The organism is Rhodanobacter denitrificans (assembly GCF_003335105.1).
In the GTDB taxonomy this organism is placed as follows: Bacteria; Pseudomonadota; Gammaproteobacteria; order Xanthomonadales; family Rhodanobacteraceae; genus Rhodanobacter; species Rhodanobacter denitrificans_A.
On record NZ_QFWQ01000009.1, the window covers coordinates 1 to 113,386 of the forward strand.

Sequence of the window (113,386 nt, forward strand, 5' to 3'; positions counted from 1 at the left end):
CCCGCAACAGGTCACCGCCAGGGGCTTTATCCTAGAAGGCCTCCCCTCCCGGGGAGGCCTTCGTCTTTTTTGGCGTTTGATCCGCCCAGCCGCCGCGGCCGAAGGCGTGACCCCACCGCCTACTCGCTTGTTCGCTTCATCAAGTGGCGCAGCATGGACGGCGAAACCATCATGTGGCAGATCCGGCGGCACCTGATTTTCGTGGGCCCGGTGCTCGCGCACATCGACAAGCTGACAAGGTCCACCGGCAGGCACGCTAGGGCGCATTGAAAGCGAGGGAATGCTGTACGGCAATCGCTCTCCGCATCGGCCAGTTGCTACTCTTCGCCGACGGGTTGGCGCGAAAGGGTGAGCTGTGGCGCAACGCTACATATTGGCGATAGATCAGGGCACGACCAGCTCGCGCGCGATGTTGTTCGATCAAGCCGGCACAGTCGCCGCCGTGGCGCAACGCGAGTTCCGCCAGATCTTTCCGCAGCCCGGCTGGGTGGAGCAGGACCCGCGGGAGATCCTGGCCAGCGTGCTGGGGACGGTGGCTGAGGTACTGGCTTCGGCACGGGTGGGCGCCGGCGAACTGGCCGGCATCGGCATCACCAATCAGCGCGAGACCACCGTGGTGTGGGATCGCCACACCGGTGAGCCGGTCTACAACGCGATCGTGTGGCAGTCGCGGCAAAGCCTGGCGGTGTGCGAGCGGTTGGAGGCGGACGGCTATGCGGCGCTGGTGCGCGGGAAGACCGGGCTGCTGATCGACGCCTATTTTTCCGGCAGCAAGATCCGCTGGATTCTCGACCACATCGGTGGCGCCCGTATCCGTGCAGAGCGGGGCGATCTGCTGTTCGGCACGATCGACAGCTGGCTGATCTGGAATCTCAGTGGCGGCAGGCTGCACGTCACCGACGTCAGCAATGCCGCGCGCACGCTGCTGTTCGACATCCACGCTCGACGCTGGGACGACGAACTGCTGCGCATGCTGGACATCCCCCACAGCCTGTTGCCGCAGGTGCGTTCGTGCAGCGAGGTCTATGGCCTTACTGCGGCTTTGCCCGGCCTGCCGGCCGGGGTACCGATCAGCGGCGTGGCCGGTGACCAGCAGGCGGCGTTGTTCGGCCAGGTCTGCTTCACGCCCGGCATGGCCAAGAACACCTACGGTACCGGCTGTTTCATGCTGATGAACACGGGGCCGCAGGCGGTACCCTCGCGGCATGGCCTGCTGACCACGATCGCCTGGGAGCTGGACGGCGTCATCGAGTATGCGCTGGAAGGCAGCATCTTCGTGGCCGGCTCGGTGGTGCAGTGGCTGCGCGATGGCCTGCGAATGTTGGGGCACGCCAGCGAGTCGCAGGCCTGCGCCGAGAGTGTGGAATCCAGCGACGGTGTGTACCTGGTACCGGCCTTCGTTGGGCTGGGCGCCCCGTACTGGCGCAGCGACGTGCGCGGTGCGATGTTCGGACTGTCGCGCGGTACCCGCAAGGAGCACGTGGTGCGCGCTGCGCTGGAGTCGATGGCCTACCAGTCGCGCGACGTGCTGGCCGCGATGGAGGCCGACGCCGGCATCCCGCTGAAGGAATTGCGCGCGGATGGCGGCGCGATCGCCAACGACTTCATGGCGCAGTTCCAGAGCGACATGCTGGGCGTGCCGGTGCTGCGGCCGAAGATCGCCGAGACCACCGCGCTGGGCGCCGCCTACCTGGCCGGCCTGGCCGTGGGCTTCTGGGAAAGCCGCGAGCAGATCGCGGCGTTGTGGCAGGCGGACCGCCGCTTCGAGCCGGCGATGGACGAGTCGGTCCGCGACCGCCTGTACCGCGGCTGGCGCGACGCAGTGAACGCCACCATCGGCTTTGGGGTTGGCTGAAACGCACCGGGCCCGCGCGTGGCGGGCCCGGTCCTCGCCGCGTCGAGGCGGGAATCAGTCCAGCGCGTAACCGAACTGGTCGAGGAATGCCGCGGCGAACTCGGCGTAGTCGAAGTGCTGGTTCTGGGTGCCCGGATGTTCCACCTTCAGTGCGCCCATCAGCGAGGCCATGCGGCCTGTCGTTGGCCAGTCCTTGCCGCGCATGATGCCGAAGATCAGTCCGGCGCGGTACGCGTCGCCGCAGCCGGTCGGATCCACCACCCGGCGTTCGCGCGCCGGCGGGATGAGGTGGGTTTCGCCGCCCACGTGGATGACCGAGCCCCGCGGGCCCTGGGTCACGATGTACGCCGTCACCCGTTCGGCGATCTCGGCGGCGCTCCAGCCGGTGCGTGCCTGCAGCAGCTGCGACTCGTAATCGTTGACGATCACATAGGTCGCCTTGCCGATCATCGCGCGGAACTCGTCGCCGCTGAACAGCGGCATCGCCTGGCCGGGGTCGAACACGAACGGCACGCCGCGCGCGGCGAACTCGTCCACGTGCTGCAGCATCGCCTCGCGGCCGTCCGGGGCGACGATCGCGAAGTCGATCCCCGGGATGTCGCGCACGTGGTTTTCCTGCGCGCTGGACATTGCGCCGGGATGGAAGGCGGTGATCTGGTTGTTGTCCAGGTCGGTGGTGATGAAGCACTGCGGGGTGAACTGGTCGTCGAACACGCGCACGCCGTCGAGCCGGATGCCGCACTGCTCCATGTGCGCGCGATACGGCGCGAAGTCCTGGCCCACCGCGGCCACCGGCAGCGGGTCGCCGCCGAGCAGCTTGAGGTTGTAGGCGATATTGCCGGCGCAGCCGCCGAACTCGCGGCGCATCCGCGGCACCAGGAACGACACGTTCAGGATGTGCATCTGGTCGGGCAGGATGTGGTTCTTGAACTGGTCCTGGAACACCATGATGGTGTCGTAGGCCAGCGATCCGCAGATGACGGCAGACATGATGAGCGGAAGCCCCGGGCAAGGTGGAAAGGTCGCGGATGCCGCGGTCGGCCGGACGCCGAAGCGGCCGGTTCCGGCCAAAGGCTGGAATCGTACCGTCATCCGCCCGCGTTGGCGAATTTCCGCGATCGCATCCAGTTCATTCCGCCGCGCAGAAAGTGTGCTTATGGTCGTGTTGTGGAAGGGTTTCTTAACGTTATTGTCCTTGCGCATGCCTGCCACGCTGACTAGACTGGTCAGCTTACTTTTTAGCCAAGCCGAGCCACGGCGGACCCATGTTCAAGAAGTTTCGCGGGATCTTTTCCAACGACATCTCCATCGACCTCGGCACCGCCAACACGCTGATCTATGTGCGTGGCCAGGGCATCGTATTGAACGAACCTTCGGTGGTGGCGATCCGCCAGGACCGCGGCCCCGGCGGCCCGCGCACGATCGCGGCGGTCGGCGGCGAGGCCAAGCGCATGCTTGGCCGCACCCCGGGCAACATCGCCACCGTGCGCCCGATGAAGGACGGCGTGATCGCCGACTTCACCATGACCGAGGCGATGCTGCAGCACTTCATCAAGCAGGTGCACAAGTCGCGCCTGCTGCGGCCGAGCCCGCGCGTGCTGGTCTGCGTGCCGTGCGGCTCCACCCAGGTGGAGCGGCGCGCGATCAAGGAGTCGGCCGAAGGCGCCGGTGCGCGCGACGTGTTCCTGATCGAGGAGCCGATGGCCGCGGCGATCGGCGCCGGCATCCCGGTGCACGAGGCGCGCGGCGCGATGGTGCTGGACATCGGCGGCGGCACATCCGAGGTGGCGGTGATCTCGCTCAACGGCATCGTCTACTCGCAGTCGGTGCGCGTGGGCGGCGACCGCTTCGACGAGGCGATCATCAACTACGTGCGCCGCAACCACGGCACCCTGATCGGTGAATCCACCGCCGAGCGGATCAAGCTGCAGATCGGTTGTGCGTTCCCGCAGGGCGAGGTCAAGGAGATCGAGATCTCCGGCCGCAACCTCGCCGAGGGCGTGCCACGCATGTTCACGATCAACTCCAACGAGATCCTCGAGGCGCTGCACGAGCCGCTGGCCGGGATCGTGGCGGCGGTGAAGTCGGCGCTGGAGCAGACCCCGCCGGAACTGTGCTCCGACGTCGCCGAGCGCGGCATCGTGCTGACCGGCGGCGGCGCGCTGCTGCGCGACCTCGACCGGCTGATCTCCGAGGAGACCGGCCTGCATGTGCAGGTGGCGGACGATCCGCTGACCTGCGTGGCGCGTGGCGGCGGCAAGGCGCTGGAGCTGATCGATCAGCACGGCAGCGACTTCTTCGCGCCCGAATAAGGCCGGGGCCGTCGGATGGCGCGCACGCGCGACGAGTCCTCGCCGCTGTTCGCCGGCAATGCCGCGGGCACGCTGCGGCTGATCGTCTACCTCGCGCTCGCCGTGGTGCTGATGGTGCTCGACCATCGCAACGGCTGGTTGTGGCGCGTGCGCTACGCCACGGCAGCCGTGGTCGAGCCGGTGTATCGGCTGGCCGGACTGCCGGCAGCCGGGGTCCGCGCGGTGAGCGTGACCTTTGCCGACCGCCAGCGGCTGACCGAGCAGAACCAGCGCCTGCGCGAAGACCTGTTGCTGGCCAATGCCAAGTTGAACCGGATGGCCGCGGTGGCCGAGCAGAACCAGCGCCTGAAAGAGTTGCTCGATACCCAGCACAGCCTGAATCTGAACGTGCAGCTGGCGCGGGTGATCGGTGTGGACCTCGGCGCCTACCGCTACGAGCTCACCCTGAACATGGGCGCCCGCGACGGCGTCAGGTCGGGCCAGCCGGTGATCGATGCGCGTGGCGTGATGGGCCAGGTGAAGGAGGTGCTGCCGACCACCTCGATGGTGATGCTGATCACCGACCCGTCGCACGCGATCCCGGTGGTGATCGAGCGCACCGGCCTGCGCACGGTGGCCTACGGCTCGCGCGACGGCGCCGAGCTCAGCCTGCCGAACATTCCGCAGGCCGCCGACGTGCGTGCGGGTGACAAGTTGCTCACTTCCGGCCTCGGCGGGCGTTTCCCGCCGGGCTTCCCGGTGGGCGAGGTGCGTTCGGTGGCGCCGTCGGCCAGCGGCATGTTCCTGATGGCGATGGCGCGGCCGTCGGCGGATCTCGACCGCAGCGAGGACGTGCTGCTGCTGCACGACCAGGCCGAGCCCGACGGTCCGCCCGCGCCGGTGACGCCGATGGGGCCGCCGCGTGACTTGGCGCCGGCCGCCTCCGCCTCCGCCGCCGCTCCGCCAGCGGCCAGCGGGGTACGGCGATGAACCGGCAGCGGCTGAGCCTGTGGTGGTTCGTCGGCACGCTGGTGTTCGCCCTGTTGTCGATGCTGGTCCCGCTGCCCGGCGCGCTGGAGCCGTTCAAGCCGTACTGGCCGGCGCTGTTCCTGCTGTACTGGTCGCTGGAGTCGGAAGATCGGGTCACCCTGGGGCTGGCCTTCATGGTGGGCCTGGCCGCGGACCTGCTCAACGGCGTGGTGCTCGGCGAGCAGGCGCTGCGCCTCATCGCGCTGGTGTTCATCGCGCTGCGCTTCCGCTCGCGGCTGCGTTTTTTCCCGATGTGGCAGCAGGCGCTGGCGGTGCTGGCGCTGCTGCTGAACGACCGTATCCTGCTGCTGATCGTGCGCGTGCTGGCCGGTGCCTCGCTGCCGCCGGCGAGCTGGTGGATCTCGCCGTTCGTGGGCGCCGCGCTGTGGCCGTTCCTGTTCCTGCTGCTGGACGACCTGCGCGCGCGGCTGCGGATTCAATGAGACATGAACCAGTGACATGAAGCCCCGGCGCTCGATCAAGGACCCCCGCGGCGAAAGCCTGCTGTTCCGGCGCCGCGCGCTGGCCGGTTTCGTGCTGATCGTGCTATGCCTGTGCCTGCTGCTGAGCCGCTTCGTGTTCCTGCAGGTGATGCATCACGACGAGTTCGTCACCCGCTCGCAGGCCAACCGGGTCAAGCCGCGCGCGATCCCGCCGGCGCGCGGGCTGATCTACGACCGCAACGGCGTGCTGCTGGCCGACAACGTGCCGGCGTTCCGGCTGGAAGTGGTGCCCGAGCAGGTCAAGGACATGCCGGCGATGCTGGCCGAGCTGGGCAAGGTGGTGCCGCTGGACCCGGACGACCTGGACGCGTTCCGCAAGCAGCTGCGGCAGAGCCGTCGCTTCGAGAACGTGCCGCTCAAGATGCGCCTGACCGAGGACGAGATCGATCGCTTCGCCGTGAACCGCTGGCGCTTTCCCGGGGTGGACGTGGTGCCCTACCTGACCCGGCGCTATCCGCTGGGCGGGCTGTTCGCGCACGTGGTGGGTTACGTCGGACGCATCGACGCCGACGACCTGGACCGGCTCGACCCGGTGCGCTACAAGGGCACCAGCCACGTCGGCCGCAGCGGCATCGAGCGCTCCTACGAGAACCTGCTGCACGGCACGCCGGGCTACGAACTGCTGGAGGTGAACGCCGACGGGCGCACCCAGCGCGTGCTGGAAACGCATGCGCCGACGCCGGGCAGGAACCTCTACCTGAGCATCGACGTGCGCCTGCAGAAGGCCGCCGAGTCGGCCTTTGCCGGGCGTCCCGGCGCGGCGGTGGCGATCGACCCGCGCAACGGCCAGGTGCTGGCGATGGTCAGCGTGCCCACCTTCGACCCCAACCTGTTCGTCAACGGCATCAGCCAGGCCGACTACAGCGCGCTGACCACCGACCCGGACAAGCCGCTGTACAACCGCGCGTTGCGCGGCGTGTATCCGCCCGGTTCCACGGTGAAGCCGCTGGTCGGCCTGGCCGGGCTGGAAACCGGCCTGCGCACGCCGCAGGACACCGTGGTCTCCACCGGCGTGTTCTACATTCCGGGTCAGCAGCGCGGCTATCGCGACGACCAGCGCGGCGGCGTGGGGCGGGTCGATCTGGTTGGCGCGATCGAGCAGTCGGTGAACACCTATTTCTACAAGCTCGCGCTGGACATGGGCATCGACCGCTTCAGCGAGTACATGGGCAAGTTCGGCTTCGGCCGGCCGACCGGGATCGACCTGATCGGCGAATCCTCCGGCGTGCTTCCCTCGCGCGAATGGAAGGCGGCCAACTTCCGCCAGCCGTGGTACCCCGGCGAGACGGTGATCGCCGGCATCGGCCAGGGTTTCTGGGCGGTCACGCCGTTGCAGCTAGGCCACGCCATCGCCACCTTCGCCGGTCACGGCGTGCCGTACGCGCCGCGTCTGGCGATGGCCACCCAGGACGGTGTCAACACGCAACCGCAACCGCTGGCCAACCCGCCCAGCGGGCCATCGGTGATCCGCAAGCCGGCCGACTGGGACGCGGTGAACCAGGGCATGCAGCGGGTGATCTACGGCGCCAAGGGCACCGGGCGCCGGCTCGGCGTCGGCTTCCCCTACCTGATGGCCGGCAAGAGCGGCACCGCCGAGCGCTTCTCGCGCACTTCCGAGGCCTACGACACCAACCGCAGCACGGCTTATCTGGCCAGTCGCCACCGCGCCTGGTTCGTTGCCTACGCGCCGGCCGACAATCCGCAGATCGCGGTGGCGGCGATCCTCGAATCCGGTGCCTGGGGCGCGGAAGCAGCCGGGCCGATCGTGCGCACGATCCTTGATACCTGGCTGGCCGCCCACGACGGCGTGATTCCCGGCGCGGAGCGCCTGCCGGTGACGGCGGCGCCGCTGGCGCCGGTCGCCGCGCCGGCGGCGACTGCCCCGCCCGATACCGGCCTGGAAGACGACGGCCCGGTCGAAGACCTGCCGGCACAGGCCACCACGACCGGAGGCACGCCATGATCGAGGCGCTGTACGCACGTGCGCACCGCTTCCTGCGCCGCATCCTGACCCGGCCGCGGATCGACCTGCCGCTGGCGTTCGGCCTGTTCCTGCTGGCCTCGATCGGCCTGGTCACCTTATACAGCGCCGGCGACGGCAATCTGGCGCTGGTCGGCGGACAGGCCGGCCGCTTCGTGCTCGGCGGCGCGCTGCTGCTGCTGGTGTCGCGCATCCCGCCGCCGGTGCTGCGCAGCTGGACGCCGTGGCTGTACGCCGGCAGCACCGGGCTGCTGGTGGTGGTGGCGGTGCTGGGCGAGGGCCGCGGTTCGATCCGCTGGCTGGACCTCGGCATCATGCGCTTCCAGCCGTCGGAGCTGCTCAAGCTGACCATGCCGATGATGGTGGCCTGGTACCTGCACCCGCGCCAGCTGCCGCCGGGCTGGAAGGACATCGTGATGGTCGGCCTGCTGATCGCGATTCCGGCGGGGCTGATCGCCGAGCAGCCGGACCTGGGCACCGCGGTGCTGGTGACCGCGGCCGGCGCGTTCGCGCTGTTCCTGTCCGGCATGGCGTGGTGGCGCATCGGCCTGCTGGTCGGCGCGGTGGCCGGGATGATCCCGGTCGGCTGGCACTTCATGCACCAGTACCAGCGCGAGCGCGTGCTGACCCTGCTCAACCCGGAGTCCGATCCGCTCGGCAACGGCTGGCACATCATCCAGTCGCAGATCGCGGTGGGCTCTGGTGGCGTGTTCGGCAAGGGCTGGCAGCACAGCACGCAGTCGCGGCTGGACTTCCTGCCCGAGCACACCACCGACTTCATCTTCGCGGTGTTCTCCGAAGAGTTCGGCCTGGTCGGAGTGGCCGCGCTGGTCGCGCTGTACGCCTTCATCATCGGTCGCTGCCTGTGGATCGCGATGGAGGCGCGCGACACCTACTCGCGTCTGCTCGCCGGCGCGATCGGCATGAGCTTCTTCGTCTACGTGTTCGTCAATGGCGGCATGGTGGCCGGCATGCTGCCGGTGGTCGGCGTGCCGATGCCGCTGATCAGCTACGGGGGCACCTCGGCGGTGTCGCTGTTGACCGGGTTCGGCGTGCTGATGTCGATCCACGCCAACCGCAAGATGCATATTTGAACGTTGCCGATTTCCTGCCCGCCATCCGCCCGGAGTTGCCCCCGCGTGCGTGCTAGGCTTTCGACGACATCGGTCTTCTGTGAGCGAAGCCACAACATGACAGTCGCGCCTGTGCCGGTCCCGGCCCGTTTCCTCGCCATCCTCGGCCTGCTTTGGATGGGCGCCTCGACCACGGCCGCGGCGACGGTGCACCCCGGACAGTCCGAACTGGTGCGCGAAGTCGCGCAGGAGACCGGGAAAAGCCCGCAGGCGCTGAACGCGCTGCTCGACGGCGCGAAGATGCAGCAGGGCATTCTCGATGCGATCAGCCGCCCGGCCGAGGCGAAGCCGTGGAAGGATTACCGGCCGATCTTCCTCACCGACCAGCGAATCAGTGACGGCATCGTGTTCTATCGCGAACATCGCGCGCTGCTGGAGCAGATCGGCAAACAGTACGGCGTGGCGCCGCAGTACATCGTGGCGATCGTCGGCGTGGAGACCAGTTACGGGCGCAACACCGGCAGGTACAAGGTGCTCGACGCACTGGTCACGCTGGGCCTGTACTACCCGCCGCGGGCGAAATTCTTCCGCGAGCAGCTGAAGGAACTGCTGAGCTTGCCGGACAACCATCTGGCCGGCCCGATCGACACGCTCACCGGCTCCTACGCCGGCGCGCAGGGCTGGGGCCAGTTCATGCCCAGCAGCATCCGCGATTTCGGGGTGGACGCCGACCACGACGGCCGCATCGACCTTTCGAACTCGCTGCCGGACATCTTCGCCAGCGTGGCCAACTATTTCGTGAAGCATGGCTGGGTCGACGGCGGCCCGGTCGCGGCCCGGGCGCAACCGGACGCGGCGGCCCGGCCGATCACGGTCAAGGACGCCGCGCCACAATGGCCGCTGGAGCAGTTGGAGGCGTGGGGTTACGCGCCGTTGCAGCGGCTGTCGCCGGGCGAGGCGGCCAGCCTGCAGACACTGGAAGGCCCGAACGGGCCGGAGTACTGGTTCACCTTCCGGAATTTCTACGTGATCACCCGCTACAACCGCAGCCCGCTGTACGCGATGGCGGTCGACCAGCTGGCGCAGGCGATCGCCGCCGGTGCTGACCGGGCGGGCGCCGCACGATGAGGGCGGCGGGCGTGGCGGCGTTGCTGCTGGCGGCGTTGCTGCTCGCCGGCTGCGGCGGCGCGAAGACGAGGAAGCCCGGCTACGGCTACGGCGCCGGCGGCAGCAGCCGCGGCGGCGCGGCGCGCGGCACCGACGAGCGACGGGAGGGCGGCTTCCGCGACGACCTCAGCCAGTCGCAGGAACGGCGTTATCGCGACAGCGCCGACAGCGTGCCGCCGCCGCTGGACGTCAGCAAGCTGGTCGAGCCGGTGCCGAAGGTCGAGCCGCGCTCGCTGTACGGCAACAAGTCGCCGTATACCGTGCGCGGGCAGACCTACCGCGTGCTGTCCAGCGCGCGCGACTACGACGAGCGCGGCATCGCCTCGTTCTACGGCAACAAGTTCCACGGCTACAAGACCTCCAGCCTGGAAAACTACGACATGTACGCGTTCAGCGCGGCCAGCACCACCCTGCCGCTGCCCAGCTACGCGCGCGTGACCAACCTGGAAAACGGCAAGAGCGTGATCGTGCGGGTCAACGACCGCGGCCCGTTCCATGACAACCGCCTGATCGACCTGTCCTACGCCGCGGCGGTGAAGATCGGTATCTGGCCCAAGGGCACCGGCCTGGTCGAGGTGCGCGGGATCGACCCCGGGCAGCCACTGCAGGAACTGCCGGCGCCGGCCGTGGTCACAGGCGCACACCCGGGAATCTACCTGCAGGTGGGCGCGTTCGCCGATGCGGAGAATGCCGAGCGGCTGGCACGGCGCCTGCGTCAGGCCGACCTGGGCGACGTGCAGGTGAACGAGGCCATGGTCAACGGCCGGCGCGTGCGCCGGGTGCGGATCGGGCCGCTGGCCAGCGTGGACCGCGCCGACCAGGTCAGTGCACGGATCGAAGGCATGGGCCTGCCGCGGCCCCAGGTCGCGGTAGACTGAGCAGGTTTTTCCACATCTTTTCCCATCGCGTCGGCACCGCCGCGCCGACACCCAGCCACCGGACTGAACAACACGATGAATTTTTCCCGCCGCACCCTGATCCCGTTCGCCGCCCTCGTGCTGCTCGTCGGCGCCGCCGTCGCTCAGACGCCGCCGCGCCCGTCGCCGGTACCGCGCCCGGTGGTTCCCGAGGCGCCGGTGCCGCCGCCGCCGGACGTCGACGGCAAGAGCTGGGTGCTGATGGACTACGCCACCGGCCAGATCCTCGCCAGCAAGGAGCCCGACCAGCGCGTGGAGCCGGCCTCGATCACCAAGGTGATGACCGACTACGTGGTCTCCGCCGAGATCGCCAACGGCAAGATCCACATGACCGACCCGGTCACCATCAGCGAGAACGCCTGGCGCGGCGGCGGCGCCGGCACCGACGGCTCCACCAGCTTCCTCAAGCTCAACAGCCAGGTGCCGCTGAAGGACCTGCTGTACGGCATGATCATCCAGTCCGGCAACGACGCGGCGATCGCGCTGGCCGAGCACACCGCCGGCTCCGAGCCGGCGTTCGCCGGCCTGATGAACGCGTACGCCAAGCAGCTCGGCATGGCCAACTCCAACTTCGAGAACGCCTCCGGCTACCCGATCGCGAACCACTACACCACTGCGCACGACATCGCGCTGCTGTCGCGCGCGCTGATCCACGACTTCCCCGAGGACTACGCGATCTCCGCGGTCAAGGAGTTCGAGTGGAACGGCATCAAGCAGCACAACCGCAATACCCTGCTGTGGCGCGATCCCAGCGTGGACGGGATCAAGACCGGCCATACCGCGGCCGCCGGCTATTGCCTGGCCGCCTCGGCCAAGCAGGGCGAATCGCGCATGATCGCCATCGTGATGGGCGCCAGCAGCGAGAAGGCACGCGCCGACTCGGCGATGGCCCTGCTCAACTACGGTTTCCGCTTCTACGAGACCCACAAGCTGTATGACGCCGGCAAGCCGCTGGCCACGCCGCGGCTGTGGAAGGGCGCGACGAACCAGCTGCCGCTGGGCGTCGCCGACAGCGTGCAGGTCACCGTCAAGCGCGGCCAGTACGACCAGCTCAAGGCCACCATGGACATCCCGGCCACGCTGATCGCGCCATTCACCAAGGGCCAGCAGGTCGGCACGCTGCGCATCACGCTGGCCGGCCAGCCGGTGCAGAACGTGCCGCTGGTGGCGCTGGCCGACGCGCCGCAGGGCGGCTTCTTCTCGCGCCTGTGGGACAGCATCCTGCTGTGGTTCCACAGCGACAAGAAGGCCGATGCCGAGGCACCGGCCAAGGGCGCGGACGCGAAGTGATGCAGCCGGTCGACTTCAGCAAGGCGAAGCAGGAGGGCAAGGGCTTCCAGTTTCCCGGCGAATTCGAGATCACCGCGGTCGGCAACGCCAGCGCGAACCTGCCGACCCGCGTGCCGCAACTGCTGGAACGCGCCGGGCTGCATGTGCTGCACGAGACCGTGCGGCACCGGCATTCCGGCGCGGGCAACTTCGTCTCGGTCACGGTCAGCTTCCGTTGCGACAGCCGCGAGCAGTACGAGGCGGCGCACCATGCATTGCGCGCCGATCCGGATATCCGTTACACGATGTGAACGGCCGGAGTCGGAATGGGAGATTCGGGATTTGCAAAAGCGGCAGTCCGACTCCATCGTCAGGCACATCGCCGTCGTTTTCAGGAAACACCGCAAGACAGCCCGTGAACAACGAATCCCGAATCCCCCCTCCCGTCTCCCTCCCGCTGAAAATCCGCCGCCTCGGCCGCCAGCCGTACGCGGCGACCTGGCAGGCGATGAGCGCGTTCACCGACAACCGCACGGCGGACACGCCCGACGAGCTGTGGCTGCTGGAGCACGACCCGGTGTTCACGCTGGGCCAGGCCGGCAAGATGGAGCACGTGCTGGCGCCGGGCGACATCCCGGTGATTCCGGTGGATCGTGGTGGCCAGGTGACCTACCACGGGCCGGGCCAGATCGTCGGCTACCCGCTGATCGATCTGCGCCGGGCCGGCGTGGGCGTGCGCGAGCTGGTGCAGCGGATCGAGCAGTCGCTGATCGACACGCTGGCGCACTGGAACGTGGTCGCGGCGCGCCGCGAGGGCGCGCCCGGCGTCTACGTGGCCGACGCCAAGGTCGCCGCGCTGGGCCTGCGCGTGCGCCGTGGCTGCAGCTTCCACGGGCTGGCCTTCAACGTGGCCATGGACCTGGAGCCGTTCCACCGCATCAATCCTTGCGGTTACAAGGGTTTGGCGGTCACGCAGCTGCTAGACTTGGGCGGTCCGTCGCGGTTGGCCACGGTCGAGGACGTACTGGTGCAGGAGTTCTGCCGCCAGTTCGGCTTCGCTGCCGAGCCCGCTGCCCCCATCCTGCCCGAACTCCCCGCCCGCGCAGCGGTCTGAGCTGTCTACATGAGCGAAACAACCGCCTCTTCCCCCAAGGTCATCCCGATCAGTGTCGTCGCCGGCGCGCCCGCCGCGGAAAAGCAGCTGGGCAACGACAAGATCGCGCTGAACCGTGCCGGTTTCGACACCAGCGTGCCGACCCTGCGCAAGCCCAGCTGGATCCGCGTGCGGCTGCCGCAGGGCAATGCCGTGCAGCAGTTGAAGGCGCGCCTGCGCGAGAACTCGCTGGTCACGGTGTGCGAGGAAGCCTCCTGTCCGAACATCCACGAGTGCTTCAGCAAGGGCACCGCCACCTTCATGATCCTCGGCGAGGTGTGCACCCGCCGCTGCTCGTTCTGCGACGTGGCGCATGGCCGCCCGGTGGCGCCCGATCCGCTGGAGCCGGCGCGACTGGCCGAGACGATCCGCGACATGCGGCTGAAGTACGTGGTGATCACTTCGGTCGACCGCGACGACCTGCGCGACGGCGGCGCCGAGCACTTCGCCGCCTGCATCCGTGCCACGCGCCACGCCAGCCCGAACATCCGCATCGAGATCCTCACCCCGGATTTCCGCGGCAAGGGCCGCATGGAGCGCGCGCTGGAAGTGCTGAAGGACTTCCCGCCGGACGTGTTCAACCACAACCTGGAAACCGTGCCGCACCTGTACCGCGAGGTGCGCCCCGGCGCCGACTACCAGTGGTCGCTGGACCTGCTCAGGCGCTTCAAGGCGCAGCATCCCGAGGTGCCGACCAAGTCCGGCATCATGCTGGGCCTCGGCGAGACGATGGAGCAGGTGCTCGAGACAATGCGCGATTTACGCGCCCATGACGTCGAGATGATCACCATCGGCCAGTACCTGCAGCCCACCCCGCACCATCATCCGGTGGTGCGCTACTGGACTCCCGAAGAATTCGACGCGCTGCGCGCGGAAGGCGAGGCGATGGGCTTCCATCACGTCGCCTCCGGCCCGCTGGTGCGTTCGTCCTACCACGCCGACCTGCAGGCCCACGCGGCCGGGGTCACCGAGTCAGCCTGAGAACCTCCATGAAATTTCGTCCCGCGCTGGTCCTGCTGCTTGCCTTCACCGCGACCTGCGCGTTCGCGCAGTCGGCTGCCGACCTGGGCGCCGGCAAGGCCCGCAAGGCGGCCACCTGGCCGCTCGCGCCCACCGTCGGCGAGGCGCAGGCCGCGCAGCTGTCGGCGCGCTTCCTGACCCGCTTCCACTACGACGCGCAGCCGCTCGACGACGCGATGTCGGCGCGCATCTACAAGGCCTACTTCAAGCTGCTCGACAGCGAGAAGGTGTTCTTCACCCAGGCCGACATGGCGAAGTTCGCGCCGTTGAAGACCAAGCTCGACGATGCGATCTGGAACCAGGATCTGTCCGCGCCGTTCGCCGTGTTCAACCTGTACCTGCAGCGTGCGGTCGAACGCATGACCTATGCGCGCGAGCTGCTCAAGAAGGGCTTCGACTTCTCCGCCGACGAGAGCTACACGTTCGACCGCGAACACGCCGACTGGCCGAAGGACCAAGCCGAGCTCGACGACCTCTGGCGCAAGCGCACCAAGAACGACTGGCTGCGCCTGAAGCTGGCGGGCAAGGACGATGCGGATATCCGCAAGACGCTGGACAAGCGCTATGCCGGCTACATCGAGCGGGTCAGGCAGCTCGACGGCCAGGACGCGTTCCAGACCTTCATGACCGCCTATGCCGAGACCACCGACCCGCACACCGACTACCTCGGCCCGCGCGCGGCGGAGAACTTCGACATCTCGATGAAGCTGTCGCTGGAAGGCATCGGTGCGGTGCTGCAGGCGCGCGACGACTACACCCAGATCCGCGAGCTGGTACCGGGCGGCCCGGCCCTCAAGTCCGGCAGGATCAAGGTCGGCGACCGCATCGTGGCCGTGGGCCAGGGCGACAAGGGCGCGATGGTCGACGTGATCGGCTGGCGCCTGGACGACGTGGTCAACCTCATCCGCGGCAAGAAGGACACCACCGTGCGGCTGGAAGTCCTGCCGGCCGACACCGGCCTGGACGGCAAGCACGAGATGGTCAGCCTGGTGCGCCAGAAGGTCAGCATCGAGGAGCAGGCGGCGAAGAAGAAGGTCATCGAGATCAAGGACGGCGACGTCAGCCGCAAGATCGGCGTAATCGAGCTGCCCGCGTTCTACTCCGACTTCGGCGCACGCAGCGCCGGCGACAAGAACTACAAGAGCGCGACCCGCGACGTCACCAAGCTGCTCGGCGAACTGAAGCAGGACGGCGTGCAGGGCGTGGTGGTGGACCTGCGCAACAACGGCGGCGGCTCGCTGGCCGAGGCCAATTCGCTGACCGGCCTGTTCATCGACAAGGGCCCGGTGGTGCAGGTGCGCGACTCCCGCGGCGAGGTCGAGGTGCAGGGCGACGACCAGCCGGGCATGGCGTGGAGCGGCCCGCTGGCCGTGCTGGTCAACCGCGGCACGGCGTCGGCGTCGGAAATCTTCTCCGCCGCGATCCAGGACTACCACCGCGGCCTGGTGATCGGCGAACCGACCTTCGGCAAGGGCACCGTGCAGAACCTGGTCGACCTCGACCGCTACGCGCAGGGCGACAGCGAGAAGCCCGAACTCGGCGAGCTGAAGATGACCATCCAGGAATTCTTCCGCATCAACGGCGGATCGACCCAGCTGAAGGGCGTCACCCCGGACATCGAGTTCCCGAAGAACGGCGACGACAAGGACTTCGGCGAGTCGACCTACGAAAACGCGCTGAAGTGGACCCAGATCGCACCGGCGGACTACCAGGTGGTGGCCAACCTCAACGCCTATCTGCCCCAGCTGCAGAAACTGCACGCCGAGCGGACGGCGAAGTCGCCGGCGTGGAAGCTGATGCTGGACGAGCTGGCGCAGTACCGCGCGATGCGCGCCAAGACCGCGACCTCGCTGAACTTCGCCGCGCGCGAGGTCGAGCGCAAGCAGTTGGAGGCGGTCCAGGCCGATTTCCGCACGCGGCACAGGGCCATCGACGGCTCCGACGCCTCGCTCGCCGACGATGCGGGCAGCCTCGACGACGGCCTCAACGCGAACGAGCGCAGCCTGAAGAGCGAGCTGAAGCAGGAGAAGGACGCGAAGAAGGCGAAGGACGTGCAGCTCAACGAGACCGCGCACATCCTGTTCGACGCACTCGGCATGATCAAGACCGACCCGAAGCTGGCCAGCGAAGTACTGCCCTATGGCGGAAAAGACAGCGGAAGCCTCGCTGCGGCACCCGCCGCACCGGCGACACCGAAACCGACGCACTGAAAGTCGTGCGATTGAAGAAGGGCAGCGCGAGAGCGCTGCCTTTTTTCTGCCCGATCATCCGGTGCCGACCACCCGGAGACCAGGCAGCCTCGACGGCAAGGATCAGCCCGGCGCGGCGGGTATCTCGCAGGACCGGTTGAAATCGCCGATCGCCTCGACCAGGTCGGTCACGGCCGCGCGTTCCGCCTCGCTGAGGTCGGGATGCCAGCTGTCCAGGATCAGCACCACGCGCGTCTGCCCGCTGCGGTTCCACGCCTCATGCTCGTAGGTGTCGTCGAACGTCACGCAGCGGCCTTCCTGCCAGACGTGCTCTTCGCCACCCACGCGGATGGCGCAATCGGGCGGAACGATCAGTGGCAGATGAGTCACCAGCCGGGTGTTGGTGACCCCGGTGTGCGGCAGGATGTGCGTACCCGGGCTCAGCACCGAGAACAGCGTTTCCGGTGCGTGGTCGCGGATGCGTACCAGCGGCAGCGTATCGAGCAAGGCGGTCGTTTGCGGGCAGCGCGCGCAATGTTCGTCATGGCGCTGGCCGTGGCGATAGAAAAAGTACGCATCCCAGGCGGGATCCTGGTTGCTGGACGAACGCAGCATGCTGCGACTGGCCTGCGCCGGCACCTGGCCCAGAAACGCCTCCAGCTGCTGTCCTTCCGACAACACGGCGCGCAGCTCTGCGCGCACCGTATCGGTTGCTGCCTCCAGCTTCTCCAGCCAGGGAAAGTGCCTGCGCGGGTAGTAAGGCTGACCGGCGATGTCGGGGAAATACAGGAATTTCGGCTTCTGTCGCGGATCGGGGATGTTCGCCGGCTGATCGAGGAAGTAGATCGCCAGACTGCGTTCCACCCGCGCCAGTTCGCCGCTGCCGTAACGCTCGCGCAGCGGATCCAGCGCGCCGTGGAACAACCGGCGCCGTCCCTGGTTGACGTAGTTCACGGCATGTTTCACCGCATCGCGCAGGCCCGGTGCGGTCGTTGCGTCGTCCTGCCAGCGACCCAGCGCCCGCGCGCTTTCGATGGCCATGAAATAGGCCTTCAGCGCTTCATGCGATTGTCCCGCCTGCTCCAACGCCATGCCCAGCTGCAGGCGCGCCACGAACGCCCGCGGCGCCAACGAAAGCCCGCACCGGAAGCTGGTGACGGCTCCGCTGAAATCATCCACCGCCATCTGTGCGGTAGCCAGCTGGATCCAGGCAGCCGGGTCGTCCCGCGTCACCTTCACGGCGACCTGCAGGCGCTGGATGGCCGCCTCATGCTCTTCGCGTGCGGAGTGGCAGCTAGCCACGAACCGCAGTGCCTCGACGTCCTGCGGGTGCCGCTCAAGCAGGCTCAGGAAAGACTTCTCCGCAGCGTCCGGCTCGCCCCGTTGCGCATGTTGTCGCGCCATGCTGCGGGTGGCTTCCAGGGTATCGTCGTGCGGTCGGCTCATCGGCGGTCAATCGTCTCGCATGGACACGGTCGGCTCCCGCGGCGCAATCCGCGGGAACTCCGCGTCACCATCATACGCGGGAGGTCCGGCCGATCGCCGGCTCCGCATGGCGTCGGCTGGCACGGGCGCGGGCCTCGCGCAACCTGGCCCTGGCCGTCGCGGGCAGGCGTCAGTCCGCATAGCCGAGCTGCTGCATGACAGGGCGCAGGGTGGGCAGCACCGGCTCGAACCATTCGCGGTAGCCGCGCCAGCGCCCCACCGCCTTGCTGCTGATGCCCTGGGTGACCTGGGCATAGCTCGGGGTGCTGATGAACGACTTGCTCCGCGCATGTTCCGAAAAGCGTGCCATGGGCGACGCATCCTCGATGCCGAGGAACTCGCCGAGGCCGGCAACGCTGGCCTCGAAGCGGCTGACCACCGATTCGTAGCGCCATTCCAGCAGCCGCGGGGCGAATACCTCGACCTGCTTTTGCCATTGGCCGAAGGCCTGCACATAGCCATCGGCGAGGCGCTGCAGCGACGAGCACAGCACCATGAAGGCGGGCGAGCGGAACGGCTGCATGTAACAGCTGAGCAGCACGTCGCAGGGGTGGCGCAGGCACAGGATGATGCGCGCTTGCGGAAACAGCCGCATGATCATCGGCAGGCACAGCATGTTGAGCGGATTTTTGTCCACCAGCCGGCGCTGTCCCCGATCCGGCAGGGCGCGGTCGACCCGGCGGAAGTAGACGGCGCGCAATTGATCGGCTTCCGTCTGCGTCAGGTTTGCCAGATCGGCCGGGTAGTGCTGGCCGAACAATTCCATGCCTTCGATCAGCTCATGGATGAAGGCACGCTCGTCCATGGACTGGAAGTCCGGATGGGCATCGAGCATCTGTTCCAGCAGGGTGGTGCCGGAACGCGGGAAGCCGACCACGAAGACCGGGCTTTGCCTGGCGGAAGGCGAGGACAGCGGACGCCAGGCCTCATGGGCCGCGCGGCTGACAACGCGATCGGCCATCTGCAACGGCTGGCTGTCGGGCGCCAGCAGCTCCGGCAGCACGGTCCGCGCGATGTCCAGTTGCGCCGCATGTGCGGTCTGCAGCGCTTGCCAGACGTCATGTTGCCGGCCCTGCTTGTCGCAGGCAGAGGCCAGCCCAAAGGCGGCGGCGGCCCGGCCCTGGTCGTCGGGGGCGATGGCAAGCACGCGCTGGTACAGCGCCGCGGCGCCGGCATGATCGGCGCCGCGCATGGCCAGTGCGGCATGGGCGCTCCAGCCCTCGGCGCGTGCACCCTGCGCTTCCGGTGGCAGCCGGTCGAGCGTGCCCAGCGGCAGCTCCCGCAGCTCGTCCCGCGCAAGTTCGACCTGGTTGCTTCTTTCGTGCAGCGCGATCCGTTGTGCGGCGATCCGCAGCCGCATGACCCCGGCATCGGGTCCGGGAGGCAGCTGCGCATGTGCCAGCGTGTGCAGCGCCGCATCCAGGTCGCCCTGCACGGCCAGCATCGCGGCCAGGATCAGGGCCTGCTCGGCGGGTTGCGGCGGCCAGCCGATGGCTCCGGCCAGCATCGCCTCCTGGCTGCTGTTGTCGCCGCAGACGTAGCAGGCATGCGCCGCCTGCAACCGGGCTTCGATGAAGTGCGGCTCGAGGGCCACCGCATCCATCAGGGTCTGTCGAGCCGGCAGCCAGCGTCGCTGCTGGAGATAGAGCAGGCCGAGGTTGTAGAGCACCTCGGCATCCTCCGGCGCCAGCGAGCGCGCCTTCAGAAAAGCCTGTTCGGATGCCGCCGTATCGCCTGAGTGGCGGCACGCAAGGGCCAGGTTGTTCCAGTACGCGGAGACCTCCGGCCGCAGCTGCGACAGCCGATGAAACGTCGCTGCCGCCGGCCCATAGCGATGGGTAGCCTGTTGCGCCAGGCCGAGCCACAGCAGGGTGCTTTCGTCCGCGTCGCCGGTGTTCGGGGCCTGCGCCGCGAGGGCGATGACATGCTCCATCTCGCCAGCGTGGTAGGCGGTGGCCATGGCGTTGGCGAGACCGCTGGTTGGGGTAGGCATGCCTTCTCGATCGATCGTCCGCTGAGCCCATTATGCAAGAGGGCCGCGAGAGTATCTCGCGGCCCTCCTGGGTAGCTTGACGCTTTCCTGGGTGATCAGGAAATCAGAACTTGAACGTGGCGCGCATCCAGTAATAGCGTCCGAGCGCGTCGTAGGTGGAGGTATCCACGTTGTAGTTCAGACCGTTCTGATAGACCAGCGGCGGAGCCTTGTTGCTGAGGTTGTCCACGCCGACGTCGATCCGGGTATGCCATTCCGGAATCGCATAGCCAACCTGGATCGAGTGATACAGCACCGAGGCCATCGGAATGTTGACTCCGGCGAAGCTGGCGTCCGCATTCAGGTTGGTCAGATGGTGGATGTAGCGCGTCTGCCACTGCGCACTCCAGTTGCCCTTCGTCCAGTTGATCGTACCCGTCCCGCGCCAGCGCGAGATGTTGCCGAACTGCTGGGAGTAGGTACCGGCGTAATTGACCGTTTGCGCGCCCGGCTGGCCGGGCGTGGCGTTGTTCTTGTAGCTGGAGAGATAGGTGGTGGAAAGGCCGGCCTTGAAATTGCCGGGGTCGATGCTGCCCAGATCGAAATGCGGGATCTTGTAGTTCAGCGTGAAGTCGATGCCGCTGGTGCTCAGGTTGCCCAGATTGACCACCGGCGTATTGATGACGTTCACCTGACCCGGCTGCTGGGTGGTGGTGTTGTAGCGGCTGATGAACGAGCAATACGGGCTGCTGTTGTTGGCGAAGCACGCATTGACCACCGTCGAGGCCTGAATCGGTGTCAGCAGGTCACTCAGGTAGATGTGCCAGAAGTCGACGCTGGTGGACAGGCCATCGGCCCAGCTGGGGTTGTAGACCAGGCCGAAATCGATCGATTTGCCCTGCTCCGGCTTGAGCGAGGCACCGACCGTCTTGGCGCCGGCGTAATAGGTGTTGACCTGGGCCGGCGAGTTGCCAGCCCAGTTGACCGGGACGTACTGGCAGGCGGCGGGATGCTGTGCGAGCTGGGCGGCCGTGAGACCGACGCAGGGGTCGTTCAAGTTCGGCTGGACCAGGGTGACGCCGTCGTAGAGTTCATCCAGATTGGGGGCGCGGAATACTTCGGAGATGGTGCCGCGCAGCAGCAGATCCGCTATCGGGCGCCATTCGATGGCGATTTTCTTGTTGTTGGTGTTGCCGGAGGAGCCGTACCTGGAGGCACGGATACCCACGTCGAGGTTCAACGAATACGCCCACGGTTGCTGCGAGAGCAGCGGGATCAACGATTCGGCATAGACTTCCTTGACGTTGTCGCTGCCACGACCCGGTGAACCGCAGGCTTCCTGCAGTACCTGGCAGCCGCCGGTGGCGAGGTTGAGGACAGCGTCGGGCGTCACCGTGTAATTCATCGATTGATGGCGATACAGGGCGCCCACGGCCAGCTGCACGGCACCTGCCGGCAGATCCCACAACTCGCCGTTGGCATCGAGCTGGACCTGCTTGGTGGCGTTGGTGAATACGTACTTCGGGGTATCCACGCCGGCCCTCAGGGCCTCCGTCTGGTGGGCCTGGTCGAAGATGTTCACGCCGCGGTTGATGGCCGCCTGGAAGTCGGCGATGTTGACCTCGTTGTAATCGCGCTGCACGCGATTGGCATGGCCGTAGTTGAGCGTGGCATCCCAGCTCCAGGTGCTCTGGCCGAATGTGCCGCGCAGGCCCGTGTTGATCTGCACGTTGGAGGTGGTGTACGTGTGCAGGCGGGTACCAAGCCCGGTCAGCCGGGTGTTGAAGCCATAGCCGGTGCCCGGAGCACCCGGGTTGGCGGGATCCGTGCCGAACGTGACCCCGAACGGATTGATCGGGTTGCTGGCCAGCACGTACCAGCCGTCGCTGTTGGCCGAGGTCGGCGCGGGCGCGTCCTGGCCGCTCGACTGGGTGTGGTTCAGGAACGCATCCGCGAAGAAGGTCAGGTTGTCCGCCAGCTTGTAGCTGCCGAGCACGAAGGTGTCGAAGCGCTGCTGCGCGGTCTGGATGTAGTTGTACGCGTTGTAGTTGTACGCATCCGGGTTGCCGCGGTCGCAGCGGTAGTCGCTCACGCTCGATCCATCGCCTTGCGCCAGCGTGATGTACTGGGTCGGGCAGGTGCCGGCGGCCTTGGCGGCGATCGACGCGGGTGTCTGGATCTTGCCGGTCGGAATGGTGCTGGAACCGGCCGGACTGATCACGCCGCTGGACAGGTACAGCTGGTGCGCGGAGTACTTGCGCTGGGTGGCGAGCACGGCGTCGTACTTGTTGTAGTCCATGCCGCCGACGATGTTGTAGTTGTCGCCGCTGGCGCCAGCGGTCAGGCTGATGCCGTGCCGATGGCCATCGCCGTGGTCGGACTCACCCAGGTTGATGCTGGCTTCGGCGCCCTTGTAGTCCTTGCGCAGGATGAAGTTGACCACGCCACCGATCGCATCCGAGCCATACACCGTCGAGGCGCCTTCGGCCAGCACGTCCACCCGCTCGATCATGTTCTGCGGAATCATGTTGAGATCGGCGTTGGCCATGCGTTGGCCGTCGATCAACACCAGCGTACGGTTGGTGCCCAGACCGCGCAGGGAGACACGCGCCGCACCGTCGCCACCTTCCAGCAAGGGGCTGGCGACGCCGCCGCCGTTGCTGTTGTTCTGGGTGTTGGTCGCGTTGCCGGAAATGCTGGGCAGCTGTTGCAGCACGTTGCCCAGGGTCGGGCTGCCGGAATTGGTAATCGTGGCGCGATCCACGGTCACCACCGGACTGGATGTCTCGGCGTCGACGCGCCGGATCAGCGAGCCGGTGACGACGACCGCCTCGAGATTCTTCGCCTTGTTTTTTGCTGCCGGCGCCGGCGTGACCTGCTTGGCGGCGGGGGCTTCGCTGGTGGTCGATTCCTGTGCCTGGACGGCGCCCGCTGCCGCGAAAATGCCTACGCTCAATGCCAGACGCACAGCTAGTGACAGGTGATTCAAGTTGTATTTCATGCGTTATCCCCGTTCGAAGTAGAGAGTTCCCCGTGCTTTCCCGGCGGGTCGGATGCGGTACGGATGGGTACCGGTCGCGCCAGGTCAGGCACTGAATTGCTCGATGGCGGCAGTCCGTATTTTTCGGGCGGAACGATGCTGCCGCTGAAGCCCCTTAGGGCCTCGCCGTGCTGCAAGCCTTGGTTATTTTGTCTGCAGACGGATGGTGCACCCGTGGCCGGGCTAGGTGACGCTGGACGGATGGCGGCCCTGCAGGCCGCGCGCGCCCGGCGGCATGCCGATGGAAAGTGCGGTGGGCGTAGCCAGTGGGGACTGGCCAGGAGGCGTTACGCGATGCATCTAGTTCTCCCCGAGCATGGTGAATGGTCCGGGATTCGTGACGGCGGCGCTTCTCGTGCAGACCCCATCCCTGAAGAGCGCTTCCAGCCGCCCCTCCCAACGGGGCGCGTGTCGCCAAGATCCGGTTCGTATGACACAAGGCGGGTGGGTTTCGCCGGGGGCAGACCGATCGCAATATTTTGCGATACGGCAGGCGCGGGCGACGGAAGACACAGGCCGGTATTCAGGATCACACGGAAGCGGGGAAAAAAACAGCGCCATGACATCAGTCTTTGTTTTCCGTGCCGACCCGGCAGCCGTTCGGCGTGGGTCGCCGACGGCCCGGCCCGCACCCGCGAGGGCCATATGGACGTCCGCCAGGGCATGCATACCAGACAGTGCGGCGAGCCGCTTCTTGCCGATCGCGCGGCGGCGGCATTTCCTGCGCGAGGAGCATCGCGCGGCTGGACAGAGATCGGTGTCGCGCGTAAACCCTGCACTGCAGGACGTCCCGCCCGAGAGGATCCGCATGGACATGTTGTCGAACGTTGCGCTTGCCGGTGGCCTGGCCTGGGCCAGCGGCATCCGCCTGTATGCCACGATCTTCGTGGCCGGCATGCTCGGCCGGTTCGGCTACGTGCACCTGCCGGCCGGCCTGCTGCCGCTGACCGATACCTGGGTGCTGGCGGTATCGGGCGCGTTGATGCTGTGTGAGTTCCTGGCCGACAAGGTGCCGGCGTTCGACAGCGCCTGGGACGCCATCCATACCTTCATCCGCATCCCGATCGGCACCCTGCTGGCCTGGGGCGTGTTCAAGGATTCCGGCGCCGGTGCGCAGCTGGCGGCGGCCCTGCTCGGCGGCGCGCTGGTGGCCGGCACGCATTTCACCAAGGCCGGCACGCGCGCGCTGATCAACACCTCGCCGGAGCCCTTCAGCAACTGGGGCGCCAGCGCGGGCGAGGACATCGGCTGGATCGGCGGCCTGTACCTGATGTGGCGGCACCCGCTGGCACTGCTGGTCCTGCTCGGCCTGTTCGTGCTGCTGATGTGCTGGATGCTGCCGAAGATCGCGCGCGGCCTGCGCGTGCTGGCGCAGAAGCTGCGCGGCCTGCGCGGCCCGTTGCCCGGCAGCAGTTGACGGGCGCGCCGCGGCGGCACGCCCGCGGCCGTCACCGCTTCGCTGCCTCGCGCTGCGCGCGTTGCTGTTTCATCCATTGCTGGAATTCGGTGATGCGCGGCTCGTCGCGCAGCAGTACCGAGTGCGGATCGATCGTCACCACCGCGCCGGCAGGTATGGCGAGACTGCCGGCGCCGTCCGTCATCGGCACGGTGTGCACGACGTCGTCCACACGCACCTCCACCGGCATCGGGAACGGCAGGTCGTGCGGCACCTGCCAGCGCAGGTCCAGCGTGTCGCCGCGGCGCTGCACATCCAGCTTCGGCAGCGCGGCCTGGTACAGGTAGACGTCGAAGAACCAGTCCAGCTTGCGCCCCGTCACCTTGTCCACGATGCCGATGTAGTCGCGGGTGGTGGCGTACTGCGGCGCGAAGTTGCCCGGCTTCGGATCGGGGCGTCCGTAGACCAGCTCGCGGATGCTGGCGTAGAACGCGCGGTCGCCGACCAGGTGGCGCAGCGTCTGCAGCATCAGCGCGCCCTTGTTGTAGATGTCCTGGCCCGGGCCGTTCCTTTCGTCGTAGACCTGCTCCTCGGTCCGGCCGCTGCCGGACACCAGCGGGTAGCGGTTGCGCAGCATCAGGCGCAGGCGGTGCAGCCAGCTGTAGTAGTCCGCGTCGCCGTCCAGATGCTGCGCATACAGCGGCTGCATGTAGGTGGCGAAGCTCTCGTGCAGCCACATGTCGTCCCAGTTCGCGTTGGTCATCTGGTTGCCGAACCATTCATGCGCGAATTCGTGCTGCAGCAGCCAGTCGAAGCCGCCGCCATCCTTCGCGTAGTGGTTGCCGTAGGCGTTGATGGTCTGGTGTTCCATGCCCTTGTACGGGGTTTCCACCACGCCCATCTTCTCGTCGCCCCACGGGTAGGGGCCGATCTTCGCCTCGAAGAAATCCAGCAGGCGCGGGAACTCGGCGAACAGCGCCTGCGCTTGCGCCTCCTCGCCAGGCAGGTACCAGTAGTGGAGCGCAATCGTGTTGCCGTAGCGGCTGCGGTACTCGCCCTTCAACTCCCGGTACGGGCCAACGTTGATCGAGACGGCGTAGGTGGCCGGATGCCTGGCACGCCAGTGATAGGTGCGCTGGTTGCCCTCGTCGCTGACGCCGACCAGCACGCCGTTGCCCGGCGCCACCAGCGGCTTGGGCACGCTGACGTAGAGATCCACCAGGTCGGGTTTGCCGCCGGGCTGGTCGATGCACGGCCAGAACAGGTCGCAGCCTTCGCCTTCCACCGCGCTGCCCACCCATGGCTCGCCGTCTTTGGTGTGGCTCCATACGAAGCCGCCGTCCCACGGCGCGTTCTTCGCGACGTGGGGCTTGCCGCCGTAGCTGATGGCGACCGTGAGTTTGCCGTCCTTGGCCAGCAGTCCGGGCAGCTGGATGCGCAGGCGGCCGTCCGGATTGCCCCACGCCGATGCGGCGAGCGGCTGGCCATCGATGGCGACGGCGTGGACCGGCAGGTTGCGGTCCAGGTCGAGCAGCAGCACGCCGGTGGCCGCGGTGGCGGTGAAGGTGAGCACGGCGCGGCCGTCGATGTTCCGCCGGGCGGGATCGACCGCGATGTGCAGTTCGGCGTGGTCGAAGTGCACGCTCTTCTGCTCGGCGGGCATCGGCGTGCCGGAGTCCTTCGTCAACGCGGTGAGCGGTGGCTGCGCCGGTGCGGTAGACCCGGCCAGTGCGGCGCTGGCGGTACCCAGGCCGAGGACGAGACCGAGGGCAAGCAGGTGGGTGCGCATGGGCGGTCTCTCCGCGGGAGTCGAATCCCGCACGGTGCCACGTTGCGTGCGGATGCGACATCGCCGGAAGTCATGCGTCATCCGGCCATTCCGATCCCTTTCCGCGTGCAGGGAGGCAGTAGGGAGATCAACCCCGCCGGTAGCGTTGCTCCAGCATCGCAAACATCGCGCGCAGGCCCATCGCCTCGCCGCCGCGTGGGCGGCCGGGGCGGTCGGCGTCGTTCCAGGCGTAGGTGTCCAGGTGCAGCCACGGCGTGCCGTCCGGCACGAAGCGTTCAAGGTACAGCGCCGCGGTGATCGCGCCGGCATGGCGCGAGGGGCCGGCATTGGCGAAGTCGGCCAGGTAGGAGTCCAGCATCCGGCGGTACGGCCGCCACAGCGGCAGCTGCCACAGCGGGTCGTCGACCGCCCGGCCGGCGGCCAGCGCGGCGGTCGCCGCGGCTTCGTCGTTGGCGAACAGCGCCGGCAGGTCCGGCCCCAGCGCCACGCGCGCGGCGCCGGTGAGAGTGGCGAAGTCGACGATCAGGTCGGGCTGCTGCTCGGCGCCGTAGGCCAGCGCGTCGCACAGCACCAGGCGGCCTTCGGCGTCGGTGTTGTCGATTTCCACCGAGTGGCCGGCGCGGGTGACCACCACTTCGCCCGGGCGCAGCGCGTTGCCGGCCACCGCGTTTTCCACCGCGGGCACCAGCAGGGTCAGCCGCACCGGCAACTGCGCCTGCATCACCAGCCCGGCCAGCGCGATCGCGTGCGCCGCGCCGCCCATGTCCTTCTTCATCCAGCGCATGCCGTCGGCGGGTTTCAGGTCGAGCCCGCCGGTGTCGAAGCACACGCCCTTGCCGACGATCACCAGCTTCGGGTCGGCCTTCCTGCCCCAGCTCAACTCGACCAGCCGCGGCGCGCGGTGGCTGGCGCGGCCGACCGCGTGGATGGTCGGGAAGTTGGCCTTGAGCAGTTCGTCGCCGACCCACTCGCGCAGCTTCGCCTTGTGCGTCTTGCCGAGTCGGCGGATCGCGTTGCCCAGTTGCTCCGGGCCCATGTCTTCGGTCGGCGTGTTGACCAGGTCGCGCACCAGCGCGGTGGCCTCCACCAGCGGCGCCAGCTGCCGCAACTCGGCGGCGGCGATGGCGAGCCGGGCCGGCGCGCGCTTCGGCTGGCGGTAGCGATTGAACTGGTAGGCGCCGAGCGCCCAGCCGAGCGCGGCCCGGGCCCGGTCGGCGAGCACGCCTTCGGCGGCGAGGTGGTAGGTCGCCTCGGGCAGGCTGCACGGCAGCGCGGCGAGTGCGGCCAGCGGCTCGCGCGGGTCGACGCCGGCCAGCACGCGCACCAGCTTGCCGGCGTCGTCGCACAGCAGCGCGAACGTTCCTGCTGCCGCCGTGAAGCCGCACTCGGCCAGCCAGTTCCGCTGCGCCGCGGTGAGCCGGCGACGGGTCGCGGCGTAGTGCGCGGCGTCGGTGGTCTCGATGGCGATGCTGCGGCGGTTGCCGGGTTGGCGTTCGATCAGGGCGGACATGCGGGATCCTTCGGGCGGGCGGCGGCACGGTGCGCCGCGTCATGGGCGATGAACCGGCAATGATGCGCGCATTGCCCGCGGCTTGCCTATCGTCCTTTGCTCAGCGGGCGCCGTGCGCGTCCAGCCAGTCGGCCAGCTCGGTCAGGTTGCGCAGGTCGAGCTGGGGCGGCGGACCCAGCTCGTCCGGCCACGGCCGGCCGTCGCGGTTGATCCATGCGGTGCGCAGCCCGGCATCGCGGGCGCCGGCGATGTCCATCGCCGGATCGTCGCCGACGTGCAGGATCTGTTCGGGCGCCACGCCCAGCCGCTCGGCCGCGACCAGGAAGATGCGCGGGTCGGGCTTGGCCACGCCACTGTCGCGCGCGCAGACGTGGTGGGCGAAGTGTGCGTGGATGCCGATGCGCTGCAGGTCGGCATTGCCGTTGGTCAGACTGGCCAGCGGCCAGCGCGCGGTGATGCGTTCGAGCGCGGGCAGGCTGTCCGGATACAGCTCCACGCGGTTGCGCGCGGCGAAGTAGATCTCCCACAGCGCCCGGACCGGCGCATCATCCACGCCGCAGGCGGCGAACGCCTGCTGCAGGGTGAGCTGGCGCTGGCGGGTGAAGTCGTGGGCCAGGTCCAGCCGCTCGGCGGCCACCTGCATGCGCAGCTCGCGCATGGCCGCGATCGGCCAGGCGCGAGCCACCTCGGGATGGTGTTGCCGCAGCCAGGCATCCACCGCCTGGTCGGCGCGTTCCAGGGCCGGCAGCACCGGCCACAGGGTGTCGTCCAGGTCCAGCGTCAGCGCGCGTATCGGCACCGCGACCGGGGCGTCAGTTGTTGTCGATGCGCAGCACCTGGCCGAGCTTGATCTGGTCATTCTTCAGATGGTTCCACTCGCGCAGCTTGGCCACCTCGACCGAATGCCGCTTGGCGATCGACGACAGCGTATCGCCCTTGGCCACCTTGTAGGTGGTCGTGGCCTGGCGGGCGTGTGCGCTGACCTGGCCGAAATCCTTGCCGCCGCTTCGATCGATGGTGGTGGCGCTGCCGTTGGCGTGTTCCACGCTGCTCACGCTGACGTCGGCCACGCTGCCGTGCACCTTGTTCAGGCGGGCGGCCTCCTGCGCGTCGGCATGGCGCTGTTCCACGGCCTGCCGCGCCGCCAGCGTGTCGGGCGAGGTGGGCGCGATGGCGGCGCGGGCCGCATAGGTCGCGCCCGGCGCCGACACCGGCGTGTGGCGGACGGCGCGGGCGCCGACCTCGGCGAGGATGCGGCCGCGGCGCGCGTCGTCCATCGACGCCAGCGCGCTGCCGTCCTGGTACGGCAGTACCGCATGCTTGCGCAGTGCGGCCTTGGCCGGCTCGGTCTGCATGAAGTCGATGAAGGCCTGCGCCTGGGCGGCCTTCGGGCTGCGCGGGTTGGTCACCAGGTACAGCGGGGTGAACAGCGGGTAGCTGCCATCGGCGATGTTGGCGACGGTGGCCGCCTTGCCGTTGAGCGGGATCGCCTTGAGCTTGGGGTTGCCGCTGATGCTGGTCAGGGTGGACACGCCGAAGCCGTTCGGGTTCAGCGCGACGCCTTCTTCCAGCTTGCGCGTGTTGACGTACAGCCGCGGCGCGGCCACCGGCTGGTTGCCGCGACCGAACAACAGGCTGCGCAGGCTGTATTCCACGCCGTCGCCGGGGCTGGCCACCGCGTAGACGTCGATCGGCGCGTTGCGCCCGCCGACCTCGCTCCAGTTGTGGATCTTGCCGTAATAGATGTCATGCACCTGTTTCAGCGTGAGGTTGCTGATCGGGTTGGACGACTGGGTGATGATCACCAGGGCGTCCCAGGCCACCGGCGTGAAGGTGAGCTGCGCGTTCTGCGCGCTGTCGTCGGCGGCGCGCGCGCTGCCGGCCAGGTCAGCGGTGCCGTTGGCGACCGCGTCGATGCCCGAGGCGGTGTTGAACGGCTGCAGCTCGATGCGGCCGTGGCCGGTCTTCTCCCACGCCTTCGCCACCTCGTCGACCACGCCGTTCGCGGTGGCGACGTCGCCACGCCAGATCAGGCTGCTTTTGGCGGCGGTGCTGGCACCGGCCTTCGCCTTGGGATGGTGGGTCTTGGCAAGCGCGGGAGTGGCGAGGCATGCCCCGATCAGGGCGATGGACAGCAGGTGGGCAAGACGGACGGACATGGCGATGGGGAGCCCCGGAAATAGTGGAGTGGAGGCGAAAGTATGCCGCCCGGCAGGCGCACGGGCGGTGAACGAGCGGGGGTATTTCATCGGCCCGGATGCGGGACATCAAGCACTTTCATGCATTTGCGCACAGACAATGGCCCGGGGTGTGCGCCGGAACACGGGCCGTGGGCGATCCGGGCCACGCTTTCGCCTGAACGGGCCTCGTAACGTCTTTGCGCGCCGGTCATTCCGCATGCCGCGGGATGACTGGCGCAGCCGGCTCGTTCGAGTCTTCCGGCGGATCAGCCCGGAAGGATCAGCCTGGACGAATCAGTTCACCACCACATAGCGCGTGTCTTCGCCGTCGGTGACCACCAGTACCAGCTGGCGCGGCTTCACTCCGGCCAGCCCGCGCAGCATGCCCAGGCTGGTGATGCGCTGGCCGCCTACGCCGATCACCACATCGTCGGTGCTCAACCCCGCACGGGCGGCGTGGCTGCCGGGCTGCACCGCGCTGACCGCCACGCCGTACCAGCCCTGGCTGCGCAGGTTCTGGCTCAGTTCGCTGAAGCGCACGCCGGCCAGGCGCGGGTCGAGTTGGCCGCCGTCGATGCTGGCCAGCTTCTCCGCGGTGAGCGTGGCGTTGACTTCGCGTGCCTTGCCATCGCGCAGCACGCCCAGGCGCAGGGTGCTGCCCAGCGGCAGCAGGCCTTCGGCGTTGTGCAATTCCTGCACGTCGCGCAGCGGCTTGCCGTTCACCGTGGTCAGCACGTCGCCGGGCTGCAGGCCGGCATGCTCGCCGGCCGAGCCGTTGCCCACGCCGGTGACCACCACGCCGTTGCTGTCCTTCAGCCCGAGCAGCTTGGCGATGCGCGGGGTGATCGCCTGGGTCTGCACGCCCAGGCTGCCGCGCTGCACCTTGCCGTGCGCCAGCAGCTGCGCCATCACCTCGCTGGTGAGGTTGCTGGGGATCGCGAAGCCGATGCCCACGTTGCCGCCGGACGGCGAGAAGATCATCGTGTTGATGCCCACCAGCTCGCCGCGCAGGTTGACCAGCGCGCCGCCGGAGTTGCCGGGGTTGATCGAGGCGTCGGTCTGGATGAAGTTCTGGTAGCCGCCCGAGCCCGACGAATTCTGGCCCAGGCCGGAACGGCCCAGCGCGGAGACGATGCCGGCGGTGACCGTCTGGCCCAGCCCGAACGGGTCGCCCACCGCGACCACGTAGTCGCCCACCTGCAGGCCGGACGAGTCGGCCAGCGGCAGCGCCTTGAGGTTCTGCGCCGGAATCTGCACCACCGCCACGTCGGTTTCCGGGTCGGTGCCGATCAGTTTGGCCTTGAAGCTGCGCCCGTCCTGCAGGGTCACCTGGATGTCGTCGGCGCCGCCAACCACATGGTTGTTGGTCAGCACGTAGCCCTTCGCCGCGTCCACGATCACGCCCGAGCCCAGGCTCTGCTCGACCCGCTCGCGCGGCGTCGCGGGCAGGCCGAAGAACTGGCGCACCATCGGGTCGTCGAAATAGGCGTCGCGCACCCGCACCCGCGTGGTGGTGGAGATGTTCACCACCGCCGGCGTCACCCGCGTCAGCATCGGCGCCAGCGACGGCATCGGCTGGCCACCGACCGCGGCCGGCAAGGCGGCGGCGCGGAGGCTTCCCGGCACGATGCCGATGGCGAGGGCCGCCGCGGCGAGCAGGCCGGCCAGCCGGTGCAGGAGGCGGGGGTGCGGCTGCGTCATGGGGTTCTCCTGGGGCATTGAAGGCGGCGCTGCTTCGACCGGATCGCCGCGCCGCGGTTCCGTCGGTCCGGATGATGCCGTGGGGACTTTACATCGGGCGACGCGGGGGTTAATTTGCCTACCCGACAGCAACCACAACATCTTGTGTTCAAACGCCGGCGTCGAGACAAGTGCTGGTGTCGACTATCGCACTCTTGAGGGGGAGTCGTTGTCGTCGGGAACAGCTGGCACAAGGGCGGGAGGGCAATCCTCACGACCGGTGGCGTGCCACGGACATAGCATGGTCGACCTACGTCGCACCGAAACAGAAAACAACGCCGGCCGCGAGGCCGTTGCGGGAGGTCAGGAAGCCGATGAGCACAGCACGTGCGCCAGCCACAGGTTCAACCACGGGTACCGGCACGAGCCCGGCCCAGAACGCCAGCATGAGTCGCGACGCGGCGGTGGAGATTCCGCTGCAGCCCGCGTCCTACGACATCTGGGACAAGAAGTACCGACTGAAGGCGAAGTCCGGCGAGCCGGTCGACGGCAGCATCGACGAGACCTACCAGCGCGTGGCGCGTGCGCTGTCCGACGTCGAGGCCAGCGACGAGCTGCGCGGCCACTGGTACGAGCGTTTCCTGTGGGCGCTGCGCCGTGGCGCGATCCCGGCCGGGCGGATCACCTCCAACGCCGGCGCGCTGGCGCACAAGCCGGCCACCAGCACGATCAACTGCACCGTCTCCGGCACCATCCACGACTCGATGGACGACATCCTGGAGAAGGTGCACGAGGCCGGCCTCACCCTTAAGGCCGGCTGCGGCATCGGCTACGAGTTCTCCACGCTGCGCCCGCGCGGCGCGTACGTCTCCGGCGCCGGCGCGTACACCTCCGGCCCGCTGTCGTTCATGGATATCTACGACAAGATGTGCTTCACCGTCTCCAGCGCCGGCGGCCGCCGCGGCGCGCAGATGGGCACGTTCGACATCAGCCACCCGGACGCCAAGGAGTTCATCCGCGCCAAGCGCGAGGACGGCCGGCTGCGCCAGTTCAACCTCAGCCTGCTGATCACCGACGGCTTCATGCAGGCGGTCGAGCACGACCGGGACTGGCCGCTGGTGTTCCCGGTGCACGTGAAGGAGCAGGACGAGATCGACGTCAACGATCCGGCCCAGGTGGTGTGGCGCGAATGGCCCACCCACCAGAACTACGTCGACCGCGAGGACGGCCTGGTCGCCTGCAAGATCTACGGCACCATCCGCGCGCGGCACCTGTGGGACATGATCATGGTCTCGACGTACGACTACGCCGAGCCCGGTTTCATCCTGATCGACAAGGTCAACGAGATGAACAACAACTGGTGGTGCGAACACATCCGCGCCACCAACCCGTGCGTCACTGCCGATACCTGGGTGCAGACCGCCGAAGGCCCTCGCCAGGTCGCCGACCTGCTCGGCCGCGGCTTCATGGCGCGGGTGGACGGTACCGACCATGCCACCGGTGCCGAGGGTTTCTTCCGTACCGCGACCAAGCCGGTGCTGGCGCTGCAGACCGTGGAAGGCCACCGCCTGCGCCTGACCGAAGACCACCGCGTGCGCCGCGTCTCGCGGATGACGCGCTGGAACGTCGAGACCGAATGGTGCGCCGCCGGCGCGCTGCAGCCGGGCGATCGCGTGCTGCTCAACGACCACCGCGCCAACGCGCAATGGCCCGGCGCGCTCACCGCGGAACAGGGCTACCTGCTCGGCCTGCTGGTCGGTGACGGCACGCTCAAGCACGAAGCTGCCGTGCTGTCGGTGTGGCCGCAGGCCGCTGCCGTGAACGGTGCCGTGAACGGCAGTGCCCGTGCGCTGATGGCAGAGGCCTTGCGCTGCGCGCAAACCTTGCCGCATCGCGCCGATTTCGCCGGCTGGTCGGAAGTGGCCGGTCGCGGCGAGTACCGCATGAAGTCCGCCGCGCTGCGCGATCTCGCCTTCGAGCTCGGCATGGGCGTGGGCGACAAGGCGGTCACCCCGGCGCTGGAACAGGCATCGAGCGAGGCCTGTCGCGGTTTCCTGCGCGGCTTCTTCGACGCCGACGGTTCGGTGCAGGGCAACCAGGCCAAGGGCGTGTCCGTGCGCCTGGCGCAGTCGGACCTACCGCGGCTGGAAGCGGTGCAGCGCATGCTGCTGCGCCTGGGCATGCCGTCGCGCATCTACCGCGATCGCCGCGCAGCCGGTGAAAGCCTGCTGCCGGATGGGCATGGCGGTGCGCGCGCTTACACCACCCAGGCCCAGCACGAACTGGTGATCGCGGGCGAGGCGCTGGCTCGTTTCGCCGAGCTGATCGGCTTCGCCGACAGCGACAAGGCCACCCGCCTCAAGGCCGCCCTGTCCGGCTACAAGCGCAGCCTCAACCGCACGCGCTTTGTCGCCACCGTCGAATCGCTGCGGGCCGACGGCATCGAGGACGTCTACGACGTGCAGGTGCCCGGCATCAACACCTTCGACGGCAACGGCCTGCACGCGCACAACTGCGGCGAACAGCCCCTGCCGCCGTACGGTTCGTGCCTGCTCGGCTCGGTCAACCTCACCACCTTCGTGCGCGATCCGTTCGGCCCGAAGGCGCGCTTCGACTGGGACGAATACCGCGAAGTGGTCAAGGTGTTCACCCGCATGCTCGACAACGTGGTCGAGATCAACGGCCTGCCGCTGGAGCAGCAGCGCAACGAGATCCTGGGCAAGCGACGCCACGGCATGGGCTTCCTTGGCCTGGGCTCCACGCTGACCATGCTGAAGATGCGCTACGGCAGCGCCGACGCGGTGGGCTTCACCGAGGACGTTTCGCGCGAGATGGCCGTGGCCGGCTGGGAAGTCGCACTGGACCTGGCGAAGGAGAAGGGCGCCGCGCCGGTGCTGCTGCGCGACTACACCGTCACCGGCGACATGCTGCGCAAGCGTCCCGAAATGGCGAAGGACGGCTACCAGGTCGGCGACGCCATCCCCGGCCGCGTGCTGCATGCGAAGTACAGCCGTTACATGCAGCGCATCGCCACGGTGGCGCCGAACCTGGTTGAACAGCTGGCCGAGACCGGCGCGCGCTTCACCCACCACACCTCGATCGCGCCCACCGGCACCATCTCGCTCAGCCTGGCCAACAACGCCAGCAACGGCATCGAGCCCAGCTTCGCGCACAGCTATTCGCGCAACGTGATCCGCGAGGGCAAGAAGTCCAAGGAAAAGATCGAGGTGCTCAGCTTCGAGCTGCTGGCCTACCGCGCCCTGATCAATGCCGACGCCAAGGTGTTCACCGACGAGCCCGCCAACAAGCTGCCGGACTACTTCGTCGCCGCCGACGACATCGGCCCGAAGGAGCACGTCGACATCCAGGCTGCCTCGCAGCTGTGGATCGACTCGTCGATCTCCAAGACCGCCAACGTGCCCACCGACTACCCCTACGAGGACTTCAAGGACATCTACTTCTACGCCTACAAGCAGGGCCTGAAGGGATGCACCACCTTCCGCTTCAACCCCGCCGCGTTCCAGGGCGTGCTGGTCAAGGAAGCGGACCTCGAAAGCACCCTCTACCGCTTCGAGCTGGAGGACGGTAGTGTTGTCGAACTGAAAGGCAATGAGCAGGTGGAATACGACGGCGAAATGCACTCCGCCGCCAACCTCTTCGATGCCTTGAAGGAAGGCTACTACGGCAAGTTCTGAACCGTCGCCCATGCAGCCGCGGGCGGCAACTCAAGCGGTCCACCGGAGGGGAACACCAGCATGTCCATTGACAACGAAACTGAAGTGAGCAACGCCACTACCACGCCGGCCGCCGAGGCGCCTGCCGTCGTCCTGCCGGTTCTGCCGGACGTGCCACCGGCGGCGCCGGTTGCCGCACCCGCACCGGCGAAGAAGAAGCCGGCGGCGAAGAAGGCCGCTCCGAAGAAAGCCGCGGCCAAGAAGGCAGCGCCGAAGAAGGCCGCCGCCAAGAAGAAGGCGGCGCCGAAGAAGGCTGCTGCGAAAAAGGCCGCGCCGAAGAAGGCTGCGGCCAAGAAAGCCGTGAAGAAGGCGGCGAAGAAGGTTGCGAAGAAAGCGGCGGTGAAGAAGACCGCCGCGAAGAAGGCCGTGAAAAAGGCCGTCAGGAAAGTCGCCAAGAAGGCCGGCGCCGCGAAGAAGGCGGTGAAGAAGGTCGCGAAGAAAGTCGCCAAGGTGGTGAAGAAGAAAGCCGCCAAGGTCGCAAGGAAGGTCAGCAGCAAGAAGACGGCCGGCAAGAAGGCCGCACCGAAAAAGGCGGCAGCGAAGAAGTCCGCCAGCAAGAAAGCCGTCGCCAAGACGGCCAAGAGGTCCACTGCCAGCAAGAAGGCGAGCGTCAAGTCGGCCGCGCGCAAGCCCGCCGCCAAGAAGGCCGCCGGCAAGAAGAAGTAAGCAGCACCGCATCCGGCCCGGCCGAAGCGCCGGGCCGGATGATCCACGCAGCACGCCGCGTCCACTCCGGCACCAACACCCAAAGAAGCGAACACCATGGCGATCAAGATCGAAAAGAAGATCACGGGTTACAACGTGGTCAAACCCGAAGACAAGGTTGCCGCCGCCCCGGTCGCTGCCGCCGCGCCGAAAGAGGCGCCGACGGCCGAAGTGATCCAGATGCACGAAAGCGTGGAGCGCCCCGAGACCCTGATCGGCTCCACCTTCAAGATCAAGTCGCCGCTGTTCGAGCACGCGCTGTACGTCACCATCAACGACATCGTGCTCAACGCCGGCACCAAGCACGAGCAGCGCCGCCCCTTCGAGATCTTCATCAACTCGAAGAACATGGACCACTTCCAGTGGATCGTGGCGCTCACCCGCATCCTCTCCGCCGTGTTCCGCAAGGGCGGCGACGTCACCTTCATCGTGGAAGAGCTGAAAGCCGTGTTCGACCCCCGCGGCGGCTATTTCAAGGCCGGCGGCGTCTACATGCCCAGCATCGTCGCCGAGATCGGCTCGGTGGTGGAGCAGCACATGAAGAACATCGGGCTGATCCACGACCCGGAGATGGACGAGGCGACGCGCAAGCTGATCGCCGAGAAGCGCGCGGCCTACGAGGCGCTGGGCGCAAAAAAAAACGCTGACGCTGGCGTAACTGCCGAGTCGACCAGCGCCGAAACGCTGACCTTTCCGCCCGGCTCGATGATGTGCGACAAGTGCAACACCAAGGCGCTGGTGCTGATGGACAACTGCCAGACCTGCTTGAATTGCGGGTATTCGAAGTGCGGGTGATGCCCGGTTTGCGCGAATAGAAAAGGCGACGCCCCCGCTTTGAGTGGCGGGGCGGTCTACCGTTCGAGGTCAGCTTGAAGCAGTCGGCCACAGTCTTGGCGACGCCGTACCTCATCGCGAACCAGTGATCCGCGCCAGCACCTCCTCCAAACAGGCGCGGTCCGCTGTGCGTTTGGCAGCAGTACGCTGCCCCAGGTTTCTCAGCTTGCGCCTCACGGCCGGCAGTTCGACGGCATGCGGGAACCCGATCAAGCGAAAGTCTGGCTGCTCTTCCTCCACGGACCGGAGAAAGGCGCAGGACGGCTCATCCAGCCACGCAGAGACATGCGCAAGCAAGCGTTCGCGATTTTCCAGCAGAGCTTCCGCACTGACAGGCTGGGTCGTCATGCCCCTGAAGTGCGCGTCGAAGGTCGCGGCGAAATCCACGGGCATACGCGGAGCCAGCATTTCCCAGGCAGGCTTGGGGCTGCAGGTCAGGTACACGAGGAAGGTCCGCCAGAGCACCTGGTCAGTCCGCTCGTCCTCCAGCAACAGGCCAACATCAAAAAGATCGCGGGGGTGCTGCCGCGACAGTGCCGCAGCCAGCTTGCCGGCATAGAGATCGCCAAAGCCAAGCACCTGCATCGAGGCGAAGCCGAATACCTCCTCTACGCTCGGCCGGACCACCATATTGCGCACTGGATGCACCGTACCGCGCATGACGGGGGTGGTCTCGACTTGAACGCGCGCGCGTCCACGACTGGCCACTAGCCGCGTGACCGCACTCGTCCCCTCGCTTGCCGGCAACTGCACCTGCAGTTGCAAGGGGCGGGCGCGCAGCGCGCCAGCCAGTCGCGTGAGTGCCTCCGCAATCGATGCCGCGTCCTCGGCATAGTCATGCACCGGCAGCCAAGCCAGATCGATGTCCACCGACAAGCGTGGCAGGTCGTGCTCGAACAAATTGATGGCTGTACCACCCTTGAGCGCAAAACGAGGCTCCTGCGCCAGCACTGGCAGGATCTCGACCAACAAGCGCACCCGGTCGATATAGCGCCGATCCCACTGGTCAGGCCAAGTGCTCATCAAGGTCGCCCGGCAAGGTGATTTGATAAGTCGGATGCAGGTGCCCGCCGGGCACTAGTGCGCGCTTGCCCCGTCCCAGGTCGACCCCATCGAGAGGCACGTGCGACAGCCACGCGTGTCGGTGGCGTTCAGCGAGGGCCAGGAACAGCCGCTTGGCCTTGATGCTACGGCAGTGGCGCAAGAGCATACCGACCCGTTGTGGCCGCAGCGTGGTCATGGCCTGCATCAGCGCATCGGCCTCGTAGACCAGCGCTGGCCCCGAGACACCATCACACAACTCCAATATGGCCCGCTCTGGTGTGGAGCACACCAAGGCATCCACGCCCGCGTTAGCCCGAAGCCAGGTGAGTCCTTGCTCCAACAGCATCTTCTCGGACATCTCCGAGAACCGCAGGACAGACGGATCGAATGGCCCCTTGCCCCGGAACTCGAAGCGCTCCTTCAGCGGCAGCTTTTCCACCCAGCCCGGCGGCCCGTTTGGTCCGTAGAGGGTGATCGTCCCCGCGTCACCCAGGCGCAGATAGTGCTCGTACCCCTGAAGGGTCAGCGCAAAGCGCCCCCCGACATGCAGCGCTATGCCTTCACCAACCTGCAGGCTGCGGACCACGCCTTCCCATTGCAGGCGACCGCTCTTGCGCATGTAGACGCCGCGCGCCGGCGACACCAGCCAACCGCTGGCCACGTAGCGCACAATGAGGCTGCTGGAGTAGCCGTGGGCCCGCAGCCAGCGACTGGAAACCAGGCGCGTATCGCCCAATTCGGCCAGCAATCGGTTCAATTTTCCTATATTTTGCTCACTCATAGTGTTCTAATTATACTATTCATAAACCTCCGTCAAGATGTCGTAGTTTAAATTTCGCGTAAAATAGTTATCCAGAGTGATCTTTTCAGGATAAAAACAAACCACGCGCTGCTTCAAGCAACTGCCTGCCGCGAAGCGCCTTGCCCGAGACATGGCGCCTTGGCATAAATGGGCCATTTGGGCCATTTTGGGTACCATGGACCAGGATCGACGCAGGAGACCCCGTGTCCTTTGCCACAAAATCCGATGCAATCGATGCCCGGCGGAAGATCCCGGCGTCCGATGTGAAGAAGCTTGGCTGGCGCGGCGTGATGCGCGATGTCCAGAAGAGCGGGCGCGTCGTGGCGACCAATCACGATGCGCCTGAGGCGGTCACCCGCAGGACGCAAAGCGCGGACGCAAAGCGCGGACGCTTGCGCGAGGCGTGCGTACAGCATGGGGTTGCGGGCATGGAAATACAGATTGGCGTACTGATGCAACCGTAGTGCGCCGGGAACCTGTTTTCAGTCGCGGCGTTCCTGAACCTCCGCCATGGCGACAGAGGCGTGCGGCAGCCTGGCTGTCGATTCGTACGAGAGAATGCCGTGAGCCAGGACCGAAAGGATATTGCCCATCGGCATGATGCAGTGCAGTTCGATGATGCGTGGGTCCACGCTGCAGGTCACTCCCGAAGGGTGCCTCATTGTGCCCTAGCGGTTGAGCATGACGTCAATTCGGAAAGGAAGCCGAGCCGGGGGAATCGATTGCGGACCCGGTGCTGATCCTGGCCCTGCCCGAAGGGAAGGACCTTCTCCCGGACACGGTCGCCGCCCAGGCGACGCCCGACTGGGTCAGGCCACTGATCGAAGCAGTCCTGATCGAATATGGGTAGACACGCCGTTCGTATGACGCGTAGTTGCGTACCTCCGATCTCGTGAGCCCACAAGGGTGGAGGAATAAAGTCGCAACGGGCGCCGGTCCCTCGACTTGCTTGCCGTCGAGGCGTCCGGTGTGGAAGTCCCCAACTCGTACCTACTTGGCAGCCTCCGATCAGCGCCTGCCCTTGCTTCGCCCCTTGAAATTGGCAATCAGCTGCGCAAGTTCGTCGTCTTCGGCATAGAAGTAGGCCACCGGCAGCTTGAGGACCGCTGCGAGGCGTTGCAGGGTCTGCAGATCGGGCTGGTGTACGCCTGTTTCGTAGCGGTTGACGCGCGTGCTGGCGACGAATTCGTCCAAGCCGGCCTTGATGCCCAAGGTGCGTTGTGAGATGTCGAGGGCTTCGCGTGCCTCGCGCAGCCGACGGCTATATACGGGGAGCGGGCCCTTCTCAGCCACGGGCGCATGTGTCTTGAGCTTCCATGTAGGGAAGCTTCCGGATACATGTGGGAATGTGATACTACGGTAAACGTAGTGATCTTCTGGCCTGCCGAGAAGCTCCGCTGGGAGGCGCTGGGACTCGTTTGGTCAAGTGGGCATGATGGCCGCCACGGCCGGCGATCGCATGGCGGTCTTACTTCTCAAGCATGTCGCTTACGCGTGGGCATGATTCAAGCCAGGAGGATGGCGAGAGCCTGCTCCCGACGGCGGCTCTACTTTCCCTTCAGCTTTCTCTCGATCGCCTCTTTCAGCTTGACCGGCTTATCGCTGCGCGAAGCTTCCGCGATCAGTCGCGCTTCCTCGTCGTCCTCGATGTAGAAATATTTCAAAGGCAGTGCCAAAGCCTTGGCGAACAATTTCTGCAGTCCAAGTTTCACTTCGTGCTTGCCCGTCTCGTAGCGGCTGACGCGGCTGCCCGCTACTGACTGATCAAGCCTCGCCGCTATCCCCAGCTTCTCCTGAGATAAGCCATAGCTATTCCGTGCCTCGCGTAGGCGGCGGCCGTAGATGTTTGCCGGGCACTTTTCGGTCATAGGCGCATATCAGTTTCGATATGCAGCAGCTTCCCGACGGGCGCTTGACATTGATACTACGTAAAACGTAGTGTTAACAAAGCTACGTTTATCGTAGCCATGGGGCTTTTTGCTGGCGATCTGGTGCAAATGCAATCCAGCCGGAGCCGGTGAGGGGTGAAGACAGACGTGGCGGCTTAGCTGGCGGCAGGTTTGTACGCGCTGAGAAGCGCGTTTCGAGCCTGTGATCAAGCAGCGACCGGCAACGCGTCAATCAGGGGAAAGCAAAGGATCAGCATGAAGACAAACACGCTACGCAACGCCATTTCCATCGCCTTGTTCGCGGCCGCTGCCGGCGCTAACGGGTGGGCCGTTGCCCAAGACGCCACGACAGGCACGGCCACGCAGGGTAGGGCGTCGGTGGCCAAGGCGTCGACTAGGACGCAACAAAAAAAACCGACCGACAAGTCCGCGGCCCCAGCGGCCATCAATCTGCAGACCGTGACCGTGACCGTCACCGGCACGCGCATCCGCGGCGGCACCACGCCCTCACCGGTCATTACGATCGGTAGCGAGCAGATCCAGCAAGAAGGTTTCACCGACCTCGGCGAGGTCATCCGCAGCGTGCCGCAGAACTTCTCTGGTGGGCAGAACCCGGGCGTGATCGGTACTACCGGTGGCATTGGCAATGGGGATTTCACTGGCGGCTCCGCGTTGGACCTGCGCGGATTGGGTCCCGACGCATCGTTGACGCTGCTCAATGGGCACCGTCTGGTCTATGACGGGTATTCCCAGGGGCTGGACATCAGCGCCATTCCGGTTGAGGCGGTCGAACGCTTGGAAATTGTCCCGGATGGTGCATCGGCTATCTACGGCTCGGATGCGGTGGGCGGTGTGGCCAATGTGATCCTCAAGCGCGATTTCGATGGGGTGACCTTGGGGGCGCGCTACGGCGGCGCGACCGAAGGCGGGCTGGCAACGCGGGAGTACACCGCGACCGCCGGCACCACCTGGGCGAGCGGTGGGTTGATCGCAACTTTCAAGGATGTGGATGTCGATCCCATCTATGCGCGCCAGCGCAGTTACACCCGGTATCTGATCGACCCGTATACGATTTACAACGGCAGCAACTTGCGTAGTGGTCTAGTCAGCGTGCACCAGTCGATGGGCGACGTGGCCGAATTGCGACTTGACGCGCTCAGGACCGAGCGTGACACGACGGAATACTTAGGCCTGACGGCCAATTCCTATAACCGCTATAACCCGAGTACGTCGATCGGGTTGATCTCGCCAAGTGTCGAATTTTTTCTTCGAAATGACTGGTCCATCACTCTCGGTGGAACGTACGGCAAGGACGACACCATCTTTGCGAGCCATCTCGTGTCGGCGGCGGGAAGCAGACTCACAACCCAGACGTGTTACTGCAACGAAGGCCGCTCTTGGGAGCTCGGCGCCGAGGGTCCGCTGTTCCCGGCGGGGGGAGGGGAGGCACGCCTGGCCGTCGGTATCGGGTCGCGGACAAACAAATTCCGGACTGTGCCAAAGGTGTCCGGAAGCGCTTACGGCGGCGAGGAACAGGCGCGGTTCGCCTACGCCGAGCTGAGTGTTCCGTTTGTTTCGCCTGCCTCGGATATTCCAGGCGTTCATCGCCTGGAGTTCAGTGCTGCGATGCGTGGCGAGGAATACGCTAGTTTTGGCCGGGTAGCCACGCCGAAGCTCGGGGTGATCTACGACCCCACCGCCGACGTCACGTTCAAGACCTCTTGGGGAAAATCGTTTAAGGCACCCACGCTGCTGCAGCGCTACCAGAGCAAGGTCGCCTACCTGTGGAAAGCTTCCGCGGTAGGCGCGGGCGGCAGTCCCGCCGATGCGACCGCATTGGAGTCCTATGGTGGTAACACCGACTTGGGTGCTGAGCGGGCGCGGACCTGGACGGCCTCGTTGGCCCTGCATCCGGAAGCATTACCGGGGCTCGATGCCGAACTAACCTGGTTCGACATCGATTACACCGACCGGGTGGTTGAACCGCTCATCACCCGGCAGGCGCTGAGTAATCCAGCCTATGCGGGCTTTGTGAATCGGTCGCCGACGCCCGAGCAGGTTCAGGATCTTCTCGCCGTCTACAACAGCGCCTTCTACAACCTATCCGGCGTCGCCTATGACCCGAGCAAAGTGGTGGCGATTATCCACGACCAGTACGTGAATGCGGCACGGCAGCGGATCAAGGGTCTCGATCTGTCCGGTTTGTACCGCTTCGATCTTGGCGGAGGACAACTGACGGTGCGTGGATCGGCCAGTTGGCTCGACAGTGCACAGACGACCAGCGCCGGCCAACCCAAACAAGCGCTCGCTGGCACTGCCTTCAATCCGGCCCGGCTCAATAGCCGTGTCGGTGCAGTGTGGACATCGGGAGGTTTCAGCGCGTCGGGCTTCGTCAACTACACCGGCGGCGTGACCAACCGTCTTGCGACGATGACGGAGAAGACCGCGTCGTTCACCACGCTGGATAGCACAATCAACTACGACCTCGGTGAGCGTGCTGGCCCCTTATCGGGGCTGACGCTCGGTTTGTCGGTGCAGAACCTGCTGAATCGCGCGCCTCCGCTTTATACCTCGGCGGTGGCGATTTTTGTGCCGTACGACGCTACCAACTACTCGGCGATCGGGCGTTTCGTCAGCGTCTCGGTCTCCAAGCACTGGTAGGGGTAGATCATGAATCTTTCTTTATCGACCGGCCTCGAGGACGGTTGTGCCGACGGGGTGCGTCTGGATTCCTCGACAAGGAAGCTCCCTACGTGTTGGGTTTCGGCGTTTGCATTTATCGTACTGGTCGCGGCTGCCGTCGGGTTGCTGCATGCGGAAACGATTTCGCCGCGGCGCCTGTTGGAGGTTACCGATCTGAGTAACCCGGTGATCTCGCCCAGTGGACGGTACGTGGCCTTCCGGGCCGAGCAGGCATCGATCGAACGCAACATGTACGACACTACTTGGTATGTGCAAGCCCTTGATGGGAAGTCTCCGCTGCTTCGTGTGGCGGATGGCGGTGCGCCGTTGCGCGACTACCTCAGCGGTATCGTGCTGTCATCACAGGCCGTATGGTCGCCGGATGGAAAGTGGATCTACTATCGCGCCCGCCTCGATGGCCGCGTCTCCGTCTGGCGCGCCGCAGCGAATGGTTCCGGGGCTCGCGCGGTGACACCGGACCCGGCAGACGTGCGGGATTTCAAGCTGAGCGGTGATGGGCAAACGCTCACATATAGCGTCGGTCCGACACGGGAAGACGTCATCGCCGCCGAAGAGTCCGAGTACGATCGTGGCATTCGCATCGATGACTCGGTGTTTATCGCTGACGGGCTGTTCCGGTCGAGCAAAGTCAATGGGCGACCGACTACGCTGCGGTTCCTGGGAGGATGGTTTTCGCTCGGGCCCTTGCTGGCAAAAGAGCCGGGCCGTTGGAAGTCTGTCGACTTGGCAACGATGACAACCCGAGACCTGTCCGCATCGGAGCGGCCGGCGCGTCCGCTGACGCCGGCCGATCTTTCGCCCGATCTGCCGGCGGCGCCGACCAAGATCGCCCAGCATCCAGACGATGGACGCATCGCGGTACTGTTGCCCGGGCGTAAGGACAAGAGTCTGCTGATGAGCCGGTATGTCGAGTTGGCCATGCTGCCGGACAGACATGCTTCGCGTCCGATTCGTTGCATAGCCAAGCTATGCCGTCATAGAGACATTACGGATATCCAATGGCGGACCGGGAGCGATGAGATCCTGTTCACGACCATCGACAACGCTAAGGCCCAGTCAGTCTATGGGTGGAATGTCGCCACGGACACGGTGCGGCCGATCGTGCTTTCCAATGGGCTGCTCAGCGGAAGCCAGCTCTACTGGGATAGCCCCTGCACGCTGTCAGCCGATACGCTGGTGTGCATCGCGGCCGAGGCCGACCATCCGCCGCATCTCGAGGCGATTGATGTAGCCAGTGGTCATCGGCGGATCTTATTCGCGCCGAATAAGGGGCTGGAGGCCGATATCTTGGCCATGGCGCCGGCAAAATTGATCCGTTGGAAGGACGCGCAGGGTAGGGAGTTCACCGGCCAGCTCTTCGAGGCGCGCGGCGCACGTACCGGCCATCCACCACCGTTGTTCGTGACGTTCTATAGCTGTTATGGCTTTCTGCGCGGCGGGGTGGGTAATGAGTGGCCACTTGCCACCCTGGCCGAGGGTGGCATCTCGGCGCTCTGCATAAATGCGCTTCCGGGTTTTCAACTGGATACCGTGGCACATTACGATCAGGGACGCGCGGCCATAGAGAGCGTTGTGACGCTTCTGTCCGCCGAGGGGCGCATCGATCGGACGCGCGTTGGCATGGGCGGGCTCAGCTATGGAAGCGAGGTGACGTTGTGGACGCTGGCACATTCAGATGTGGTGAGTGCTGCGTCCGTCAGCGGCACTTCGGTGACGCCGACTTATTACCTGTTCAACAGTCTGCAGGACGCCTTCCGTCCCACCCTTCGGAAACTGTGGCAGCTTGGCGCGCCGAACGAAACACCTAAGCGGTGGAAGGAAGTCTCGCCCGTGTATCAACTCGATAGGATCCGGGCGCCGATCCTGTTCCAGATGCCCGAGCGGGAATACCGGATGACCCTAGACTATGCGCTGCCCCTGATGCGCAGGCATCAGGCGGACATTTACGCATTTCCGGACGAGACCCATGTCAAGTTCCAGCCCAAGCACAAGTTGGCTGTGTACGAGCGTAACGTCGACTGGTTCCGTTTCTGGCTGCAAGACTATGAAGATCCCAGTCCGGACAGGGCCGGGCAATACCGTATCTGGCGTGGAATGAAGAAGGCCGCAAAAAGTCGTTTTGGTGCGGGCGCTCACGATGGATCGTGACCTTGTTGACGCACCCAGTTCTCGGCCGCACACAGATCGAAGAGGCGAAGAAACGACAGGTCCCGAGGTGCAAGGTCTTTGGCGAAGAAATCCGCCAATGCGGAGCGGTCGAGCAGATCATGTGCACACAATTGCCCGCCTTCTAGGAATTCGCGGATCTTCAACTTGTTGCGCATATAGATGGCAGCCATATAGCCCGTGTACGAGCCCTTGCTGCGTCGATCGAGAATGGTTCGTGGTAGCAGATCGGCGAAGGCTTGGCGGGCGACGGTGCGGTTTCGACCGCCAGCGATCCACATCCAGGTCGGGACGTTAAGGCAGGCTTCCATGACGGGTTGAGACAGCAGTGGAAAATGCGTTGAGTGCCCCGCGGCGCGAAGTGTGGCGTCCCTGAATAGCTGAGTCCCGACCAAGTCATGAATTCTCTCGCGATCGCCGGGTAATGCATTCGGGGGTGCTTCCATCCAGGGATGATGCTCCGGCACCGTGGTCACCCAAGCTGGGTTGAGCAGGGTGCGGTCCTCTTTCCAAGCCGTATGTGGCCGACGCAGCAATTTCTTGAGAGCCAATCGACTGGCCTTAAAGACCGTGCATTCGTGAAGGGTTGCAAGGTCTCCGATGGCGGCGATACCTGCCATGGTGCCGCATTCCCTGAACGCATCGGCGGCAGGCGCAGCGGTCTTCAGGTAGCAGAAAACGGTATCGCCACCGTCACCCGAAAAGTAACCATCCACCCCATATAGGGTACCTACTGCCTCCCAGGCTTCATTGGTGGCATTCTGAAGAATCCCGACTGCAGGAACGACGGACGAGCGCGGTACGGGAAATTCGAAGCGGGCATTGTTGAACCCAACCTCCACCGGGAAGAGTTCCTGACCCAACGCCTCCGTCACGAGACGGGCGTATGGGCGCTCGTCCGTTCCGGCCACGGGCATGACCAGTGTGCAAAAGATGGCTCGCGGCAAAGCGTGGCGTAGGCAGGCAGCAACTACGGAGGAATCCAGCCCGCCCGACAGCTCAACCAAAAACCTGTCGTTACTCGTGGATAAAGCCCTGACCGCGCTGGATACGGCATCTCGGACATCTTCGGCGGCCACATGAGGGTCTGTGTGCCGAATGCCTTTTTCCACGAAGCGCCACGGCGACCAGGCGGAGCGAACCGAAACATCCCTTCCCTGGCAGGCCAGCATGTTGCCTGGAAGCAATTCCCTGACGCGCTGCAGTGCCGTACGCGCCGTCTTGAGGTAGGGAAAGGTGAGGCCATGTGCGATGGCCTGCCAGTTTACCTCGCTGCGATAGAGTCCCAGGTCGACTGCAAGGTCGATGTCCGAAGTAATGAAGCCTTCGCCATCGGCGAGCGAATAGACGCACGGCACAGCGCCAGAAGGGTCGCGTAGCAGAGTGGTCGCCGAGGGGTTGTCGCGGTCGCAAAAAATGGCGAGGTAGTTGCCCCAAGTGTTTTGCAGCAGGCGACTGGTGAGTTCGCGCACCGAGCCATCGATATCTAGAGGTTGTGAGATGAGCTGGCCGTCTTTGGTAAAAACCTGGCCGATGAGCAGACCGTGCCCGTGTATTGTAAGGGTAGGGACATCAATGGAAGCGAAGACCCCGACCGACGCTGATTCAAGCTTGCAGATCATTCCTTCGGCGCGCAGGAGTCTGTTCAGTTGAAGCGTGTAGTCCGTGCTTCGCTTCAATCTTTCACCGAGAAAAATGATATAGCGGTATTTCATCAGACCATCCTGATGGGGGTATGCGCATGGGCGTCGGAGAGTGTTTCATTCAAGACAATGTCGCCGGCCTGTACCCAGCAATGCGCGGCGAAGGGATCCGGCGTCACGCCGAAAATGATATTCACCGATAGTCCACGTCGCGAAAGGAATCGAAGTAGGGACAAGGAATCCAGGAGGCAGATCGGCTCGATGGGCACATAGCGGCGCGCCCGAGCGAATTGTCCGGTTGCCTGAAGCAGGTTGTCTTCAGGGGCGGCGGGTGTAGCGATCTCGTGCGCACCTGTTTTTCTGTCGCGGTATGCGCGGGCTTCGTCGAGATTCGTTTTGAGTGCGCGGGTCTTCAGTTGGCGACGGGTAGACCAGACGATCGCCATGACTTCGAAGACAATGGCCATATCGATCCGTTGACTCGCAATCGTGGCGGGCTGCTCGATTGCGCTGCAAGTCGGGCGCCGGATGTTCGCTATTGCGGTACGACCTTTCAGGTTCGGTGCTTCGACCAATATCCGCGCGGTCACGAGGCCATCCACTAGCGTGGGGGCGATATCTTCATGTGCTTGGAAGCGTCGCATGGCGTTCTCAAGAGCGCCAGTCAGCTTGAAGTACCGATCTTGCGCGACGTCGAGAAAAATCAGGTGTCCGTCAACGTCACAGTACGAGAGGTTTTCCCTGAGCCGATAGTGCATCGTCCGTCCCTCGGAATAGGGCGCGCACCATGGGTACGCGCCCGGGGTTGCTATTCCTCGGAAATGCCGGGAACGAACGGAATGCCCTGTCCAGTCCCTTCGTTTGATGGGCCAGGGCCCTTCGTCTCAACACTGGCGACGCCGAGCTCGATGACATCGTCCTGCGCATTGCTGCGGATGTTCTCGTTCGTGTCCATCTCAGTCTCCTGCGGTTGCGTCATGGCAGTCCCATGACGCGGGCAGCGTAGGAGGCAGAGATTTTGATTTTCAAATGATTATTGCGCTGTCTTCCGATGATTATTCCGGGAGCGTGCTGGTCGTTCCGCCATGCCGGCATCGACCTCGATGCTTCTTCGGGCGGCGCGGGCTAGCTGAAGTAACCGCAGCGGTCGCTGAGCAAGGCCACGATGCTAGGAACGAGCTGCTTGCGGCGCTCGTGATAGTCGCGCAGCGCGGACTTCAGGGCCGGCATGTCGCGTGCCTGCCAGTGCAGGTTCAACTGCGAAAGCTCTTCGCCGGTGTGCTCGAACAATTCCTGTTTGGCCCGTCGTATCGGCGCCAGCCTGTCGTTGGCTCGCTTCACCGCATGGTGCAGGGGTTCGTGCGCGGTCGCGCGGGCGATCGCATCGAACAGCTGCCAGGTCAGTTTCACCAGGTCGCCGTCGGCGGTTGCGAGTTCCAGCTTTCCGGTTTTCTGGAATGTCGGCGCCTCGCCGATATCGCATGCCATCAGCAACAGCCGCTCCATCCAGTCGTAGAGGTTGCGCAAGGCGACTTCGTTGAGTAACGGCACGTGCAGTCCGTTGCGTGCATGGTCGGTGACCATGCCTTCGCCCACCAGGCGGTACAGCGCGAATCGAACCGGCGTGTGGCTGGTCTTGTATTCGGAGGCGAGCGTGGCCGGATCGATCCGTTGCCCGGGAGCGTAGCGTCCCGCCTGCAGGGCACGCCTGACCTGTCCGTACACGAATGCACTCTTGGAATCCACGGCGGGACCTCCCCCGGCCGCTTTTAGCACGAAGGTTATTGCGATACAACGCAGGATGTTTCAGGCAGCTGCCGCGGGCGGTAGCCGCAGGTGGAATCCACGCAGGGGCTGGCGGTTGCCTCCTCATCGCGGGGCGATGGTGTCCAGCCGGCTAATCGCACTGGTTTTTCACACGACGCGTGGGTTTATCCTTCAGATCCAGCTTGACGATGGTGCGGATGAGGCGGGCCTGAATTTCGTCGGAAGGATCATTGGTGCAGTTGTGTCGGTGCGGCCGACGTCATCGCAAGTTCTTGCCTGATTGACGCTGGCGCGCGGCCGACGCGATGATGGCCGCAGTCGTCCGGGCGCCTCGCGGCCCGTGATGACGCCATGGAAGTCAGGACTGGGGGGTCACTGATGTCAGGGAAGACCAAGAGCCGAAGTGCGACTGCCTGTCCGATCACAACGGACGGATTCATCGTGCGCATTGGCAGTGGACTGCAGGCTGTCGCGCGGCTGGCACTCGTTTGCCTTTTGGCCAGTTTCAGCGCGCACGCTGCAGGAAGCGACTCGACGTCTATCGACTGCAACGCAGACCACTGCGGACTGCTCGCCGATGGCGCTTATCCGAATCTGGTCATTGGCCGGCTCGACCACGTGGACACCGCCGTGGATATGGCCCGGGCCTTTCATTGGGCTGAGAAACAAGAGTCAGAGTGCCGTTTTCAGGGTGGCCGTTTGAAAGTCGACTCTGACCCCGATTTTTAAGGCCGGCGTCGACCGGCAGAAACCGACCCAAAGCTGACAGTTGAACGTCTATCTAGTCGCGCTCTTAGGCTTGAGGGGCACGTGCGACCCGGGGTACTTTTGAAGTGTCTGCTTGACGGGGGAGCTTACGACCAGATCTGGTTTAATTTCCTACAGGCCGCTGCAGACGTCACCCTGATTTGCTATAACGCCTGTCACGGGATGAGCTTTCGATGGCAAAGGACGTTCCGCACACACAGCAATCCACGTCACAGGGGAATCAAATGGACTTCGTTCGGCGCGTGATGGAAAGCACAGCAACCTCGGGGGGCGCTATGAACTTCGCTGGAAATGTTGTCGGCGCTGCGCGTGGCATTTATAAGCATACCTTGCCACAGCCAACCGAGTTGCAGAGAGAGGCTCAAGATTTTTCAATAGGAAGCATAGCGCTTAGGAATATCGTGCTAAGACTTAGCGTGTGGCTTCTGATCACTTTAAGCGTGCTCAGCGGCTCGGCGCTCGCAGCTAGTGGTCCAACACCATCTTCTCCAATTTACACCTGCGGATCGGGGATTTGCGCCAATGCGTCGCCCCCATACGGAACCATTTGCCCGTCGCAGGGAACGATTAGCGAGTACCGGTCGTGTTCCGAGACGTACTACAACAGTACGCTGAGGCAATACTTCGGGCCACTGACATATCTCTACACAACTGTCTATCCTCCAGGTTCAGGCGGGTTTCAAATATGGTGGAGTTCGCCGGGGAACGGTAACTATACAAGTGGCGGCGGTTTTAAGGCCCCCGGCCAAGATGTTCCTGCGGTAGAACGCAATCTGGGATTTAAGGGATGCAGCTCTTGCGGCGGGGCAATGCTGGGCAATCCAGTAAACATATCCACGGGAAACAAGTTCGAGGACGAGACGGACTTCGAAGGCTTTGGCTCTTTTCCTTTAACTTTTCATCGCTATTACAACAGCGCTAGTTTCGGTGGTGATGGCACCCTGGGCGTTCAGTGGACGCATACATTTAGTCGCTCTCTAGTGCTGCAAAGTTCCACAGAGGCGAAGCTGTTTCGTGACAATGGGGAAATTCGCTACTTTAATAAATGTGGAAGTCTGTGGTGTGCAACGCCAGATGAAGTGGGTTCTCTGCTCGAGTTCACTGCGGGCAATGGGGCTATCACTGGTTGGCAATACACCGATGAAAACAAAATTGTCGAGGTATATAACTCTGACGGCACACTCCGCTCAGAAACAAACCGAGACGGCCTAAGCCTTGTATTGGCCTACGATGCCACAGATCGGCTCAGCACCGTCACCGATTCGTTCGGTCGTCAACTCGCGCTGACCTATAACAGTACCAACCAAGTAGCACAGCTCAAAGCACCGGATGGTGGCATAAGCACTTATGCTTACGATGCCTCTGGTAACTTAAGTTCAGTCACCCATCCAGGCAACACCACACGGACGTATTTCTACAATGAGTCCGGCAATGTTGGGACAGGTGCAGGCCCCAATCTTCTCACCGGAATACAGGATGAGTCGGGGCAACGCTTTGCCACCTTTCAATATGACGGCCAATCCAGAGCCACTATCAGCGAACACGCCAACGGTGCAGGCGCTATCCAGCTCACCTATAACGCTGACGGCAGCACAACGGTTCTCAATGCATCGGGCGATTCCAAAGCCTATGCATTCCAAACAGTTCAGAACGTCAACCATACGGCCACGGTCAACGGTTCTGCTTGCGCAGACTGCGGCATCAATTCGAGATATGCCTACAATTCTGCCGGCGATCTCACCAGCACGGTCGATTTCAACGGCAATACCACGCACTACTCCATTGATGCTGCACATCTTGAAGAGAGTCGCATAGAGGCGTCCGGGACGCCTATGCAACGCACGATCAACACGGCATGGAACACCGCTCTGCGTGTACCACTCACACGCATCGTGACCGATGCCAATAGTAACGTGGTTAGTAGTATCAGCTGGGTCTACAACACCGTTGGCCAGCCACTGGCGCGTTGCGAGATCGATCCGGCCCAGGCCAGTAGCTACGCCTGCGCCACCACCGGCACGCCGCCGGCCGGTGTCCGCCGCTGGACCTACAGCTACTGCACGGCCGTCGATACCACCCAGTGCCCGATCGTGGGCTTGCTACTTGCCGTGGACGGTCCGCGCACCGAGGTGGCCGACGTCACCACCTATACGTATTACCTGACCGACAGCACCACCGTGCATCATGGCGACCTGCAGTCGGTGACCGATGCTCTGGGCCACACCACCAGCTATCTGACGTATGACGGTGCCGGCCGCGTCACCAGCCTGCAGGACGCCAACGGCGTGGTCACTAACCTGACTTATACGCCTCGTGGTTGGCTCGCCTCGCGCAGCGTCGGCGGTGCCACCACGACCCTGGCCTACACTGCGTATGGTGCGGTGGCCTCGATCACGGATCCGGACGGCGTCACGACCCATTATACCTACGACGCCGCCCACCGCCTGACCGACATCACCGATGCGCAGGGCAACGTCGTCCATTACACGCTGGATAACGCCGGCAACAAGACTGGCGAGCAGATCCGTACTGCTTCCGGCACTGTCGTGCACAGCCTGTCGCGCACCTTCAACGCCCTGGGCCAGCTCACGGCAGTGGTCGATGGCCTGAACCACATCGTCTTCAACGCCGGCACCAGTGGCAGCTACGATGGCAATGGCAATCTGGTGCAGTCCACGGACGCGCTGGGCATCCAGCGTGTGCAAGGCTTTGATGCCCTCAACCGGCTGCAAAGCACGATCGCCAACTACAACGGTACCGACCCGGCAACCAAGAACACCCAGAGCGTGTTCGCCTACGATGCCCGCGACAACTTGGAGGGCGTCGGTGATCCGGACGGCCTCAACACCACCTATGACTACGATGGTCTGGGCAACCGCACGGCGCTGCATAGCCCGGACACGGGCACCAGCAGCGATACCTACGATGCCGCCGGCAATCGCCTGATGCACATCGACGCAAAGGGCATCGTCAGCACGTCGACCTACGACGCGAACAATCGCCTGATCAGCACCGGCTACGCCGACACCACTCTCAACGTCAGCTACGCCTACGACGAGGCCAATGCGGTGACCGGCTGCAGTGCATCCCGTCCGATCGGACGACTGACGCGCGTGGTGGAGGCCGGCGTCACTACCGTGTTCTGTTATGACGGTCGGGGCAATGTCATCCAGAAGCGGCAGGTGACAGCGAGCCAGACGGACACCACGTTCTATACGTATACCGCGGGAGATCGCCTCAGCAGCGTGAGTGCACCTGACCAGACGGCGATCAGCTACGCGTATGACAGCGACGGCCGGGTCAGCAGCGTGCAGGTGGTCCCTGCAGGGACGAGCACGGCGCCACCGACCGTGGTCAGCAACATCAGCTACCTGCCGTTTGGGCCGATCAGCAGCTACACGCTGGGCAATGGCCAGGTCGTGACGCGCGCATACGACGCGAACTACCGGTTGACCGACCTGACCAGCCAGGCGCTCAACCTGCACTTCAATCGTGATGCGATGGGCAACATCGTCGCCTTGGGCAATGCCCCGGGGGCCAATCCTGCCACGGAGGCCTATAGCTACGATCCGCTGTATCGCCTTACCGGTATCACCGACAACGGTGCTGCGCTGGAGAGCTACACCTATAGCCAGACCGGCGATCGACGGAGCAAGACGGCATCGGGCCTGGCCACCGGTGTATACCTCTACACCAGCGGCACCCACCAGCTCGCCAGCATCAATGGTATCTCGCGTGCCAACGACGCCAACGGCAACACCACCGGCAGCGTGATCGGCGGCAATACCTACGGTTTCGGCTACAACGGGCGCAACCGCCTGACGGTGGCGCAACTCAATGGCGCGACCGTAGGCACCTACACCTACAACGCGATGGGGCAGCGCATCGGCAAGGTGGCCACGTTCCCGCAGGCGACGACCGAACGTTACGCTTACAACGAAGCAGGCCAGCTGATCGGCGAATACGGGACGAGCAGCACCACTCTGTCAAAGGGCAACGGAAAACACCAAGGCAAGCACCACCAACATGCAGGCACGGTGGTCACAAACAACCGGGATTACGTGTGGCTGGGCGACATCCCGTTGGCGGTGATCGACAACACCATCAACGGCAGCGTTACCACCAGCGTGGTCAACTACGTGCACGTCGATGGCCTGGGCACGCCGCGGGCCGTCACTGACGGCGCCGGCACGATGATCTGGTCGTGGCCCTATGTAGGCAACCCGTTCGGACAGCAAGCGCCGACGTCGACGACAGGCTATGTACTCAATCTGCGCTATCCAGGCCAATACTTTGATTCCGAACGCGGCCTTGCGTACAACGTCAATCGAGACTACGAGGCGGCGACTGGGCGCTACATTCAAAGCGACCCCATCGGGCTTGCCGGCGGCCTCGCGTCATATTCCTACGTTGACTCATCCCCTCTTCAAGACATCGATCTTTTGGGGCTCAAGAAAGTCATCCTCTTTGGTGAAAGGGATTCCGTGTTCCTGCAGCGCGCACATGAGTACAAAGATGATCCCAACGCATGTCTAGTCTATTCACACGGAAGTCCGAGCTTCATCTATGACACCAGAGGGGACACAACAAAGCGTATGGATGATCCTCAGCAGATCGTGAATCTACTAAAGACCGAAGGTTGCACTAGCAATATGCCGGTGATCATCTATGCCTGCCGAACAGGCATGGGCGACAACTCCATCGCGGAAGACATCAGCAAGACTGGGGCATTTCCGAGTGTCACTGCACCAACGAGCTATGTCTGGTACAACCAAGATCCGACGTCCACAGGGCCTTCGCTTATTTTTGGGAAGAACGCCAACAGCACAATGGACACCGACAGCCCGGGAACAATGAGGACATTTCCATGACACGGAAAAATCAAACCATTTCTCGAGTGTTGGCTACCCTCCTGCTCAGCTCTATTGTGCTCATCGGATGCGCAGCCCACGCGACTCAGGAGGCGGCGGTTCCAACGCCAGGCGAGCGCTTCTCAATTAGTCAGTCTGAGCTTCCGAAGGTAAAAGACCAGGCAGCGCACGGTGACGTGAGTGCCATCAATAAGCTTGTCGACTATTACATGCTCTATCTGGGAGACGAAGATCAGGGCATTTTGTGGCTTGAGCGCCTTGGAGACACTGGCGACACTGAAGCAAGGAAGAATGTCTTGACCTTCTACCAACGGCATCCGTCTGCAAACAACACCAAGCATTTAGAGCTTCTGAAGGCGCGCTGGGGTATGTAAAGACAACAGGACTTCTAGCCCAGCAAGATTTTCGGCGCCGCCCATGGAGGCTTGCAGCTGCGAGTCCAATATCCGACTTCCGGGGCAGTACTGCCGCCTTCAGGAACGAGTATGGCCGGAATAGTCTGCTGGTGCCTTTTACGCAAGCGCGGGCCACGAGAAAGTACCGTGCTCACGATGGCATTGTGGTGACCGATAGATTCCGCAAAAAAAATCGTGCCTTTCGCCGCATAAATCAATAATTGAGAGTATGCACGTCTATTTTTCGCAATAAGTTTCGTCGCGCGAAGGGTCGTCACGGTTCACATGACGTGCGATTATGACGAGGTCGTTCGTGACGGGAGTCACAATGACAAATGCCGGCCTTGCCGGATCCGCGCTGCCTAGAGGAATGCAACCGGGTTGTATGGCGTCCGACGGCAATCGGTGATGGATCCAGGACGGAGTTCATCAATCAGGGGGAAATCATGTTCAAGAAACTATTGTCGGCATTCGTGCTGACGGGCGTACTGGTCGTGTCGGGTTGTGCAAGCGTACCCATGGCCGGGCAGAGTGCGGATATGCAGGCAAAGTCGTTCACGCCGTCCGCGGACAAGGCGACGGTCTATATCTATCGCAACGAGAATTTTGGCGCGGCGATCAAGATGCCGGTGCTGATCGACAACGCGGCGGTCGGCGACACGGCTGCCAAGACCTACATCGAGAAGCAGCTTCCGGCGGGGACGCATACCATCACATCCAAGACCGAGAAGGATTCATCGGTCACCATCGACATGTTGGCCGGGCAGATCTACTACGTCTGGCAGGAAGTAAAGATGGGCATGTGGGCTGCCCGCTCGGCACTGCATGTCGTCGATGCGAAAAAGGGCCAGGCCGGTGTACGCGAGTCCAAGTTGATCCAGTAATGACGGAAGACAAACGTATCGTGTGACTGGGCATTCGGCACTAGCGATTGTCCACCGCGAACGTAACGATGGGGTCAGGTTCACTTCCCAGCCATGGATTAGGTGAACCTGACCCCGTTTTGACCGTAGATGCATGCTCACCATGCTCTTCGGCATCGATTTCATCATTGTCGCGAGCATTGCCGGGCGCTGGCGGCATGCGCAGCGAGTTCACTTCCAAACACAAAAGCACGGCAATAAGGGGCCGGAGTGGAATGGCCCAGTTACGCAATGAACAACTCAAAGGGGGAGTTTGATGACCAGGCCGTTTGTTATATGGGTGACTGTGGTGTTGTCGGTGCTGCTGGGTGTGTCGGCTGCCTTTGGACTTCTGAAGGTCATCCTGCAGGTGCCAATGGGGTTGGGGCCGAATAGTGCCATCCCGGTTTGGCGCGTGCTGCTCATGGTCGCTATCCAAGCCGTCGCGACTATGTTCCTGGCTGCGGTTGTTTATGCGGCGTTTGCTCGCCCACGTTGGGGCCGGGCCGTTTGTGCCGTGTTTGCGGTCCTGCTCGCACTGATGGTGCTTTATGCCGGCTTCCATCCCGACCCGCATCCCCTGTTCGCGATCAAGTCAGGCGCTGAAGAAGCTGGCGCTGTTGTGGGTCGATTGATGATGTGCGTGTTGTTCGGCGTGTATGCCTACAAGATGGTCATCGGAACGAAGGTGCGCGCCTATTTCTTGTCGACCGAAGGTCGAAAGTAGAGCATAGGTAATCAGCTGGAAGCGGGGAAGGGCGCTCCTTGTCGTCTGTAGAGACGCATGCGCCCTGATTTTTCTTGCGCCGCAATTCAATGGTCGACGACTGGAGCGGCATGATGCCTGATTCGAAAACATGGGTATGGCTCTCCATGGCTGTGCTGTTAGCAGCCTGTGGGCATCCTGGCGAACCGGCCTATCCGCCCGGGCCCGATGTCCAGTTCCATCTCGGTACTTTCGAGGCGCGGTCGGGCTACCGATTGGCAGAGTTACCTTCGGGTGTGCACGCCATCCATCTAGATCCCAACATCGTTGTCGGCACCCGCGATATCGCCTATGTGCGCGATGGTGGATGCCTGGATGGAGCATGTTCGGTCGATTTTCGGTTCAGTCCGGAAGGCGGAAAACGCATGTTGCGAGTGTCGGAGGCAGCAATCGGCAGGCAGATGGCTATCGTGGTGGACGGGAAAGTGGTTTCGGTGGCCGACATCAGTGGCCCGATTAGAGATGGACTCAGACTGTCAACGACGTCAGAAGAAGAGTCACAGGCGTTGATCAGGCAGATCGCTGTTGTTCCGCAACACGTGGATTGACCAAAAAACCAAAACTGGAGTCTGGGCACTTTCGAGCCGGTTCGGTGGAAAGTCGGCTCCGATCGATGACCTCGGTTCGATCTCGTACCCAATTACTCGACGGCCGCGTCGTGCCGCGCCGCGAGGTGCATCGTTCACCGTGCCAGCAGATAAGCGCGCAGTGCCAGGTCACCGGCGGCGCCTGGAGCGTTCAGCAGTTGATCGAGAGTGGCCAGTTGCCGATTGCAATTGGCCGACCAATGGACTTCATCGACCAGTTCGCCCTGCGAAACCCAGCGCTCCTCCTGATGCTTGTGCAAGGCGTCGGTCAGGCTGGCGCGCCATGCCGGTGACGGCAATTGGACGGTGTCGTTGCCGGAGAACAAGGCGAGATACCCAGGGCCGACGATATCCTTGAATGCGCCGGCGTGGGGGCCGAGGCTGATGGCGATGCCGCTGGCGTAACGACCGCAAGCAGATGTGGAAAGTTGTTGACGCAACATCGTCAAGGTCTGCTGATGGCTCAGCGCATAACGGCGCACGTCCTGCGCCGAGGCGACTTCGAGCTGGTGCGCGCGTGCGGCGTCAAGGGCATGCCAGAAGTTGTCGTTGCGCCGCGCCGCGGCGGCGCTGCGCGGATTTGACGGTACGGCCAAGTCACCCAGCACCCAGGTCCGGTAGATCGCCGGCTGCACCACGGCGATTCGGTCGAACGTTTGCGCCAGCGTGCGGCCATGCGGGTCGTGGCGCAGTGCCTGCAGAAACTGCTCGCTCCGCCAGGCATCGGCTTGCCAGCGCTTCCCGTTGGCGTCGATCGCGGTAATGATGTGGTTGCCAAACAGCTCGGCGCTGTCGGGGATGTACACGTCATTACCCTGTTTGGCGAACGCGAGCCGGATGAAATCGGGACTGGCTCCAAGCGCACGCAGCTCGCGCTTGAAGTCGTCCTGCTTTGTGGTCACGTAGTCGACCGAGCGCGTGTTTGCCAGCAGCGAGCGCATCTGGTGAAAGCCGAACCATGCCCGCGGTGTGGCCCAGCGCTGGGCGGCGCCGATGAAAGCGAGCGTACACGCGCTGGCACAGATGCCGTCGGCTTGCACCGTGATGTCCGGATGGGCGTGCAGGAAATCGTGCAGGTCGACGCCCTCGCTGACGCTGCCGCCGGGGCTGGCGATGCGCAGCATGTGGATACCGGCATGGTCGGTGAAGGCCCGCTCGATCCGATCGGCGAAGCCAAAGCCCATGGAGCCGGTGGCGTCGATGGCGCTGCCGTCGGGCGACACGTTGATGCTGAAGTCATTCCAGGTCCGTTGCACGGTGGCTGCGTGCACCATGTCGGTCAGGATCCGGGCATTGTTGAACATGCCGAAACAACCGCCGATGCAGCCGATCACTACCATGATCCGTGCGACTACGCTCCAGCCGGTGCCACTGCGTTCGGCAGCGCGCCACACGCCAACGTACTGCCACACGGCGATCAGGAGGCAGCCCAGAACGGCAATCGCGGTCACGGCAGTCGCCCAGACCATCGAATGGTGCTGCCAGTCAAGGCTGCGCAGCCAGACCAGCAGTTCGCGTGCAACAACCGCCACCAGCACCATGTTGACCCAGTAGCTCAGCGCCAGCGAGAGATTCCCGTGCCAGTGCGCGGCAATATAGCCGCGTTGAGTCGGCGTCGGCGCCCCGGCCGGCGGGTATGGCAGCGGCGGTGGTCGAGGCGGAAGGGACGGAGGAAGCGCCGGACCAATCGGAGCCGCCAATCCGGCGCTGTCGCCAGTCTGACCATCGCCGGCATTCATCGACGCGGGTTCCGCGGGTCGAAGAAGGTGCCCCAAGGAGGCATAGGGCGTGCCGGAAGCGGCAGTGGCGCCGGTGATCGACAATTCGTGCGCGATCTCAGCATGCGTTCCGATGCCATGCGGCCAGCCTGCACCGCTGCGGAACACTCCCCCATGGCGTGACCGCAGCTTCTTTTTAGCAGGAACGTGACCCTCGGCGCCAGTCGTGCCGGCATTGAGAAACAGGGGTAGGAGCGCTCTTTTCAGAGTGGCTGCTTGAAAGTCGACTCTGCCCCCTGTGTCGAAGATGGACACCTGGCTGCCCGCTCGGCACTGCATGCCGTCGATGCGAAAAAGGGCCACGCCGGTGTACGCGAGTCCAAGTTGACCCAGTGATGGCGGAGGACAGTCGTATCTTGTGACTGTGCATTCGGCACCCGCGATTGTCCACCGCGAGGGTAACGATGGGGTCAGGCTCACTTCCCAGCCATCGATTAAATGAACCTGACCCCGTTCTGGGTGCGTTCTGGGTGGCAATGGCTTGAGCCATCACTGCCGATTCGAGCCCTTGCATATGATGAATTCGAGCGCTGGAACCTCTACCGCATAGCTGCCGGGAGCAACACTCTGCTGCTGGCATTTTCCGTACAACGGTGTCCACCGTTGTGAGGTCGATTCGACGAGGACTCGACCGGAGATCGGGCCGAGGCTTGTATTGAAAACGACCAAAACCTCATCGCCCGAAGGCGAAAAGCGAGAAATCGCAAGCAGCCCCGGTGCATCACCGGACAAGCGAGATATTTGGCGACCTCGTTGGAGAGCTGGTTCGCCAGCTCTAACGGCAAGCATTCTGGAAATGCTCTTGTACAACGGGTGGTTCACGTCGAAGTGGTCGTTATTGCCAGGCGCCTCGGATCCAAGCCGTGGCTCCGATTGATAGCTGGAAACTTTGGTCGGAAACATGTCCTCGCGCGAATCCTGATCAATCGCTCCCTCTCCGGTGAAGCCTTGCTCATCTCCATAGTAAATGGCGGGAATTCCACGTGAGAACAGGATGACCGCGTAAGCCAGGCGCACTCGTCTCATGACCTCATCAAAAGAGGCATGAGGCTTTGCCTCACGCACCGCGTGTGCGAAACGCATAACATCATGATTACCGGTAAGAGTGACCAGTTCCGCAGCTGTCGCATCACCCTTGGCGTAAAGCGCATCACCTTGAAACACATCAGTGATTTTCGACGTCGGACCGTCCTTTGCGATCGCGTCAACCAACGCGGCCTGAAGAGCAAAGTCGTTCACCGCCGGAAGCCCATCGACGCGCGTGGCGCGCGCAAGCCGTCCAGGGGTGAATTCCATCACTTCCCCAAAAATATGAAAGTTGGGAATTCCCTTCGCTTTCGCCCTGGCCAGCATCGCAGGCACAAATGCTTGCCAAAACTGCGCATCCACGTGCCGCGCGGTATCGATGCGAAAACCGTCGATCCCATAATCATCTATCCAGCGACTGTAGATATCGATGAAGCCACGAACCACCCGAGGGTTCTCGGTAAAAATGTCGTCAAGACCCATGAAATCTCCCAACTGGGCGCTCTCACCCCGAAAGATCGAGTTGCCGCGGTTGTGATAATAAATTGGGTTGTTGAGCCAGTCGGGCTTCTTGATGTGGCGTTCGGCCGCCGGCACGTAGGGTGTGTAGGCGTAGTTTGGGCTGGTCAGCTTGGAAAAATTGCTGGTCGTGAGATATGGCGGCAGATCGCCGAGAAACCCTTGATTGATTGCGCCCTTGGAATCCGCTTTGCGGGTATAAGGGAAATCAGCGCGAGAACGATAGGTGCAGGCTTTGCCTTGGCACTCGCGATATTTGATGACATCGGCTGTGTGATTAACCACAAGGTCGAAGTACACCTTCATGCCGCGCGCATGTGCCGCATCCACAAACGCTTTGTAGTCTGCCTTGGTCCCCAGATGCGGATCGATATCTGTAAAGTCGACAGGCCAATAGCCATGATAGCCGGCGGACTGGTATCCATCCTCCTCTTGAACGGCCTTGTTGCGAAATACCGGCGTTAGCCAGATGGCTGTCGCGCCCAAGCCGCGGATGTAGTCCAGTTTGGAGGTGACGCCCTTAAGGTCGCCGCCGTGATAGAACGCTTTGTCGGTAGGATCGTAACCGGTCTCAGAACGTTTGCCGGATAAACCACCTCGATCATTCGAAGGATCCCCATTGGCAAATCGGTCTGGTATGACCAGGTAGATAACCTCGCCTTCTGCAGGGCGCGAGCGTAGCGCTGTCAAAGAATCGAGTTTTTTTGAATGAATGATCGAGGAGGGGACTTCTGCATGCGCTGATCGCACAGTTGCACAGCCTAACGAACCGAAAATTGCGACCCACGTGAAAGCAAAGCGGTAACGCATGACTACCCCTGTTCGATGACCACCATTTGGTCCGTTCGACGGTAATATATGCCTCAATGGTGGTTCAATGAGCTGCCTACCCTGCATTAGAGGTTCTATGCATACGTATTCATGCTCAATCGCCTAAGTTCGCCGACAGTAGATGCGACGTCTTAATGTCCGTCATCGGATCGAAATAGGGGGGCGAGATAAGGGTCAGAGTGCCCTATTCAGGGTGGCCGTTTGAAAGCCTCTGGTCCCGTTTGTGAAGGCTTCCGCCAGTACAAAGGAGGCGCAGAGGGTTTGAGAAGGGCGCACTTTTGATGGCGTTTTCTGGTGGGAGACGGAACAATGGCACGACTTGTTGCCTGGATATCCTCACCATGAAAAACCGTTTCGCGCTTGCGGTCACGTTGTTGCTCCCGTTTCTGCTGCTGCCGCGGACGAGTTTCGGCATGCGCCATGAGATCGCGAACGGATCCCTGGTGTTCTCGATCGACGATGCCACCGGTGCCTATGCGCTCGACGACGGCGAGCTGCATTTTGGCGGTCGTTTGCCTCGCGGCGCGGCGCGCGTGACGAAGTCGGCGGGAGGGCTGCACTTTCCGCTCATCGAGGGGATCGAGGCGAGCGTGGCGCCGGCGCCTGGCCGATCGAATGCCCTGTTGTTCTCTTGGCGGGTCGCAGACGCGGGCCCGGTGACGGCGCCACCGACGTTTCCGGATTTTTTGACGGTGCCCGCCGGGTTGCATTCGCTCTCGCACCGGCAGTTGAATTTCGCGCCCCCGGTTTTCGACGATCCGCAGGACGTATCGACGCCCTGGGTGCTGTTCACCGGCGCCGGCCACACCCTGATCATCTCGCCGGCGTCGGATTTCTTCCTCGCGAGCATGCTCGGTGACGCCAGGACACGCGTCGCGGTGGGATTGAATGCCGAAGTGGGGAAGCTTCCCGCCGGCTTCACCTCGACGGCACTGGTGGCGTCGGCGCCGGATGTCGCGTCGGCCTATGACGCCTGGGGAGCTGCGTTGCGCGGGCTCTACCACCGCCGCCCCGCGTCGGCGGAGGCCGATCCGATCCTGCGCGATATCGGCGTGCTTACCGATAACGCGGGCGGCCATTACTACTACAACTACGAATATGCCGAGGGCCTGAATTACGAGGAGTCGCTGGTGCGGTTCCTCAAGCGCAGCCGCGAGGCCGGTTTTCCGTTTGGCTACCTGCAGCTCGACAGCTGGTGGTACGCCAAGAGCTCGTGGAATCCGGAGGAGAAGGTCGGCCGGATCAAGAATCCGGCACTTCCCGACGAGGACTGGAATCGCTACGGCGGCCTTGTCGAATGGAAGGCGCAGCCGGGCGTGTTTCCGAAGGGCATGGCCGCCTTCCATGAGCGCGTGAAGCTGCCATTCTTCGCGCACAATCGCTTCATCGACAAGGACAGCCCGTATCGAAAGCGTTACGAGATCTCCGGCGTGGCGGCGGTCGACCCTGGTTACTGGAACGAGCTGGCGAACTACGCTGCCGCGAACGGCATCGCCGTTTATCTGCAGGACTGGCTCGATGCGACGTACAGATTCTCGCCGGAACTGCATGCCGTACCCGGCAAGGGCGAGATGTTCATGGACGGCATGGCGTCCGCGATGGCTGCGCACGGGATCACCATGCAGTACTGCATGGCCTATCCGCTGCACATGCTGCAGGGCGTGAAGTATCCGAACCTGACGACCATTCGCGCCGCCGGCGACGGCCTGACCCGCGAGAAATGGACGCAACTGGCGTTCAATGCGCGCCTGATCCATGAGTTGGGCGCGTGGCCGGCGACGGACGTGATGCCTTCAGGCGACACGGCAGCGATGCTGTTCGCCACCCTTTCAGGCGGACCGGTCGGCGTGGGCGACGCGTTCGAGAAGCTCGACAGGACCAACATCTTCAGGGCGGCGCGTGCCGACGGCGAGATCGTGAAACCGGATGAGCCGCTCATGCCGCTCGGCGTCAGTTACCTGACCCAGGCGCAAAAGACGGGCGTGCCCATCATCGCCGCCACATTCACCCGGCACGGCGGCCATGCCACCGCGTACGTTCTGGCATTCGCGGATGATCCCCGCAGCGCCACGACGGACTTTTCCCTGACGCCGAAGGATCTTGGCTTCGGCGGAACCGTGGCGGTATTCGACCCGGCATCGGAATCCGTCGTCGTCAAGCACGCCGACCAGACCATCACCGGAAAAACGACCGGCCCTGATGCGTTCGCGTATCGCATCGTTGCGCCGATGCCCGCATCGGGCATCGCCGTTTTCGGCGATCTCGGGAAGTTCGTCACCATGGGGCGCAAGCGTGTTGTTTCATACGAAGACGTTGCCCGCGGTGCCCGGCTGAAACTTGCCTTCGCAGCGAAGGACGGCGATATCACCGTGGCCGGCTATGCAAGGTCGGACATCGTTGCGCACGCTGAGGGTGCGACTGTCGTGTCGACGGAGCGCGATCCGCGTACGGGTCTTTTCAAGGTGACGCTGAGGCCTGGAGGCCGCTCTGCCGCTATAGCCACACTTGCGCTGAAGGCCCAGGGCTGATCCGCGACGTCCACGGAATCGAGTGGCGCCGGACATCAGAGTCCGATCCCCTCAGCCGAGCGGATCGGACGTGTTACGCCGGTTGGAGAGGACGCCGTTATGTTCTCTCCCACCGTGTGCAGCCGGCCCGGCGGGCAGGCTGCACCTGGTCGCTCCCGCCGTCAGTTCGCCTGCATCAGCGTCCACTGCTGATTGGGGCCGCCATGGCAGGTGTACTGGATGAGTCCAGTGCCTTTCGTGGTCGAGGAGTTGGGCACGTCGAGGCATTGGCCGCTGTTCTGGTTGACCAGTTCGTAGCCGCTACCCTGGACCTTGCTCTGCCACTGCTGCTCGGCCCCGCCCGTGCAGGTCGCCTGGACCACGGCCGCGCGGAGGGAGGTCGAGGCATTCTCGACGGCCGCGCACAACCCGCTCAACACATTCTTGATGGCCCATGAGCCGCTGGCACCCTGCGTAAACACCCACTTCTGGTTGTTGTAACCGCTTTTCGGGTACTGGATCAGCTGCGTATTGCTGGTGGTCGAACTCCGCGGGTCATCCACGACCAGGCCCGAGTTGACGTTATTCACCCAGTACGCCACGCCGACCGGCGCATTGACGGTGAGGTTGATGGGGGTGTTGTGAATGAGCGAGCCGGCGACACCGGTCACGGTGACCGTCGCGCTGCCGACAGCCGCCGAGGACGCCGCCGACAGCGTCAGCGTGGAGGTGACGCTTCCGCCGCTGGACGGCATCAGCGACGCGGGGGAGAACGTTGCCGTCACGCCGCTCGGGAGTCCGGAGACGGACAGGTTCACGAACGAGTTGAAGCCATTGAAGCCGGAGACGGTGATCGTGTCGGTGGCTTGTCCCCCCTGGCTCACGCCGACCGACGTCGGCGATGCGACTATGCCGAAATCAGGCGTGGTCATATTCCAGACATCGGTGATCGGCGTGGCGGCGGAGGCGTTGCCGAGCGGGGCCAGGCCATACATGTCTTCCAGCGTCCGCAGCACCCTGTAATGATCGATCCGCTCCGCATAGGCGCCGGTGTTGATGTTCGCGCCGACGAACAGCGTGATGATCTGGTTGGATTCGGCGAGATCGTCGTTCTCGTCCCAGGTCAGGATCAGCAGGCTGTTGTGGGTCTTGGCCCAGTTGACGTAGGTGTCGATGTGGGAGCTCAGCCAGTTGTCGCCGGTGGCTATGGAGCAGTCGTGCATGTCGTTGCACAGGTTCGGAATAACGAACGACAGCGTCGGCAACTGGGTGAAGTCGCTCGGGAAGGCGGAGTAGGGCAGGTTCGTCGACGACGAAAGGTTGCTGAAATTCACCCAGGGGTTGTGCCGGCGAACATATCCGGACAATCCATACCCGCAACCGGTGTAGCCGATCGACGGCATGGTTTCCGAATAGCCGGCGAAGGTGTAGCCGGCGGCAATCAGCTGGTTGCCGAGATTGTCCGTGCCGAAGGTGTGCGGGCAGCTGTCGTCGGTGATGCCCTGGGCGGATCCGGAAAACAGGGCCAGGTAGTTCGGCTGGCTCGGATGCGTTACCGCGTAGGCCTGGGTGAAGTTGGCGCCACTGGAAATGAGCGAGTTGATGTACGGCGCGTCGACGGTGCTGCCGACGATGTTGCTCCTGCTGACGTTCTCCATGACGACGACAACGACGTGGTCGTAACGGGGAATCACGCCGCTGGTTGCCGCCGTGGCGGTCAGGGAAGAGAACTGCCCCTTGTGGTCCGGCGTCGTGGTGGTGGCCTGCGTGGAGGTATTTACCACCCCCTGTAACGCTTGATGCCCGCTGGGCTTTGCATCGAATGCGCGTGCATTGCCGACGGTAGCGACGGCTACGGCAACGAGCAATGCGAAAGGAAAATGCCTGGTTAGGCGACATGCTTTCATGACGGTGACTTTCTCGAAATTGGATGGAATTTGGGACGCACGGGGTTGCGTGCTGAAAGCACGGGTTGGTCTCCCCTGGTGGAACTCATGAAACAGCTGGGGCACGCCTGGTCGGATTGAGCTGCGTCATGCCGCACGACCAGGCTGGAGATCGCCGCTCGTGGCGCGTCGAATACAAAAGACGCGCGCATCCATCGGGCGAACCCTGGAGCGATGTCCGAACCGGACTATCGTTCCCGGCCCAAGTAAAACCCATCGAGCGCGCTTCACCCATCCCCGAAAGGACATGGATGCCTGGAACTGTGATGAGATCGACACGATGTCTGCGCCGTCCACGCATTCGGCCGACATGCGCTGCGGCGCGTTCTGGTGTAGGGCAGGAGCGGAAGCATCCTGGGCTTCGCCGGGGATGCGGATCGCTCCAGCCTCGTGATTCGAGTTCACCGGGCAACAGGCATCTTCGTGCCATACCGCACGTACGGCAAACCGGGGCACTTCACAGCTCATTTCCCGAACGGAGTCCTCGGCGAGCCGGCGTATACTGATTTACGCCGACGCGTAGCGGGGCTCTTTGTCCGTTCCGGCTGCCGGCCTGTTCCGATCCGGGAGCGCCGTCATGAAATCTTCCTCGTTGCTGCGCCTGCTGTGCCTTGCCTGCCTTGTCCTCGCGTCCGTCATCGCGCAGGCGGCGACGCCGCCGGACAATGTGAGCGTGCGCTACAAGGATCCGCAGCACTTCACCGAGGCGAAGCGCAGCGTCGGGGTGCACCTGATCGACGCCGACGCTTACCTGAAACCGCTCAGCGCCTATATCGTCCAGCGCGCCTCGCGCATCCTTGCACCTGGCCAGCGGCTGGACATCGAGGTGACCGACGTGGTCCGGGCTGGCGCCTACGAGCCCTGGCGCGGCCCTGACTTCTACGATGTGCGCATCATCAGGGACATCTATCCGCCGCGCATCGACTTGAACTTCACCTTGTACGGCGCCGACGGCAAGGTGCTGCGCCAGGGCGAGCGCAAGCTGCGCAACGCGGCTTTTCTCAGCAGCAGCTCGCCTGTCGATCAGGATTCGTTGCGCTACGAGAAATCCCTGATCGATCTCTGGCTTCGCCGGGGCGCAGGGAATCTCTGACGCTTGCCTTGGGACTCCTCCCGGGAATGACCCGTCCGGGGAGACCGGAATCACAAGTCGAAGCGAACCTTTGCCGGCAAGTCGACTCTGACCCCCGTTTTGCTGCACTCTTCACCGACTTGTCATGAACAAGCCGGGGGGCTCCGTGATCGTGAGGTTGTCGCAAGCGCACTGCAACGTGGGCAACAGGATTCGCGTGCATCATGGATGACCGCAAAGGTGTTCCCGGCTGGATGGCCGTTGCATCCGTCGCGTTGATTACCTTGCTCGCACTGGCAGCCCTCCATGCGCCGCGCCGCACGCATTTCGCGGTGGAGACCGAGGTCACCCTGACGCCGTTTCCGGCAACTGCCGCGGTCAAGCTGTGGTTGAGCACGGCGGATCGCCGGCTGCGCCTGGTGCGGCAGCCGGACATCGAGTCGGGTGCCGCCGGGTCGTCCCCTGCCGATGTGGTCGTCGACCTCGGCAGGAAATACCAATCCATCGTCGGCTTCGGGGCGGCGCTGACCGACTCGTCGGCGTGGCTGATCCAGAACCGGTTGAACGGGCAGCAGCGCAGTGCGTTGCTGCACGAGCTGTTCGGGCCGCCGCCCGGCCTCAACCTGGGCATGATGCGCCTGACCATCGGTGCTTCGGATTTCTCGCTGGAGCCGTATACCCTGGACGACCTGCCGGCCGGCCAGGTCGACCCCGAGCTGCAGCACTTCAATGTCGCCGCCAATTTGCGCAACGTCATTCCGGTCGTACACGAGGTGATGTCCATCAATCCCCAGCTGCGCGTCATCGCCTCGCCATGGAGCGCGCCGGCGTGGATGAAGGACAGCGAAAACCTGATCGGCGGCGCGTTGCTGCCGCAGTTCGAGAGCACGTACGCGGACTATCTGGTCAAGTACATCGACGCCTACCGCGGCTACGGTATCCCCATCTTTGCCCTGACCGTGCAGAACGAGCCGGGCTTCATACCGCTGACCTATCCGGGCATGGATTTCCCGGCGGCCACCCGGGCGCGCATCATCGCGCGGTATCTCGGTCCGGCGCTGGCGGGGCGCAAGCCCAGGACGCTCATTCTCGGCTGGGACCACAACTGGGACGAGCCGGAACAGCCCCTGGGCGTGCTGGCCGACCCCGATGTCGCGCGCTATGTCGACGGCATTGCCTGGCACTGCTACAGCGGCAGCCCGTATGCGCAGGGCCGCGTGCATCGCGCGTATCCCGGCAAGGATGCCTACATCACCGAGTGCTCCGGTGGCGACTGGGAGTCGAGCAGGAACGGCGAACTGATGTGGTTCACGCGCGACCTGCTGCTCGCCGGGCTCAGGCAGTGGGCGCGTGGCGTGGTGTACTGGAACCTGGCGCTCGACGAGCAGCACGGCCCGCATTTCGGAGGCTGCGACGCCTGCAAGGGCGTGGTGACGATCGAGTCGCGCACGGGCGAAGTGGATCGCAACGACGAGTACTACGCGTTCGCGCATTTCAGCCGGTTCGTGCTGCCCGGTGCCGTGCGGGTGTGGTCCACCGCCACCGACAAGGGCATCGACAATGTGGCGTTCCAGAACGCTGCCGGCGGATCGGTCGTTCTGGTGGTGGTCAACAGCAATGCGCAGGCCCGCCGTATCTCCGTGAAGCAGGGCCGGACCCGTTTCGAATACGCGTTGCCGGCGCAGAGCGTCGCAACCTTCGAATGGAACCCCGGTCAGGCAGGCAGGCCCGCGGGTGCGACGGGCCCGTCGCCGCTCGATTCGCCGCTGGCCCGGAAGCCGCCCGGCCCCGCGGCCAGCGGCGGGCGCGACGGCGAGCGCAAGGTGGCCGAGTGATGCCATGTTCCAACGAGTGCCTTTTCTCCATCGACGGGGTCGCATGATGTATCCGATTTCCGCTTTGCTTCGAAGCGTGGCCGCCGCGGCGATGTTCCTTGCGGGCGGCGCCGCGCTGCCCCCTTGCGCACGGGCGGCGCCCGCCACGCCGAGCCCCAAGGTCGTGGTCATCAGCCTGGACGCCTTCGGTGCGGCCAGTCTGCGCGAGCCGCAGCTGCCCGCGCCCACGTTGCATGGGTTGATGCAGCGTGGCGCCTATGCGGTTTCGATGCAGCCGATCAACCCCACCGTCACCTGGCCGAACCACACCACCATGGTCACCGGCGTCGACGCGAGCCGGCACCATGTGCTGGTCAACGGGCTCATCGTCGACCAGCGCACCGCCACGTCGCCCCGGATCGACATGGGCGCGCCGAAGTCGCGGCTGGTCGCCGTGCCCACCGTCTACGACGCCGCGCATCAGGCGGGCCTCACCACGGCGCAGGTGGACTGGGTCGCCATCGATGGCGCGCGGAGCATCGACTGGCAGTTCGCCGAACATCCCGACCCCGACGGCGCCATCGAGCAGAGCCTGGTGCGGCAGGGCGTCGTCACCCGGGATCAGCTCGTGCATTTCGGTGAGCCGTCGCAGGCGTGGCGCGATCGCATCTACACCCGCGCGGCGGTCGACATCATCCGGCAGCATCACCCCGACCTGCTGTTGCTGCATCTGCTGGCGCTGGACAGCATCGAGCACGAGACGGGCTTCGGCAACGACGCGGGGCGCAATACCATCGCCTTCCTCGATGACCGCGTACAGGAGGTCATCGACGCGGTGCGCGCCGCCGGCGATCTCGACCGCACCACCTTCATCATCGTCTCCGACCACGGCCAGCAGAGCGTTCGCCAGCTGTTACGCCCCAACGTGCTGCTCAGGCAGGCCGGCTTGCAGGGCGGCTCCACGGGCCGCCCCGCCTTCTGCCTGACGGATGACGGTTTCGCCCTGGTCTTCCAGCAGCACGCCACGGAAGCCTCGACCCGGAAGATGAAATCGCTGTTCGCGGGCAAGCCCGGCATCCGCGCGGTGCTGACTCCCGCCGAGGCGGCGAAGCAGGGCTGGCCGGTGCCGGCGCAGAGCGACCAGGCGCCCGATCTGCTGCTCTACGCCGCGGACGGCTACGCCTTCAAGGAAGGCGACACGGGCGACTACGTGACGCCGACCCGGGAAATCGGCGCCCACGGCTATCCCAATTCGAACCCGCTGATGCAGGGCATATTCATCGCCGCGGGCGCTGGCATCCGGGCCAGGGGCGAAATCCCGGCCTTCCCCAACCTCGATATCGCGCCGACCATCGCGCAGCTCCTGCACGTTTCCCTCGGCACGGTCCAGGGCAAGCCGCTCATGGAAATCCTGGGATCGCCGGGCCATGCAGCGCCGACGCCGGCGCGGGCGGCGTCCGCGGCGGGCAGGTAGGCCGAAGGCCGGGTCGCACGCGCGGAAAGGGGGCCCGGTGCTTGCGGATGACGAACGGGCGCTTGGGATCGGAACGCCGGCGCGGCCGGCGACGTTTCGGTCCGGTGCTACAGTGCTGCGCCTCCCCATGCCACAGCGAAGCGAGCCACGCGATGACGATCCAGGCCTTCTATCCCATCGGTACCCCCGGACGTCCCTGGGGCGACGCGGAGGTGGCGGCATGGCGAGCGCGGCAGGCGGTCAGGCGCAGCTACGCCGCGGACGTGCTGAGCGCGATCGAGACCCTGCGCGCGCGCTTCGACGTATCCGAATACGGCCGGCTCGACTATGCCTCCGACAGCTATCCGCTGTTCGCGATCAGGAGCCGCGGCTGGCGCGACGAACTCCCCGTGGCGCTGGTGACCGGCGGCGTGCACGGCTACGAGACCAGCGGCGTGCACGGCGCGCTGCAATTCGTCGACCGGCATGCGGCGGACTATGCGGGGCGGATCAACCTGCTCGTGGCGCCGTGCGTGAGCCCGTGGGGCTACGAGCGCATCCATCGCTGGAACCCCGACGCGCTCGACCCGAACCGCTCGTTCCGCGCCGACAGTCCGGCGCAGGAATCGGCGGCGCTGATGCGGCTGGTCGCGCCGCTGCGCGATCGCGTGCGCGTGCACATCGACCTGCACGAAACCACCGACAGCGACGAGAGCGAGTTCCGCCCGGCGCTCGCCGCGCGCGACGGCAAGCCCTTTGAGCCGGGCACCATCCCCGACGGCTTCTACCTGTGCGCGGACAGCGCGGATCCCCAACCGGCGTTCCAGCAGGCGGTGATCGCGGCAGTGGCCAGGGTCACCCACATCGCGCCGGCCGATCCCGACGGCACGATCATCGGCTCGCCGGTGGTGGCGCCGGGCGTGATCGAGTATGCCTGCCGCCAACTGGGCCTGTGCGCCGGCATCACCGATGCGCCGTACCGGACCACCACCGAGGTCTATCCGGACAGCCCGCGGGCGACGCCGGAGCAGTGCAATGCGGCGCAGGCAGCGGCGATCCGTGCGGCGATCGACTTCGCGCTGGCGCACGGGGCGCTCGAAGGTGGCACGGAGTCCGCTTGAATTTGCCCCGTTCGCGCGTGCCGTTCGCGCCGGTCGGCTCGCCTGAAGATCGCCGAATGCTCCGCGACGCCAGCCCCGCCGACTTTCCCGCCATCCTCGCCCTCAACGAGGCGTTCGTGGCCGTGCTGAGCCCGCTCGACGGCGCGCGGCTGGCCCGATTGCATGCGCAGGCCGCGCTGCATCGGGTGATCGAATCCGCCGGAAAGGTCGAGGCGTTCCTGCTCGCGTTCCGCGAAGGGGCGGACTACGACAGCCCGAACTACCGCTGGTTTGCGCAGCGCTATCCGCGTTTCCTTTATGTGGATCGCATCGTGGTGGCCGGCGACATGCAGGCGAGCGGCGCCGGCCGCCGTCTTTACCGTGAGCTCCATGCGCTCGCCGTGCGCGACGCGGTACCGCTGATCACCTGCGAGTTCGACATCGAACCAGCCAACCCCGCGTCCGAACGCTTTCACGCCAGGCTGGGTTTCCTCGAAGTCGGCCGGCAACAGCTGCATGGTGGACGCAAGACCGTCTCGCTGCAGGCGCTCGACGTCGTCGCGGGGCATACCCCGTTGGCCAAGCTCGACGCCGATTGATAGCCCGCCGCCTTGCCGCGGCGGCAAGGGGCTATGCTGGCCGGGTGATCACGTCAGGAAGTCCCCGCCATGACCACGGTCTCCGGCAAGACGAAAAACGGGTTCGACTACGAAGGCGAGTACGAGCAGGCGAGTGCTGGCCGCGTGATCTGGACAGCGACGTTCCGCCGCGACGGCGATTACGCCGGCATGCGGCACGGCTGCCTCTATGGCTTGCAGGATGCCGCGCCGGCGACGCTCGATGACCTGGTGAAGGCCGATATCGCATCGACGTGGACAGACGCGACCTGACCGGTGTCCGGCGCCGGCTATGCCTTGCTTTCCGCGCCGGGAGGAGCGTGATCATGCCCGAGCTCGCGCGTATCCCGGCGGTGGTGCGAAACGGCACGCGCGGTGGCCGATAATGCCCCCTCCTTCGATTGCCGGGCATGACCGTGACTGACCATCGGCAGCCGTTGCTGCTGCTCCCCGGATTCCTGTGCGACGAGGACCTTTGGCGCGACCAGCTGGCGGGCCTGGCCGACGTTGCCGATGGCCGGGTGGCCGACCTGGGCCATGGCGACAGCATCGCCGCGCTGGCGCAGCAGGTGCTGGCGACGGCGCCGCCGCGCTTTGCTCTGGCGGGCTTCTCGTTCGGCGGCTATGTCGCCCAGGAAATCGCCCGGCAGGCGTCGTCGCGCATCGAGCGGCTGGCGCTGCTCGACACCTCGTTCCACGCCGATACGCCCGAGCGCATCGCGCAGCGACGGGCGGCCAACCGCACGGTCAGCCTGCCCGGAAAGTTCCGCGGCATGACCGAGCAGTTGCTGCCGAGCTTCGTGGCGCCGCCGCGGCTGCACGATGCGGCGCTGGCGCAGCGGATCAATGCGATGACCTTGCGCCAGGGCCGCGAGGTGTTCATCCGCCAGAACGCGATGCTGCGGGAGGACGGCGAGGCCGTGTTGCGCAGCCTGACGTGTCCGGTCATGGTGCTGTGCGGCCGGCTGGACGTGCTCACGCCGCTGGCGCTGCACGAGGAGATGGCGGCGCTGATGCCGCAGGCGCAGCTGGTGGTGGTCGAGGACAGCGGCCACATGAGTCCGATGGAGCAGCCTGCGGCGGTCACCCGGGCCATGCGAACATGGCTGTCGGCGTAGGCAGGGCGTCACCGGTCCCCAACCGGGGAGCAAGCTCCGGACCGGCGGCCACCGGTTTCCGGGTCCACCGCGGGAGGGCGTGTCGATGATCGGCTTGCGCGCTCGAACCCTATCCGACAAGGCCTTCGCTGTCGGGCTTGGCCTGAAGGGACTCGACGGCCTCGCCGAGGTCGTCGGCGGACTCTGGCTGCTGCTGCTCGGCCCGTTGCGGTTGCAGGCCTGGATCGGCGCGCTGGTCGCGCCGGAGTTGCGCCAGGATCCCTCTGACTTCATCGCGACGCACGTGCTGCACTGGGCCGCGCAGTTCGACCAGGGCTCCGTGCTGTTTGCGGCGGTCTACCTGCTGTCCCACGGCGTGGCGAAACTGGTGGTGATCGTGGAGATCCTGCGCGGCAGGCTGTGGGCCTACCCGGGCCTGATCTGGCTGACCGCGGCGTTCGCCGCCTATCAGATCTACCACATGGTCGTGGCTGGCCCTTCGTTCGCGTTCGTGGCACTGACCCTGTTCGACCTGCTGATCATCGCGCTCACCGTGGTCGAGTACCGCAAGCTGCGGCATCACGCCGGCGAATCGCGCGCGGCGGGCTGACTGGCGTGCGGCGTCGTCGCGGCTGTCCGGCTGTCCGGCTACCGTGCAGCGGCTGTCCGCGGACAACCCACCGCCACCCTGCACAGTGCCGACGGATACAGGTGGGACAAGGCTTCGCGCGCTCCGCGCCGGCTTGGCATGGCGATTGCACTCCGTGCATCACAGGGAAACCCATCCACGCGGAGACACGTCATGAAATACGAATCGATGATCCTGGCCGGCCTGTTCACCGCCTGCTTCGCCCTCTGCGTCCTGGTGATGGGCGCCATGCTGGTGACGAGCGTGCGCCCGGTGCAGATCGCCGGCGCGCAGGCGACGCCGGTGCCAGCCGCCACGGCGGGTTGAGGCCGCGCCGCCGCGCGACGGCGGGTGGCCGCGAACCATGGCTTTGGTCATGGGTGGCCGCGCGAGGGATTGGGTAGGATCGGGAGTCCGTTCCACGACAGAGATCCATCTCATGAAGCATTCTCTCGCCCTGACCCTGGCCATCGCACTTTCCGGCTCCATGGCCGCCTGCTCCGACGGCGGCTCCGACAGGAAGAGCGCCGCCGCGCCGCAGGCGCAAGCCGGTTCGGCGGTGGCCGTCGCTGGTAATCCGTTCTTCGGCGAAAGTCCGCTGCCGCTGCATTACCCGCAGTTCGACAAGATCAGGGACAGCGACTTCGCGCCCGCCTTTGACCGCGGCATGGCCGAGCATCTCAAGGAAGTCGAGGCGATCGCCGGCAACGCCGAGGCGCCCACGTTCGACAACACCATCGTCGCGCTGGAGAAGTCCGGGCAGATCCTCACCCGCACCTCGACCGCGTTCTTCAGCCTGGTCGGCGTGGACATCAACGACGCACGCAAGGCGATCCAGGCCGAGTACGCACCGAAGCTGGCGGCGCATCGCGACGCGATCTCGCTGAACCCGCAGCTGTTCGCGCGCATCCAGCGGCTGTACGACACGCGCGATCACCTGGGCCTGGACGCCGAGGGCGTGCGCCTGGTCGAGCGCTACCACACCGACTTCGTGCGCGCCGGCGCGAAGTTGTCCGACGCCGACAAGGCACGCCTGAAGGCGATCAACGGCGAGCTGGCGACGCTGGGCACCACGTTCAGCCAGAACGTGCTGGCCGAGGTGAACGATTCCGCCGTGGTGGTCGACACGAAGGAAGAGCTGGCCGGCCTCACCGACGAGCAGATCGGCGCCGCCGCGGCCGCCGCGAAGGCGAAGGGCCTGGACGGCAAGTACGTCATTGCCTTGCTCAACACCACCGGCCAGCCGCCGGAAGCGCAATTGCAGAACCGCGCGCTGCGCCAGCGCCTGCATGAGGCGTCGATCGCCCGCGGCAGCCGCGGCAACCCGTACGACAACACCGCGATCGTGGCGCAGGTGCTGAAGCTGCGCGCCGAGAAGGCGACCATGCTCGGCTATCCCACCTACGCCGCCTACGTGCTGGCCGACGAGACGGCGAAGACGCCCGAGGCGGTCAACGCGATGCTGACCAGGCTGGCGCCGCCGGCGGTGGCGAACGCGAAGCGCGAGGGTGCGGCGCTGCAGGCGATGATCGACAAGGAGCAGGCGGCGAAGGGCGAGCCGACGTTCGCGCTGCAGCCATGGGACTGGGCCTACTACACCGAGAAGGTGCGCGCGCAGAAGTACGACTTCGACGAGAGCCAGCTGAAACCCTATCTGGAGATGAAGAACGTGCTGGAGAACGGCGTGTTCTACGCCGCTGGCCAGCTCTACGGGCTCAGCTTCAGGCAGCGCACCGACCTGCCGGTCTACAACCCCGACGTGCTGGTGTACGACGTGTACAACGCCGACGGCAGCCAGCTGGCGATCTTCCTCGCCGACATGTACGCGCGGCCGTCCAAGCGCGGCGGCGCGTGGATGAACTCCTACGTGCAGCAGTCCGCGCTGACCGGCAACCTGCCGGTGGTGGCCAACCACCTCAACATCACCAGGCCGGCCAGCGGCCCGACCCTGCTGACCTGGGACGAGGTGAACACGATGTTCCACGAGTTCGGTCATGCGCTGCACGGCATGTTCTCGAACGTGAAGTACCCGTACTTCAGCGGCACCAGCGTGCCGCGCGACTTCGTCGAATTTCCCTCGCAGGTGAACGAGATGTGGGCCGATTGGCCCGGCGTGCTGGCGAACTACGCAAAGCACTACCAGACCGGCGCGCCGATGCCCAAGGCGCTGCTGGACAAGGTGCTGGCCGCCTCGAAGTTCAACCAGGGCTTCGCCACCACCGAGTATCTCGGCTCGGCGATGCTCGACCAGAGCTGGCACCAGCTCGGTGCGGACAGGATTCCCGCCGCCGCCGGCGTGATGGCGTTCGAAGCGGCCGCGCTGAAGGCGAACGGCACCGACTACGCGCCGGTGCCGCCGCGCTACCGCACGCCGTACTTCAGCCACATCATGGGTGGCTACGCGGCCGGCTACTACGCCTACATCTGGTCGGAAGTGCTGGACGCGAACACGGTGGAGTGGATCAAGGCCAACGGCGGCCTCACCCGCGCCAATGGCGACCGCTTCCGCGCGACGCTGTTGTCACAGGGCGGCAGCAAGGACGCGCTGCAGCTGTTCCGCGATTTCGCCGGGCACGAGCCGCAAATCGAGCCGCTGCTGAAGCGTCGCGGGCTGGACGCCGCGGCCGACTGATCCGAACCGCCTGCTGGAAACCCCACCGCCCGGAGCGATCCGGGCGGTTTTTGCGGAGCGGCCGTGTCGCGGCGATCCGGCGGCAAACGCGCCGGATTCAGTGCACATAGTTGAGCGCCACCGCAGGGGTGACCGTGCTGGCGGTGCCATGCCCGCCGGTGATCACGCGCACGCCCACCAGCATGCCCAGGCGTGCACTCCAGTTGTACTCGACCGCCGGCGCGAAGCCGAACGCCGTGCTGGTACCGGTATCGATGCGCAGGTGCGAGATTGCCAGCGTGCTGCCGGGAAGTGCGATATCGCCGCGCACGCGGGTGTTGTGGCTGTGCCGGTAGGTGAGGTCGAATGCGAGCACCCAGCGCTTGCTCAGGCTGTATTCCCACGCCGCGTTGACGAGGAAGGAACGGCCGGGCCGGGCGCTGCCCTGAAAGCCATCCGGCGTGCCGTAGACGCTGGTGCCCTCGATCTGCGCCGTGCCGGAAAAAGATTGCGCCACGTTGAAACGCATGCGCAGGATGCGGCCGTTCGCCAGCCAGAAATACGTCTGCGTGTTGAGCTGCAGCGTGGTGGTATGTGCCCCGCCGCCGAGGCCGTCGGCGGGGCGGTTGCCCAGCCGGTCGTACTTGCCGGTCGGCAGCGTCTGCTGCAGCTGCAGCGAGATCGTGGGAACCCAGCTGCCCTCGTGGAACTGGGTCAGCCGGTATTGCGCCTGCACACTGACGTCGCCGAATCCGATGCGGGAGCTGTCGGGGCCGCCGTCCATCCGGTTGTAGCCCAGCACCGGCATCAGCCCGACGGTGAGCCGGTCGGTGAGCCCGTACAGCAGGTAGGTGAGCGAGCCGTAGCCATCCGCGTGGGCCGAGTGCACGTCATACAGGTAGGGCTCGACCAGGACGTGGCCGCGCGGCAGCGTGGCGGCCGAGTTGGCCAGCATCGGCCCGGTCCACCACGCATCGTCCAGCGACTGGCGCGGTGTCGGCGCGGTCTGCGGATACGCTGCATGCAGCGGCAGGGCGATGCCCAGCACGCCGCACAGCCGCAGGATCCGGCGGCCGACCGGCGGGCTCCTGATGATCGGTCTCGCGCCGTTTTTCTTCGCGCACACGTGTCGTTTTCCCCCTGATCTGATCTCTGGTTGTCCGGACCGTCGCCGTCGCATGCGGAGCATCGCCGCCCCTGCCGGGAGTGGCGCAGCATGCACGCAACGAACAGGGCGCGACACCCCGTTTCTTGCCATGCCACGCGGCGGCCCGGGCGCCGGGCGGCTCCGGTCCACGGCGCAGGATACATGGCCGCCGCGGCACGCCGGTTGCATTGAAGGGGCCGTGGCGACACGCTGTCATGCATGCAGCCACGAGGTCGGTCCATGACGATGAAAAAATTCCTGCCCCTCGCGCTGGCCGGATGGTCGGTCCTGTTCGCCGCCACGGCGACGGCCGCCCAGCCCGATGCGCAGAAGACCCGCGCCTACATCGACCATGCGTGGACCACGCTGACGCGCTCGATGGACGACTGCTCGGCCCTGCGCGATCCCAAGGTGGGCACGCAGCCGGTGCTGTACCTGCCCGCGGACCTGCCGACGCCGCCGGAGCTGGCCGCGGTGAAGAAGCGCTGCAACGTCGACGTGCAGGTGCTGCCCCGCGCGATCGGCCAGCTCGGCGACATCGCGCCGGCCACGCTGCCGCGGCAGGGCCTGCTCTACCTGCCGTATCCGTACGTGGTGCCAGGCGGCTTCTTCAACGAGATGTACGGCTGGGACAGCTACTTCATCGTGCTCGGCCTGGTCGCCGACCACCGCGAGGCACTGGCCCGCGACATGGTCGACAATGCGCTGTTCGAGGTGCAGCACTACGGCGCGGTGCTCAACGCGAACCGCAGCTATTACCTGACCCGTTCGCAGCCGCCGTTCCTGGGCGCGATGATCCGTGCCGTGCTGGACGACCCGGACAGCTTCAAGGACAAGACCGAAGCCCATGCGTGGTTGGAGCACGCGTATCCGCTCGCCGTGCGCGACTACTCCACCTGGACGCGCAAGGAACACCGAGCCGGCGCGACCGGCCTGGCGCGCTACTACGACTACGGCGGCGCGGCGCCGGTGCTGGAGATGCGCGACAGCAGCTACCTGCGCGGCGTGATCGACTGGCTGCTCGCGCACCCGTCGGAGGATCCCGGCTATCTGGTCAGGGCTGCCGAACATCCGGACGCGGCGGAAGTCGCGCGGCTCAAGACGACCAGCTGCGACGTCGAGGCCTCGAAGGTCTGCGCCGGCGCCTGGTCGCAAGGCTATCGGCTGGGCGCCGACTACTATCTGGGCGATCGCGCGATGCGCGAATCGGGCTTCGACACCACGTTCCGCATGGGTCCGTTCGGCGGTTCCACCCACCAGTACGCGCCAGTGGACTTGAACAGCCTGCTGTACCGCTACGAGCGCGACCTGCACGATTTCGCCATGCAGCTGGGGCGCACGGCGGATGCCGCGCGCTGGGCCGATGCCGCCGCGGCGCGGCACGCGGCGATCGACAAATATCTGTGGCGCGCCGACCAGGGCATGTACATGGACTACGACTTCGTGCGGGGCAAGCCGTCCGGCTATCGCTTCGTCGCCACCTACTACCCGCTGTGGGCCGGCGTGGCATCAAAGCAGCAGGCCGCCGCGTTGCGCGACCGGCTGGGCATCTTCGAACGCAAGGGCGGCCTGCAGACCAGCGACCACGCCAGCGGTGCGCAGTGGGATGCGCCGTTCGGCTGGGCGCCGACCAACTGGCTGGCAACGGCCGGGCTGGACGCCTACGGTTTCCAAGACGACGCCCGCCGCATCGCGCGCGAATTCACCGCCACCATCGACCGCAGCCTCGCCGCCGACGGCACCATCCGCGAGAAATACAACATGGCCAGCGGCAACGCCGACGTGAAGATCAGCGCCGGCTACACCGCCAACGTGATCGGCTTCGGCTGGAGCAACGGTGTGTACCTGAAGATGCAGGCGCTGCTGCGGGAGCCCTCCGGGAATCCGTAAGGGATGGCGACCGGCGCAGCAGTACCGGCGCGCTGCACAACAAGCGGACCCTGCGGTGCACGCGCCAGCGACGAAGCGCCCGAGGGCAGAACATGCCCCTGATGCGGATTCAGGGCGCGGCGAGGCTCGCGGTCATGGCGCGTCCGCTGCTGCACTTGAGGTACGGCGAAGCGCTCAGCCAGCGCGCATCGGGGTAGTAGGAGAACACGTACTGGCCGCCCTTGAGGGCGTCGATCAGCGGCCGCGCAATCGCGGTGCGCACGGCCGGGCAGCCGTAGCTGCGACCGATGCGGCCTTGCTGGCGGGCGAGTGCGGGGTTGACGTAGGTGGCGCCGTGGATCACCAGCGCGCGCTCCAGCGCATGGTCGTTGGTGCCCGGTTCGAGGCCTTCCATGCGCAGCGAGTAACCGTTGTGGCCGTCGTAGGTGCCCAGCGTGCGGAACAGGCCCAGGCTCGACTGCAGGCTCTCCGGCCGGTTCGAGAATGTCCTCGCCAGGTTCTCGCCGGTGTTGCGCCCGTGCGCCACCAGCTCGTGGTACAGCAGCTTGCGTTTGGCCAGGTCGAACACCCACAGTCGCGGCTCGGTCGAGGGCTTCGAATAGTCGATCACCGCCAGCCGGTCGGACGGCGGCTGGCCTTGCGCGGCGGCGCATTCGGTGGCGGCGAGCGCCAGGCCGATCACCTTGGGGTTCGCGTTCGGCGCAAGCCGGCTGAGCGTATCCTGCAGCGAGGGTTCCGCGGCATGCGACACGGCAAAACCGGCGGCGAGAAACAGGATTAGGGTGGCGACGGGGCGCGGGAGTCGGCTCATCGGTACGGCTTGGCGGGGACGGCATCGGGCATGCGGCCGTTCATCCTAGCAGCGCCTGGTTAAGAACCCGTCGGCCGTGGCCGCATGCCTAGGTCATTTGCGTTGGCAGGATGCTGTGTTATCACAGCGAGTACCACTTGAGCAGGATCGTGTCGTGCCGCCCATCCGTTGCCGTTTCCTGCGGGGCTTTGCCCTGTTGATGCTGGTGCTGGGAAGCGTGCTGCACGCGCAGTCCACGGTCGAGCAGCCGTTGAGTCCGGTGGCCGAGCAGATCCGCGAACGGGTCGAGCAGTGGCGCATCGCGCATGCCGACGGCGACGCCGCCACGACGCCTGGCAATGTGGTGGCCGCCTTCTACGAGCAGAACCGGTTCGCGCCGGCGTGGACGCGCCCGGGCGATCTCGACCAGCTGCTTTCCGCGCTGGGCGACGTGGCTGGCGACGGCCTCGATCCGGAAGACTATGCGTTGAGTGAGCTGCAGCGTCGGCGCAGCGTGCTGAGCGATCCACAGGCCACGCCGCAGCAGCGCGCGCAGTTCGACCTGCTGGCCACTGATGCCTGCCTGGCCGCGCTGCTGCACCTGTATCGCGGCAAGGTCGATCCGGCCACGCTGGACACGCACTGGAACTACGACCCGCGCCAGCTCGACCAGGCGCAGGGCCTCAAGGCGGTGCACGACGCGCTGGAGCAGGGCACGCTTGGCGAGCTGTTCGCGCGGGCAAGGCCGCAGAACCCGCTGTACGGCCAGCTGCGCACGGCGCTGGCGAAACTGCGCGAGGTGGCGGCGCAGGGCGGCTGGCCTGCGCTCGCCGATGGCCCCACGCTGAAACCGGGCAGCCGCGATCCGCGCGTGCCGGCGCTGCGCCAGCGGCTGCGTCTGGCCGGCTATCCGGTGGGCGAGGGCGTGGACGACCTGTACGACCCGGCGCTGGAGGCCGCGCTGGAACAGTTCCAGCGTGAACAGTACCTGGCGCCCGATGGCCATCTGGGCAAGGCCACCCTGGCTGCGCTGAACGTGCCGGTCGCGGCACGGATCGGGCAGCTGCGCGTGAACCTGGAGCGCGCGCGCTGGCTGCTGCACGAGTTGCAGGGGAGGTTCGTGGTGGTCGACATCGCCGGCTACCAGGTTGCCTACTACAAGGATGGCGAACCGGTGTGGCGTTCGCGCGTGCAGGTGGGCAAGCCGTACCGCAGCACGCCGGTGTTCAAGTCGAAGATCACCTACCTCACGCTCAACCCGACCTGGACGGTGCCGCCGACCATCCTGAAGAACGACATCCTGCCGAAGCTGCGCAAGAACCGCGGCTACCTCGCCGCCAACCGCATCCGCGTGCTGGACGGCCAGGGCCGCGAGCTGTCGCCGGCCAGCGTGGACTGGTCCCACCCGCGCGGCATCGTGCTGCGCCAGGACGCCGGCCCGGGCAATTCGCTGGGGCGGCTGGTGATCCGCTTCCCGAACGATTACGCGGTGTACCTGCACGACACGCCGCACCAGGAATTGTTCGCCAACGAGCAGCGCGCGGACAGTTCCGGCTGCATCCGGGTGGAGCGCCCGCGCGAGCTGGCCGAACTGCTGCTGGACGACCCGGCGCGCTGGAACCGGGCCGGGATCGACCGCGCGATCGATACGCTGAAGACGCAGACTGTGATGCTGCGCGAGCCGGTCACACTGCTGCTAGCGTACTGGACGGTGGACCTGCGCGAGGACGGCCGGGTCGGCTTCCGCCCCGACGTCTACCAGCGCGATCCGCCGTTGCTTGCCGCACTGGAGCGCCCGCGCGTGTCGCCGTGGCCGTCGGCAGCCATCGAGCAGCCCTGACGGCACCTCAAGAACCTCGATGTCCGTCATTCCAGCGAAAGCTGGGGTCCAGCGCCTCGACTGTTCAGGGACCGGAAGGCACGGGAGGCCGGCTTTCGCCGGGATGACGAACAAAAACCAGGTTGTTCGAGGCTCCCTGAAGCGAAAAAAGGCCGCGCCCGGCGGGGGCGCCGGGCGCAGCCAAGGTTTAAACCGATCCACTGCCAATGCATCGGGTGCCGGCGGCGGAGCGATCCGCGTCGACTGGGCCAGTGTGCCCAGCGTGGGTCTCACCGACCGGGATTGCCCTGATCCCGGTCAGGGCGCCCGGCCCGGCAGGCCGCCATCATCGCCGCCGGCGGATGTGCCGCCGTTGCCCGGAGACCGTACCGATGCTGTTTCAAGTGAAGGATTTCGCCGGTAATACCGGCGCCATCGCCGCCATCCTGCGCGCCCATGACGCCAACGCACAGGTCACCGGCGAGCCCGTCGCGGGACAGATCGACGTGGCGGCGCAGTTGACCTCCAGCCAGGTCATTACCGCCCTGCACGAGGCGGGTTACGAGGCCGTCCGCGTGTCCGAGCCGCGGCAGATCCACGTCAGTGGCGGCAGCACGTGCTGCGGCAGCTGTTCATGACGCGCTGACGTCGTCCGCGCCGCGAGGCCGCGCCCGCGGCTTGCGCGGCCCCGGCGCGGAGCGGCGACCCTGCGCCGCGTCGATCGTGTCGATCCAGCCTGCGCGTGCCTGCGGGAACGCGTCCGCGTACGGCACGTACGGCTTGATGTCGAGGATCGGCGTGCCGTCGAGCAAGTCCACCCCGCGCACCCGCAGCGCGCCTTCCTCCACCGCCACCAGTTCCACCGCCGACAGCCCGATCGCGTTGGGCCGGTGCGGCGAGCGCGTCGCCAGCACGCTGCGCTTGCCGCCTCCGCGCGGCGGGCGCACCTCGGCCTTCCAGCCCTCGCTGCGGTGGAACGCGAACAGCAGCCAGATCCGCGCGAAGCCGGCGAGGTCGCGGAAGGCCGCCGAGGGGAAACCCGGCACGAACTCGACCACGGCTTCGGCCGCTGCCCCGGTCTCGGTGCCGGCCACCACGGTGGGCTGGTGCGGCGCGTCGATACGCTGCGCATACGGCGAACGCACGAAGGCGATCGGATGGCAGGACAGGGCGTGCAAGCTATCGGGCGCGGTGCTCATTGCGGCATTATCGCTCCTTCGCTCCGCTTCCCCGCCGAGGACGCCATGAAATTTCTCGTGATGATCTACTGCGACGACGCCTTGCTGGACGCATTGCCCGAGGGCGAGTTCGACAACCTGATGCATGGCTGCTTCGCCAAGGCCGACGCCTTGCGCGCGCAGGGGCAGCTGCGCGATTCGCAGCAACTGGAAGCGCCGGCCACCGCCCGCACGATGCGCGTGCGCGACGGCCGCACCAGCGTGGTCGACGGTCCGTTCGCCGAAACCAAGGAATACCTGGGCGGCTTCAACCTGATCGAGGCCGCCGACATGGACGAGGCGCTGCGCATCGCCTCGGCCTTCCCGTGGGCGCGCACCGGCGCGATCGAGGTGCGCCCGGTGCGCGACATGGACCTGGTGCGAAAGCGGGTAGGTGCCTGAACATGCGCGACGACGACGATTTTGACGACGACCGCGAGGTCGACGGCGAGGACGACTCGGTCGAAGCCCAGATCTGGCGGCTGCTGCTGCTGATCAATCCCGGCGACGAGGAGACCGCGCTGCAGCAGTTCGGCGAATATCGCGAGGCGGTCGCCGAAGGCGGCGACGCCGAGCCGGTGGCTCTGATCGCGCGGGTGATCGACTGGCGCTCGGGCTTCATGGTCGCCGAGGATGACCTGCGCTCGCTGGTGCAGGCGCTGGACGAACTGGCCACGCGCTGGAACCTGTCGATCGACTGGGGCGGCGATCCGGACGACGACGACTATTTCGACGATGCCGATGCCGGCAGCCTGCTCGGCATCGCCTACGACCGCCTGGCCGAATCCGGCTATACCTTGTGGACCTGGGAAACCGACGACGATTCATACGCCGGCTGGATCACCCTGACCCGCGACAGCGAACCGATGCGCGAACTGGCCACCGCGTTGCACATCAACCTGCGCCCCGGCAGCGATTTCGGCTGAGAGGTTGTGGATTTTCCGGCCGCGTGGGCGAGGGCGGCCCTGCGCCAGAAGCGCGATTCTTCACGGGCCCCGGGCGACGGAACAGGGAGAACGGAACAACCATGCTGCAACTGATCGGTTTCGACGGCGACGACACGCTGTGGCACAGCGAGGGCTACTACCGCCAGGCCGGCGACGCGTTCGCCGCCATCATGGGGGGCTACGTCGACCTGGGCGACCAGCACGTGCACGACAGCATGCTGGCCACCGAACAACGCAACCTCAAGCTGTTCGGCTACGGCGCCAAGGGCATGGCCCTGTCGATGGTGGAGACCGCGATCGCGGTCAGCGACGGCCGCATCAGCGCCGCCGACGTCCATCGCCTGGTCGAGCTGGGCAAGGCGGTGCTGCAGCATCCGGTGGAACTGCTGCCGGGCATCCGCGAGGCGGTCGAGGCGGTGGCGCGGAAGTACGAGGTGGTGCTGATCACCAAGGGCGACCTGTTCCACCAGGAGAAGAAGGTGGCCGAGTCCGGGCTGGCCGACCTGTTCCGCCGCATCGAGATCGTCTCGGAAAAGAACGCCGCCACCTACCAGCGCGTGCTGGGCGAATTCGCGCTGCAGCCGGCGCAGTTTGCGATGGTCGGCAACTCGTTGCGCTCGGACATCGAGCCGGTGGTGCGCCTCGGCGGCTGGGGCGTGCACCTGCCGTACCACGTGACCTGGGCGCACGAGCTGGAGAACGGGCTGGACGCCGACGAGCCGCGCGTGCTCACGGTGGACGCGCCGGCGGCGATTCCGGCGGCGCTGGAGCGGCTGCGCGCATTGGCCGCTGCAGCAGCGTAGGGCGGACAGGGTCCGCGGCCGCGGCTAATCGTCGAAGCCGGTGTAGTCGTCCGGGAAGATCGGCGTGCCGTCCGCTTCCAGACCCTGCATGTCGGCCAGCGCCTTGGCAGCAGCGGCCTCGGCAACGTCCTTGTCGCGGAAGCTGCGGTTTTCGCAGATCGCGTAATACACCGGAAAACCGTGGCGGCGCGGGGTGATCGCCAGCCATGCCGCATAGCGCGAGCCTTCCAGCGTGGCGCCGGAGCGGGCAATGTAGTCGTTGAACTCACGCTCGGCCATGGACGACGGTTCCGGTCGGAAAGTGTGCAGTGTATAGCGTGGCCCGCTTGCTTCATCATGGCGCGATGAGTGCCGACCCGTCACCGCCGCCACGCATCGTGCTGGACACCAACGTGTGCCTGGACCTGTTCGTGTTCCACGAGCCGCAGTCCGCCGCGCTGCACGTGGCGATGCAGTGCGGCACGATCGAAGCCGTGACGCGTGCCGATTGCCGCGACGAGTGGCTGCGCGTGCTGCGCTACCCGCAGCTGCCGGTCACCGACGCCACGCGGCCGATGATCGAGGCGTCGTTCGATGCGCTGGTGCGCTGCCTGCCGGACGAATTCGCCACGGCGCCGGGCGCGGCGCCGCTGCCGCGTTGCGCCGACCCGGACGACCAGAAATTCCTGGAACTGGCGCAGGCATCGGGTGCGCGCTGGCTGGTCAGCAAGGACAACGAGTTGCTGAAGCTGGCCCCGCGCTGCGCACGCGACGCGCTGTTCTGGATCGGCCTGCCGCAGGCATGGTCGCCGCGCAAGGCTTGAGCGTCGCATCGCCGCCGGTACGGTGCCGTGGTGTACTCGGAGACCCGCTTGCCGAGATGCGCCATGCTCACCCCGTATACCATCGACTGTCCGTATTGCGGCGAGCCGATCGAGATCCTGCTCGACGCCTCCATCCCCAGCCAGCACTACATCGAAGACTGCCAGGTGTGCTGCCGCCCGATCACGTTGCAGGTGGAGATCGACGAAGACGGCGAACCGCAGGTGCGCGCAACAGGCGAGAACGACACCTGAGCAGGTCACGCCGGATCGAATGCGGGAACGCACCCTGTGGACAGGGTGCGCATCCTACACGGCTGCCACAATGCCGATGCCTTGCGCCTGCAAGGTGGCGCGGGTGGCCTCGTCGCTGGCCGGTGTCACCGGGCGGCTGAGGTCCCACAGCACGCTGGCGCGGAAGCCCAGGGCCTGCGCGTCCTGGGCGGTCCACAGCACGCACACGTCGCGCGCCAGCCCGCATACGAACACCTCGTCCACGCCGCGCTCGCGCAGCCAGCCGGCCAGGCCAGTGCTGGGGCGCGTGCCGTGCGGGCCGTGATTCTCGCGGAAGCCGCTGTAGGAATCCACGGCGCTGTCGCTGCCCTTGCGGATCACCGCATCCAGCGCCGACCAGTCGACGCCGGGATGCAGCGCGGCGCCGGGCGTGCCCTGCACGCAATGCTCCGGCCACAGCGTCTGCGGCTGGCCGTACAGCGCGATCTGTTCGAACGGCGCACGGCCGGGGTGCGAGCCGGCGAACGAGACGTGCCCGCGCGGGTGCCAGTCCTGGGTGGCCACCACGTGGCGGAAGCGGCGCGTGTGCAGCAGCGCATCGATGCCCGGCACGATCGCGTCGCCGTCGTGGCAGGCCAGTGTGCCGCCGGGCATGAAGTCCGGCTGCACGTCGACCAGGATCAGCGCGGCGTGCGGCGAGAGTGGCTGGTTCATGGGCTGACTTGCGCGGATGCTCCGGCGAAGTCTAGCGCGCGGCGCGCCATCCGCGGCGATGTCCCATAATGCGCGATGCAGTGGCAACACGGTCCAGGGGCGCGCGATGCAGTACGACCAGTCATGGATGGGTTACGGGATCGTCGGCGGGATCCAGGCCGGCGCGATCGCGGTGGCGGCAGGGCTGCTGCTGTTTTTCGTGTTCCACTGGCTGGGTCGGCGCAACGGCTGGGGCTGGGGCCCGCAGATCGGCTGGTCGTTCCTGCTGGCGACCGCATTGGCCGCCAGCGGCGACCTGTGGAACCTGTTCTATTTCAATTACGGCCGGCTGCAGTCGCTGCAGCTGCTGAAGGTGAAGCTGGCCGAGGTGCACGACCCGGACCATATCGGCCTGCGTGCATTGTGCGAATTGCTCGGCGTGGCCGCCGGCGTCTACGTCGGCTGGGCACTTGCCAGCGGCGACTGGCGCCGGCGTTTCGGCGGGCGCCGCTAGCGTCGGTCAGCGCGCCGGCAGGCGGTGCGCGAACATCCACGGCCACAGCTGCGCGGTGGCGTAGGCCATCGGCCAGGAGACATGGCCGACGCCGGGGAATTCGGTGTAGCGCACCTCGTTGCCGCGTGCCTGCAATGCCGCGTGCATGCGGTGGGACTCCGCCGGCGGCACCACGTCGTCGGCGGCGCCGTTGAAGATCCACACCGGCAAGCTGCCGATGTGCGCGGCGACCCAGGCGTAGGGATCGGCCATGGCGGCGGGAATGCCGTCGACCTGCAGCCGGTCGCTGTCGTTGGGCTGGGCGATGCCGCCGCAGATGATGGCCGCGGCGGCGAACCGGCCGGGATGATCCACCGCGATCTGCCATGCGCCGTAGCCGCCCATCGACAGGCCGGTGAGGTAGAGCCGCCGGCGATCGCCATGCCATTCGACGACGCTGTCGTCGAGCGCCCGCAGCGCCATCCGCTCGATCTCGCCGTGCCACGCGGCGCCCTCCGGTGCCTGCGGGATCACCACCACCGCATGGAAGTCCTTGCCGTGTTCGCGCAACCATGGCGGCAGGCCCTGGCCAAGCTGCTTCCGGTTGTCGCTGCCGCGCTCGCCGCTGCCATGCAGGAACAGCATCACCGGCCAGTCGCGTTTGGCCGTCCAGCCGTCCGGCACGAACACCTGGTAGCGGTAGGTGGTGCCGTGCAGTTCGAGCGAGCGCTCGACGAAGCGTGCCGGTTCGCCGGCGTGTGCCGCCAGGCTCATGGTCATCAGGCAAAGCAGCAGGGCGAGCTGGCGCATGGCAGGGTGCTCCGGGGCGATGTGCTTACAGCAGCGGGTCGAACAATCGTGCCACATGCATCGCCACCCGGCCCAGGTAGCGCGTGTCGCGGTACTCGCGCTCGTCGATGGCCTTCGCGCGCGCGAAGTCCGCGCTGAGCATCGCCGCGACCTCGGCGGCGAAGGCGTGGTCGACGGCGAGGGCGGCGACCTCGAAGTTGAGCCGGAACGAGCGGCTGTCCAGGTTCAGGCTGCCGATCGCGGCGGTGTCACGGTCGATCAGCAGCGCCTTCTGGTGCAGGAAGCCGGGCTGGTAGCGGAACACCCGGATGCCGGCGCGCACGGCGGTGTAGGCGTGCAGGGTGGAGGCGAGGAATACCGTGCGGTGGTCCGGCCGCGAGGGGATCAGGATGCGCACGTCCACCCCGCGCAGCACCGCCAGCTGCAGCGCCGCGCGCACGGCGTGGTCGGGCACGAAGTACGGCGTGCTCAGCCATACGCGCTGGCGCGCCGCGTTGATCGCGGCGGTGAAGAACAGCGAGCCGGTTTCCTGCGGGTCGGCCGGGCCGCTGGCCATCACCAGCACGCTGGCGTCGCCGTCGGCGGGCGGCGCCGGCGGCAGCGGCGGCGATGCTCCGGTGATCCAGCGCCAGTCCTCGGCGAACAGCTGCTGCAGGTCGGCCACCGCCGGCCCGCAGAGTTCCAGCTGGGTATCGCGCCACGGCGCCAGCGGCGGCTTCAGGCCAAGGTATTCGTCGCCCACGTTGAGGCCGCCGACGAAGCCGCGCGTGCCATCCACCACCACGATCTTGCGGTGGTTGCGGAAGTTCAGTTGCAGGCGGTTGCGCCAGCGATGGGTAGCGAAGCGGTGGATCGCCACGCCGCCGGCGCGCAGTTCGTCGATGTAGCGCTGCGGCAGGGCGTGGCTGCCGATGCCGTCGAACAGCACGTACACGCATACGCCGGCCGCGGCGCGCTCCAGCAGCACCTGCTGCAGGCGCCGGCCCAGCGTGTCGTCGTGGATGATGAAGAACTGCACCAGCAGGCAATGTTCGGCCGCGGCCATCGCCGCCAGCATCGCGTCGAAGGCGGCGTCGCCGTTGATCAGCAGGCGCAGGCGGTGGCCGCTGCGGAACGGCCGGCCCTGCAGCGCGCTGATCGACGCGTAGCGCGTGCACGCCGGGTCGGCCGACGCCGCGGCGCCCGTGGCGGTGGCCGTCGGGTGCGCCCGCGGGTGTCCGATCCGATAGCCGAGGAAGCGGCTGGAGCCGAGGTAGAGGTACGGCAGCAGGGTGACGTACGGCAGCAACAGCAGGCCGAGGGTCCAGCCGATCGCGCCTTGCGGCGTGCGCGTGTGCATCACCGCGTGCATCGCCGCGAGCATGCCCAGCAGGTGCAGCAGCACGACGCAGGCGGCGATCATCGGGGGCACCCGGAGATCACGGCCGGGCGCTCAATCGCCCAGCAGCCGGTCCGCGAGGTTGCGGGCCTGCTGGCGGATTTCCGGCATCGCGGTGGATTCCCACAGCGTGCCGCGCAACAGGCTGCCGATGGCGAACAGGTTGGGCCAGTGCTCGCCGTCGTGCTGCAGGCGGCCCTCCTGGTTCGCCGCCACGCCGAGGCCGAGCGGATCGGGCACGATGTGCGCATTGGTGAGCAGTTGGCTGACCAGCCGGTGGTTGCTGCGGCGCACGTCGGTATCCAGGCCGACGGTCTGGATCACCAGGTCGGCATCGAGCACCTCGGTTGCGCCGGCGTGGCGGATACTCAATTGCAACGAGTCGCCGGCGACATCCACTGCGTGCACGCGCCCGCGCCGGCGTTGCAGCCGGCCCTGCTGCTCCAGGGCGGCGATGGCTTCACCCACCAGCGGCGGCATGCGGTGGCGCACGCGTTCCCACGCCCAGCGCGCGTGGCGCATGAAGCGCGCGCGCTGCTCCGCCGAGAGCTCGGCCCACAGGCCGGGCAGGTGCGGCCGCAGGCTGTCGACGACCGGCCGCCATTCGGTGCCTTCCTGCGCGATCGCCTCGCGCAGCAGGTGCATCCAGCGGCGGATCTCCGGTGCGTCGCGCATCGCCTCGACCAGTTCGGCGCCGTCGCCGGCCGGCGTGCCGGCGGCGTGCAGGTGCGCCTCGGGGAAGTGGCCGTGGCGCGAGACCGCGATGAATGCGGCCTGCGGCCAGCACGCGGACAGTTCCAGCACCACGTCGACCGCGGTGAGCCCCAGGCCGATGATCACCACCTTGCGTGGCGGCGGTTGCAGCTCATCGAGCTGGGCCAGCAGTCGCCATGGATCGACCTCGTAGCGGCCGCTGGCCAGCGCGTCGGCGCCGACGGCGGCCAGCGGCTGCGGCGGCAGCGCGCCCAGCGCCAGCACGGCCGCGTCCGCGCGGTGGCTTTCCTCGCCATGGATCACGGTGACACCGCCCGCTTCGGGCACCAGCGCGTCGACCGCGAACGGGACGATGTTGACGTGGTGCCCGTGCACCTTGCCGTGTTGCAGCGCACGCGCCACCTCGGCCTCCAGGTAATCGCCGTAGCGGCGGCGCGGCAGGAAGTCGGTGCCGGCGATGGCGGGATCGTCGCGCTGCACGAAATCCAGGAAACCGCGCGGCCTGCCGGCGAACATGCTCATCGAGGCTGCGCGCACGTTCAGCAGGTGGCGCTCCGACGTGGTGCCATAGGCCACCCCTCGCGCGGGAGTGCCGCCGCCGGTGAACCAGTCCAGGTGCAGCGGCTGCGGCGACGCGCGCTCCAGCAATTCGCTGAGCAGGGTGGCGGCGGCGGCACCGCCGCCGATGATGGCGACCCGTCGAAACATGGAGCTCCCCGTGCGTGTGGTGTCGGGCGGGTCAGCCGGACAGGCGGCCGGCGAGGGCGCTGCGTCGCGGCAGCGGCGCGCTCCACTGTCCGGTGGATTCGGCCCGCTCGTAGGCGAAGTACTCGGCCAGGTTGCCGCCGTAGACGTGGAGCGACAGCGCCGTCTCGTGCCGCGACAGGTTGCGGCAGCGGTGCGCGTGGTGGCGGTCGCCCTCGAACCAGGTGCCGTCGCCGGGGCCGAGCCAGTCGCGGCCGCGCAGGCGCAGATCGCCGGTGGTGGCGTCGCGCTGGTACGAATGGACCTCCAGCGCACCCACCAGGGTCATTTCCAGGCCCCACAAACCGGCATGGTCGTGCACCGGGGTGACGTGGTTCGGCGGCCATGCCAGCACCAGCACGCTGACCGGCGGCCGGCCACGCTCGGCCAGCAGCCAGCGTTCCAACCCGTGCCGGCGGTTGCGCAACGAGGCCAGCCGGGTGGCCAGCGCCAGCGCATCCTGATGCACCACGCGTCCCAGTTCGCGCGCCATCAAGGCGAGGTCCGGTTGCTCGGTGGTGTGCTCCAGCGCGATCGCGCGCAGGGTATTCAGGATGTTCTTGTGCTTGCCCATGCGTGGAACCCGGCAGGGTGAGTGGGCGCCAGTGGAGCATGCGTATCGTTAAAGACACGTAAGCCGACAAGCTGCCCGGCAGGCCCTCGCGCGGGTCCGTGGAAGCGGGGTTTTCGCCATGGCGAAAAGGCCCGGCCGGCATGGTTGCCGGCCGGGCGCCCATGCCTGGATCGTCATTCGCGCAGGCTGAACGCCACCGGCACCCGCGCCCAGGCGCGCACGGGCCGGCCGTCCACCACCGCGGGCTGGAACAGCCAGCCGGCCAGCACCTGTTCGACCGCGCTGCGGTCGAGCAGGAGGTAGCCGCTGCCATGCTCCACCACCACCTGTACCGGTTTGCCGGTTTCGTCCACCAGTACCCGCAGCATCACGGTGCCCTGCATGCGCTGCTGCAGGGCGCGGGTGGGGAAGCGCAGCGGGGCCGAGCGGTAGGCCAGGCTGGCCTCGACCGGCGCAGCCACTGCCGGGCCGGGCGTGGCAGCGGTCGGCAACAGGGTCGGGGCCGCCGGCGGTGCGGCGACATTGCCTTCGGTGGTGGGCGCAGCGGCCGGTGGACTGCTCGGCAGCGGCCGCGGGTGCGCAACGGGCGCGGCGGGCGGATGCGGCAGGGGTTTCATCACGACCGGCAGCAGAGGCAGTGGCGCCTTAGGTTCGTCGAAACGGAGCGTGGGTATCGGGTTGATCTGTTCGATCGCGTGGAAAAACGCCGGGGCGCTCGGCCGCGAGGCGATCAGGATCACGGCGAGGTTGAGTGCGACCGCCGCGCTGATGGCGGCGATGCGGTCGGGGTGGGGACGATGAGCTACGGCCAGGCTTGCGGACGACATGGCGACCTCCTGACAGCAATGGGCTGGATGCGTCCGTGCACGCTGCGCGGAGGCGCAGGGGGAATCGTGGGGACGCGTCTGCAGGCTATGCCTGGCGAGAGCTTCTGCGCAAGTGGCCGTCCAGAAGGCTATTCGTCGAAGAGCGGTTCGGTGCGCCGCGCGCCTCCGCAGGCGGTCGTTCAGAGGGATGGGTGAGGCCCACCGCGAACGGGTTCCGGCTGCCATCACGGACAGGGACGGGCCTGGATTCGCGGAGACCTGACGTGCGGCGCAGTGCGGTACCCGAAGCCGATCGTTGCGCAGCTTCCCGCGCGACATGAGGCGGAATCGGAGCAATCGAAAGATCTTGCAAATGAGAATAAATATCAATATCGTTCGACATCGAACCGGGCCAATGTGCCCGTCCGTCCGCCCAAGGCAAGCTCCATGTCCAATCCCAACCCTCTCGCTGCAGCGCTCGCCGTGGCGCTGCTTCTCGCGCTCGTCCCGCCAGTCGTCGCCGGATCCGCGCCGGACCCGGAGCAGGCCACCAATCTCAAGGCGGTCAATGTCCGTGCGGCGAGTGTCGACGGCTACGCGGTGGCCGGCATGGACACGGCGACCCGCACGCGTTCCCTGCTGCGCGATATCCCGCAGTCGATCACGGTGGTGAGCGGCGACCTGATCCGCGACCTGGCGATGACGAGCATGGCTAACGCCGTGCGCTACATGCCCGGCGTCGGCATGGGGCAGGGCGAGGGCCACCGCGATGCGCCGATACTGCGCGGCAACGGTTCGACGGCCGACCTGTTCATCGACGGCATGCGCGACGACGTGCAGTACTTCCGCGATCTGTACAACATCGAGCGGGTGGAGGCGCTGAAGGGGCCGAACGCGATGATCTTCGGTCGCGGCGGTTCCGGCGGTGTGCTCAACCGGATCAGCAAGATGGCCGATGGCCAGCAGCACCGCGAGATGTCGCTGCAACTGGGCGAGCAGCAGCGCCGACGCATTACCGCCGACTTCGGCGAGCCGATCGGGGAGAGTGCCGCGTTCCGTGTGACCGGGCTGTACGAGGATTCCGGAAGTTATCGCGACGGCGTCACGCTGAAGCGCTACGGCATCAATCCCACGCTCGCGTTGCGCGCCGGCGAGCGCACCCAGGTGACGCTGGGCTACGAGCATTTCCGCGACGAACGGGTCACCGACCGCGGCGTGCCGTCGTACCGGGGGTTGCCGCTGCCCACCGCCGCCTCGACCTTCTTCGGCGATCCGCGGCAGAGCCCGACCTGGGTCACGGTGGACGCGTTCAATGCCCTGGTCGACCACGATTTCGGCAACGGCCTGGACTTGCGCAACCGCACCCGCTACGCCGACTACGACAAGTTCTACCAGAATGTATTTCCCGGTGCGGTCAACGCCGCCGGCACGCAGGTGTCGATCTCGGCCTACAGCAACGCCACCCGGCGCCGGAATCTGTTCAACCAGACCGACCTTACGTATGAACTGGTGACCGGCACAGTCCACCACACCCTGCTCGGCGGAGCCGAGCTGGGCCGCCAGAGCACCGACAATTTCCGTCGTACCGGCTATTTCGGCGGGCCCGGCTTCGCCGCGACTTCGGTCAAGGTGCCGGTGTCGGACCCGCGCTACACGCTGCCGGTCGATTTCCGGCAGAGCGCGACCGACCCCAGCAATCACGGCATCGCCAAGGTCACCGCGCTGTATCTGCAGGACCAGATCGATTTCTCGCCGCAATGGCAGGCGGTCCTCGGTCTGCGCTACGACCGCTTCACGGTCGATTTCCACGACAATCGCAGCGGCCAGGACTTCTCCAGTACCGACAACCTGGTGTCGCCGCGCGCGGGCCTGGTCTACAAGCCGGTTGAACCGCTGTCGCTGTACGCCAGCTACAGCATTGCCCACCAGCCACGTGCCGGCGAGCAGCTCACCTCGCTTACGCTGGGCAACCGCACACTGGAGCCGGAGCGGTTCACCAACCGCGAACTCGGCGCGAAGTGGGATGTGAGCCCCGCGCTGGCGCTGACCGCCGCGGTGTACCGGCTCGACCGCAGCAACGTTGCCGTGACCAACCCGGCCTGGGACCCGGCGACCAATCCGGGTGTGCCGCAGTCGTTGCTGGTGGACGGCCAGCGCGTCAAGGGGGTCGAGCTCGGTTTCAGCGGCAGGCTGACTTCGGCGTGGAGCGTCATGGGCGGCTATGCGTGGCAGGAGGGCGAGATCACCAGACCGTTGTCGCCGAGTCTCCCCGCCGGCACCCGGCTGGCGCAGTTGCCAAAGCACAGTGCCTCGTTGTGGAACCGCTACGACTTCAATCCGATGTGGGGTGCGGGCATCGGCGCGATCCATCAAGGATCGGTCTTCGCCTCCACCAGCAACCAGGTGACGCTGAAGAGCTACACCCGCTACGACGCGGCGGTGTTCCTGACGCTGAGTCCGCAGCTGCGGCTGCAGCTCAATGTCGAGAATCTTTTCGACAAGCGGTATTTCGTCAGCGCGCACAACGACAACAACATCACCCCGGGTTCTCCGCGCGCGTTCTACCTGGGGGTAAACGTCAGGCTCTGAACCATGGCGGGGCGGGCAGTGCAGATCCGCCTCGCTGGCGGTCATGGCTTTCGGCGGGAAGGGCAGATGGAAGCGGTATTCCCGCGTGGGGTTGTCGCCGGTAGGCAAGCGCCGGTGCGCCCGCTAAGGTAGGCGCGAACCGGATCCGGGAGCCATGCCATGTCCGCCACCTCCGTTGCGGCGATTCCCCGTTACAGCTTCGGCGACGAGCTGGCCAGCAGCATCGTGCATGGCCTCGGCATCGTGCTCAGCATCGCCGGGCTGGCGACGCTGGTGGCGTTCGCCGCGTTGCATGGCAATGCGCTGACCGTGGTGGCCTGCGCGGTGTTCGGCACTTCGCTGGTGCTGCTGTACACCGCTTCCACGCTGTACCACTCGATTCCCGTGGCGGCCGCCAAGCCGGCGCTGCGCGCGCTCGACCACATCGCGATCTACGTGTTGATCGCCGGCACCTATACTCCATTCACCCTGGTGGCCCTGCCGGGGGCATGGGGCTGGAGCCTGTTCGTGGCGGTATGGGCGTTGGCGCTGGCCGGCAGTGCGCTGGAGCTGGGCCTGCTCGGGCGCCATCGCAAGCTGGCGGTGCTGCTGTACGTGGGCATGGGCTGGATCGGCATGGTCGCGTTCAGGCCGCTCGGCGAGCATCTGCAGACCGGCGGCATCGTGCTGCTGCTCGCCGGCGGGCTGGCCTATACGCTGGGCGTGCCGTTCTACCTGTGGCGGCGGCTGCCGTATCACCACGCGTTGTGGCACGTGTTTGTACTGGCCGGCAGCGTGCTGCACTTCCTCGCCGTGCTGCTGTACGTGATTCCCGACCCGGCATGAGCATGCCGCCGGGCCTCGCGGTACTGCGCCGGGAACTGGAAGATGCGGCCACCCACCTGGGCCGTCCGCACGAGCTGCGCTTCCAGCCGATGTTCGGTGGCCTGATGGCGTATCTCGACGAGAAGCCGTGCGCCTGGCTGACGCCGGGCGGGCTGGCCCTGAAACTGGCGGCCGCCGATCAGCCGGCGCTGCTGCGGCTGGAAGGCACCGCGCGGCTGATCGCGAAACCCGGCGCCGCGCCGAGCCGGCACTACATCGTGCTGCCCGCTGCGCTCAGTCGCGACACCGTGCAGCTTGCCGGCTGGCTGGCGAAGAGCGCGCGGCGCTGACGCTCAGCGTTTCCGTTGCGCCGGCACGAACTGCGTGCGCACGGCCTCGGCCAGCTGTTCCGGCGGCAGCAGGCCCTGGCCGATCACGAAATCGTTGAAGGCCAGGCGGTCGAATTTCTGGCCCAGCGCCAGTTCGGTCTGCAGGCGCAGCTGCTGCAGGCGCAGGTAGCCGTAGAAATACGCGGTAGCCTGGCCGGGCGAGTCGAACGTGTAGCGGTTGATCTCCTGCTGCGCCATCGCCTCGGACAGGCCCACTTCGTGGACCAGCACCTGGTGTGCACGCGCGGGCGTGATCAATCCCAGGTTGAGCATCGGATCGAGCCAGGCGCGAGCCGCACGCAACAGCCGTGCCTGCAGCGCGGCGAACTGGCCGGCCGGCGGCTCGTACGGCAGCATCTCGGCCTCGGCGTACAGTGCCCAGCCTTCCACGTTGACGCTGTTGAACGCGAACAGGCTGCGCGCCAGCGACACGCCGCGTTCGACCATCGCGGCGAACTGCAGCTCGTGACCCGGCCGGCCCTCGTGCGCGGTGAGCGTCCACGCGGCGGCCTTGAAAGTGAAGTCGTCGTAGGCCTGGGTCGCGTCGCCGTTCTTGCCCGGGTTGCCCATGGTCAGTACGAAGGTGCCCTGCTCGCCGTGGTTGTTGATGAACGGCGGCGGGTCCATGTGCGGCGCCGGGATCTGCGCCGCCTCGGCCTCCGAGGCCAAGCGCATCTGCATCTTGCGCTGCGGCAGGGTGACGATGCGTTCGCGGCGGATGGTGTCCTCGATGTGGCCGAGCACCTCGTGGTACCACGGCTCCACCTGGTCCCGGCCCAGCTGCTGCTTCTTCAGCGCCTTCAGCACGTCGCGGTAGTCGGTGGCATGGATGCCTTCGGCCTTCGCCACCACTGGCGCCAGTACCTGCATCATGCCCTGCAGCTCGACGAACTCCAGCTGCGCCTGCGCCATCAATTGCTGTGGCGGGATGTCGATGCCGACCCGACGCAGGTTGTACGCGTACAGCGGCTCGGGCAGGCGGAAGTCGGCGCGCGCGCGCGGCATCACGGTGCTGCGCACCCAGCTGTCGTACGCCTTCAGCTGCGTGTCCAGCGCATCCAGCGCGGCCTTGCCCTCGGCATCATCCAGCTTGTACTTGGCGAACAGCTGGCGGATGCCGTCGACATAGCGCTGGCTGTTCGCGAGTTTCTGCTCGACTTCGCCCTTGTACGGACCGAGCAGCGCCTTGTCGCCGAGCCGGGCGACGGTCTGTGCCTTGGCCAGCTCGGCGATTGGCGTGCACCCGGGCGCCTTGCCCAGGTAGCACTGCAGCCGCTTCAGCGCCGACGGGCGGCGCGCGGCGGCCACGTCGTCCTTCAGCAGGCTGAATTCGCCACGGAACACCAGTTCGCCGACATCGGTGTACGGCAACAGGTATTGGCGGTTGAGGTCGATGCCCTCGATCTGCTCGGCGGCGGCCTTGATCAGGATCTGCAGGTCCTGCCGCACGTTGGCGTCCTGCTCCGTGACCAGCAAGCCCTGCAGCTTCGCCTTCGCCGCGACCAGCGCGGCGCGCGAGCGCTCGTCCACGCCGGGGCGGAGGTCGGCGACCTTGTCGTCGTAGCCGGACACGCCCACCTGCGAGGCGAACTCCGGGCTGAAGCGGGCGATCTGCTCGAGCAGGATCTGCGAGTCGGCGTTGCTGCGGGCGATCCAGGCCGGCGGTGTGGTCTGGGCGTGCAACGAACCGGTCGCGACCAGCAGGGCGGCGAAGGCGAAGGCGACGCGTCTGGACATGGTGTTCTCCCTGGGGAAGCCCAAGCCTAGGCCGCCGCGCGTGCCGAAGGCATGTGCCGGAAGCTCAGCCGAACAGCATCGCCAGCCCGAACAGGCCCGCCATCACGAACGAGATCACCAGTTTCACCAGGGTGCCGAGCAACAGGCCCAGCCAGGTGCCGATGCCGACGTGGGCCGAGCGCAGCACGCTGGTGCCGGAGGCCAGCTCGCCGGCCAGGGCGCCGAGGAACGGCCCGAACAGCAGTCCGGGGATGCCGAAGAACATGCCGACCAGGGTGCCCATCCCGGCGCCCCACAGCGCCCGCTTGCTGGCGCCGACGCGCTTGGCGCCGAGCGTGCCGGCGACGAAGTCGACGATCACCCCGAGCGTGCCCAGCGCGCCGATGAGCAGCAGCCACCACAAGCCCAGGTGCCGGTAGTCGTCCACCGCCGCGACCAGCCAGATGCCGCCGAACAGCATCGGGATGCCGGGCAGCGTCGGCAGCACGGCGCCGGCCAGGCCGCCGGCGATCAGCAATGCAGCGAGCACGTACAGTGCGATGTCCATCAGGCAGGTTCCGTCGACAAGGCGATGGCATTGGAGCAGAAACGGGTGGAGAGGAGCGGGCAACGAGGGAAGTCGCGTCCGGATTGCACGTCCACCCGCCCATCGCCCGGCTATTTCTCCACGAACGCCCGCTCGATCACGTAGTCGCCCGGTTCGCGCGTGCGCGGCGAGGCCTGGAAGCCGCGGCCGTCGAGCAGGGCGCTGAGGTCGTCCAGCATTGCGGGGCTGCCGCACAGCATCACGCGGTCGGTGGCCGGGTTCAGCGGCGGCAGCCCGGTGGCCTGGCCCATCGCGCCATCGACGATCGCATCGGTGATGCGGCCTTGGTGGCGGAACGGCTCGCGCGTCACGGTGGGGTAGTAGATCAGCTTCTCGCGCACCAGTTCGCCCAGGTAGTCGTGCCGGGGCAGCTCGTGTTCGAGGTAATGCGCATAGGCCAGGTCCTCGACCCGGCGCACGCCGTGAGCCAGCACGATCCGGTCGAAGCGCTCGTAGGTGTCCGGGTCGCGGATGATGCTCATGAACGGCGCCAGCCCGGTGCCGGTGCCGAGCAGGTACAGGTGCCGGCCGGGCTTGAGGTCGGTCAGCACCAGGGTGCCGGTGGGCTTGCGCGTGACGATCAGCGGGTCGCCGGGCTTGAGGTGCTGCAGGCGCGAGGTGAGCGGGCCGTTCGGCACCTTGATCGAGAAGAACTCCAGGTGCTCCTCCCAGCTGGCGCTGGCGATCGAGTAGGCGCGCATCAGCGGGCGGCCGTCCGTTTCCAGACCGATCATCACGAACTGGCCGCTGTCGAAACGGAAGCCGGGGTCGCGCGTGGTGCGGAAGGAGAACAGGCTGTCGTTCCAGTGCCGCACGTCGATCACGTGCTCGGTTGCCATTGCCACCATGGTTGGTCGTCTCGCGTTGTTGCGCTGTCGGGGTGCCGGGGAAGTCGCATGCCAAGCCCTCCGGCAGACCGGAGATGGGGACTCGCGGGGAGGGCGGCAACGACCGCGGTGCCTGGCGAGCGCCGGAATGGACGCGGCGACAGCTGCGTAGGATACGCGAGCGGACCGCGCGGCGCCTGTGCCGGCCGCTCCGGGGCGAGCATTGGGCTGCCAGCCATTACAATGGCGGCATGTCCAGCTTGCCTTCACCACGCACCAGCGCTCTCTCCGCCGCCGACTGGCGTGTCAGCGTCGCCCCGATGATGGACTGGACCGATCGGCACTGCCGCTACTTCCACCGCCTGCTGTCGCCGCGCGCGCGGCTGTACACCGAGATGGTGACCAGCGCGGCGCTGGTGCGCGGCAAACAGCTGCGCCTGCTCGAGCACAGTCAGCAGGAGCATCCGCTGGCCTTGCAACTCGGTGGCAGCGACCCGCACGAGCTGGCGCAGGCGGCGCGCTTCGGCGCCGAAGCCGGCTACGACGAGATCAACCTCAACGTGGGCTGCCCGTCGGACCGGGTGCAGTCGGGCCGCTTCGGCGCCTGCCTGATGTACGAGCCGGCGCTGGTGGCCGACTGCGTGAAGGCGATGCGCGATGCAGTGAGCATCCCGGTGACGGTGAAATGCCGTATCGGCGTGGACGACCAGGACGACTACGCCGGCCTGCAGCACTTCACCGGGCTCATGCTGGAAGCTGGCGTCGAGGTGCTGGTGGTGCATGCGCGCAAGGCCTGGCTGAAGGGCCTGTCGCCGAAGGAGAACCGCGAGGTGCCGCCGCTGGACTACGAGCGGGTGTACCGGCTCAAGCGCGAATTCCCCAGGTTGGCGGTGGTGATCAACGGCGGCATCACCACGGTGGCGCAGGTGCAGGCGCACCTGGCCCGGCTGGACGGGGTGATGCTGGGGCGCGCGGCGTACCACGATCCGTACCTGCTGGCGCAGATCGAGCATGCGCTGCACGGCGAGCCGTTGCCGGCCCGCGAAAGCGTGCTGCGGCAACTGCGGCCGTACATCGAGGCCGAGCTGGCGCGCGGGACCGCGCTGAAGCACATTAGCCGGCACCTGCTGGGCCTGTATCAGGGCGAGCCGGGTGCGCGCGGCTTCCGCCGAATCCTCAGCGAGGGCGCGCACCTGCCGGGCGCCGGCTGGGCCCTGATCGAACGGGCGCTGGCGCCGCGCCCGCTCGCGGCGTGACAGCGCACGCCCATCCGGTCAGTATTCAGCTGCGGTTCCCTAGGCTGAACGGCAACCGGAACCGAATCCGGATGGAATCCAGGCAACCATGTCGAAGCAATGCCTCCCGCTGGTGCTGATGCTGCTGCTGATCGCAGGCGGCGATGTGCGTGCGGCCCAACCGGCCGCGCCGTCGCTGACCCTGGAGCAGGCGGTGGCGAAGGTGCAGCGGGAGACCGGCGGCAAGGTGCTGTCGGCCGATCCGCGCAAGTTCGGCCGCCATACCGAATATCGCATCAAAGTACTCGACCCGGACGGCCACGTGCGGGTGGTGGCGGTACCGGCCGAGGTTCCGCGGAGCGGCCCGTCGGCGGCATCGCCGGTCGAGCCGCCCCGGGGCAATTCGCCACCGGTCAGCTCGAATCTGCGTCCGGCCATCATCGACTTAGGCAACAGAGGGAGACACTAATGCGCATCCTGTTGGTGGAGGACGAGGCGCCGTTGCGCGAGACGCTGGCGGCACGCCTGAAACGCGACGGCTTCGCCGTCGATGCGGCGCAGGACGGCGAGGAGGGCATCTACCTCGGCCGCGAGGTGCCGTTCGACCTGGCGATCATCGACCTGGGCCTGCCCAAGATGTCCGGCATGGAGCTGGTCAGGGCGCTGCGCGAGCACGGCCAGCGCTACCCCATCCTGATCCTGACCGCGCGCGGCAGCTGGCAGGACAAGGTCGAGGGGCTCAAGCACGGCGCCGACGACTATCTGGTCAAGCCGTTCCACGTCGAGGAACTGCTGGCGCGCATCAACGCGCTGGTGCGCCGCGCCAGCGGCTGGTCGAAGCCGGTGCTGGCTTGCGGCATGATCAAGCTGGACACCACCGCGCAGACGGTGACGGTGGAAGGCAAGCCGGTCGATCTCACCAGTTACGAGTACAAGGTGCTGGAATACTTGATGCTGCACGCCGGCGAACTGGTCTCCAAGGCCGACCTCACCGAGCACATTTACCAGCAGGATTTCGACCGCGACTCCAACGTGTTGGAAGTGTTCATCGGCCGATTGCGGCGCAAGCTCGACCCGGAAGGCACCCTCAAACCCATCGAGACGGTACGTGGACGCGGATACCGCTTTGCCATACCACGCACTGACGGCGACGACGAGTGAGGCAAAGCCGCCGCGCCGCCCGCTGTCGCTGGCGGCGCGCGCGGCGATCGCCACCAGTTTCGTGCTGGCCGGGTTTCTCGGCCTGGTCGGGCTGACCCTCACGCAGACCAACAAGGCGCGCGCGCTGCAGACGCTGCATGACCGCCTCGAGAACTTCGCGATCGCGTACATCACCAACACCGACGTCAACCGGTACGGCAGGTTGCTGCCGCCCGACACGCCACCGGATCCCAATTTCTCGCGGCCGGGTTCAGGCCTGTACGCGGTGGCGATCGGCGACGGCTTCCACTGGGAATCGTCGTCGGCGATCGGGCGCGACTTCACCTTCCTGAAGCAGCTGAAGCCGGGGCAGAGCCAGTTCGTCGGCCCGATCGACACGCGCATGGGGCGGCTGTACTACTACAGCTACGGCGTGGCGTTCGACACGCCGGACAGGAAAGCCGTGCGTCTCACCATGATGGTGGCGCAGACCGAGGACCAGCTCGAAGGCGAAAATGCGGTGTTCCGCCACACCCTGGTGATCTGGCTGTCGATCCTCGGCGTGATGCTGATCGTGCTGCAGCTGCTGCTGCTGCGCTGGAGCCTGACCCCGCTGCGCGAGGTGGCCAGCGACATGAGCCGGGTCGAACGCGGCGACAGCGAGCAGCTGGACAGCCAGTACCCGCTGGAGCTGACCGGCCTGACCGAGCGCATCAACGCGTTCATCACCAACGAACGCGAGCAGCGCACGCGCTACCGGCACACGCTGGCCGACCTGGCGCACAGCTTGAAGACGCCGCTGGCGGTGATCCGCTCTCAGCTGGAATCGCCGACGGCGGGAGACGAGGCGGCGCGGCGCGCCAGCGTGCTCGACCAGGTGCGGCGGATGAACGAGCTGGTCGCCTACCAGCTGTCGCGCGCGGCCACTTCCGGCCGGCAGACATTCGCCAGCGCGGTGCCGATCGCCGGTCATGCCGAGGATCTGGTGCAGGGCCTGGAGAAGGTCTACGCGGCGAAGAACGTGCTGTGCGAATTCGACATCGAGGACGGCGCGGTGTTCTACGGCGAGCAGGGCGACTTGCTGGAACTGATGGGCAACCTGCTGGAGAACGCATTCAAGTGGGCCGCCCACCGCGTGCTGCTGGTGGTGAAGGTGCGCGCGCAGGCGGGCCGGCAACGGCCGGGGCTGTGGCTGAGCGTGGAAGACGACGGCCCCGGCATCGCCGAGGACAAGATCGAGAAGGTGTTGCAGCGCGGCGTTCGCGGCGACGAGCGGGTGCAGGGCCACGGCATCGGCCTGTCGATCGTGCAGGACATCGTGCACGCCTACCGTGGCGAGCTGGTGGTCGACCGCTCGCCCGAGTTCGGCGGTGCGCGCTTCAGCGTGAGCCTGGCGGCGAGCTGACCCGGGTTCAGCGCGCGCGGCAGAAGCCGGCCGGTTCGCAGCCTTCAGCCGGCGAGCGGCCGTAGAACATTTCCAGCAATTCGGCGACTCCGGGCTCCGCCTCGCGCAGCAGCGCCGGCTGCGAGTAGTGCAGCTCGCTGACCACGGCGAAATACTCGGCGGCGCTCTCGGTGGCGTAGTGGTCGATCGGGCTGTCGTAGCCGCGTTCCGGCAGCGCGGCCAGCCGGTCGTAGGCCTGCTGGAACTGCTGGATCCAGCGCCGCCGGGGGATGTCCACCAGCGGCGGCACGCCGTCGGGTGGGCCATCGAGCATGTCTAGCTTGTGCGCCATCTCGTGCACGACCACGTTGTAGCCGTCCCACGGCTGCTCCAGGTCCAGCTGCACGTCGGCCAGCGACAGCACCAGCGGGCCGTGTTCCCACGCCTCGCCGATGCGGATCTCGTCGCCCTCGGTGACCACGCCGGTGCGGTCGTCGTGATGGCTGCGGCGCACCTTGAACTCGCCCGGATAGATGAGCACCTCGCGCCAGCCGCGCAGGCTGGCCGCGCCCTGCTGCAGCGCAGGCAGGCAGGCCTGCATGGCGATCAGCAGGCGCCAGTAGTCGTCCAGCACGGCACCGGCCAGCGCGTGGAAGCGCTTGCGCGCGAGGAACAGCGCGGAGAGCTGGCGAAGCTGCTGTTGCCGCGCCTGATCCAGGCGGCGCGCCAGCGGGCAACCGGCGATGGCGCGCCGCCACAACGGATCGGCAATCGGTGCGGGTTCAAGACGCGCCCGCAGGGATTGCCACCAAGGCCCCGGCATGACGCCGAGCGCTTACTGGATGGACCCAGGCAGCAGCGATTGCCAGCCCAGATGCGGTCGGCGGTTCGACGCCGGGGCGGAGGAGGAGCCGCCGGAATGATCGTTGCTGTTGCCGGAACCGCCGCTGGAACCGTCGCGGCTGTCGGTCTGTGGGCAGTCGCGGGCCAGCCCCACGGCATCGCCGCCGCTGCCGGTGCTGCCGTCGCGGCTGCCGACGCCGTCGAGCGCGGCGTGCGGGGAGTTGTCCAGGTCCTGGGTGCCTGCGCTTGCTGCCGCGGCGCCGCCGATCCCGGCGATGCCCAGGGCGCAACCGATAAGCCAGTGGGTGACACGCATGGCGATCAAACTCCTTGACCTCGCAAGCGAAGACGCTGATCGTCTCAGAAACACCGGCACCCTGCCAGTGCTGCCCACCGCGCCGGAGGCGGGGTCGGGCGTGGCCGCCGGATGCCGCATGGCGGGCCGCCCGGGCTAGAATCCGCCGATGTTCAGCCCGATCCGACCCGCATCACTCCCCGGCCGCCGGGCCGCCGCCGCCCCCGCACGCGGGGCCTGCTGATGCAGGCGGCGCAGTTGCTGGCGCTGCTGGCCGATGGCGAACCCTTGTCCGGCGCCCGTCTCGCCGGACAAGCCGGGATGACCCGTGCGGCGATCTGGAAGCAGGTCGAGGCATTGCGTGCCCGTGGCGTGCCGATCGAGGCGCGCGGCGCGGCCGGTTACCAGCTGCCGTGGCCGTTGCAGATGCTCGATGTCGCGCGGATTCGCGCCGCCCTGCCGGCGGCCGAGGCGCACGCGCTGGGCGCGCTGGAGGTGCATTGGGAACTCGATTCCACCTCCAGCGAGCTGCAACGCCGCGGCGCCGCGGCCGGGGATTTCAGCGTAGTGCTGGCCGAGACCCAGAGTGCCGGCCGTGGCCGGCGCGGCCGCGAGTGGCTGTCGCCGCCGGGGCTCAATCTCTACATGTCCTGCCTCAAGCGTTTCGATGCGGGCTTTGCCGCGTTGAGCGGGCTGTCGCTGGCGGTCGGGGTGATCGTGCTGCGTGCGCTGGAGCGCCTCGATATCGCCGGCGCAGGCTTGAAATGGCCGAACGACGTGCTGGCTGCCGCGGGCGGCAAGCTGTGCGGCATCCTGGTCGAGCTGAGCGGCGAGTACCAGGGGCCGTGCGCGGCGATCATCGGCATCGGCCTCAACCTGCGGCTGACCGCGGCACTGCGCGCGCAAGCCGGCCAGCCGGCCTGCGATCTCGCCAGCCTGGCCGGCGGCGTCCCGCCGGACCGAAACCGCGTGGCGGCGGCGCTGATCGCGGCGCTGGTCGATGGTCTGAGGCAGTTCGAGCACGACGGTTTCGCCGCGTTCCGCGCAGACTATGCCAGGTACGACCTGCTGCACGGGCAGCCGTTGCAGTTGAGCGGCGCGCTGGGTGCGTTCGGCGGCATCGGCGCGGGCGTGGACGCACAGGGCGCCCTGCAGGTGCGCATGGCCGACGGCAGCGTGCGGCGGATCGACAGTGCGGATGTCACGGTGCGTCGTTCATGAGGCTGCTGCTCGATCTGGGCAACACCCGGCTGAAGTGGGCGCTGCAGGCACAGGCGGAGGGCTGGCTGGCGCGCGGAGCGGTGGACTGGCGCGATGACGCGTCACGCGCGCTGGAGGCGGCCTGGACCGGTCTGCCGACGCCGCTTCGGTTGATCGGTGCATCGGTCGTCGACGCCGCGCGCGAAGCGCAGGTGGCGGCCGTGGCGCAACGCTGCTTCGGCCATGCGCCGGAATGGCTGCGCACGCCGGCCGCCGCCTGCGGCGTGCGCAATGCATACGCCGAACCGGCACGGCTGGGCGTCGATCGTTTCCTGGTGATGGTCGCTGCGCATGCCGGTGGTCACGCGCCCTGCGTGCTGGCCGGCGTCGGTACCGCGCTCACGCTGGACGCGCTGGCGGCCGACGGGCAGCACCTGGGCGGCTTGATCGCGCCGGGTCCGCAGCTGATGCAGCAGTCGCTGCGGGACGCCACGGCGCAGGTGCGGCCGGAACGACCCGGCGCGATCGTGGATCTGGCCGACAACACCGCGGACGCGGTGGCCTCGGGTTGCTGGCAGGCGGCGGCCGCCCTCGTCGAGCGCTTCGCCCTGCGCGCGGCGCCCCGGCTTGGCGCCGCGCCCGAACTGATCATTGGCGGCGGCGACGCGGCATCGCTGCTGCCGCTGCTGTCGTTGCCGGCCCGGCTCAGCCAGGACGGCGTACTCCGCGGCCTCGCCGTATGGGTGAATGCGTCCGAGGTCGGTGGCGCCCTCTAGAATGACGACGGTTGCCGGCTGATGGGGGTCCGATGTTGCTGCGTCTGTTGTTCGTTCTGTTGATCGCGCTGAATATCGCGGTAGGCGCATGGCTGCTGCTGGGGCAACCGTATGCCCGTGGCGGCAGCCCCAGCGATCCGGGCGTGGCGCAACTGCGCCTGCTGTCGGAGTTGCCGACGCCGGCGCAGACCGTGTCGCCGGCTGTCGCGCCACCCGTCGTTGCCGCCGCGGCGCCGCGCAACCCCAGCTACAGCTGTCTCGCACTGGGGCCGTTCGCCACCCCGCAGGACCTGCGCAATGCGCGGCAGGCCCTGGCTGCGCAGGCCACGCGCATGCGTTCGCGGCAGGAGCAGACCAGCCAGACCAGCGGCTGGTGGGTCTACCTGCCGGCGGCCGGCAGCCGCGCCCAGGCGCTGGAAATGGCCCGGCAGCTTGCCGCACACGACATCGGCGACTATTTCGTGGTCAACTCCGGCGATCAGCCCAACACGATTTCGCTGGGCCTGTTCCGGGATCCGGCGAATGCGCGCAAGCGCCGCGACGAGGTCGCCGCGGCCGGCTTTCCGGCCCGCATGAGCGAGCGCAGCGAGAACGTGCCCGAATACTGGCTGGATCTGGTGGTCGCCGACGGCGGCAATTTCGACTGGCGCAGCCATGTCCGTGCCAATGGCATCGGCTCGCACAGCACCATCTGCTTCTGACAAGCCATGGATCGGCCGTCGAGCGTGCCGCCACCCGGCCTGCTAGAATCCGCCACCTCCGCCGGCATAGCTCAGTTGGTAGAGCAACTGATTTGTAATCAGTAGGTCCCCAGTTCGAATCCGGGTGCCGGCACCAAGAAAAACAGGCGCTTAGGTTCTCCTAAGTGCCTGTTATTAATTGTTAGGGGCCCGCCATGGCTCCCCCCAGATCTACCCTAATGGCTCTTCTTGGCTCTCTCAGGCCTTTCCCATGGCTCCGCCATGGCTCCCCCGTTGGGCGTTTTTCTATCCTGACCCGCACACCAAGTGGCTTCGAGAGGGGGTACTGATGTTGCCCCTCAAAGTGGCGGTAACAGGGTGGTCGACGGCGCAGATCCGTGATCGCCTATAGACCGCGCCAGCCTGCTGCGGTCAAACAGCCTACTCCCGGTCGATCAGGCGCCCCCTATACAGAATTAGCTTCCCGGCATGTCGTATAAATAACATTGATAAAATCGCCGATCTCTATCCGCGGCGCGATTCAGAAACTCTAGGCCGCCTTGATAGTACGGCTTGAGCATCGTTCGCTCGGCCAGCGATACCGTTTTCCGCCAATGCGGCTCCTCCAAGATCGCTTGCGCCTGCGCCCCGTTTTGAAACTCCAACAAAATCCAGTTGAGGAGCATGGCTAAGCTAATCGGCGTCGACGGGATGCGCGGCTTTTCGAAGCCAGGGAAGAGATGGGCGATCTGGGCAGCTGTGTAGCCTGCCTTGACGTGGCGGGGGCTCAGTTCGCCGCAGACTTGTAGATGAACATTGGGCTTGGGCTCCCCGCTGGCGCGTGATCCGCGTGGAGTAGCCCCATGAGGAGACGAGTCATGAAACGAGTGATTTCCGGTTGCGCGCTGTTGCTGGCTCTGGGCTTGCCGCTATTCGCGGCGGCCGCGTCGGCGCCTAGCCATTATCTTTTCGTGTGGGCGATGGAAGCCAAGCGTCCTCTCGCCTCGGTGCCGGAGATGACGCCGGCCGACATTCCTGCACGCCGCAGCGGGTTGGGATTGGGCAAGGACTTCCTCGCGGTTTTCGACGTCCAACCGGGCCCATCGTTTGGGAAACTGGTTGCGATGCTGCCGGTCGGAGACGCGGCACAGGCACATCACACGAACTACGCGGAACCTCCGGACGATGTCCTGTATGCCAACGATTGGCTCGGCAATCGCACCTACGTCTTCGACTTGCACGATCCGGTGCATCCGCGGCTCGTGCGGAAATTCGGCAGCGTCGGCGCGCTCGGCTATCCGCATTCGTTCGTCTATCTTCCCAATGGCGACACGCTGGCAACCTTCCAGTATTCCGGAGGGTTCAACCACGCCGCGGGCGGATTGGCGGAGTTCGATTCGCACGGCCGGGTCGTGAGAACCGCTGCGGCGGCGGCGCCGGGACATCCCAATATCCGCCCGTACAGCTTGGCGATCGTTCCGAAGCTCGATCGCGTCGTCACCAGCAGCGCAGACATGATGGGCGCGCAAGTCAGTCATGTGGCGCAGGTCTGGCGACTTTCCGATCTGAAGCTGATCAAGACCATGCGATTGCCGCCGCAGTTCGATTGGTATGACGACACAGCGGCCGATTCATCGGAACCGCGCGTACTGACGGACGGCAAGACCGTCCTGGTACCGACGTTCAATTGCGGTCTGTTCGTGGTGCGGAGTCTCGCTGGCGGCGATCCAACGCTGCAACATGTTGATGACCTCGGCTACCGCACGTGCGAAGTGCCGGTGGTCGTGGGCGGGTTTCTGGTGGAAGCCGCGCAAAGCGGACACGCGATCGTGAGCCTGGACGTGAGCGATCCGGAACATCCGCACGAAGTCAGCCGCATCCTGCTGTCGCCTGACGAGTACCCACATTGGCTCGCGCTCGAACCCCGCGGGGATCGCCTGGTCATAACGGGTTATGGCGCGCTCGACACCAAGGCGCGCTTTGCCACGGTCGATCGCCGCACCGGGAAACTGACACTGGAATCGCAGACGATCGATTTCATGCGCGCTTGGCCGAATGGCTGGCATGGAAGCGCCATGCCGCACGGCGTCGTTTTCAGCAACCCGTGAGACGGCACTGCAGGAAGCGTCGTTGCCATGTCGTGCGGACACGCAGTCGAAACCAGATAGCGTGCTCAGTCCGAACACGATCCTCGCGCGGTATTTGATCAACCGGGGAATGCGCGACTCCCTCATTCACCAGATGAAATCCGAGTGGGAGCGCGGATGCGACGACCGATCGCTGCATCAACCCGCCAACGACCGCTACGGGGCGATTGAATTCGGGTAGCGACCGTCGCGTTTTGGCCGATTCCGGCCCGTGAAACCAACACGTTGAATCAATCGGCAAGGACACGGCCACGACGCAAAACGTGTCGGACTTATATGACGGGAGGCGCGCCACCCTCGTGTTGGATGACGGGCTGGGTCACACGAACCGTAGCGCGACTTGGACCATCGGCACGATCACATTGACCTCGAGCGGTTCCAGTCCAAGACCGATGAGCAATACGCCACGATTCTTCAACAGATCAACACGGCGCGACAGAAACTCGTGGACGAACACAACGCGGCGGAGCTGGTGGCCCGATTGCAGCGTTTCCCGACAAAGGAAGCCACGTGGAACCCGGACCTGATCGAGAAGCAACGGGACAAGGCCCTGGCTTTCGGCGACAAGTCCATCGCCAAGATCAATGAACTGCTGGCCCTTCACCGCGACCATGCCGATGTGGCGGCCGATCAGGTGGACGTGGGCATGACGCAGGGGCAAATCCAGCTCGACCAGTCCCTGGACGGCACGGATCGCAACATTGCGGGCGATCACCAGACGTCGGTCAGTTCCTGTTGTAGCCGTGGACGCGTGAGCCTAGCACTTGCTTCCAGTGCGTCTCGCGCTTGTCGAGGTCTGTGGCGGTCTTGGGGGCAATTTCAAGGATCGAGAATCTCAGATCGAATTTCCGTTCCGGCGGTGCGGCCAGGCCGAACTCTTCCATGAGGGCCACATTGTTGCCGTGCGTGGTGAGCGCATATGTGGTCCAGCGCTCCCAGATGCCATCGGCACCGTCGGCTTTGCCCACATAGAGCGAGCCGTTCTTGTCCGTGATGAGGTAGATCCCCTTCACCGACGACAGGCCCGAGCGCCAGGATTCCAAGTGGTTTCGCACGATGCGGTCCAGCTCCGCCATGGTGATGTCCACCCGGTTGAAACCAGGGAAGGACCCCATCATGTCCGGTTCCCGGGTCAGCTCCTCGACTATCAGTTCCTGTTCCAGGCGCTCCCCAGTGGGGAAAGAATTGCGCTCCTTGTAGGGGCTGCGCACGTAGAGACGCCCGCGCCACTCATCGGCCGCCGCGAAGCGTTCGAAGTCGTAGACGTAGTGGTCCCTCTGCTCGGGGGTCGCTTCGTGGAAGGTCTTGCCGATGGGCCGATAAATACCGACATACACCCAGCGCGTGGGATCCGTGGGCAGCTGGATCAGCGACAGCACATATTCGCGGTTGAAGTAGTGCTTGCTTTGCCAGCGCTGCCACTCCTCGAAATCGCCCGCGAGATAGACGTCGTGAGGCTCTTCGTGCTGATTCCAACGCGCCAGGTGGACCTTCGTGTTCTCGGGCCGGCACTCCGGGATCCACAGCTTGATCAAGTCGAAAAGCAGCATGCGGTTCTCCCTGTCCTTGGAAGCCCATACTACCGCGCGCGGTCTCACGGCCCGAGACACTCGGTTCCAAAGCCGCTCAGGTCAGAGCTGGATGACGGGGACCACCATCCAGCGGGACCCTATGGTGTCACGCACGATCCAGTCCTTGACGTGCGACGGCGTGGGCTCGGCGACCAGTCGGTGGCCGTCCCGCTGGATGGGCGACATCGGCCTGGGGGTGAAGTCGAGGCTCTTTACCTGGGCAGCGCCGAGCTGGACCTTGATGGTCTCGCGCTTGGCTGCGGACACCTTATTGATAGGGGCGTTTTCGGACATCGGAGGAGGGCCGGGACGGAGCGCGTATCTCGACCGCTGCTGTTCCATGGCTCCGGTATGGCTCCCCCCAGTTAGACATCTTGCCACCTCTTGGCACTTTGAGCAGGACGGACAAATGGCGTGGTTGAGCCATTCTTGCCCTCAGGGCTGAGCCAGGCCAAGCCCCAAATAACCTGCTTTTGTTGATTTGTAATCAGTAGGTCCCCAGTTCGAATCCGGGTGCCGGCACCAAGAAGGCAGGTTTCGAAGGCCGCCCCCGGGCGGCCTTCGTCGTTCCGGGGCGGATACTGAATGGCTCCGACCGCCCTTAACGCGACCATCGCGAATCGTCGACTTCGTTCAATCCACCCTTGGGCAATCGACCAGCGCGAGGGCACGTCACATGGGCACGTTGTACGTGGTGCAGGGTTTTCACGAGATGGACGGGGATGTCGTCGCGGACAAGCCGATCCTGCATGGCCTGGAGCAGCTGGCACTGACGCGCGGCCAGATCCTGGCGGATCATTTCGATGGCGTGCTGGTGTACGCGCAGGCGGCCGATGTCGATCGTGGCGAATATTCCGAGCCGGTCATTCTGGCCAAGTATGGCCACGTGCCGCATCCGGAACAGCAAAGCCTGGGCCGGACGGGATAGCGGCGTCCCGCATTCCGGGACGCGTGCGCACAGCAGGTGTAGGTCGGCGCCGACATACATATCGAGCGGTTCTCGCCAGACTGGGCGACGCTGGGAATACACGATCATCCGCCCGCGGGGAGGCGACGATGGGTATTCCGGGCGACGTCCTTGTCCGGGGGTATGGCGATGCGTGTTGTCTTGACCATCAAGGAAAGCAGCCACGGCCTGTGGTGCATTCGCGGCGGAAAGGCGCTGCTCTATGACCAGCTGCGTTTCGCACAAGCGATCCGGCTGGCCCGCGGGCTGGCACGCGAGGAGCATGCCAGCTCGGGCCGCACGGTGAGCGTCGAGTTGACCTGTGCGGAGTTCACCATCGCCCTGGTGCAGTACGCCGCGCCGGGGGCACCTCGCCGCATTGCGGCGTGAGGCCGCGGTCTCCGGTGGCTTCGTCACCCGGTGTGGGTGACCTGTCACATTTCCGTGTCGGTACATGGACTGTCTCTTCAAAATGAGAACTACGTGTGCACATAGCGTGAAAGCTTGCTAGCATCGGCACCGACGGCTGCGCAGGGGCAGCTTGGGGTGACTGGTATGCAAACGTTGCTTGCACATTCCGCCTTCTGGCGTGGAGTGTCGCTGTTTGCAGGGATGCTGTTCGGCAAGATCGCAAGGAACAAGGGGACCGGCGTGGTCTATCACCGCGGGGATCTTGTGTCCTGGTGCCCGGGCGCGCGTTCGCGCCGCGAAGACGAGTTGGCGCGAAGTCGCCAGATCGGACTCCAGTAGACGAACGTCCCCGGTAGCGGGTATCGACGGTAAAACAGCAGGTGCGGTTGCGTGACCGCGCGCGGCGGTTCGTCCCGGTTTCGGATCGCGGGGAATCATGTCCATGGCCATCTCATCATGGCCGTGGCTGGCCCGCATCGCCTTTGTGCCGTGCGTTTGTTGCTGCCCGCAGCCGCATGGGCGCAGTCGGACCCCGGCAACATGATGGAATGGACGCCGCCGTGGAAATCTCGGGTGCGGGCGACGCCGGAGCAGGCCACCCCCCGGATCGTATGCATGTCCGGGGACCCTGACATGCGCGCGATGCTGCAGCGGCAGAAGGACTGCGCGGTCGGCACTGCCGGCAGGCTGGCGATGCAGCCAGCGACCACACGACCCGCGGTGGCGATCCGCCGGGAGTGGTCGGCGACGCGCGCTTCGATCGGTTGCCCGGAGGCGATATCCGCGGCAGGGTCCATGCGGACAGCAGCCTTGACGGCCAAGGCATGGCCATGGACATGACGCATGCAGTCGAACGTGCCGGCGGCTGGGATTACGCCGCGAGCCAGCAGAAGCGTTGAGCGAATGTACCGGTGACGCGTGGGCCGACGGTAACGTGGCCGCGTGGCGCGCGCTGCAGGCCGGGTATGTCTCTCGGCGCGGCAGGGTCGTTCCGGTAGACTCCGGAGGATCCACGACGGGTCGGTCGCGCAGGCCTCTCCCGGCAGGGACGGCGGCGAGTTGCCCGGAGCGGCATGCGGCCGCCTCCGTCCGGCGAGGGCCGCCGTCTGCCGCCATGCATCAGGTAAACACAGGTATATGGACAAACAGACCGTTTCATTGATCGGTGTGCCGACCGACATCGGCGCCGGCCATCGTGGTGCCGCGATGGGGCCGGAGGCGCTGCGCGTGGCCAGGCTGGCGGAAAAACTGGAGCGCCGCGGACTGAAGGTGATCGACCGCGGCAACCTGCAGGGCCCACTCAACCCGTGGCAGCCGCCCGAGCACGGCTATCGCCATCTGGATGAGGTGATCGCCTGGAATACGGCCGTCTATACGGCTGTCCACCAGGAGCTGCAGGCCGGGCGCCTGCCGATCGTGCTCGGCGGCGACCACTCCCTGGCGATCGGCTCGATATCCGCGGTGGCGCGCCATTGCCACGACGAGGGCAAGCGGCTGCGCGTGTTGTGGCTGGACGCGCACACCGATTTCAACACGGCGCAGGCCACGCCCACCGGGAATATCCACGGCATGCCGGTGGCATGCCTGTGCGGCATCGGCCCGGAGGGCCTCACCGAGCTCAGTGGCAGCACGCCGGCGACCACGCCGGACGTGTTCCGCTACATCGGCATCCGCTCGGTCGACGAGGACGAGAAGCGGCTGGTGCGCGAGGCGAGCATGCAGGTGCATGACATGCGCCATATCGACGAGATCGGCATGAAGCGCGTGATGGAGGAGGCGCTGGCCGGGCTCGACGAGCACACCCACCTGCACGTGAGCTTCGACGTCGACTTCCTCGACCCCAGCATCGCGCCGGGCGTGGGCACCACCGTGCGGGGCGGGCCGAATTACCGC

Annotated in this window: 101 protein-coding genes and 1 tRNA gene (1 of these 102 cut by a window edge); 62 read left to right on the plus strand and 40 right to left on the minus strand. The window is 66.0% G+C overall.

Features of this window, described 5'->3' with window-relative positions; all coding sequences use genetic code 11:
• The first annotated feature begins 355 nt into the window (after positions 1–355).
• The gene (gene glpK / locus DEO45_RS14025; protein ID WP_114344862.1) at positions 356–1,855 is read left to right on the plus strand and encodes a glycerol kinase GlpK; all 1,500 of its coding nucleotides are present in this window, start codon (positions 356–358) and stop codon (positions 1,853–1,855) included.
• A gap of 54 nt (positions 1,856–1,909) precedes the next feature.
• Here the strand turns inward: glpK and DEO45_RS14030 are convergent, their stop codons facing one another.
• Entirely contained in the window at positions 1,910–2,845 is a 936-nt protein-coding gene (locus DEO45_RS14030) for a carbohydrate kinase family protein (protein ID WP_114344864.1), read from the minus strand.
• A gap of 275 nt (positions 2,846–3,120) precedes the next feature.
• On the opposite strand from DEO45_RS14030, the gene DEO45_RS14035 reads away from it, so the two are divergent.
• The 12 genes from DEO45_RS14035 to DEO45_RS14090 all read left to right on the plus strand — a co-directional run bounded on the left by DEO45_RS14035 (position 3,121) and on the right by DEO45_RS14090 (position 16,468).
• Positions 3,121–4,167: a rod shape-determining protein gene (locus tag DEO45_RS14035; RefSeq protein ID WP_068096286.1), complete on the plus strand. Its 1,047-nt coding sequence runs from the start codon at positions 3,121–3,123 to the stop codon at positions 4,165–4,167.
• Positions 4,168–4,182: 15 nt separating this feature from the next.
• A complete protein-coding gene (mreC, locus tag DEO45_RS14040) occupies positions 4,183–5,136 on the plus strand; it encodes a rod shape-determining protein MreC (RefSeq protein WP_114344866.1) in 954 nt (317 codons plus the stop codon).
• Positions 5,133–5,618, plus strand: coding sequence for a rod shape-determining protein MreD (gene mreD, locus DEO45_RS14045; protein WP_114344868.1), 486 nt, complete (start codon positions 5,133–5,135; stop codon positions 5,616–5,618). Before mreC ends, mreD begins: the two co-directional genes overlap by 4 nt.
• 16 nt (positions 5,619–5,634) lie before the next feature.
• The gene (mrdA, locus tag DEO45_RS14050) at positions 5,635–7,641 is read left to right on the plus strand and encodes a penicillin-binding protein 2 (RefSeq protein ID WP_114344870.1); all 2,007 of its coding nucleotides are present in this window, start codon (positions 5,635–5,637) and stop codon (positions 7,639–7,641) included.
• Positions 7,638–8,753, plus strand: a complete 1,116-nt coding sequence (gene rodA / locus DEO45_RS14055) for a rod shape-determining protein RodA (protein WP_114344872.1) — start codon at positions 7,638–7,640, stop codon at positions 8,751–8,753. Before mrdA ends, rodA begins: the two co-directional genes overlap by 4 nt.
• 96 nt (positions 8,754–8,849) lie before the next feature.
• Entirely contained in the window at positions 8,850–9,860 is a 1,011-nt protein-coding gene (gene mltB, locus DEO45_RS14060; protein ID WP_114344875.1) for a lytic murein transglycosylase B, read from the plus strand.
• Complete coding sequence (locus tag DEO45_RS14065; RefSeq protein ID WP_114344877.1) at positions 9,857–10,777, plus strand: septal ring lytic transglycosylase RlpA family protein; 921 nt, start codon at positions 9,857–9,859, stop codon at positions 10,775–10,777. Before mltB ends, DEO45_RS14065 begins: the two co-directional genes overlap by 4 nt.
• Positions 10,778–10,852: 75 nt before the next feature.
• Positions 10,853–12,106, plus strand: a complete 1,254-nt coding sequence (locus DEO45_RS14070; RefSeq protein WP_114344879.1) for a D-alanyl-D-alanine carboxypeptidase family protein — start codon at positions 10,853–10,855, stop codon at positions 12,104–12,106.
• Positions 12,106–12,396 carry a YbeD family protein gene (locus DEO45_RS14075; protein WP_114344881.1) on the plus strand — a complete coding sequence of 97 codons (291 nt, stop codon included), beginning with the start codon at positions 12,106–12,108 and terminating at the stop codon, positions 12,394–12,396. The genes DEO45_RS14070 and DEO45_RS14075 overlap by 1 nt, the downstream gene beginning before the upstream one ends.
• A 146-nt stretch (positions 12,397–12,542) precedes the next feature.
• Positions 12,543–13,199, plus strand: coding sequence for a lipoyl(octanoyl) transferase LipB (lipB, locus tag DEO45_RS14080; protein WP_189339770.1), 657 nt, complete (start codon positions 12,543–12,545; stop codon positions 13,197–13,199).
• A gap of 9 nt (positions 13,200–13,208) precedes the next feature.
• Positions 13,209–14,219, plus strand: coding sequence for a lipoyl synthase (gene lipA, locus DEO45_RS14085; protein WP_114344883.1), 1,011 nt, complete (start codon positions 13,209–13,211; stop codon positions 14,217–14,219).
• An 8-nt stretch (positions 14,220–14,227) separates the two neighbouring features.
• Positions 14,228–16,468: a carboxy terminal-processing peptidase gene (locus tag DEO45_RS14090; protein ID WP_114344885.1), complete on the plus strand. Its 2,241-nt coding sequence runs from the start codon at positions 14,228–14,230 to the stop codon at positions 16,466–16,468.
• Between the two features lie 102 nt (positions 16,469–16,570).
• Here DEO45_RS14090 and DEO45_RS14095 read toward each other — a convergent pair whose 3' ends face one another.
• The 3 genes from DEO45_RS14095 to DEO45_RS14105 all read right to left on the minus strand — a co-directional run bounded on the left by DEO45_RS14095 (position 16,571) and on the right by DEO45_RS14105 (position 22,905).
• Positions 16,571–17,893, minus strand: a complete 1,323-nt coding sequence (locus DEO45_RS14095) for an aspartyl/asparaginyl beta-hydroxylase domain-containing protein (RefSeq protein ID WP_223250885.1) — start codon at positions 17,891–17,893, stop codon at positions 16,571–16,573.
• A 169-nt stretch (positions 17,894–18,062) separates the two neighbouring features.
• The gene (locus DEO45_RS14100; RefSeq protein WP_114344895.1) at positions 18,063–19,925 is read right to left on the minus strand and encodes a tetratricopeptide repeat-containing sulfotransferase family protein; all 1,863 of its coding nucleotides are present in this window, start codon (positions 19,923–19,925) and stop codon (positions 18,063–18,065) included.
• 103 nt (positions 19,926–20,028) lie between these two features.
• Positions 20,029–22,905, minus strand: coding sequence for a TonB-dependent receptor plug domain-containing protein (locus DEO45_RS14105; RefSeq protein WP_114344897.1), 2,877 nt, complete (start codon positions 22,903–22,905; stop codon positions 20,029–20,031).
• A gap of 847 nt (positions 22,906–23,752) precedes the next feature.
• Between DEO45_RS14105 and DEO45_RS14110 the strand changes: the two genes are divergently transcribed.
• Complete coding sequence (locus DEO45_RS14110; protein ID WP_223250886.1) at positions 23,753–24,361, plus strand: DUF4126 domain-containing protein; 609 nt, start codon at positions 23,753–23,755, stop codon at positions 24,359–24,361.
• Between the two features lie 31 nt (positions 24,362–24,392).
• On the opposite strand, the gene DEO45_RS14115 is transcribed toward DEO45_RS14110, so the two are convergent.
• From DEO45_RS14115 to DEO45_RS14135, 5 genes are all read right to left on the minus strand, one after another.
• The gene (locus DEO45_RS14115) at positions 24,393–26,129 is read right to left on the minus strand and encodes a M1 family metallopeptidase (RefSeq protein WP_114344899.1); all 1,737 of its coding nucleotides are present in this window, start codon (positions 26,127–26,129) and stop codon (positions 24,393–24,395) included.
• Between the two features lie 127 nt (positions 26,130–26,256).
• The gene (locus DEO45_RS14120; RefSeq protein ID WP_114344902.1) at positions 26,257–27,639 is read right to left on the minus strand and encodes a leucyl aminopeptidase family protein; all 1,383 of its coding nucleotides are present in this window, start codon (positions 27,637–27,639) and stop codon (positions 26,257–26,259) included.
• Between the two features lie 100 nt (positions 27,640–27,739).
• Positions 27,740–28,438 carry an HAD family hydrolase gene (locus tag DEO45_RS14125; protein WP_114344903.1) on the minus strand — a complete coding sequence of 233 codons (699 nt, stop codon included), beginning with the start codon at positions 28,436–28,438 and terminating at the stop codon, positions 27,740–27,742.
• 13 nt (positions 28,439–28,451) lie between these two features.
• Complete coding sequence (locus tag DEO45_RS14130; RefSeq protein WP_114344904.1) at positions 28,452–29,798, minus strand: LysM peptidoglycan-binding domain-containing protein; 1,347 nt, start codon at positions 29,796–29,798, stop codon at positions 28,452–28,454.
• Between the two features lie 315 nt (positions 29,799–30,113).
• The gene (locus DEO45_RS14135; RefSeq protein WP_114344906.1) at positions 30,114–31,520 is read right to left on the minus strand and encodes a Do family serine endopeptidase; all 1,407 of its coding nucleotides are present in this window, start codon (positions 31,518–31,520) and stop codon (positions 30,114–30,116) included.
• A gap of 425 nt (positions 31,521–31,945) precedes the next feature.
• Between DEO45_RS14135 and DEO45_RS14140 the strand changes: the two genes are divergently transcribed.
• On the plus strand, positions 31,946–35,194 hold the full coding sequence (locus DEO45_RS14140) for an LAGLIDADG family homing endonuclease (RefSeq protein WP_114344908.1): 3,249 nt from the start codon (positions 31,946–31,948) through the stop codon (positions 35,192–35,194).
• On the opposite strand, the gene DEO45_RS16620 is transcribed toward DEO45_RS14140, so the two are convergent.
• Entirely contained in the window at positions 35,179–36,024 is an 846-nt protein-coding gene (locus DEO45_RS16620; RefSeq protein ID WP_189339761.1) for a hypothetical protein, read from the minus strand. The genes DEO45_RS14140 and DEO45_RS16620 overlap by 16 nt on opposite strands.
• Between DEO45_RS16620 and DEO45_RS14150 the strand changes: the two genes are divergently transcribed.
• Entirely contained in the window at positions 35,996–36,733 is a 738-nt protein-coding gene (locus DEO45_RS14150) for an NrdJb (RefSeq protein ID WP_114344911.1), read from the plus strand. The genes DEO45_RS16620 and DEO45_RS14150 overlap by 29 nt on opposite strands.
• Positions 36,734–36,844: 111 nt before the next feature.
• On the opposite strand, the gene DEO45_RS14155 is transcribed toward DEO45_RS14150, so the two are convergent.
• Both DEO45_RS14155 and DEO45_RS14160 read right to left on the minus strand, forming a co-directional pair.
• A complete protein-coding gene (locus DEO45_RS14155) occupies positions 36,845–37,795 on the minus strand; it encodes a nucleotidyl transferase AbiEii/AbiGii toxin family protein (RefSeq protein ID WP_114344913.1) in 951 nt (316 codons plus the stop codon).
• The gene (locus tag DEO45_RS14160) at positions 37,779–38,573 is read right to left on the minus strand and encodes a type IV toxin-antitoxin system AbiEi family antitoxin (RefSeq protein ID WP_262982193.1); all 795 of its coding nucleotides are present in this window, start codon (positions 38,571–38,573) and stop codon (positions 37,779–37,781) included. Before DEO45_RS14160 ends, DEO45_RS14155 begins: the two co-directional genes overlap by 17 nt.
• Positions 38,574–38,821: 248 nt before the next feature.
• Between DEO45_RS14160 and DEO45_RS14165 the strand changes: the two genes are divergently transcribed.
• The gene (locus tag DEO45_RS14165) at positions 38,822–39,082 is read left to right on the plus strand and encodes a hypothetical protein (RefSeq protein ID WP_114344915.1); all 261 of its coding nucleotides are present in this window, start codon (positions 38,822–38,824) and stop codon (positions 39,080–39,082) included.
• A gap of 18 nt (positions 39,083–39,100) precedes the next feature.
• On the opposite strand, the gene DEO45_RS16625 is transcribed toward DEO45_RS14165, so the two are convergent.
• The 3 genes from DEO45_RS16625 to DEO45_RS14180 form a co-directional block, all read right to left on the minus strand.
• The gene (locus DEO45_RS16625; protein ID WP_189339762.1) at positions 39,101–39,250 is read right to left on the minus strand and encodes a hypothetical protein; all 150 of its coding nucleotides are present in this window, start codon (positions 39,248–39,250) and stop codon (positions 39,101–39,103) included.
• 376 nt (positions 39,251–39,626) lie between these two features.
• On the minus strand, positions 39,627–39,911 hold the full coding sequence (locus DEO45_RS14175; protein ID WP_223250887.1) for a helix-turn-helix domain-containing protein: 285 nt from the start codon (positions 39,909–39,911) through the stop codon (positions 39,627–39,629).
• Positions 39,912–40,165: 254 nt separating this feature from the next.
• A complete protein-coding gene (locus DEO45_RS14180; protein ID WP_114344917.1) occupies positions 40,166–40,486 on the minus strand; it encodes a helix-turn-helix domain-containing protein in 321 nt (106 codons plus the stop codon).
• Between the two features lie 276 nt (positions 40,487–40,762).
• On the opposite strand from DEO45_RS14180, the gene DEO45_RS14185 reads away from it, so the two are divergent.
• Complete coding sequence (locus DEO45_RS14185; protein WP_114344918.1) at positions 40,763–43,168, plus strand: TonB-dependent receptor; 2,406 nt, start codon at positions 40,763–40,765, stop codon at positions 43,166–43,168.
• Positions 43,169–43,177: 9 nt separating this feature from the next.
• Complete coding sequence (locus DEO45_RS14190; RefSeq protein WP_114344919.1) at positions 43,178–45,358, plus strand: Atxe2 family lasso peptide isopeptidase; 2,181 nt, start codon at positions 43,178–43,180, stop codon at positions 45,356–45,358.
• Here DEO45_RS14190 and DEO45_RS14195 read toward each other — a convergent pair.
• The 4 genes from DEO45_RS14195 to DEO45_RS14210 form a co-directional block, all read right to left on the minus strand.
• On the minus strand, positions 45,343–47,091 hold the full coding sequence (locus DEO45_RS14195; RefSeq protein ID WP_114344920.1) for an asparagine synthase C-terminal domain-containing protein: 1,749 nt from the start codon (positions 47,089–47,091) through the stop codon (positions 45,343–45,345). The genes DEO45_RS14190 and DEO45_RS14195 overlap by 16 nt on opposite strands.
• A complete protein-coding gene (locus DEO45_RS14200) occupies positions 47,091–47,777 on the minus strand; it encodes a lasso peptide biosynthesis B2 protein (protein ID WP_114344921.1) in 687 nt (228 codons plus the stop codon). The genes DEO45_RS14195 and DEO45_RS14200 overlap by 1 nt, the downstream gene beginning before the upstream one ends.
• A gap of 50 nt (positions 47,778–47,827) precedes the next feature.
• On the minus strand, positions 47,828–47,974 hold the full coding sequence (locus tag DEO45_RS14205) for a benenodin family lasso peptide (protein ID WP_189339763.1): 147 nt from the start codon (positions 47,972–47,974) through the stop codon (positions 47,828–47,830).
• A gap of 170 nt (positions 47,975–48,144) precedes the next feature.
• Positions 48,145–48,765 carry a GntR family transcriptional regulator gene (locus DEO45_RS14210; RefSeq protein ID WP_114344923.1) on the minus strand — a complete coding sequence of 207 codons (621 nt, stop codon included), beginning with the start codon at positions 48,763–48,765 and terminating at the stop codon, positions 48,145–48,147.
• A gap of 462 nt (positions 48,766–49,227) precedes the next feature.
• Between DEO45_RS14210 and DEO45_RS14215 the strand changes: the two genes are divergently transcribed.
• The 7 genes from DEO45_RS14215 (at position 49,228) to DEO45_RS16515 (ending at position 57,036) form a co-directional block, all read left to right on the plus strand.
• A complete protein-coding gene (locus DEO45_RS14215; RefSeq protein ID WP_147269701.1) occupies positions 49,228–49,515 on the plus strand; it encodes a hypothetical protein in 288 nt (95 codons plus the stop codon).
• An 848-nt stretch (positions 49,516–50,363) separates the two neighbouring features.
• Complete coding sequence (locus DEO45_RS14220; RefSeq protein WP_189339764.1) at positions 50,364–54,425, plus strand: DUF6531 domain-containing protein; 4,062 nt, start codon at positions 50,364–50,366, stop codon at positions 54,423–54,425.
• Positions 54,422–54,799: a hypothetical protein gene (locus tag DEO45_RS14225; RefSeq protein WP_147269702.1), complete on the plus strand. Its 378-nt coding sequence runs from the start codon at positions 54,422–54,424 to the stop codon at positions 54,797–54,799. The genes DEO45_RS14220 and DEO45_RS14225 overlap by 4 nt, the downstream gene beginning before the upstream one ends.
• Before the next feature lie 467 nt (positions 54,800–55,266).
• Entirely contained in the window at positions 55,267–55,704 is a 438-nt protein-coding gene (locus DEO45_RS14230; protein WP_114344927.1) for a DUF2846 domain-containing protein, read from the plus strand.
• A 133-nt stretch (positions 55,705–55,837) separates the two neighbouring features.
• The gene (locus DEO45_RS16630; RefSeq protein ID WP_189339765.1) at positions 55,838–55,978 is read left to right on the plus strand and encodes a hypothetical protein; all 141 of its coding nucleotides are present in this window, start codon (positions 55,838–55,840) and stop codon (positions 55,976–55,978) included.
• A gap of 21 nt (positions 55,979–55,999) precedes the next feature.
• Positions 56,000–56,449, plus strand: a complete 450-nt coding sequence (locus DEO45_RS14235; RefSeq protein ID WP_114344928.1) for a hypothetical protein — start codon at positions 56,000–56,002, stop codon at positions 56,447–56,449.
• Positions 56,450–56,538: 89 nt separating this feature from the next.
• Positions 56,539–57,036, plus strand: a complete 498-nt coding sequence (locus tag DEO45_RS16515) for a SecDF P1 head subdomain-containing protein (protein WP_147269703.1) — start codon at positions 56,539–56,541, stop codon at positions 57,034–57,036.
• A 134-nt stretch (positions 57,037–57,170) separates the two neighbouring features.
• Here the strand turns inward: DEO45_RS16515 and DEO45_RS14245 are convergent, their stop codons facing one another.
• Both DEO45_RS14245 and DEO45_RS14250 read right to left on the minus strand, forming a co-directional pair.
• Positions 57,171–59,156: an ATP-dependent Clp protease proteolytic subunit gene (locus DEO45_RS14245; RefSeq protein WP_114344930.1), complete on the minus strand. Its 1,986-nt coding sequence runs from the start codon at positions 59,154–59,156 to the stop codon at positions 57,171–57,173.
• A gap of 186 nt (positions 59,157–59,342) precedes the next feature.
• Positions 59,343–61,208, minus strand: a complete 1,866-nt coding sequence (locus tag DEO45_RS14250) for an alpha-amylase family glycosyl hydrolase (RefSeq protein WP_114344931.1) — start codon at positions 61,206–61,208, stop codon at positions 59,343–59,345.
• A 362-nt stretch (positions 61,209–61,570) separates the two neighbouring features.
• Between DEO45_RS14250 and DEO45_RS14255 the strand changes: the two genes are divergently transcribed.
• Positions 61,571–63,757, plus strand: a complete 2,187-nt coding sequence (locus tag DEO45_RS14255) for a hypothetical protein (RefSeq protein WP_114344932.1) — start codon at positions 61,571–61,573, stop codon at positions 63,755–63,757.
• Between the two features lie 161 nt (positions 63,758–63,918).
• On the opposite strand, the gene DEO45_RS14260 is transcribed toward DEO45_RS14255, so the two are convergent.
• Positions 63,919–65,643: an alkaline phosphatase family protein gene (locus DEO45_RS14260; RefSeq protein WP_114344933.1), complete on the minus strand. Its 1,725-nt coding sequence runs from the start codon at positions 65,641–65,643 to the stop codon at positions 63,919–63,921.
• A gap of 616 nt (positions 65,644–66,259) precedes the next feature.
• Between DEO45_RS14260 and DEO45_RS14265 the strand changes: the two genes are divergently transcribed.
• The 10 genes from DEO45_RS14265 to DEO45_RS14305 all read left to right on the plus strand — a co-directional run bounded on the left by DEO45_RS14265 (position 66,260) and on the right by DEO45_RS14305 (position 76,095).
• Positions 66,260–66,775: a DUF3016 domain-containing protein gene (locus DEO45_RS14265; RefSeq protein ID WP_114344934.1), complete on the plus strand. Its 516-nt coding sequence runs from the start codon at positions 66,260–66,262 to the stop codon at positions 66,773–66,775.
• A gap of 203 nt (positions 66,776–66,978) precedes the next feature.
• Positions 66,979–68,589, plus strand: coding sequence for a glycoside hydrolase family 30 protein (locus tag DEO45_RS14270; RefSeq protein WP_114344935.1), 1,611 nt, complete (start codon positions 66,979–66,981; stop codon positions 68,587–68,589).
• A gap of 43 nt (positions 68,590–68,632) precedes the next feature.
• The gene (locus DEO45_RS14275) at positions 68,633–70,042 is read left to right on the plus strand and encodes an alkaline phosphatase family protein (protein WP_114344936.1); all 1,410 of its coding nucleotides are present in this window, start codon (positions 68,633–68,635) and stop codon (positions 70,040–70,042) included.
• A gap of 152 nt (positions 70,043–70,194) precedes the next feature.
• On the plus strand, positions 70,195–71,142 hold the full coding sequence (locus tag DEO45_RS14280; protein ID WP_114344937.1) for a M14 family metallopeptidase: 948 nt from the start codon (positions 70,195–70,197) through the stop codon (positions 71,140–71,142).
• A 56-nt stretch (positions 71,143–71,198) separates the two neighbouring features.
• Positions 71,199–71,720, plus strand: coding sequence for a GNAT family N-acetyltransferase (locus tag DEO45_RS14285; protein ID WP_114344938.1), 522 nt, complete (start codon positions 71,199–71,201; stop codon positions 71,718–71,720).
• Positions 71,721–71,789: 69 nt separating this feature from the next.
• On the plus strand, positions 71,790–72,011 hold the full coding sequence (locus DEO45_RS14290; protein ID WP_114344939.1) for a TonB-dependent receptor: 222 nt from the start codon (positions 71,790–71,792) through the stop codon (positions 72,009–72,011).
• Between the two features lie 143 nt (positions 72,012–72,154).
• Entirely contained in the window at positions 72,155–72,856 is a 702-nt protein-coding gene (locus DEO45_RS14295) for an alpha/beta fold hydrolase (protein WP_428992452.1), read from the plus strand.
• An 85-nt stretch (positions 72,857–72,941) separates the two neighbouring features.
• A complete protein-coding gene (locus DEO45_RS14300; protein ID WP_114344941.1) occupies positions 72,942–73,445 on the plus strand; it encodes a DUF2127 domain-containing protein in 504 nt (167 codons plus the stop codon).
• Positions 73,446–73,637: 192 nt separating this feature from the next.
• Positions 73,638–73,790: a hypothetical protein gene (locus DEO45_RS16635; RefSeq protein ID WP_189339767.1), complete on the plus strand. Its 153-nt coding sequence runs from the start codon at positions 73,638–73,640 to the stop codon at positions 73,788–73,790.
• Positions 73,791–73,902: 112 nt separating this feature from the next.
• Entirely contained in the window at positions 73,903–76,095 is a 2,193-nt protein-coding gene (locus tag DEO45_RS14305; protein WP_114344942.1) for a M3 family metallopeptidase, read from the plus strand.
• Positions 76,096–76,192: 97 nt separating this feature from the next.
• Here DEO45_RS14305 and DEO45_RS14310 read toward each other — a convergent pair whose 3' ends face one another.
• Positions 76,193–77,200 (minus strand): transporter, encoded by a 1,008-nt coding sequence (locus DEO45_RS14310; RefSeq protein WP_223250889.1) that lies wholly within the window; start codon positions 77,198–77,200, stop codon positions 76,193–76,195.
• A gap of 267 nt (positions 77,201–77,467) precedes the next feature.
• Between DEO45_RS14310 and DEO45_RS14315 the strand changes: the two genes are divergently transcribed.
• A complete protein-coding gene (locus tag DEO45_RS14315) occupies positions 77,468–79,111 on the plus strand; it encodes a trehalase family glycosidase (protein WP_114345224.1) in 1,644 nt (547 codons plus the stop codon).
• Positions 79,112–79,220: 109 nt separating this feature from the next.
• On the opposite strand, the gene DEO45_RS14320 is transcribed toward DEO45_RS14315, so the two are convergent.
• A complete protein-coding gene (locus tag DEO45_RS14320) occupies positions 79,221–79,922 on the minus strand; it encodes a murein L,D-transpeptidase catalytic domain family protein (protein WP_114344943.1) in 702 nt (233 codons plus the stop codon).
• A 199-nt stretch (positions 79,923–80,121) separates the two neighbouring features.
• Between DEO45_RS14320 and DEO45_RS14325 the strand changes: the two genes are divergently transcribed.
• Both DEO45_RS14325 and DEO45_RS14330 read left to right on the plus strand, forming a co-directional pair.
• Complete coding sequence (locus DEO45_RS14325; protein WP_114344944.1) at positions 80,122–81,741, plus strand: L,D-transpeptidase family protein; 1,620 nt, start codon at positions 80,122–80,124, stop codon at positions 81,739–81,741.
• A 371-nt stretch (positions 81,742–82,112) separates the two neighbouring features.
• Positions 82,113–82,358, plus strand: a complete 246-nt coding sequence (locus DEO45_RS14330; protein WP_114344945.1) for a hypothetical protein — start codon at positions 82,113–82,115, stop codon at positions 82,356–82,358.
• Here DEO45_RS14330 and tsaA read toward each other — a convergent pair.
• Positions 82,353–82,919 (minus strand): tRNA (N6-threonylcarbamoyladenosine(37)-N6)-methyltransferase TrmO, encoded by a 567-nt coding sequence (gene tsaA, locus DEO45_RS14335; protein ID WP_114344946.1) that lies wholly within the window; start codon positions 82,917–82,919, stop codon positions 82,353–82,355. The genes DEO45_RS14330 and tsaA overlap by 6 nt on opposite strands.
• 45 nt (positions 82,920–82,964) lie before the next feature.
• On the opposite strand from tsaA, the gene DEO45_RS14340 reads away from it, so the two are divergent.
• The 3 genes from DEO45_RS14340 (at position 82,965) to DEO45_RS14350 (ending at position 84,687) form a co-directional block, all read left to right on the plus strand.
• Entirely contained in the window at positions 82,965–83,339 is a 375-nt protein-coding gene (locus DEO45_RS14340) for a YciI family protein (RefSeq protein WP_114344948.1), read from the plus strand.
• Positions 83,340–83,341: 2 nt separating this feature from the next.
• Positions 83,342–83,863 (plus strand): DUF6630 family protein, encoded by a 522-nt coding sequence (locus DEO45_RS14345; protein WP_114344951.1) that lies wholly within the window; start codon positions 83,342–83,344, stop codon positions 83,861–83,863.
• A gap of 101 nt (positions 83,864–83,964) precedes the next feature.
• Complete coding sequence (locus tag DEO45_RS14350; RefSeq protein WP_114344953.1) at positions 83,965–84,687, plus strand: HAD family hydrolase; 723 nt, start codon at positions 83,965–83,967, stop codon at positions 84,685–84,687.
• A 24-nt stretch (positions 84,688–84,711) separates the two neighbouring features.
• Here the strand turns inward: DEO45_RS14350 and DEO45_RS14355 are convergent, their stop codons facing one another.
• On the minus strand, positions 84,712–84,966 hold the full coding sequence (locus tag DEO45_RS14355; RefSeq protein ID WP_114344955.1) for a hypothetical protein: 255 nt from the start codon (positions 84,964–84,966) through the stop codon (positions 84,712–84,714).
• Positions 84,967–85,031: 65 nt separating this feature from the next.
• On the opposite strand from DEO45_RS14355, the gene DEO45_RS14360 reads away from it, so the two are divergent.
• Positions 85,032–85,490, plus strand: a complete 459-nt coding sequence (locus DEO45_RS14360) for a putative toxin-antitoxin system toxin component, PIN family (RefSeq protein ID WP_114344957.1) — start codon at positions 85,032–85,034, stop codon at positions 85,488–85,490.
• Positions 85,491–85,553: 63 nt separating this feature from the next.
• Positions 85,554–85,742, plus strand: a complete 189-nt coding sequence (locus tag DEO45_RS14365) for a CPXCG motif-containing cysteine-rich protein (RefSeq protein ID WP_114344963.1) — start codon at positions 85,554–85,556, stop codon at positions 85,740–85,742.
• Between the two features lie 54 nt (positions 85,743–85,796).
• Here the strand turns inward: DEO45_RS14365 and pncA are convergent, their stop codons facing one another.
• A complete protein-coding gene (pncA, locus tag DEO45_RS14370) occupies positions 85,797–86,435 on the minus strand; it encodes a bifunctional nicotinamidase/pyrazinamidase (protein ID WP_114344966.1) in 639 nt (212 codons plus the stop codon).
• 106 nt (positions 86,436–86,541) lie between these two features.
• On the opposite strand from pncA, the gene DEO45_RS14375 reads away from it, so the two are divergent.
• Positions 86,542–86,928: a hypothetical protein gene (locus DEO45_RS14375; RefSeq protein WP_189339768.1), complete on the plus strand. Its 387-nt coding sequence runs from the start codon at positions 86,542–86,544 to the stop codon at positions 86,926–86,928.
• A 6-nt stretch (positions 86,929–86,934) separates the two neighbouring features.
• Here DEO45_RS14375 and DEO45_RS14380 read toward each other — a convergent pair whose 3' ends face one another.
• From DEO45_RS14380 to DEO45_RS14400, 5 genes are all read right to left on the minus strand, one after another.
• Positions 86,935–87,717 carry a prolyl oligopeptidase family serine peptidase gene (locus DEO45_RS14380; protein ID WP_114344971.1) on the minus strand — a complete coding sequence of 261 codons (783 nt, stop codon included), beginning with the start codon at positions 87,715–87,717 and terminating at the stop codon, positions 86,935–86,937.
• A gap of 25 nt (positions 87,718–87,742) precedes the next feature.
• Positions 87,743–89,119, minus strand: a complete 1,377-nt coding sequence (cls, locus tag DEO45_RS14385; RefSeq protein ID WP_114344974.1) for a cardiolipin synthase — start codon at positions 89,117–89,119, stop codon at positions 87,743–87,745.
• A gap of 30 nt (positions 89,120–89,149) precedes the next feature.
• Complete coding sequence (locus DEO45_RS14390; RefSeq protein ID WP_114344976.1) at positions 89,150–90,517, minus strand: FAD/NAD(P)-binding protein; 1,368 nt, start codon at positions 90,515–90,517, stop codon at positions 89,150–89,152.
• A 31-nt stretch (positions 90,518–90,548) separates the two neighbouring features.
• A complete protein-coding gene (locus DEO45_RS14395; RefSeq protein WP_114344978.1) occupies positions 90,549–91,127 on the minus strand; it encodes a cysteine dioxygenase in 579 nt (192 codons plus the stop codon).
• Between the two features lie 173 nt (positions 91,128–91,300).
• Positions 91,301–91,954 (minus strand): energy transducer TonB, encoded by a 654-nt coding sequence (locus DEO45_RS14400; protein ID WP_114344980.1) that lies wholly within the window; start codon positions 91,952–91,954, stop codon positions 91,301–91,303.
• Between the two features lie 426 nt (positions 91,955–92,380).
• Here DEO45_RS14400 and DEO45_RS14405 point away from each other — a divergent pair, with 426 nt between their 5' ends.
• The 3 genes from DEO45_RS14405 to DEO45_RS14415 all read left to right on the plus strand — a co-directional run bounded on the left by DEO45_RS14405 (position 92,381) and on the right by DEO45_RS14415 (position 95,676).
• Positions 92,381–94,522, plus strand: a complete 2,142-nt coding sequence (locus tag DEO45_RS14405; protein ID WP_114344983.1) for a TonB-dependent receptor — start codon at positions 92,381–92,383, stop codon at positions 94,520–94,522.
• A 159-nt stretch (positions 94,523–94,681) separates the two neighbouring features.
• Positions 94,682–95,347: a PAQR family membrane homeostasis protein TrhA gene (trhA, locus tag DEO45_RS14410; protein ID WP_114344986.1), complete on the plus strand. Its 666-nt coding sequence runs from the start codon at positions 94,682–94,684 to the stop codon at positions 95,345–95,347.
• Positions 95,344–95,676: a TfoX/Sxy family protein gene (locus DEO45_RS14415; RefSeq protein WP_114344988.1), complete on the plus strand. Its 333-nt coding sequence runs from the start codon at positions 95,344–95,346 to the stop codon at positions 95,674–95,676. The genes trhA and DEO45_RS14415 overlap by 4 nt, the downstream gene beginning before the upstream one ends.
• A gap of 3 nt (positions 95,677–95,679) precedes the next feature.
• On the opposite strand, the gene DEO45_RS14420 is transcribed toward DEO45_RS14415, so the two are convergent.
• From DEO45_RS14420 to DEO45_RS14430, 3 genes are all read right to left on the minus strand, one after another.
• A complete protein-coding gene (locus DEO45_RS14420) occupies positions 95,680–97,452 on the minus strand; it encodes a DUF885 domain-containing protein (RefSeq protein ID WP_114344990.1) in 1,773 nt (590 codons plus the stop codon).
• Positions 97,453–97,516: 64 nt separating this feature from the next.
• On the minus strand, positions 97,517–97,999 hold the full coding sequence (locus DEO45_RS14425) for a DUF456 domain-containing protein (protein ID WP_114344992.1): 483 nt from the start codon (positions 97,997–97,999) through the stop codon (positions 97,517–97,519).
• Positions 98,000–98,109: 110 nt separating this feature from the next.
• Entirely contained in the window at positions 98,110–98,886 is a 777-nt protein-coding gene (locus DEO45_RS14430; RefSeq protein WP_114344994.1) for a ferredoxin--NADP reductase, read from the minus strand.
• A 230-nt stretch (positions 98,887–99,116) separates the two neighbouring features.
• On the opposite strand from DEO45_RS14430, the gene dusA reads away from it, so the two are divergent.
• From dusA to DEO45_RS14450, 4 genes are all read left to right on the plus strand, one after another.
• Positions 99,117–100,121, plus strand: a complete 1,005-nt coding sequence (gene dusA / locus DEO45_RS14435) for a tRNA dihydrouridine(20/20a) synthase DusA (RefSeq protein ID WP_114344996.1) — start codon at positions 99,117–99,119, stop codon at positions 100,119–100,121.
• An 88-nt stretch (positions 100,122–100,209) separates the two neighbouring features.
• Positions 100,210–100,569, plus strand: a complete 360-nt coding sequence (locus DEO45_RS16640) for a PepSY domain-containing protein (protein WP_189339769.1) — start codon at positions 100,210–100,212, stop codon at positions 100,567–100,569.
• Positions 100,569–101,261, plus strand: a complete 693-nt coding sequence (locus DEO45_RS14445) for a response regulator transcription factor (protein ID WP_114345225.1) — start codon at positions 100,569–100,571, stop codon at positions 101,259–101,261. The genes DEO45_RS16640 and DEO45_RS14445 overlap by 1 nt, the downstream gene beginning before the upstream one ends.
• Positions 101,227–102,645 (plus strand): ATP-binding protein, encoded by a 1,419-nt coding sequence (locus DEO45_RS14450; RefSeq protein ID WP_114344999.1) that lies wholly within the window; start codon positions 101,227–101,229, stop codon positions 102,643–102,645. The genes DEO45_RS14445 and DEO45_RS14450 overlap by 35 nt, the downstream gene beginning before the upstream one ends.
• 7 nt (positions 102,646–102,652) lie before the next feature.
• On the opposite strand, the gene DEO45_RS14455 is transcribed toward DEO45_RS14450, so the two are convergent.
• Together DEO45_RS14455 and DEO45_RS14460 are read right to left on the minus strand one after the other, a co-directional pair.
• Positions 102,653–103,447 (minus strand): zinc-dependent peptidase, encoded by a 795-nt coding sequence (locus DEO45_RS14455; RefSeq protein WP_114345001.1) that lies wholly within the window; start codon positions 103,445–103,447, stop codon positions 102,653–102,655.
• A gap of 12 nt (positions 103,448–103,459) precedes the next feature.
• Positions 103,460–103,783, minus strand: coding sequence for a hypothetical protein (locus DEO45_RS14460; RefSeq protein ID WP_114345226.1), 324 nt, complete (start codon positions 103,781–103,783; stop codon positions 103,460–103,462).
• Between the two features lie 222 nt (positions 103,784–104,005).
• On the opposite strand from DEO45_RS14460, the gene DEO45_RS14465 reads away from it, so the two are divergent.
• From DEO45_RS14465 to DEO45_RS14490, 5 genes are all read left to right on the plus strand, one after another.
• Positions 104,006–104,983, plus strand: a complete 978-nt coding sequence (locus DEO45_RS14465; RefSeq protein WP_114345003.1) for a biotin--[acetyl-CoA-carboxylase] ligase — start codon at positions 104,006–104,008, stop codon at positions 104,981–104,983.
• Entirely contained in the window at positions 104,980–105,738 is a 759-nt protein-coding gene (locus DEO45_RS14470) for a type III pantothenate kinase (protein WP_114345005.1), read from the plus strand. Before DEO45_RS14465 ends, DEO45_RS14470 begins: the two co-directional genes overlap by 4 nt.
• A 32-nt stretch (positions 105,739–105,770) precedes the next feature.
• A complete protein-coding gene (locus tag DEO45_RS14475; protein ID WP_114345007.1) occupies positions 105,771–106,439 on the plus strand; it encodes an SPOR domain-containing protein in 669 nt (222 codons plus the stop codon).
• Between the two features lie 60 nt (positions 106,440–106,499).
• Positions 106,500–106,575: transfer RNA gene (locus DEO45_RS14480), tRNA-Thr, on the plus strand.
• A gap of 721 nt (positions 106,576–107,296) precedes the next feature.
• Positions 107,297–108,526 (plus strand): hypothetical protein, encoded by a 1,230-nt coding sequence (locus DEO45_RS14490; RefSeq protein ID WP_147269704.1) that lies wholly within the window; start codon positions 107,297–107,299, stop codon positions 108,524–108,526.
• A 358-nt stretch (positions 108,527–108,884) separates the two neighbouring features.
• Here DEO45_RS14490 and DEO45_RS14495 read toward each other — a convergent pair whose 3' ends face one another.
• The 3 genes from DEO45_RS14495 to DEO45_RS14505 all read right to left on the minus strand — a co-directional run bounded on the left by DEO45_RS14495 (position 108,885) and on the right by DEO45_RS14505 (position 110,430).
• Positions 108,885–109,280 carry a hypothetical protein gene (locus DEO45_RS14495; protein ID WP_114345015.1) on the minus strand — a complete coding sequence of 132 codons (396 nt, stop codon included), beginning with the start codon at positions 109,278–109,280 and terminating at the stop codon, positions 108,885–108,887.
• A gap of 10 nt (positions 109,281–109,290) precedes the next feature.
• Complete coding sequence (locus DEO45_RS14500) at positions 109,291–110,115, minus strand: GIY-YIG nuclease family protein (protein WP_114345017.1); 825 nt, start codon at positions 110,113–110,115, stop codon at positions 109,291–109,293.
• Between the two features lie 81 nt (positions 110,116–110,196).
• Positions 110,197–110,430 carry a hypothetical protein gene (locus DEO45_RS14505; protein ID WP_147269705.1) on the minus strand — a complete coding sequence of 78 codons (234 nt, stop codon included), beginning with the start codon at positions 110,428–110,430 and terminating at the stop codon, positions 110,197–110,199.
• A gap of 382 nt (positions 110,431–110,812) precedes the next feature.
• Here DEO45_RS14505 and DEO45_RS14510 point away from each other — a divergent pair, with 382 nt between their 5' ends.
• The 4 genes from DEO45_RS14510 to rocF all read left to right on the plus strand — a co-directional run.
• Positions 110,813–111,064: a hypothetical protein gene (locus tag DEO45_RS14510; protein WP_114345021.1), complete on the plus strand. Its 252-nt coding sequence runs from the start codon at positions 110,813–110,815 to the stop codon at positions 111,062–111,064.
• Between the two features lie 180 nt (positions 111,065–111,244).
• Positions 111,245–111,472: a hypothetical protein gene (locus DEO45_RS14515; protein WP_223250890.1), complete on the plus strand. Its 228-nt coding sequence runs from the start codon at positions 111,245–111,247 to the stop codon at positions 111,470–111,472.
• A gap of 411 nt (positions 111,473–111,883) precedes the next feature.
• Positions 111,884–112,333, plus strand: a complete 450-nt coding sequence (locus DEO45_RS16740) for a hypothetical protein (protein ID WP_223250891.1) — start codon at positions 111,884–111,886, stop codon at positions 112,331–112,333.
• Between the two features lie 297 nt (positions 112,334–112,630).
• Positions 112,631–113,386, plus strand: the 5' portion of a protein-coding gene (gene rocF, locus DEO45_RS14520) for an arginase (protein ID WP_114345024.1). It continues 159 nt past the right edge of the window; the window shows 756 of its 915 coding nt (coding positions 1–756); the start codon lies at positions 112,631–112,633; the stop codon falls past the right edge of the window.

Excerpts from the sequence above, each read along its gene's own strand:
- DEO45_RS14030 (WP_114344864.1), bottom strand. The coding sequence starts at position 2,845 with ATGTCTGCCGTCATCTGCGGATCGCTGGCCTACGACACCATCATGGTG.
- DEO45_RS14035 (WP_068096286.1), top strand. The coding sequence starts at position 3,121 with ATGTTCAAGAAGTTTCGCGGGATCTTTTCCAACGACATCTCCATCGAC.
- mreC (WP_114344866.1), top strand. The coding sequence starts at position 4,183 with ATGGCGCGCACGCGCGACGAGTCCTCGCCGCTGTTCGCCGGCAATGCC.
- mreD (WP_114344868.1), top strand. The coding sequence starts at position 5,133 with ATGAACCGGCAGCGGCTGAGCCTGTGGTGGTTCGTCGGCACGCTGGTG.
- mrdA (WP_114344870.1), top strand. The coding sequence starts at position 5,635 with ATGAAGCCCCGGCGCTCGATCAAGGACCCCCGCGGCGAAAGCCTGCTG.
- rodA (WP_114344872.1), top strand. The coding sequence starts at position 7,638 with ATGATCGAGGCGCTGTACGCACGTGCGCACCGCTTCCTGCGCCGCATC.
- mltB (WP_114344875.1), top strand. The coding sequence starts at position 8,850 with ATGACAGTCGCGCCTGTGCCGGTCCCGGCCCGTTTCCTCGCCATCCTC.
- DEO45_RS14065 (WP_114344877.1), top strand. The coding sequence starts at position 9,857 with ATGAGGGCGGCGGGCGTGGCGGCGTTGCTGCTGGCGGCGTTGCTGCTC.
- DEO45_RS14070 (WP_114344879.1), top strand. The coding sequence starts at position 10,853 with ATGAATTTTTCCCGCCGCACCCTGATCCCGTTCGCCGCCCTCGTGCTG.
- DEO45_RS14075 (WP_114344881.1), top strand. The coding sequence starts at position 12,106 with ATGCAGCCGGTCGACTTCAGCAAGGCGAAGCAGGAGGGCAAGGGCTTC.
- lipA (WP_114344883.1), top strand. The coding sequence starts at position 13,209 with ATGAGCGAAACAACCGCCTCTTCCCCCAAGGTCATCCCGATCAGTGTC.
- DEO45_RS14090 (WP_114344885.1), top strand. The coding sequence starts at position 14,228 with ATGAAATTTCGTCCCGCGCTGGTCCTGCTGCTTGCCTTCACCGCGACC.
- DEO45_RS14095 (WP_223250885.1), bottom strand. The coding sequence starts at position 17,893 with ATGAGCCGACCGCACGACGATACCCTGGAAGCCACCCGCAGCATGGCG.
- DEO45_RS14100 (WP_114344895.1), bottom strand. The coding sequence starts at position 19,925 with ATGCCTACCCCAACCAGCGGTCTCGCCAACGCCATGGCCACCGCCTAC.
- DEO45_RS14105 (WP_114344897.1), bottom strand. The coding sequence starts at position 22,905 with ATGAAATACAACTTGAATCACCTGTCACTAGCTGTGCGTCTGGCATTG.
- DEO45_RS14110 (WP_223250886.1), top strand. The coding sequence starts at position 23,753 with ATGGACATGTTGTCGAACGTTGCGCTTGCCGGTGGCCTGGCCTGGGCC.
- DEO45_RS14115 (WP_114344899.1), bottom strand. The coding sequence starts at position 26,129 with ATGCGCACCCACCTGCTTGCCCTCGGTCTCGTCCTCGGCCTGGGTACC.
- DEO45_RS14120 (WP_114344902.1), bottom strand. The coding sequence starts at position 27,639 with ATGTCCGCCCTGATCGAACGCCAACCCGGCAACCGCCGCAGCATCGCC.
- DEO45_RS14130 (WP_114344904.1), bottom strand. The coding sequence starts at position 29,798 with ATGTCCGTCCGTCTTGCCCACCTGCTGTCCATCGCCCTGATCGGGGCA.
- DEO45_RS14135 (WP_114344906.1), bottom strand. The coding sequence starts at position 31,520 with ATGACGCAGCCGCACCCCCGCCTCCTGCACCGGCTGGCCGGCCTGCTC.
- DEO45_RS14140 (WP_114344908.1), top strand. The coding sequence starts at position 31,946 with ATGAGTCGCGACGCGGCGGTGGAGATTCCGCTGCAGCCCGCGTCCTAC.
- DEO45_RS14150 (WP_114344911.1), top strand. The coding sequence starts at position 35,996 with ATGGCGATCAAGATCGAAAAGAAGATCACGGGTTACAACGTGGTCAAA.
- DEO45_RS14155 (WP_114344913.1), bottom strand. The coding sequence starts at position 37,795 with ATGAGCACTTGGCCTGACCAGTGGGATCGGCGCTATATCGACCGGGTG.
- DEO45_RS14180 (WP_114344917.1), bottom strand. The coding sequence starts at position 40,486 with ATGACCGAAAAGTGCCCGGCAAACATCTACGGCCGCCGCCTACGCGAG.
- DEO45_RS14185 (WP_114344918.1), top strand. The coding sequence starts at position 40,763 with ATGAAGACAAACACGCTACGCAACGCCATTTCCATCGCCTTGTTCGCG.
- DEO45_RS14190 (WP_114344919.1), top strand. The coding sequence starts at position 43,178 with ATGAATCTTTCTTTATCGACCGGCCTCGAGGACGGTTGTGCCGACGGG.
- DEO45_RS14195 (WP_114344920.1), bottom strand. The coding sequence starts at position 47,091 with ATGAAATACCGCTATATCATTTTTCTCGGTGAAAGATTGAAGCGAAGC.
- DEO45_RS14200 (WP_114344921.1), bottom strand. The coding sequence starts at position 47,777 with ATGCACTATCGGCTCAGGGAAAACCTCTCGTACTGTGACGTTGACGGA.
- DEO45_RS14205 (WP_189339763.1), bottom strand. The coding sequence starts at position 47,974 with ATGGACACGAACGAGAACATCCGCAGCAATGCGCAGGACGATGTCATC.
- DEO45_RS14220 (WP_189339764.1), top strand. The coding sequence starts at position 50,364 with ATGCTGGGCAATCCAGTAAACATATCCACGGGAAACAAGTTCGAGGAC.
- DEO45_RS14225 (WP_147269702.1), top strand. The coding sequence starts at position 54,422 with ATGACACGGAAAAATCAAACCATTTCTCGAGTGTTGGCTACCCTCCTG.
- DEO45_RS14230 (WP_114344927.1), top strand. The coding sequence starts at position 55,267 with ATGTTCAAGAAACTATTGTCGGCATTCGTGCTGACGGGCGTACTGGTC.
- DEO45_RS16630 (WP_189339765.1), top strand. The coding sequence starts at position 55,838 with ATGCTCACCATGCTCTTCGGCATCGATTTCATCATTGTCGCGAGCATT.
- DEO45_RS14235 (WP_114344928.1), top strand. The coding sequence starts at position 56,000 with ATGACCAGGCCGTTTGTTATATGGGTGACTGTGGTGTTGTCGGTGCTG.
- DEO45_RS16515 (WP_147269703.1), top strand. The coding sequence starts at position 56,539 with ATGGTCGACGACTGGAGCGGCATGATGCCTGATTCGAAAACATGGGTA.
- DEO45_RS14250 (WP_114344931.1), bottom strand. The coding sequence starts at position 61,208 with ATGCGTTACCGCTTTGCTTTCACGTGGGTCGCAATTTTCGGTTCGTTA.
- DEO45_RS14255 (WP_114344932.1), top strand. The coding sequence starts at position 61,571 with ATGAAAAACCGTTTCGCGCTTGCGGTCACGTTGTTGCTCCCGTTTCTG.
- DEO45_RS14260 (WP_114344933.1), bottom strand. The coding sequence starts at position 65,643 with ATGAAAGCATGTCGCCTAACCAGGCATTTTCCTTTCGCATTGCTCGTT.
- DEO45_RS14265 (WP_114344934.1), top strand. The coding sequence starts at position 66,260 with ATGAAATCTTCCTCGTTGCTGCGCCTGCTGTGCCTTGCCTGCCTTGTC.
- DEO45_RS14270 (WP_114344935.1), top strand. The coding sequence starts at position 66,979 with ATGGATGACCGCAAAGGTGTTCCCGGCTGGATGGCCGTTGCATCCGTC.
- DEO45_RS14275 (WP_114344936.1), top strand. The coding sequence starts at position 68,633 with ATGATGTATCCGATTTCCGCTTTGCTTCGAAGCGTGGCCGCCGCGGCG.
- DEO45_RS14280 (WP_114344937.1), top strand. The coding sequence starts at position 70,195 with ATGACGATCCAGGCCTTCTATCCCATCGGTACCCCCGGACGTCCCTGG.
- DEO45_RS14285 (WP_114344938.1), top strand. The coding sequence starts at position 71,199 with ATGCTCCGCGACGCCAGCCCCGCCGACTTTCCCGCCATCCTCGCCCTC.
- DEO45_RS14290 (WP_114344939.1), top strand. The coding sequence starts at position 71,790 with ATGACCACGGTCTCCGGCAAGACGAAAAACGGGTTCGACTACGAAGGC.
- DEO45_RS14300 (WP_114344941.1), top strand. The coding sequence starts at position 72,942 with ATGATCGGCTTGCGCGCTCGAACCCTATCCGACAAGGCCTTCGCTGTC.
- DEO45_RS16635 (WP_189339767.1), top strand. The coding sequence starts at position 73,638 with ATGAAATACGAATCGATGATCCTGGCCGGCCTGTTCACCGCCTGCTTC.
- DEO45_RS14305 (WP_114344942.1), top strand. The coding sequence starts at position 73,903 with ATGAAGCATTCTCTCGCCCTGACCCTGGCCATCGCACTTTCCGGCTCC.
- DEO45_RS14315 (WP_114345224.1), top strand. The coding sequence starts at position 77,468 with ATGAAAAAATTCCTGCCCCTCGCGCTGGCCGGATGGTCGGTCCTGTTC.
- DEO45_RS14320 (WP_114344943.1), bottom strand. The coding sequence starts at position 79,922 with ATGAGCCGACTCCCGCGCCCCGTCGCCACCCTAATCCTGTTTCTCGCC.
- DEO45_RS14325 (WP_114344944.1), top strand. The coding sequence starts at position 80,122 with ATGCTGGTGCTGGGAAGCGTGCTGCACGCGCAGTCCACGGTCGAGCAG.
- DEO45_RS14330 (WP_114344945.1), top strand. The coding sequence starts at position 82,113 with ATGCTGTTTCAAGTGAAGGATTTCGCCGGTAATACCGGCGCCATCGCC.
- tsaA (WP_114344946.1), bottom strand. The coding sequence starts at position 82,919 with ATGAGCACCGCGCCCGATAGCTTGCACGCCCTGTCCTGCCATCCGATC.
- DEO45_RS14340 (WP_114344948.1), top strand. The coding sequence starts at position 82,965 with ATGAAATTTCTCGTGATGATCTACTGCGACGACGCCTTGCTGGACGCA.
- DEO45_RS14345 (WP_114344951.1), top strand. The coding sequence starts at position 83,342 with ATGCGCGACGACGACGATTTTGACGACGACCGCGAGGTCGACGGCGAG.
- DEO45_RS14350 (WP_114344953.1), top strand. The coding sequence starts at position 83,965 with ATGCTGCAACTGATCGGTTTCGACGGCGACGACACGCTGTGGCACAGC.
- DEO45_RS14355 (WP_114344955.1), bottom strand. The coding sequence starts at position 84,966 with ATGGCCGAGCGTGAGTTCAACGACTACATTGCCCGCTCCGGCGCCACG.
- DEO45_RS14360 (WP_114344957.1), top strand. The coding sequence starts at position 85,032 with ATGAGTGCCGACCCGTCACCGCCGCCACGCATCGTGCTGGACACCAAC.
- DEO45_RS14365 (WP_114344963.1), top strand. The coding sequence starts at position 85,554 with ATGCTCACCCCGTATACCATCGACTGTCCGTATTGCGGCGAGCCGATC.
- pncA (WP_114344966.1), bottom strand. The coding sequence starts at position 86,435 with ATGAACCAGCCACTCTCGCCGCACGCCGCGCTGATCCTGGTCGACGTG.
- DEO45_RS14375 (WP_189339768.1), top strand. The coding sequence starts at position 86,542 with ATGCAGTACGACCAGTCATGGATGGGTTACGGGATCGTCGGCGGGATC.
- DEO45_RS14380 (WP_114344971.1), bottom strand. The coding sequence starts at position 87,717 with ATGCGCCAGCTCGCCCTGCTGCTTTGCCTGATGACCATGAGCCTGGCG.
- cls (WP_114344974.1), bottom strand. The coding sequence starts at position 89,119 with ATGATCGCCGCCTGCGTCGTGCTGCTGCACCTGCTGGGCATGCTCGCG.
- DEO45_RS14390 (WP_114344976.1), bottom strand. The coding sequence starts at position 90,517 with ATGTTTCGACGGGTCGCCATCATCGGCGGCGGTGCCGCCGCCGCCACC.
- DEO45_RS14395 (WP_114344978.1), bottom strand. The coding sequence starts at position 91,127 with ATGGGCAAGCACAAGAACATCCTGAATACCCTGCGCGCGATCGCGCTG.
- DEO45_RS14400 (WP_114344980.1), bottom strand. The coding sequence starts at position 91,954 with ATGTCGTCCGCAAGCCTGGCCGTAGCTCATCGTCCCCACCCCGACCGC.
- DEO45_RS14405 (WP_114344983.1), top strand. The coding sequence starts at position 92,381 with ATGTCCAATCCCAACCCTCTCGCTGCAGCGCTCGCCGTGGCGCTGCTT.
- trhA (WP_114344986.1), top strand. The coding sequence starts at position 94,682 with ATGTCCGCCACCTCCGTTGCGGCGATTCCCCGTTACAGCTTCGGCGAC.
- DEO45_RS14415 (WP_114344988.1), top strand. The coding sequence starts at position 95,344 with ATGAGCATGCCGCCGGGCCTCGCGGTACTGCGCCGGGAACTGGAAGAT.
- DEO45_RS14420 (WP_114344990.1), bottom strand. The coding sequence starts at position 97,452 with ATGTCCAGACGCGTCGCCTTCGCCTTCGCCGCCCTGCTGGTCGCGACC.
- DEO45_RS14425 (WP_114344992.1), bottom strand. The coding sequence starts at position 97,999 with ATGGACATCGCACTGTACGTGCTCGCTGCATTGCTGATCGCCGGCGGC.
- DEO45_RS14430 (WP_114344994.1), bottom strand. The coding sequence starts at position 98,886 with ATGGTGGCAATGGCAACCGAGCACGTGATCGACGTGCGGCACTGGAAC.
- dusA (WP_114344996.1), top strand. The coding sequence starts at position 99,117 with ATGTCCAGCTTGCCTTCACCACGCACCAGCGCTCTCTCCGCCGCCGAC.
- DEO45_RS16640 (WP_189339769.1), top strand. The coding sequence starts at position 100,210 with ATGTCGAAGCAATGCCTCCCGCTGGTGCTGATGCTGCTGCTGATCGCA.
- DEO45_RS14445 (WP_114345225.1), top strand. The coding sequence starts at position 100,569 with ATGCGCATCCTGTTGGTGGAGGACGAGGCGCCGTTGCGCGAGACGCTG.
- DEO45_RS14455 (WP_114345001.1), bottom strand. The coding sequence starts at position 103,447 with ATGCCGGGGCCTTGGTGGCAATCCCTGCGGGCGCGTCTTGAACCCGCA.
- DEO45_RS14460 (WP_114345226.1), bottom strand. The coding sequence starts at position 103,783 with ATGCGTGTCACCCACTGGCTTATCGGTTGCGCCCTGGGCATCGCCGGG.
- DEO45_RS14465 (WP_114345003.1), top strand. The coding sequence starts at position 104,006 with ATGCAGGCGGCGCAGTTGCTGGCGCTGCTGGCCGATGGCGAACCCTTG.
- DEO45_RS14470 (WP_114345005.1), top strand. The coding sequence starts at position 104,980 with ATGAGGCTGCTGCTCGATCTGGGCAACACCCGGCTGAAGTGGGCGCTG.
- DEO45_RS14475 (WP_114345007.1), top strand. The coding sequence starts at position 105,771 with ATGTTGCTGCGTCTGTTGTTCGTTCTGTTGATCGCGCTGAATATCGCG.
- DEO45_RS14490 (WP_147269704.1), top strand. The coding sequence starts at position 107,297 with ATGAAACGAGTGATTTCCGGTTGCGCGCTGTTGCTGGCTCTGGGCTTG.
- DEO45_RS14500 (WP_114345017.1), bottom strand. The coding sequence starts at position 110,115 with ATGCTGCTTTTCGACTTGATCAAGCTGTGGATCCCGGAGTGCCGGCCC.
- DEO45_RS14505 (WP_147269705.1), bottom strand. The coding sequence starts at position 110,430 with ATGTCCGAAAACGCCCCTATCAATAAGGTGTCCGCAGCCAAGCGCGAG.
- DEO45_RS14510 (WP_114345021.1), top strand. The coding sequence starts at position 110,813 with ATGGGCACGTTGTACGTGGTGCAGGGTTTTCACGAGATGGACGGGGAT.